The following is a 109,876-nucleotide window of genomic DNA, read 5'->3' on the forward strand; positions in this document are numbered from 1 at the left end:
TGATGGTCGACGACGCGCATGGTTTCGGCCCGCTGGGCGCCAGCGGCGGCGGGATCGTCGAACACTTCGGCTTCGGCCAGGAGCAGGTGCCGGTGCTGATCGGCACCCTCGGCAAGGGTTTCGGTACCGCCGGCGCCTTCGTAGCGGGCAGCGAGGAACTGATCGAGACCCTGATTCAGTACGCCCGGCCCTACATCTACACCACCAGCCAGCCGCCAGCGGTGGCCTGCGCCACCCTGAAGAGCCTGGAGCTGCTGCGCCGCGAAAGCTGGCGGCGGCAACACCTGGCGGCGCTGATCGCCCGTTTCCGCCATGGCGCCGAGGCGCTTGGCCTGACCCTGATGGACAGCTTCACGCCGATCCAGCCGATCCTGGTCGGCGGCAGCCGCCAGGCCGTGGCCCTGGCCGGCATGCTTCGAGCCCGTGGCATCATGGTCGGCGCGATCCGCCCGCCAACCGTGCCGGCCAACAGCGCGCGGCTGCGCGTCACGCTGTCCGCCGCGCACAGCGAAGCGCAGGTCGACCGCTTGCTCGAAGCCCTCGGCGAAAGCTGGCGACAGCTGTCGTCTAGCCTTCTGGCAGAGATCGAAGCCGAGGAGGGAGACGATGCGTGACCACTTGATCCTGTTGCCGGGCTGGGGCCTGGGCAGCGCACCGCTGGAACCGCTGCGCGACGCGCTGCACGAGCGCGAGCCGCACCTGAACGTGTTGATCGAGCCGCTGCCGTCGCTGGACGACGCCGCCGACTGGCTCGACGAACTCGACGATAACCTGCCGCGCGATAGCTGGCTGGCCGGCTGGTCGCTGGGAGGCATGCTCGCCGGCGAACTGGCGGCGCGCCGCGGCGACGATTGCCGGGGCCTGCTGACCCTGGCCAGCAACCCGTGCTTCCGCGTGCGCGAGGACTGGCCGAACGCGATGCCGGCGGAAACCTTCGAGGACTTCTTCGAGGCTTTCCTGCTCGAACCGCACCTGACCCGCAAGCGTTTCACCCTACTGGTCAGCCAGGGTGCGCGCGACCCTCGGACCCTGGCGCGGCAACTGCAGGTGGCGCTGCCGCAGCTGGAGCGCGAGGCGCTGGTCGCCGGCCTGCAGTTGCTCGGCCAACTGGATACCCGGGCCGCCCTGGAAAACTTCCGCGGGCCGCAATTGCATCTGTTCGCCGAAGCCGATGCGCTGGTGCCGGTGGCCGCCGCCGAGGCCCTGCTCGAGTGGCTGCCGGACGTCGAGGTCTCGACCCTGGCGGCCAGCCACGGCCTGCCGCTGGAATGCCCGGACGAGGTGGCCAGCGCAATCCTGAGATTCCTTCGCGAGGGTGACGATGCCTGACGATTCCGCGCCGCTGCTGGCGCCCCATGGCGTTGCCGCGCTGCCCGACAAGCGCCGGGTCGCCGCGTCGTTTTCCCGCGCGGCGGCCAGCTACGACGCGGTGGCCGAACTCCAGCGCGGCGTCGGCGAGAGCCTGCTGTCGGCATTGCCGGAAGGCTTCTCGCCGCGCCGCTGGGTCGATCTCGGCTGCGGCACCGGTCATTTCAGCCGGGCCCTGGAACGCCGCTTTGGCGCGGCCGAGGGCCTGGCTGTGGACATCGCCGAAGGCATGCTGCGGCATGCCCGCGCGCGCGGCGGCGCCAGCCATTTCATCGGCGGCGACGCCGAGAGGCTGCCGTTGCGCGACGGCAGTTGCGACCTGCTGTTCTCCAGCCTGGCCATCCAGTGGTGCGCCGACCTCCCGGCGGTCCTGGCCGAGGCGCGGCGGGTCCTGCGGCCGGGCGGCGTGCTGGCGTTCAGCAGCCTGTGCGTCGGTACCCTGGGCGAGTTGCGCGACAGTTGGCGGGTGGTGGACGGCTTCGTCCACGTCAATCGCTTCCGCGCCTTCGCCGACTACCTGCAACACGCGGCCGGCAGCGGTCTGCTGCCGCTGACCCTGCGCCACGAGGACCGGGTCCTGCATTTCCCCGACCTGCGCAGCCTGACCCACGAACTCAAGGCGCTGGGCGCGCACAACCTCAACCCCGGGCGGCCCGACGGCCTGACCGGGCGCCAGCGCATCCGCGCGCTGGTCGCCGCCTACGAGCGTTTCCGCCAGCCCGAGGGGCTGCCCGCTACCTACCGCGTCGTCTTCGGCGTGCTGCGCAAGGATTCCTGAACCATGCCGGCGTTCTTCGTCACCGGTACCGACACCGAGATCGGCAAGACCACCATCGCCGCCGGCCTGCTCCACGCGGCCCGGCGTGCCGGCCTGAGCACCGCCGCGGCGAAGCCGGTGGCCTCCGGCTGCGAGCCCACGGCGCAAGGCCTGCGCAATGGCGACGCGCTGGCGTTGCTCGGCCAGTGTTCGCTGGCGCTGGCCTACGAGCAGGTCAACCCGCTGGCCTTCGCGCCGGCCATCGCCCCGCACCTGGCGGCGCGCGAGGCCGGCGTCGAACTGAGCGCCGCACGCTTGCACGAGGCGGTGCGCGAGGTGCTGGCGCTACAGGCCGATCTCACCCTGGTGGAGGGCGCCGGCGGTTGGCGCGTGCCGTTGCAGGGTCGCGAGAACCTCTCCGACCTGGCGCGCCTGCTGGCGCTGCCGGTGGTGCTGGTGGTCGGCGTGCGCCTGGGCTGTATCAACCATGCGCTGCTCAGCGCCGAGGCGATCCTGGGCGACGGCCTGGCGCTGGCCGGCTGGGTGGCCAACGTGGTCGACCCGGCTACCTCGCGCCTGGAGGAGAACCTGGCGACCCTCGCCGAGCGCCTGCCGGCGCCCTGCCTGGGCCGGGTACCGCGCCTGGAGGAAGCCACTCCCGCGGCCGTGGCCGCGCACCTCGACCTGCGGCCCCTGGGCATCGGGCTATAAACAGCGGGCCGTCCATAACCAACGGGCGGTACCCAGCGCCGGCCAAGTCTGCTTGAATAGAAGCCACTTGCTATCGTAGCGGCGCGTGCGCGTCCCCAGGAGTAGACGGTGGAAATTTCCGGCAACGCTTTCGTCAGTGGCCTCAATGCGGTGCAGTCGGGTAGCGCCCGCGTCGCCCAGGCCGGCAGCGAGATCGCCCGCAACACCGTGGAGGCCCGTTCGCCCCAGGCCGAGCAGATGGTCGAGCTGACCCGCGGCAAGCTCGAGGCGCAGAGCGGCGCCCGGGTCATCGAGGTAGCCGACGAGACCCTCGGCACCCTGATCGACACCCACGCCTGACTCCCTGGCGGCCGGCAGCGGTCGCCCCCGACTCTTTCTTTTCCGACTGTCACCCGGCGGCCCCTGAAGCCTGCCGGGCGCTTCGCCATGGGCTTTACTGAGAGAGACGAAAGCGCTTTGGATGGTCGTTGCAGCCAGTGATTTCGGGCATGACCGAGCGGTCGGTTCGGATGCTTGACAAGGGATTGGCGTAAACGTATGTTTCAAACGCCTGTTTGAGAGTCGGGACGCATGAGTGCGTCCGGCAAGGCGACCGGGAGCGATCCCGCACTGCGACCGCAGACTCTGGACATCCGTCCGGTCGCCGATTAACCAGAACCCTTCGTAGAGGTTGACTGCTATGCCTGATTACAAGGCCCCCTTGCGTGATATCCGTTTCGTTCGCGACGAGCTGCTGGGCTACGAAGCGCACTACCAGAGCCTGCCGGGCGCCGAAGACGCGACTCCCGACATGGTCAACGCCATCCTCGAGGAAGGTGCGAAGTTCTGCGAACAGGTGATCGCTCCGCTGAACCGCGTCGGCGACCTGGAAGGCTGCACCTGGAGCGCCGACGGCGTGAAGACCCCGACCGGCTTCAAGGAGGCCTACCAGCAGTTCGTCGAAGGCGGCTGGCCGAGCCTGGCCCATGACGTCGAGCACGGCGGCCAGGGGCTGCCGGAATCCCTCGGCCTGGCCATCAGCGAGATGGTCGGCCAGGCCAACTGGTCCTGGGGCATGTACCCGGGCCTGTCCCACGGCGCCATGAACACCCTGCATGCCCACGGCACCGCCGAGCAGCAGGCGACCTACCTGACCAAGCTGGTCTCCGGCGAGTGGACCGGCACCATGTGCCTGACCGAGCCGCACTGCGGCACCGACCTGGGCATGCTGCGCACCAAGGCCGAGCCGCAGGCCGACGGCAGCTACAAGGTCACCGGCACCAAGATCTTCATCTCCGCCGGCGAGCACGACATGGCCGACAACATCGTCCATATCGTCCTGGCCCGCCTGCCCGACGCCCCGCAGGGCACCAAGGGCATCTCGCTGTTCATCGTACCGAAGTTCCTGCCCAACGCCGAAGGCAACGCCGGCGAGCGCAACGCGGTTTCCTGCGGTTCCATCGAGCACAAGATGGGCATCCACGGCAACGCCACCTGCGTGATGAACTTCGACGCCGCCACCGGCTTCCTGATCGGCCCGCCGAACAAGGGCCTGAACTGCATGTTCACCTTCATGAACACCGCTCGCCTGGGTACCGCGCTGCAAGGCCTGGCCCATGCCGAAGTCGGTTTCCAGGGCGGCATCGCCTATGCTCGCGAGCGTCTGCAGATGCGCTCGCTGACCGGTCCGAAGGCGCCCGAGAAGCCCGCCGACCCGATCATCGTGCATCCTGACGTGCGCCGCATGCTGCTGACCATGAAGGCCTTCGCCGAAGGCAATCGCGCGATGCTGTACTTCGCCGCCAAGCAGGTCGACATCGTCCAGCGCAGCCAGGACGAAGAGCAGAAGAAAGCCGCCGACTCGATGCTGGCCTTCCTCACGCCGATCGCCAAGGCGTTCATGACCGAAGTCGGCTTCGAGTCCGCCAACCACGGCGTGCAGATCTTCGGTGGCCACGGTTTCATCGCCGAGCACGGCATGGAGCAGAACGTCCGCGACAGCCGCATCTCGATGCTGTACGAAGGCACCACCGGCGTTCAGGCCCTCGACCTGCTGGGTCGCAAGGTGCTGATGACCCAGGGCGAGGCGCTGAAGGGCTTCACCAAGATCGTGCACAAGTTCTGCCAGGCCAACGAAGCCAACGAAGCCGTCAAGGAATTCGTCGCTCCGCTGGCGCAGCTGAACAAGGAGTGGGGCGACCTGACCATGAAGGTCGGCATGGCCGCCATGAAGGATCGCGAGGAAGTCGGCGCCGCTTCGGTGGACTACCTGATGTACTCCGGCTACGCCTGCCTGGCCTACTTCTGGGCCGACATGGCGCGCCTGGCCGCCGAGAAGCTGGCCGCCGGCACCGGCGAGGAAGCCTTCTACAAGGCCAAGCTGCAGACCGCGCGCTTCTACTTCCAGCGCATCCTGCCGCGTACCCGCGCCCACGTCGCCGCCATGCTGTCCGGCGCCAACAACCTGATGGAGATGGCCGAGGAAGATTTCGCCCTCGGTTACTGATGGCACGGGCCGCTGGCGGCCCGTTCCCCAGGTGAGAAAGAGCCCGCCCTTCGGCGGGCTTTTTCATGCCTGCGATCCGCTGCATCCTGGCCTTCCGACCTCGGGGTTATGGCGTTGCATTCAGCGTCCGCAGCGTGATTGTAGGCGCCCGCCCGGCGCAGTAGCTTCGAGGGATTCGCGCCTGTGGGGCGCCCCTGCCGAGGAGAACAGAGATGCCGGAATACAAGGCTCCGCTGCGCGACATGCGCTTCCTGATCGATGAGGTATTCGACTTCCATGGGCGCTACCAGGCGCTCGGCGCCAGCGACGCGACCCCGGACATGGTGGCGGCGATCCTCGATGAAGGGTCGAAATTCTGCGAACAGGTTCTGGCGCCGCTGAACCGCTCCGGCGACGAAGAGGGCTGCCACTTCGACAACGGCGTGGTGACCACGCCCAAGGGTTTCAAGGAAGCCTATGCACAGTACGTCGAGGGTGGCTGGAACGGTGTCGCCAGCGATCCCGCGTACGGCGGCCAGGGCCTGCCGCACTCGCTGGGTCTGCTGCTCAGCGAGATGATCGGCGCCAGCAACGTCTCCTGGGGCATGTACCCGGGCCTGACCCGCGGCGCCATGTCGGCGATCCACGCCCACGGCAGCCAGGCGCAGAAGGACCTCTACCTGGCGCGGATGACCGCCGGCACCTGGACCGGCACCATGTGCCTGACCGAGCCGCACTGCGGCACCGACCTGGGCATCATCAAGACCCGCGCGGTGCCGAACGCCGACGGCAGCCATGCGATCAGCGGGACGAAGATCTTCATCTCCGCCGGCGAGCACGACCTGAGCGAGAACATCGTTCACCTGGTGCTGGCCAAGTTGCCCGATGCGCCGGCCGGGACCAAGGGTATCTCGCTGTTCATCGTGCCGAAGTTCCTCCCCGACGCCGCCGGCGAGGCAGGCGTGCGCAACGCGGTTTCCTGTGGCTCCATCGAGCATAAGATGGGGATCAAGGCCTCGGCCACCTGCGTGATGAACTTCGACGGCGCCACCGGCTACCTGATCGGCGAGCCGAACAAGGGCCTGCACTGCATGTTCACCATGATGAACCACGCCCGCCTGGGCACCGGCATGCAGGGCCTGTGCCTTGGCGAGACCAGCTACCAGGGCGCCGTGCGCTATGCCCGGGAACGCTTGCAGATGCGCTCGCTGACGGGGCCGAAGGCGCCGGACAAGCCGGCCGACCCGATCATCGTGCACCCCGACGTACGGCGCATGCTGCTGACCATGAAGGCGTTCAACGAAGGCAACCGCGCGCTGGCCTACTTCACCGCCCAGTTGCTCGACACCGAGCACCTGTCGCAGGACGCCGCCGAGCGCGAGCGGGCCGCCGACCTGCTGGCCTTCCTGACACCGATCTGCAAGGCCTTCATGACCGAGACCGGGCAGGAGGTGACCAACCTCGGCATGCAGGTCTACGGCGGCCACGGCTACATCCGCGAGTGGGGCATGGAGCAGTTGGTCCGCGATTGCCGCATCGCACAGATCTACGAAGGCACCAACGGCATCCAGGCCCTCGACCTGCTTGGCCGCAAGGTACTGGGCAGCCAGGGCAAGCTGTTGCGCGGTTTCACCAAACTGGTCCACCAGTTGTGCCAGGCCCAGGCCGAGCATCCGCAACTGAAGGGACAGGTCGCGCAACTGGCGGCGCTGAACGCGCAGTGGGGCGAACTGACCCAGCAGGTGGGCCTGGCGGCGATGAAGAATGCCGACGAAGTGGGCGCCGCCTCGGTGGACTACCTGATGTTCTCCGGCTACGTGACCCTGGCCTATTTCTGGTTGCGCATCGCCCTGGTGGCGCGCGAGAAGCTGGATGCCGGCAGCGGCGAGGCCGCGTTCTACGAAGCCAAGCTGGCCACCGCCGACTTCTACTTCAGTCGCCTGCTGCCGCGCACCGCGGCGCACGCCGCGGCGATCCAGGCCGGCGCGGCGGGCCTGATGAGCCTGTCGGCGGAGCAGTTTTCGCTCTAGCGGCTGCCGGGGCAGGGGCGCGGCGCTTCTTCCCCCCGGTTTCTCCCCCACCCGCCGGGCCCGTCGGACTCCCGGCGAACTCGCTCGAGCCCGCGAAAAGCGGGCTTTTTCATGCCTGTCGCATAGAAGACCGATATAGACTTAATGGTCACGACGTGACGCTACAAGTCCGAAATGTTGGTGGTGTAGACTCGGCCGCGGCACGCCTTTCGTGCCTCCATTTTGTTGCCGCTGGCCCCCGGCCGGCGATCGGTACGATCGAGGATTCCCCCACATGGCTGATTACAAAGCTCCGCTGCGCGACATGCGCTTCGTCCTCAATGAGGTGTTCGAGGTCTCCCGGCTCTGGGCGCAACTGCCGGCGCTGGCCGAAGTGGTCGACGCCGAGACCGCCGCGGCGATCCTCGAAGAGGCCGGCAAGGTCACCGCCGGTACCATCGCCCCGCTGAACCGTCCGGGCGACGAGGAAGGCTGCCAGTGGAACGCTGGCGCGGTGAGCACCCCGGCCGGCTTCCCCGAGGCCTACCGGACCTACGCCGAAGGCGGCTGGGTCGGCGTCGGCGGTGATCCGGCCTACGGCGGCATGGGGATGCCCAAGGTGATCTCGGCGCAGGTCGAGGAACTGGTCAACTCGGCCAACCTGTCGTTCGGCCTGTATCCGATGCTGACCGCCGGCGCCTGCCTGGCGCTCAATGCCCATGCCAGCGACGAATTGAAGGACAAGTACCTGCCGAACATGTACGCCGGTATCTGGGCCGGTTCCATGTGCCTGACCGAGCCGCATGCCGGCACCGACCTGGGCATCATCCGCACCAGGGCCGAGCCGCAGGCCGACGGCTCCTACAAGATCAGCGGGACCAAGATCTTCATCACCGGCGGCGAGCATGACCTGACCGAGAACATCATCCACCTGGTGCTGGCCAAGCTGCCCGACGCCCCGGCCGGGCCGAAGGGCATCTCGCTGTTCCTGGTGCCGAAGGTGCTGGTCAACGCCGACGGCTCGCTGGGCGAGAAGAACAGCCTGGGTTGCGGCTCCATCGAGCACAAGATGGGGATCAAGGCCTCGGCCACCTGCGTGATGAACTTCGACGGCGCCACCGGTTGGCTGGTGGGCGAGGTCAACAAGGGCCTGGCGGCGATGTTCACCATGATGAACTACGAGCGCCTTGGCGTCGGCATCCAGGGCCTGGCCACCGGCGAGCGCTCCTACCAGAGCGCCATCGAGTATGCCCGCGAGCGTATCCAGAGCCGCGCGCCGACCGGCCCGGTAGCCAAGGACAAGGCCGCCGACCCGATCATCGTGCACCCCGACGTGCGCCGCATGCTGCTCACCATGAAGGCGCTGAACGAAGGCGGCCGCGCCTTCTCCAGCTACGTCGCGATGCAGCTGGACACCGCCAAGTACAGCGAAGACGTGGTCACCCGCAAGCGTGCGGAAGAGCTGGTGGCGCTGCTGACCCCGGTGNACGAAGGCGGCCGCGCCTTCTCCAGCTACGTCGCGATGCAGCTGGACACCGCCAAGTACAGCGAAGACGTGGTCACCCGCAAGCGTGCGGAAGAGCTGGTGGCGCTGCTGACCCCGGTGGCCAAGGCATTCCTCACCGACATGGGACTGGAAACCACTATCCATGGCCAGCAGATCTTCGGCGGCCACGGCTTCATCCGCGAATGGGGCCAGGAGCAACTGGTGCGCGACTGTCGCATCACGCAGATCTACGAAGGCACCAACGGCATTCAGGCGCTCGACTTGGTGGGACGTAAGGTGATCGGCAGCGGCGGCGCCTTCTCCCGTCACTTCACCGACGAGATCAAGGCCTTCGTCGCTTCCGCCGACGAGGCCCTGGGCGAGTTCAGCAAGCCGCTGGCGGCCGCCGTGGAGAACCTGGAAGAGCTGACCGCCTGGCTGCTCGACCGCGCCAAGGGCAACCCCAACGAGATCGGCGCGGCGTCGGTCGAATACCTGCATGTGTTCGGCTACACCGCCTATGCCTACATGTGGGCATTGATGGCGCGCACCGCGCTGGCCAAGCAGGGCGAGGACGACTTCTACGCCAGCAAGCTGGGTACCGCGCGCTTCTACTTCGCCCGCCTGCTGCCGCGCATCCATTCCCTGAGCGCCTCCGTGCGCGCCGGCAGCGAGTCGCTGTACCTGCTGGACGCCGAGCAGTTCTGAGGCCTGGCGCCTGAGACGGAAAGCCCCGCGATGCGGGGCTTTTTTCTGGGCGCCGGGGGCTCGGCGCGCGGGACGGGTGGGGGTGGATATCCGCTTGCGGCTATCCGCCATTCCCAGGGTTTTCTCGGGGCCGTGATGGGACAGGGTGATCGGCGGATAACGCCGTTGGCGTTATGCCCTAGGGCTCCTCGCGCAGGGTGGGCGGTAGGGCGAATAACCGCTTGCGGTTATCCGCCATTCCCGTGGTTTTTCTCGTGCCGTGAGGGGACAGGGTTGTCGCGGTCCGTCGCGGAGGATACGGGGATATCCGTTGATGGCGTCTCGCCCGAGCCTCAGTGCGAGGTTCCCTCCGCATAGCCGATCTTGTTGCCGACGTTGTACTTGCCCGACGGCTTGTTCATCGGCAGTCGCTTCACTTCCTCCAGGCTGTGCGCGTCGTAGACCACCAGCGCGCCGTCGCGGTCCCAGACGCTGAGCAGGGCGTAGCGGCCGTCGCGGGTGAACTCGACGTGGCCGGCCACCTTGCCCGGGCTGGGGCGCAGGCGATGGGCGATTTCCAGGGTCTGCTTGTCGATCAGCAGGATCTCGTCGTGTTTCTTGCCAAGGAAGGTATCGGTCCAGGCGTAGGGCGAGTCGGCATGGCTGCGCATGAAGAAGCCAGGGCCGTCGGTGACGATTTCCTTCAACGGCTTCCAGTTTTGCAGGTCGATCACCGAGATCACCCCGCGGCTGATGTTCGGCGTAGCGAACACCCAGCGCCCGTCGCGCTTCCAGTAGATGCCCGAGCCGAGGTGCGGCATGCCCGACAGCGGGATCGAGGCGACCCGCGCGCCGCTGTCCAGCTCGATCACCTCGCCGCCCCTGGCCTGCCGCGAGCTGCCCAGCAGGTAGCGGTAGTCGGGGCTGAAGGAGAAGTCGTCGAGGTAGTCGGCCACCGCCAACCGTTTCGGCGCGACCGGCTTGCCGTTGGCATAGGGCAGCTCCCACAGCTCGTGGACGTCCTTCAGGGCGACCACGAAGCTGTGCCGCGGCGGTGCCGTGTATACCGCGCTGACCCGCGAGGCCTGGCCCTGGGCGTCGGCCGCCGGGATGACCTGCACCAGGGACAGGTCGCGGGCGTCCAGCAGCACCAGGTTGCCGGGCAGGTAGTTGCCCACCAGGACCCAGCGCCCGTCGTCGCTGACCGCCAGGTTGCGCGTGTTGAGGCCGGCGCGGACCTCGGCGACCACCTTCAGGTTGTACAGGTCGTAGAGGGTCACCCAGCCGTCGCGCGAGGCGAAGTACACCAGGCGCCCGTCCGGGGAGAACTTCGGACCACCGTGCAGGGCGTAGCGCGATGGGAAGCGGGCGATGGGCTCGAAGCGATCGCCGTCGAGGATGGTCACGTGGTGGTCGCCGGATTCCACCACCACGAACAGGTTCAGCGGGTCGGCCTCGAAGCGGGGCCTGGACGGCAGGGTGGCGAGGGGATGCGGCTGAACCTGGCTGGCCCGGATGTCCTCGGCGCTCCACTGCGGTTCGCGCGGCGGCGTCTGGTAGAGATAGGCGACCAGGGCGTCCGCCGCGGCGTCGTCCAATTGACCGGCAAAGCCGGCCATCTGGGTTGCCGGGCGACCGTGCAGGATCACCTCGCGGGCCTGCGCCGGCTTCAGCCGCGAAAGGCTTTCCGGGAGCAGGGTCGGGCCGCTGCCGCCGAGCCGCCCGGCGCCGTGGCAGGCCTGGCAGTGCTGGCGGTAGAGCGCTTCCCCCGGCGCTTCGCCGGCCTGTGCGAGGGCGCCGAGGAGCAGGCCGAGGGCGAGGCCGATCAGGCGCATGCGACGGCCTCGCGGCTGATCGGCGAGCCGGCGCCCAGGTATGAAGGATGCGCCATCGCGCGCTCGGCGAAGAGCGCCACCACCTGGCCGACGACGATCAGCGTCGGCGGCTTCAACTGGTAGCGCCGCGCCAGCGCCGGCAGCTCGGAAAGGGCGCCGCGGGTCACCTGCTGGCCCGCCTGGGTGCCCTGGCTGACCAGCGCCGCCGGGGTGTCGCTGGCGAGGCCGTGCTCGACCAGGCGCGCGGCGATCTCGGCGAGGTTGCCCAGGCCCATGTAGAACACCAGGGTCTGCTTGCCGCGCGCCAGGCCGGCCCAGTCGAGGTCGAGGCGGCCGTCGTTCTGCAGGTGGCCGGTGACGAAGGTGCAGGACTGGGCGAGGTCGCGGTGGGTCAGCGGGATGCCGGCGTAGGTACTGCAACCGGAGGCGGCGGTGACGCCGGGGACCACCTGGCAGTCGACGCCGGCCTCGAGCAGGCGCTCCAGCTCCTCGGCGCCGCGACCGAAGATGAACGGGTCGCCGCCTTTCAGGCGGACCACCCGGCGTTGCTGCCGGGCCAGGCGCACCAGCAGCTCATTGATTTCTTCCTGCGGCAGGCTGTGGTGGCCGCAGCGCTTGCCGACGTAGATGCGCTGGCAGCTTTCCGGCAGAAGGGCGATCAGCTCGCGGGCGACCAGGCGGTCGTAGACCACCACCTCGGCCTGTTGCAGCAGGGCCCAGGCGCGCAGGGTGAGCAGGCCCGGATCGCCGGGGCCGGCGCCGACCAGGGCGACGCTGCCGGCAGGGAAATCGACATCGAGGAGGGACGGCGGAATCACGGTAGTGTTCATGAGGCTTTCCTTAGACGGCGTGCAGCGCGATGCGCTCGAGGCCGATTTCCTGATCGCTGAGGTAGCAGCCGGGGTCTTCGCCCCAGAGTTCTCCGCCGGCCCAGGCGCGGGTGCGGGTGTTGCCGTTGCAGATGTCCAGCCAGCGGCATTGGCTGCAGCGCCCGACCACCGGTCGCGGGCGCTGGCGCAGTTGCAGGAGCAGCGGGTCGGGGCGCTCGAACCAGAAGTCGGCGAAGCGCTGATGGCGGATGTTGCCGACGCTGTGGTGCCACCAGTAGCTGTCCGGATGCACCTCGCCGGTGTTGTCGATGTTGGCGATGCCCTCGCCCGAGGCGTTGCCGCCCCAGTCCAGCAGCAGCTCGCAGAGACGCGCCAGTTGCTGCGGGCGGCGGCGCTTGAGCCAGTCGAGGAGAAGGATCGCGTCGGCGTCGTTGTTGCCGGTGACGAAGTCGCTGTCGCGCCCCTGCCGGATGTCCTCGTCGGCCCGTTCGAAGAGCAGCGCGAGGGCCTCGCGGGTGCGCCGGTGGTGGGCGTCGAGGGCGCGGCTGCGGCGGCCGCGGCCACTGTAGTTGAGGTGCGAGAGGTAGAACTTCTGCACGTCGAGTTCGCGCATCAGGTCGAGCAGTGCCGGTAGTTGCGCGGCGTTCTCCTCGGTCAGGGTGGTGCGCATGCCGACGCGGATATCCGCCTCGCGGCACAGGCGCATGGCCGCCAGCGCGGCGTCGAAGCTGCCCTGCTTCTGGCGGAAGCGGTCGTGGGTCTCGCGCAGGCCGTCGAGGCTGATGCCGACGTAGTCGAAGCGGGCCTCGGCGACGCGCTGGATGTTGCCCTCGTCGATCAGCGTGCCGTTGCTCGATAGCGCCACGAACATCCCGGCCTGGCGCGCATGGGCGGCGATCTCGAAGAGATCCGGGTGCATCAGCGGTTCGCCGCCGGAGAGAATCAGCACGCGCACTCCGGCGGCGCGCAGGTCGTCGATGCCGCGAAGGATTTCCGCGGTCTCCAGTTCGCCACGGAAGTCGCTGTCGGCGGAGGTGGAATAACAGTGCTTGCAGGTCAGGTTGCAGCGCCGCAGCAGGTTCCAGATCACCACCGGGGCGCGCCTGCCGCCGGCGCGGCGCGGCGTCGGCGCGTCCTCGGCGAGGCTGCGCAGGTAATGGCTGATCCTCAGCATGGACGTTCCTCCTTCTGCGCCAGGCGCAGGCCGGTCTTCTTCAGGATGCGGCTGCTCACCAGCATCTCGTCGGCGCGACAGTCCTCGCCGAGCAGCAGGCGGATCTGCTGGCGGTAGCCTTCGATCTCCGCTTCGCTGCGGCCGTGGACCATGGCGAACAGGTTGTAACGCCACTGCGGCAGATGGCGCGGGCGCCGGTAGCAATGGCTGACGAAGGACAGCCCGCCTACCAGCCGGCCGAGGCGTTCGATGCGTTCGTCGGCGACGTCCCAGACGGTCATGCCGTTGTGCCGGTAGCCAAGGCGATAGTGGTTGGGCACCGCGGCGATGCGCCGGATCACCCCGGCGTCGCGCAGGCGCTTCAGCAGCGCCAGGGTCTCCGCCTCGCTCAGCCGCAGTTGCGCGGCGATCCACGCCCAAGGGTCGGCGACCAGCGGCAGGCCGGCCTGGGTCAGTTCGATCAGGCGGCGGGCGAGCAGGGCGTCAGAGGGGGAAATGCAGGCCGACATGGTAGGTCGCCTCCTTGGGCAGGTCGAGTACCGCCAGCCCGCTCTCGCGCTCCAGCCGTGCGAGGGTCTCGGCGACCTCCGCCGGGCTGTCGCAGGCGACCACCAGCCACATGTTCAGGGCGTGCTCGCGACGGTAGTTGTGGGCGACCTGCGGCCAGCCGGCGAGCAGCGCGGCGATCTCTTCGAAACGCGCCTCCGGCACGCTCATGGCGGCCAGGGTGAAGGCACCGCCGAGGGGCTCGATATCGAACAGCGGACCGAAGCGGGTCAGGGTGCCGTCGTCGAGCAGGTCGTCGAGGCGGCGCAGGATGTCTTCCTCGCGGCAATCCAGCTCGGCGGCGAGCAGCGCGTAGGGATGCGGCTCCAGCGGCAGGCCGTGTTGCAGGCGGTTCAGCAGGCGCCGGTCGAACTCATCCATGGCGGCGCTCCAGGTCGGCCGGCGGCGCGGTGTAGCGGCCGCCGCACTGCTTGTAGGCGCGCAGGCTGAACAGCCAGCGGTGCGGTGTCTGGCGCAGGGCGTGGCGCTCCAGCAGGGCCTCGATCTGGCGTTCCACTTCGCCGCGCTCGCGGCCGTGGATCATGCAAAACAGGTTGTATGGCCACATCGGCAGGCGACGCGGGCGGCGGTAACAGAGCGAGACGATTGTTTCGTGGGCGAGGGCGCGGCCGACGGCGTCGACCTCCGCGTCGGCGACGTCCAGCACCAGCATGGCGTTGGCGGTATAGCCCAGGGCGCGGTGGTGGAGGATCACTCCGAAGCGGCGGAACAGGCCGTCTTCGTCCCAGCGGCGGACCTGTTCCAGCACTTCGTCTTCGCCGGCGCCGATGCGTTCGGCGAGCACCCGGTAGGGCCGGCTGGCCAGCGGCAGGCCCTGTTCCAGCAGGTAGCGCAGGTGTTGCCGCTGCGGCGCGGCGAGGGGTTCGACGGGGTTCATCGGCTGGCCTCCAGGGGAAACGCGAGGTCGATGCAGTAGGCTTCCTGCATCGGCAGGTCGAGGGGTTGCAGGCCGGTGTCGGCGGCGATCTCCGCCAGTACCCGGTCGAGTTGCGCGCGGTCGCCGGCGGTGAGCACGAACCACAGGTTGTAGCGGTGTTCGCGCTGGTAGTTGTGGTTGACCTCGGCGTACTGGCTGATGCGCTCGGCGACCCGTTGCAGACGCTCCTCGGGCACCGCCAGGGCAGCCAGGGTGCTGGCCCCGGCGCGTTGGTGGCGGAGCACCGGGCCGACCCGCGACAACGCGCCGTCGGCTTCCAGGCGACGCAGCCGTTCGAGCACCTCGGCTTCGCTGCAACCCAGGGTCTCGGCCATCCGCCGATAGGGTTCCGCGCAGATCGGCAGGCCTTTCTGGTAGCGGGCGAGGAGGCGGCGGGAGAGGTCGTCCATGGTGCCTCCTAGAGTCCGATGTGCTGGGCGCGGTGGCTGAAGAAGATGCCGCTCGGGCTGCGGGCTGGAAGGCTGCCGATGCGCTTCAGGCGGTACGGGTCCCAGACCTGCAACTGGTCGGCGTCGCGCACCGAGATCCAGACCTGGTCGCCGCGCCCGCTGAATTCCATGTGCAGTACGCCGGGGCCAGGGCGCAGGGTTTCGATCACTTCGTGGGTCTCGCTGTCGATGACCTGCACCTTGTCGTTGTCCGGGTAGGCGAAGTTGACCCAGATCTGCCGGTCGTCCGGTCGAGTCATGACGAACACCGGCTGGCCGGCGACGTCGATGGCGTCGGTCTGCTTCCAGTCGCGCGCGTCGAGCACCAGCACCTGGTGATGGCCGACCGCCGGGACGAAGGCCTGGTCGCTGGCGATGGTCCAGCCCTCCAGGTGCGGCATCTTGTACACCGGCAGCTTGCGTTGGCCGCGGCCGTAGTCGCCGAGTACGCGCCTGACGCCGCGCTCCGGGTGCCAGAGGTCGAGCTGGGCCATGCCGTCCTCGCCGAACAGCCCGGCCATGTAGTAGCGCCCGTCGGGGCTGATGAGGGCGTCGTAGGGTTGCTTGCCGATATCGCGGAAGCGGGTCAGGTGCGGCGTGTCGCCCTGGCTGAAGTCGGCGATCCAGATCTCGCCGCTGTCGAACAGGCTGAACACGAAACGCTGCCCCGGCGCGTCGACCAGGCCGACCACCCGGGAGTTCCTGTCCTGGCCGGGGAGGCGGGTGGCGGGAATCTCGGCGACCAGCTCCAGGGTGCGGCTGTCGAACACCTTGACCCCGCCCGGCTCGTAGTTGGATATCGCGACCAGCCGACCGTCCTGGCTGATCGCTCCGCCGATGCTGTTGCCGCCCTGGATCAGGCGCTTGTCGATGCGCTGGGCCAGCAGGTCGAGCTTGGTCAGGCCGCCGTCGCGACCGAATACGTAGGCGTAGCGCTGGTCGCGGGAGAACACCAGGGAGGCGTGGGACAGGTCGCCGAGGCCTTCGACCCGCGCCAGCGAGGTCTTCGCCGTGCCGTCGAGGATCTGCACGCTGCCGTCGGCGCGTTCGATCAGCACGCCGAGGTCGCCGCTGCCGCGCAAGGGCGGCTGCTGGCTACAGCCGGCGAGCAGGGCGAGGAAAAGCGGCGCGAGGGGACGCAGGTTCATGGGGCGATCTCTCCTTCGATCAGGCGGTCCACCAGCCAGCCGGCGTCGTCTTCGCTGAGCAGGCCGGCCCAGGGGGGCATCGGGGTTTGCGGACGGCCCATGAGCACGGTGGCGACCAGCGATTCGCGCGGCTTGCCGCGCAGGGCCTCGGGGGTCAGCGCCGGGCCGAGGCCGCCGGTCAGGCGCAGGCCGTGGCAGGAGCCGCAGTCCTGCAACAGCAGGTGACGCAACTGGGCCTGGCGACGGGCATCGGGATGCTCGTCGGCCAGGCCCGGAAGAGGACAGGCGAACGTCAGCGCGAGGGCCAGCCACAAGGCGTGGCTGGCGGCGCGCCGGAAGTCCGGAGGGGCGTTCATTTCTGCGACAGGACCCACTTCGCCAGGGTCTGCGCCTCGTCGTCGCTGACCGCGTTCGGCGGCATCGGGATCGGGCCCCAGACGCCCTGGCTGCCGTTCTTGATCCGCTGCGCGAGTTCCGCTTCGGCGCCGGCCTGGCCGGCGAACTTGGCGGCGACGTCCTTGTAGGCCGGGCCGACCATCTTGGTGTCGATGGCATGGCAGGCCACGCAGCCCTTGTTCTTGAACAGCACTTCGGGGTCTTCGGCCCAGGCGCCCTGGGCGAGCAGGGTGCCGGTGGCGAGCAGCGAAAGCAGTGCGTACGGTTTCATCACGGTTCCTCGTAGGGGGGAGCGTGCGGGGCGTGCCCCGCACGCGGGTCTCAGTACACGTCGTGCTGGGTGTTGTAGACGTTGAACTTGCCGGTCGGGGTGATCAGCCGCGGGTCCTTGACCACGGCCTTGAGCTTCAGGGTCTTGTCGTCCACCACCACCAGCGCGGAGCTGTCGTTCTTGCCGTTCCACACCGAGAACCAGACTTCATCGCCGCGCTTGTTGTACTCGGGCTGCACCACCCGCTTGGCGCCTTCGCCGAGATCGGCCCATTCGGCGATCGGCAGCACCTGGTACTTGGCGTCGAGGTTCTTCAGGTCGAACACCGCGACGCTCTGGCTGATCCTGGCGTCGGGGTTGAAGGTGGTGTCGACGTAGAGGTGCGAGGACTTCGGATGGGTCTTGATGAACAGCGAGCCGCCGCCCTGGCCCTGTAGCTCGGCGACTTTCTTCCAGGCGTACTGCGGATGGTTCTTCGGATCGGTGCCGATCAGCGAGATGCTGCCGTCGCCCAGGTGGCTGGTGCTCCACACCGGGCCGTACTTGGGATGCACGAAGTTGGCGCCACGCCCCGGGTGCGGGGTCTTGCCGACGTCGACCAGGGCCGACAGGCGACGGTCCTTGGAGTCGATCACGGCAACCTTGTTGGAGTTGTTGGCGGCGGTCATGAAGTAGCGGTGGCTGCTGTCCCAGCCGCCGTCGTGGAGGAATGGCGCCGCACCGATGCTGGTGACGGTGAGGTTGTCGATATCCTTGTAGTTGACCAGCAGGACCTTGCCGGTCTCCTTCACGTTGACGATGAACTCGGGGTGCTCATGGGAGGCGATGATCGCCGCCACGCGCGGTTCCGGGTGGTAGGTCTGGGTGTCTACGGTCATGCCGCGGGTGGAGACGATCTGCTTCGGCTCCAGGGTCTCGCCGTCCATGATCGCGAACTGCGGCGGCCAGTAGGCGCCGGCGATGGTGTAGCGGTCCTCGTAGCCCTTGAACTTGGAGCTTTCCACCGAGCGCGCCTCGATGCCGATCTTGATCTCGGCGACCTTGGTCGGCTCCTTGGCCCACAGGTCGATCATGTCGATCCGCGCGTCGCGGCCGATCACCAGCAGATAGCGGCCGGAAGCGGACATCCGCGAGATATGCACGGCATAGCCGGTATCGATGACCTTGACGATCTTCTTGCTGTCGCCGTCGACCAGGGCGATCTGCCCGGCGTCGCGCAGGGTCACCGAGAACAGGTTGGGCAGGTCGAGGTCGTTGAGCTGTTTCTTCGGCCGGTCCTCCGGCTTCACCAGCACCTTCCACGATTCGCGCATCTCCGGCATGCCCCACTCCGGCGGTTGCGGCGGGGTGTGCTGGATGTACTTGGCCATCAGGGTGATCTGTTCCTTGCTCAGCTCGCCGGAGCTGCCCCAGTTCGGCATGCCCAGCGGGGTGCCGTAGGTGATCAGCGCTTCCAGGTATTGCTGGCCGCGTTGCTGGGTGATGTCCGGGGTCAGCGGCTTGCCGGTGGCGCCCTTGCGCAGGACACCGTGGCAACCGGCGCAGCGTTGGAAGTAGATCTGCTTGGCCTCGTTGAACTCGCTTTCACTCATGTCGGGGGCACCGTTGGTGCGCACCACGTGAGCGGGATCGACGGCGGAAGCGGCACCCTGGTATTGCTCGGCGGCTTTCATGTCGTCCTTGGCGTGAGCGGTGGCCAGGCCCAGCAGCGTCAGCGAGGCGAACAAGGTGCCCACCAGTGGCTTGCCAAATGGCATGGTCTATCTCCTCAGGAGCCCTGCGAGGCGCTCCCTTAGCAGTGTTTTGGGGGTGGCTGCGTCGGGAACTCCCGGGAATTCATGGCGCGAAAGGATCATAGAAAGCAGGGTCTTTACCCTTGCTTGACCGGAATCAAGATTGCGTTGCTTTGCGCTTGTGGCACCTTCCAACTGTGAATAGCGTGCGGTCCTAATCCCTAGCGCAGGAGTAGGACATGCGGGACGCGACACCCTTCTACGAGGCCACCGGCCATGAGATCGAAGTCTTCGAGCGCGCCTGGCGGCACGGCCTGCCGGTATTGCTCAAGGGCCCCACCGGTTGCGGCAAGACCCGCTTCGTCCAGTACATGGCGCGGCGCCTGGAACTGCCGCTGTACAGCGTCGCCTGCCACGACGACCTGGGCGCCGCCGACCTGCTCGGCCGCCATCTGATCGGCGCCGACGGCACCTGGTGGCAGGACGGCCCGCTGACCCGCGCGGTGCGCGAAGGCGGTATCTGCTACCTGGACGAAGTGGTGGAGGCGCGCCAGGACACCACGGTCGCCATCCACCCGCTGGCCGACGACCGCCGCGAGCTGTACCTGGAGCGCACCGGCGAGACGTTGCAGGCGCCGCCTTCGTTCATGCTGGTGGTGTCCTACAACCCCGGCTACCAGAACCTGCTCAAGGGCCTGAAGCCCAGCACCCGGCAGCGTTTCGTCGCGTTGCGCTTCGACTACCCGGCGGCGCAGCAGGAGGCACGCATCCTGGTCGGCGAGAGCGGTTGTGCCGAGGCCCTGGCGCAGCGCCTGGTGCAGTTGGGCCAGGCGCTGCGGCGGCTGGAGCAGCACGACCTGGAGGAAGTCGCCTCGACCCGCCTGCTGATCTTCGCCGCGCGCCTCATCGGCGACGGCATGGACCCGCGCGAGGCGTGCCGGGTGGCGCTGGCCGAACCGCTCTCGGACGACCCGGCGACGGTGGCGGCGCTGATGGACATCGTCGATCTCCATGTCGCCTGATACCGTCGAGCGGCGCCTGCCCGGCGACCTGGCGATGTGGTTCTTCATCCTCGCCGAACTCAGCGTGTTCAGCCTGCTGCTGCTGGCGTTCGCCGGTGCCCAGGCCTGGCAGCCGGAGCTGTTCCGCGCCGGCCGGGAGCAACTGGATAGCCGCTGGGGCCTGTTGCTGACCGTGGCCCTGCTCAGCTCCGGCTGGCTCGCCGCGCTGGCGGTGCACGCGGTGCGCCGCGGACGGCCGCGCCAGGCGAGCGGCTGGTTGCTGGCGGCGCTGCTGCTGGCGCTGGTCTATGTCGGCCTGAAGTCGCACGAGTACGGGCGGCTCGCCGACCTCGGCCTGGACATCGAACACGACACTTTCTTCACCCTCTACTGGTGCCTGACCGGCTTCCATTTCCTCCACGTCCTGCTCGGCCTGCTGATCCTCGGCTGGCTGGCGCAGGCCTGCTGGCGCCGGTGTTATACGCCGCAGGCTTGCTCGGGACTGGAGTCGGGAGTGCTCTACTGGCACATGGTCGACCTGGTCTGGGTGCTGCTGTTCCCGCTGGTCTACGTCCTGCAATGAGGTGCCGATGCGAACCCTGACCCTCTGCTGGCTGGCGTTGCTGGCGCTGGCCGTGGCCGGTGTGCTGCTGGGCGGCGCCGGCGACTCTCCCTGGCTGCTGGCGGCGGTGCTGGCCTGCGCGGTGGCCAAGGGCTGGCTGATCGGCGAGCGCTTCATGGAGCTGGCCCATGCCCCGGCGCTATGGCGCCGCCTGCTGCTGGCCTGGCCGCTGCTGATGGCCCTGGCGGTGGGCGCTGCGCTGTACCTGGCGCGGATGAATAACTGAGTAAATCGTTCGGGAATCTTGATTGCCATCAAGCGGGTTCGCCGCCGCCGCTTCCTAGAATCGCCGCACCACCCATTCCAGGAGGCCGCATGTCCGAGACCTTTACCAAAGGCATGGCCAGGAACATCTATTTCGGCGGGAGTGTGTTCTTCATCCTGCTGTTCCTGGCCCTGACCTACCACACCGAGAAGACCCTGCCCGAGCGCACCAACGAGGCCGCGATGAGCGCCGCGGTGGTGCGCGGCAAGCTGGTCTGGGAACAGAACAACTGCGTCGGCTGCCACACCCTGCTCGGCGAGGGTGCCTACTTCGCGCCGGAGCTGGGCAACGTGGTCGGACGCCGTGGCGGCGAGGAGGGCTTCAACACCTTCCTCCAGGCCTGGATGAAGATCCAGCCACTGAACGTGCCGGGCCGCCGCGCCATGCCGCAGTTCCATCTCAGCGAAGGGCAGGTCGACGACCTGGCCGAGTTCCTCAAGTGGAGCTCGAAGATCGATACCAACCAATGGCCGCCGAACAAGGAGGGTTGATGATGTCGCCCAATGGCTCCCTGAAATTCGCCTCGCAGGCGGTCGCCAAACCCTACTTCGTGTTCGCCCTGATCCTCTTCGTCGGGCAGATCCTGTTCGGCCTGATCATGGGCCTGCAGTACGTGGTCGGCGACTTCCTGTTCCCGGCGATCCCCTTCAACGTCGCGCGCATGGTGCACACCAACCTGCTGATCGTCTGGCTGCTGTTCGGCTTCATGGGCGCTGCCTACTACCTGGTGCCGGAGGAGAGCGACTGCGAGCTGTACAGCCCGAAGCTGGCCTGGATCCTGTTCTGGGTATTCGCCGCCGCCGGCGTGCTGACCATCCTCGGCTACCTGCTGGTGCCCTACGCCGGCCTGGCCAGGCTCACCGGCAACGAACTGTGGCCGACCATGGGCCGCGAGTTCCTCGAACAGCCGACCATCAGCAAGGCGGGCATCGTGATCGTCGCCCTGGGCTTCCTGTTCAACGTCGGCATGACCGTGCTGCGCGGGCGCAAGACCGCCATCAGCATGGTCCTGATGACCGGCCTGATCGGCCTCGCCCTGCTGTTCCTGTTCTCCTTCTACAACCCGGAAAACCTCACCCGCGACAAGTTCTACTGGTGGTGGGTGGTGCACCTGTGGGTGGAAGGCGTGTGGGAACTGATCATGGGTGCGATCCTCGCCTTCGTGCTGGTGAAGATCACCGGGGTCGACCGCGAGGTGATCGAGAAGTGGCTCTACGTGATCATCGCCATGGCGCTGATCAGCGGCATCATCGGCACCGGCCACCACTACTTCTGGATCGGCGTGCCCGGCTACTGGCTGTGGCTCGGCTCGGTATTCTCGGCGCTGGAGCCGCTGCCGTTCTTCGCCATGGTGCTGTTCGCCTTCAACACCATCAACCGCCGCCGCCGCGACTATCCGAACCGCGCGGTCGCACTGTGGGCCATGGGCACCACGGTGATGGCCTTCCTCGGCGCGGGAGTGTGGGGCTTCATGCATACCCTGGCGCCGGTCAACTACTACACCCACGGCACCCAGCTCACCGCCGCCCACGGCCACATGGCCTTCTATGGCGCCTACGCGATGATCGTGATGACCATCATCTCCTACGCCATGCCGCGCCTGCGCGGGATCGGCGAGGCGATGGACAACCGCTCGCAGGTCCTGGAGATGTGGGGCTTCTGGCTGATGACCGTGGCGATGGTGTTCATCACCCTGTTCCTCTCCGCGGCCGGGGTGCTGCAGGTCTGGCTGCAACGGATGCCGGCGGACGGCGCGGCGATGACCTTCATGGCCACCCAGGACCAGCTGGCGATCTTCTACTGGCTGCGCGAAGGCGCCGGGGTGGTGTTCCTCATCGGCCTGGTCGCCTACCTGCTGAGCTTCCGGCGCGGCAAGGCGGCCGCCTGAGATGGCCTTCGCCGTCGAGCTGGAGGAATGGGTCGGCGCCCACTGGCACCGCTTCATCACCCGCCATGCCAGCGGCGAGTTCGAGGCGGCGCGGGTGACCCTGGAGAGCATGCGGCGTCCGCTCGGCATGCTCTTCCGGGCGCTCGGCGGCGCACCGGGGGTAGCCCTCGAGGCGACCCCGGCGCGCCGCCTGCTGCTACGCCGCACTTGGTTGCAGCGGGTCGCCGGGACCTGCGAGCAGGCCCCGGTGTCCTGGTTCAACGGCGACAGCCTGCGCCTGCCGGAATCCCTCGCGGTCTATCCGCAGGCCGAGCTGAACCGTGAACTGTATCGCTGGCTGGCGCTGCTGGCGGCCAGCGCCGGGCCGCTGCGGCACTGGGCCCAGGACAACCAGCGCTGGGCGCGGCAGTTGCTCGACGCCTATCCGGCGCTGCGCCCGCGCTACGCCCGGCTGGTCGCCGCGCATCTGCGCCAGCGCCCGTCGCTGGACGATTGCCCGGCGGCAGATGCCGAACTGGAAATCGCCCTGCGCCGCGCGCTTGCCGAGCCGGGCAGCGTCGAGCGCTTCCCGCGAGTCGAGCGGGCGCCCTGGCCGGTGCCGCTGTGGCTGTATCCCGGCGAGCGCTGGACGCCTTCCGCCAGCGCGGAGGACGGCGAGGAAGCGGCCGCCGGCGCCGGCAAGCGCCAGGTCGCCCGCAGCGGAGCGCGCAAGCGCGCCGAGCGCGTCGAGGAGCGCGACAGCGAGCGCAACCTGCTGCTGTTCCGCCTGGAAAGCCTGCTCAGTTGGTCGGAGCACCTGGCCCTGGACCGCTGTAGCGACGACGAGGACGACCCGGACGGCGCGCGCGTCGCCGAAGACCTCGACTACCTGTCGCTGTCGCGCCAGCGCACGCAGAAGGGCGGCGGCCTGCGCCTGGATCTCGACCTGCCGGCCGCCGACTACGATGACCTGCCGCTCGGCCCCGGGCTGAAGCTGCCCGAGTGGGACTGTCGGCAGCAGCGTCTGCTGAGCGACCACGTGCTGCTGCAACCAATGCGGCCGCGCGGCGCGACCAGCGCCAGCCTGCCGGCGCACCTGGAGAAGACCGCGCTGCATCTGCGCCGCCAGTTCGCCTGCCTGCGCGACGGCCGCCAACGCCTGCGCCAGCAGCCGCAGGGCGACGAGATCGACCTCGATGCCTGGCTCGACTTCCAGGTCGAGCGGCGGCGCGGCGGTTCCACCCAGCCAGGCCTGTTCCTCGAACAGCGGCCGCGCCGGCGCGACCTCGCCTGCCTGTTGCTGGCGGACCTGTCGATGTCCACCGAAGCCTACCTCGACGACCAGCGGCGGGTGATCGACAGCATCGTCGACAGCCTGCTGCTGTTCGGCGAGGCGTTGCAGGCGCTGGGCGACCCCTTCGCGCTGTACGGGTTTTCCTCGGTGCGCCGGCAGCAGGTGCGCTGGCAGGTGCTGAAGGATTTCGACGAAGGCTACGGCGGCGAGGTCCGCGGTCGCGTGCTGGCGCTCTCGCCGGGCTACTACACGCGGATGGGCGCGGCGATCCGCCGGGCCAGCCAGGTGCTCGGCGGGCAGCCGCAGAAGCGTCGCCTGCTGTTGCTGTTGAGCGACGGCAAGCCCAACGACCTGGACCGCTACGAGGGCCGCTACGGCATCGAGGACACCCGCCAGGCGGTGATCGAGGCGCGCAGCCAGGGACTGGTGCCCTTCTGCATCACCATCGACAAGGAGGCGGCGGACTACCTGCCCTACCTGTTCGGCGCCGACGGCTTCGCGCTGGTCGAGCGCGCCGGGCAGTTGCCCGAGCGCCTGCTCCAGCTCTATCGGCGCCTGCGCCGCTGAGAGGCCTCAGGGAACATCGCGCGGCAGCCAGAGCATCATGCCCAGGCAGAACAGCGCCAGCCCGACGCAGAACCAGGCGAAGCGCCGCTGCCGGCGACCCTGGAGCTGGCGCTGGGAAGCGCTGGGCAGTGGCATGCCGCACTGTTCGCAGGCGCTTTCCGCGCCTTCGGTTTCATGGAGGCAATACAGGCATTGGCGCATGGGCGTTCTCGCGGGCTCGACCCCGCCAGCTTGCCGGTGGACGGACCGTGGCGCGCTTGACCGCGATCAAGCGGCGGGGCTGTTCACTCGAAGCACTCCAGGCGTTCGCGGTCGAGGATGCTGATTTCGCGGCCGTCGAGGCGGATGATGCCCTCGTCGCCGAGGCGGTGCATGATCCGCGAGAAGGTTTCCGGCTGGATCGACAGGTGACCGGCCACCAGTTGCTTGGCCACCGGGATTTCCACCCGGCAGTTCTCCCCCGGCGCGTGGGCGGCGAGGGTCAGCAGGTAGCGCACCACGCGGTGGGTGGCGTTCTTCAGGGAAAGCGTCTCGATCTCGTCGATGCGCTGGTGCAGGCGGGTGCTGAGCTTGGCCAGCAGGGCCAGGGCCAACGGGGTGTTGTCCTGCAACTGGCGCAGGTAGGCCTTGTTGGAGAAACGGAACAGCTGGCTGGGCACCACGGCCTGGGCGGTGGCCACGTAGTTCGGGGTGTCCATGAACATCATCGCCTCGGCGAAGGTGTTGCGTTCGTTGGTCACTTCGAGAATCTTCTCCTGGCCTTCCGGGGTCAGCCGGTAGATCTTCACGCAGCCGGAAATCAGGTAGTAGAAGGCGTGCGCCGGCTCGCCCTGGCGGAACACGTAGGCGCCCTTGTCGAGGTTGACCAGGTCGCTGCTGGCGAGCAGTTCCTGGAGCTGGACGGGAGAAAGCGGTTCGAACAGGTGGTGGCTTTGCAGCAACTGCTGGTGGACGCGCTGGAATTCCATGCTGGGAAGGCTCGCGATGATGAGGGGACTGGCCACTGTAGCGGGCCCGGCGCAGATCATCTTGACGCACGGCAAGCTCCCGGCGGCTGGGTGTTGCCGTCGGTCCGGCGAGCGGAACTATTACAGCGTGTAAGCCAAGGCTTACAAACGGCGGTGGTTTTGGCTGCTTTCTCCCCCTCGCAGAGATGCGTAATCTTCAAACCGTCAGGACATTGCGCAGGAAGCGCCAAAGACAATACGGAAACTCAGGGAATCCACCATGGATGGTGGCGTAGCACGGATGTCAGGATAGAGGTCTGCAAAACCCCGCCCAAAAGGCGGGGTTTTTTATTGCCCGAGGAAAACCGCGTCGCTCAGACCACGCCTTCCAGCAGCGAGCGCAGCAGCTCGACGCTGGCGTGCTGGCGTTGCGCGTCGCGGTAGACCAGGCCGACCTTCAGCGGGATGCGCGGTTCGCTGAGCGGTTTCCACAGCAGCCGCTGGTTCGAGTGCATCTGCCGTGCCTTGCCCGGTAGAACGGTGGCGAAGCGGGTCTGCGGCAGGCTGTCGAGAATCCCGCTCATGTGGTTCAGTTCCGCCTGCACCCGCGGCCGCCGGCCGATCGCGGCGAGTTGCTCCTGCCAGATCTGGCGCGCGCGGAACTCTTCGCCGAGCAGCAGCATCGGCAACTCCGCGGCCTGGGCCAGGGACACCTTTCTGAACTCCTTCAACGGGTGTTCCTCGGGGATCACCAGCTGCAATTCGTCCTCGTACAGCTCGACGCTGTGCAAGCCCGGCTGGCGCGGCGGCAGGAAGCCGATGCCGATATCCAGGTTGCCGGTGAGCAGGCGCCGCTCGATGTCGATTCCCGACAGTTCGTAGATCTGCACCCGCAGGTGCGGCTGCGCGGCGTGCAGGCGTTCGACCATGTACGGCACCAGGCTGGCGTTGACCGTCTGCAGCACGCCGATCGCCAGGCTGCGCGGGGTCTGTCCGCGGAATACGCGCATCGCCTCGCGGGCCCTTTCCAATCCCTCCAGCAGCGGTACCGCATGGTTGTACAGGGTGTGTGCGGCGACGGTCGGCAGCAGGCGCTTGCCGCTGCGCTGGAACAGCGAGACGTCGAGGTTCTGCTCCAACTGGCGGATCTGCTGCGAGAGGGCCGGTTGCGACAGGGCCAGGCGTTCGGCGGCGCGGCCGACGTGGCCTTCTTCGTAGAGCGCGACGAAATAGCGGAGTTGGCGAAAATCCATAAGCTGTTCTTATCGATGAAACTGGAAAATCGAAATGGAGTGGGTCCCGCGTGAGGCACTAGTCTAGCTGCATTGGCGGTACATCGGGTGGTCGCGGAGCAATGGAGCAGATAGTCGTAAACGGTGTTTTCATAGGTAAAGTCGAAGAAACCTGGGGCGGATTGGTCAGCGCGATCGACAAGCTGCCGGTCGAGCAGGAGTTCTGGCTGGGCCACGATGGCCTGCCCGGCGACGAACAGGCCGACATCCGCCACCACGGCGGCCTCGAGCGCGCTCTTCATCACTATCCCGCCGAGCACTACCGCTACTGGCGCAAGCGCCACCCGCTGAACCGCTGGCAACTGCCGGCGTTCGGCGAGAACATCTCGACCTACGGCATCACCGAAGCCGAGGTCTGCATCGGCGACCAGTTCCATTGGGGCGATGCCCTGCTGGAAGTCAGCCAGCCGCGTTCGCCCTGCTATCGCCAGGGCCAGCGCTGGAATCTTCCCGAGCTGCCCGACGAATTGCAGAGCGGCGGCCGCTGCGGCTGGTTCTATCGGGTCCTGCGCAGCGGCATGGTGACTCCCGGGGACGAGCTGAAGCTGGTCCAGCGGCATTACCCTGAACTGACCGTCGCCCGCCTGTTGCAGTGGTATTTCGGCGATCCCCTGGAGCCTCTCGGGTTGCGCCAGATGATGGCCTGCGACGCGCTATCCCAGCGTTGGCGCAAGACAGCGGCGAAACGCCTGTCCAGCGGCGTGGTGGAAGACTGGGGGCCGCGCCTGCGCGGACCGTCGGATTACCGGGAGCATGCCTCTTGAGCGACTACCTGATCACCCTGAGCCAGTCCGGCCGGCTGTTGGCCAGCATGACGGTGAGCGCCGCGCGCTTTGCCGAGGTGCGCGAGCTGATGCGCCAGCGCTTCCCCGCCGGCGACGGCTTCGAACTGCGCATCGAAACGCGCCGGGAAAGCCGCCGGCTGCTGGAACAGGGGCCGCAGGGCGTGCGCTTGCTGGCGGTGGAGTACATGACCGAGGAACTGAAAGATGGCTGATGCGCTGGATAGCCTGCGCCTGATGCGCACCCAGGAACGGCCCGAACAGGTGTTCGTCCGTGGCCAGGGCTCGTGGCTGTGGGACAGCGACGGACGTGCCTTCCTCGACTTCACCCAGGGCCTGGCGGTGAACTGCCTTGGCCACAGTCCCAGCGTGCTGGTCCAGGCCCTGGCCCGGCAGGCGCGGGAGCTGGTCAGCGCCGGCCCCGGCCTGCTCAACCGGCCGGTGCTGGCATTGGCGCAGCGCCTGTGCCTGGCGACCGGCAGCGACCAGGCCTACTTCCTCACCAGCGGCGCCGAGGCCAACGAAGCGGCCATCGCCCTGGCGCGCAAGTGGGGCCGCCTGCATCGCGGCGGCGCGCAACGGATCGTCAGCACCGTCAACAGCATCCATGGACGCACCCCGGGCACCCTGACGGCTTGTGGCAAGCCGGCGCAGCATGGCCTGGAGGGATTCGCCAGGGTGCCGTTCAATGACCTCGACGCCATGGCCGCGGCCATCGACGAAGAGACGGTGGCGGTGATGCTGGAGCCGGTGCAGGGCGATGCCGGGGTGATCCCGGCGACCCTCGACTACCTGCGTGGCATCGAGCGGCTGTGCCGGCAGCGTGGCGTCCTGTTGATCCTCGACGAGGTGCAGACCGGCATCGGCCGCTGCGGCGCGCTGCTGGCGGAGGAACTGTACGGGGTACGCGCCGACATCGTTACCCTCGGCAAGGGCCTCGGCGCCGGGGTGCCGCTGTCGGCGCTGCTGGCGCGTGGCAACGCCTGTTGCTTCGAACCGGGCGACCAGCTTGGCACCCACCATGGCAACGCGTTGATGACCGCTGCCGGGCTGGCGGTACTGAATACCGTGCTGGAGCCGGGTTTCCTGGAGCAGGTGCGCGAGCAGGGCACTCACCTGCGCGATGGCCTGGCCCGTGTCGCGCGTCGCTATGGGCATGGTCCGCTGCGCGGCCAGGGACTGTTCTGGGGGCTGCCGCTGATCGGCCAGCGCGCGCCGGCGGTGGTTCGCGCGGCGTTCGGCGAAGGCCTGCTGATCAACGCGCCGCAGCCGCATTGCCTGCGTTTTTCCCCGGCGCTGACGGTGAGCCGGGCCAACGTCGACGAAATGCTGCGGCGACTGGAACGGGCCCTGGCCCGGGTCGCCAACCGACACGAGGAGGTGGCCTGATGCGCGCCTTGGTATTGCAACACGTTCCCTTCGAAGGCAGCGCGCGGATCGGCGACTGGATCGGCCGCCACTGCGAGCACGAGCACGTCTGCTACCTCTACGCCGACGCCCACCTGCCTGCGCTGGACAGCTTCGACCTGCTGGTGGTGATGGGCGGGCCGATGAGCGTCCACGACGAAGCGCAATATCCCTGGCTGGTGGCGGAGAAGCGTTTGATCCGCGCGGCGCTGGATGCCGGCAAGAAGGTCCTCGGCATCTGCCTCGGCGCGCAGCTGCTGGCCCAGGCGCTGGGAGCTGCGGTACGCCCGGGACGCCAGGCGGAGATCGGCTGGTGGCCGCTGCACAGGTACAGCCAGGCGCTGGGCTCGCCGCTGGGCGAGCGCCTGCCGGAACGGCTGATGGCGTTCCACTGGCACGGCGAGACCTTCGACCTGCCAGCCGGCAGCGTGCCGCTCTATGGTTCGGCTGCCTGCGCCAACCAGGGCTTCATCTGGAACGAGCAGGCTATCGGCCTGCAATGTCACCTGGAAAGCACCGCGGAGAGCATCGAGGCGCTGCTCGATGCCTGCCCGCAGGACCTGCAACGGGAAGGGGCGGTGCAGAGCGCCGGGAGGATCCGCCAGGGTGTCGCGCATTGCCGCGAGGTGGCGCCGGTGCTGTTCCTGTTGCTCGATTACCTGGCGCATCGGCCGGCGGAGATCGCACGCCGGGCCTGATCGCCAGAAAGATTCCTCTGTCCTCGCATGCGCCTCCGGACGTCGTTTTGGTCCTGTGGGGCGCTTTTTTTATTCTAGGCTGCGTGCTTTCCCAACCAGGGCTCCAGTAGTGCCAGGTCGCGACGCAGGCTTTCGGCGAACAGGTGCAGGCGGGTGGGGTTGTCCAGCTCGCCGGGCTGGATGCCGACGAAGGTGAAGGTTTCGTCGTGCTCTCGGGCGGCGACATTGATACTGACGGTGCCGTCGTAGTGCATCCGGCACTGGCAGTCGTAGCCTTCCAGCGCCTGGTTCAGGCTGCGCTGGATCTCGCCGAGATCGGGGTGCTTGTTCTTGCTCATCGCATCGCTCATGCAAGGGGATGGGGCTTTCTTCTCGTGCAGGGCGAGTCGGGTGGATGCGTCGACGACCTCGGGACCGAGGGGCGGCGTAGCCTCCCGGCCGGCGCGGCGTCTGGGCTTCCCGCCCGGACATTGCTTCCTGTATCGCCAGGGTAGGGGTGCCTCCGCTATCGTTTCGCGATGCAAATGCACTAGCACCGCTAGTGCAATCGTCACGCGTGCGCGGTCAGGGCGGGCGGGCATCCTTGCTGCCCCCGGAAAATCGCTCCATCCAAGAGGAACAGCATGAACGACCAGGTACTGCGTACCCAGACCGACCGCCGCCAGTTGCAGCAGATCATCGCCGGTCTTACCGAAGGGGTGATCCTGATCGAGCCGGACCAGCGCATCCTCTGGGCCAACGAGGCGGCCCTGGCGATGCACGGCGTCGATTCGCTGGAAGGCCTGGGCGCCGATACCGGCGAGTATCGCGAGCGCTTTCGCCTGCGCTACCGCAACAATCATCCGCTGCAGGAGGGCCAGTACCCGGCCGAGCGCCTGGTGGCTGGCGAGTGCTTCAGCGACGTGGTGGTGGAAGTGTTTCCCGCCGCCGACGAGGACACCCGCTGGGTGCACCGCGTGCGCGGGTTGGTGCTGACCACCCCCGAGGACAAGCCCGACTGCCTGGTGCTGATCCTCCACGACGCCACCGAGTGGGCCAGCGCCGAGCAGCGCTTCGAGAAGACCTTCAATGCCAACCCGGCGCCGGCGGTGATCTGCCGGCTCAGCGACTACCGCTACGTGAAGGTCAATGTCGGTTTCCTGGAAATGACCGGCTATGCCCGCGACCAGGTGATCGGCCGTTCGGTGTACGAGCTGGACGTACTCGACCAGGCCGAGCGCCGCGAACTGGCGGTGGAACGCCTGGGCGCCGGCGAGACCATCCCGCAGATGGAGGCGAGCCTGCGGGTGGCGGAGGGCGGACGCAAGTGCGTGGTGGTCGCCGGGCAACCGATAGAGGTCGGCGAGGAGGCCTGCATGCTCTTCACCTTCACCGATCTCGAACCGCGGAAGAAGGCCGAGGAGGCCCTGCGCAAGAGCGAGGAGCGCTTCGCCAAGGCCTTCCGCATGGCACCGGTGCCGAGCCTGGTGCTGTACGGCGACGACCTGCAGGCGCTGGACATCAACCAGGCCTTCAGCGAAACCTTCGGCTACCAGGCCGAGGAACTGCTCGGCGAGTCCACCGTCGCCTGCGGGCTGTGGCAGGACGGCGGCGCCGAGCGCCTGGGCGAGCTGCTGGCGCAGAGCGGCAGCGTGCGCAACGTCCAGCTGCGCCTGCAGCACAAGGATCGCAACGGCCTGGACTGCCTGGTCTCGGCCGAGGCGGTGAGCCTCAACGAGCAGGACTGCGTGCTGGTGGCCTTGCTGGACATCAGCGACCGGCGGCGCACCGAAATGGAGCTGGTGCACGCCATCGAGACGGTGATGCAGGACGCTTCCTGGTTCAGCCGCACCCTGATCGAAAAGCTCGCCAACGTGCGCCGCGCCAACGCGCCGGGCACCGGCGCCGAACTGGCCGACCTGACTGCGCGCGAGCGCGAGGTGTTCGACCTCATCTGCCAGGGCCTGGCGGACAAGGAGATCGCCAAGGAACTGGGCCTGGCGCCGAACACCGTGCGCAACCACGTGGCGACCATCTACGCCAAGCTCGATGTCCACAGCCGTGGCGAGGCCATCGTCTGGGCACGCGAACGCGGATTCGCGCCGGAGCCGCGCAACGGCAACGGGCGCAAATAAACGAAGAGGGTACGAATGCACCAGGGCGGCTGGTGCATTCGTACCTGTCGCCCGCTCCCGTCGGCGCCGACACTGGCGCAGCACGCCCGGCATGCCCCCGCCCGTGGTCGTGCACCTTTTCTCCGCGGCGCGAGCCGCGCCGTCCGCACGTCTGTTCCCCTCGCCAGTTTCGCTCTGGCGGGGGGCTTCCCGCCTCCTTTCGAATATTTGCCCCTCTGCCTCTGCTGGTGCGCGACGGCATCCTGCCGGCCGTTTGCGAATGCTCGGGACTGGTGTCGTGAAATTTTAAGTGTTATTTTTCATGAAAAATAACCAATATAATTTCACGGAGGTCGCGATGTTCCTGCAATCCAACGAGCATGTCGGCACTTACTACGCCGCCGTCAATCCCGAACTGATCCAGCCGCGCCAGTCCCTGGAGGGCGACCTCGACTGCGAGGTGCTGGTGGTCGGCGCCGGTTTCAGCGGCTTGCACACGGCGCTGCGGCTGGTCGAAGGCGGACGCCAGGTATGCGTCATCGAAGCCAGCCGGATCGCCTGGGCGGCCTCCGGGCGCAACGGCGGGCAGGCGCTGCCCGGCTGGTCCAGCGACCTGCCGCCGCTGGAGGCCGACCTCGGCTACGAAGGCGCACGCCGTCTCTGGGACGGCATGCTCTGGGCGGCCGGCGAGATGCGCGAGTTGCCGCAGCGACATGGCTTCGACTGCGACTACCGGGTCGGCCACCTATGGACGGCGATCCTGCCGCGCCGGGTCGGCTTGCTCTACGACTGGCAGGCCGAGGCCAACCGTCGCTGGGGCTACGAGGGGCTACGCTTCGTGGCGAAGGACGAGTTGCCCGAATGGATCGCCAGCGAGCGCTACCTTGCCGGTCTCTACGATCCCCACGCCGCACACCTGAATCCGCTCAAGCTGGCGTTCGGCCTGGCCGCCGCCATCGAGCGCGCCGGCGGGCGTATCCACGAGCGGACCCGGGCCCTGAACTATCGCGAGGAGGGCGACGGCTACCGGGTCCGTACCGAGCACGGCGAGATCCGCTGCGCGGCGCTGGTGCTGGCCTGCAACGCCTACATCGACGGGCTGGACAGCGAGCTGTCGCAACGGATGCTGCCGGTGGGCACCTATCAGGTCGCCACTGAGCCGCTCGGCGAGGAACGGGCGAAGTCGTTGCTGCCGCGCAACTGCTGCGTGACCGACAACCAGTTCGTCCTCGACTACTTCCGCCTGACCCCGGACCACCGCCTGCTGTTCGGCGGCGGCTGCACCTACCTGGGCGGCATGCCCAGCGACATCCGCGCCGCCACCCGGCCCTATCTCGAACGGGTGTTCCCGCAGTTGCGCGGGGTGGCGCTGGAATACGCCTGGGGCGGGCATATCGACTGCAGCATGCGGCGCACCCCGGACATCGGCCGGCAGGGCAACCGCTACTGGCTGCAAGGCTACTCCGGCCACGGCGTGCTGCCGAGTCTGGCGGCGGCCAGGGCGGTCAGCGACGCGCTGCTCGGCGACGACGAGACCCTGGCGCTCTACCAGCGTCTGCGCAATCCGAAGTTTCCCGGTGGCCAGCGCTTCGCCGCGCCGCTGGAAGCCCTGGGCAAAGCGTATTACCGTTTGCGCGACCTGTTCTGAGAGGGCCCGGAGCCGAGATGAGCGAAGTAGCCGACGACCTGGCGGAGATCGCCAGCCTGGTGCGCGAATTGCGCAAGCGCAAGGGCATCACCCTGCAGGCGCTGGCCGACGGCATTCGCCGTTCGGTGGGCTTCGTCTCCCAGGTCGAGCGCGGCCTGTCGCGGCCGGCGGTGGACGACCTGGTCGCCATCAGCCAGGTGCTCGGGGTGCCGGCGACCTACTTCTTCTGCTCGCCGAAGACCCAGGCCTCGCCCTGGGTGACCCGTCCGGGCGAGCGTCGGACCCTGGCCTACGCTCGTGGCGCCAGCGACAACCTGGTGTCGCCGCGTCTTGGCGGTGCCTTCTTCATGCTCGAAACCTGCCTTGAAGCGGGTGCCGACAGCGGCGAGCGCGACCTGCTGGACAGCTCGGAGCAGGGCGGCTACGTGCTCGAAGGCGAGCTGACCCTGTGGCTGGAGGACGAGGAGCTGCGCCTGCAGGCCGGCGACGGTTTCCAGATTCCCAGCCATATGCGCAGCCGCTATGCCAACCGCAGCCAGGCGCCGGTCAGGGTGCTCTGGGTATACGCCTGACGAGGCGCGTTACCCTGTCGTTTGCCGGATAGCGGCGAAGACTTCCGGCATCGGCGAGAACCGTCGCCGACCGATGAAAAAAGCCCGAGGCACAGGCCTCGGGCTTTTCGTCACCAGCGTCCGGAGGCGCCGCCGCCGCCGCTGGAGCCGCCGCCACCGCGGAAGATGCCGCCACCGCCGCTGCCGCCTCCCCCACCGCCGCCGCGACTATTGAGGATGGCGCTGAGAATGGCCATCAGCACTTCGCCGGGAAGCAGGAACAGGGCGTAGATGAACAGGGTCGGGGCCAGTACGCCGAGACTGTCGTCCGCCGCGCGGTCGACGTTCTGCCACAGGCCCATGCTCAACAGCCAGGCCAGGCCGGCGACCGCCGCGCTGCAAAGCAGGAAGCGGCCGATGCTGCGCCGCCGCATCCACTGCAACGGCAGCAGGCGTCCGAGCAGGGCCACGGCGAGCAGGACCGCCACATAGACACCGAGGTAGACCGGATTGCCCCAGAGCTGTCCGCTCAGGCCGCTCTTCTTCTTCGGCTCCGGCGGGGCGCTGTCATACACCTCACCCTCGTCGACCGGTGCCGGCAGGGCCCGCGGCGGCGTGGCCTCGGGAACCGCCGGCAAGGCGTCGACGGGAGCGCTGGCGGTAGCGCTGTCCGGGTTCTTCTCGGCATCGATCAGTTGCACCAGGCTGTCCACGCCGGCCTGGATGCCGCCATAGAAATTGCCCTGGCGGAACTGCGGCGTGATCTGCTCGCTGATGATCCGCCCGGCCTGGACGTCGGTGATGGCCCCTTCCAGGCCGTAGCCGACCTCGATGCGCAGGGTGCGGTCGTACTTCGCCACCAGCAGCAGGACGCCGTCGTCGACCTTCTTCTGGCCCAGCTTCCATTTCTCGAAGGTACGCACCGCGTACTCCTCGATGGAATCGTCGCCGGTGGTCGGGACCAGCAGCACAGCGAGCTGCGCGCCGCTCTTGGCTTCCAGGGCGGCGAGCTGTTGCTCCAGGTGCTGGCGCTGGTCGCCGGAAAGGGTCGCGGTGAGGTCGGTGACCCGCGCCGTCAGCGCGGGTATCGGTGGCACATCGGCCCAGGCGACCAGGCTGGCGAGCAGCAGCCCGGCGCCCAGTAGCAGCCGGCGCATGGCTTACTGCGCCGGTTGCGGGTTGCCGAAATCGACTTTCGGCGCGGTGGAGATGGCCGCTTCGTTTTCCACGCTGAAGTTCGCCTTGGGCTTGTAGCCGAACAGCTTGGCGGTGATCACGCCGGGGAACTGGCGCAGCAGCACGTTGTATTCCTGTACCGACTTGACGTAGCGGCCGCGAGCGACGGCGATGCGGTTCTCGGTGCCTTCCAGTTGTGTCAGCAGGTCCTTGAACAGGCCGTCGGCCTTCAGTTGCGGGTAGTTCTCGGTGACTACCAGCAGGCGCGAAAGCGCCGAGCTCAGTTCGCCCTGGGCCTTCTGGAAGCGCTGCACGGCCTGCTCGTCGTCCAGTTGGTCGGCGTTCAGCTGCACGCTGCCGACCTTGGCCCGGGCCTCGGTGACCTGGGTCAGGACCGACGCCTCATGGGAGGCATAGCCCTTCACCGTGCTGACCAGGTTGGGCACCAGGTCGGCGCGCCGCTGGTACTGGTTGAGCACTTCCGACCAGGCGGCTTTCACCTGTTCGTCGCCGGCCTGCATGGCGTTGTAGCCGCAGCCGCTGAGCAGCAGGGCGAGGACGGGAAGGAGGGCATTTCTGAGGAATCGAGGCATGGTGGTACTCATCCGGGTTGAGAAAGCTCGATTGTAGACCAGCCAATGGCCAGCACGTTCCTTGTGCCGGCACGGATATCGGCGCTGTCAGGCGGTGCGGCGGCCGAACGCCAGCTTGGCCGCCAGGGCCAGCAGGCAGAACACGAACAGCGCCAGCGACCAGACCGCCATGGACTGGCCGAGCAGGGTCCAGACCACTTCGCCGCACAGTCCCTCGGGCTGGAAGACCTGCGGCAGCCAGGTATCCAGCGGTATCCATTCGGGGAAGCCCATGAACATCTTGCAACTGCCCATGCCCTGGGCAGCCAGTTTCTCTTCCGCGACCAGCGACCAGGCGTGGTAGATCCCGCCCAGGCTGGCGGCGAGCATGCCCAGCGCGGCGATGCCGCCGGCGATCCGCGAACGCGGGGCGAGGCTGCCGACGATCCCGGCGAGCACCAGGCCGAGCACGTCCAGGCGAATGAAGATGCACAGCGAGCAGGGCGCGAAGCCGCGCACGTGCTGGAGGTAGAGGACGAAAGCGAGGATCAGCAGGCCGCCGATGGCGACCGCGGGCCAGAACAAGCGGTTGTCGAGGGGCTTGAGGAGAGCGCTCAAGGCAGGGATTCCTGTGTCGTTGATAAGGGAGGCCGGGCCGGCACTGTGCGGCGCTGGCCGATGGTAGTCCATCAGGATTGCCCGAAGATTAAGCCGTTTGACGTAACGATGTCTGCTGCATGTTTCTCCGCTTTCGTAGGAGCTTTCAGGGAAAAACGCCGCAACGGGGTGAGCATCTGGAGGCTCCGCCGGGATAGACTATCTTGGTCTATACCAATAAGGTCCGTCATGCTAGCCACCAGCCTGGTGCTGTGCGCCGCCGTTCTCCACGCCACCTGGAACACCCTGGTCAAGTTCAGCAGCGACCGCTTGCTGGTCGTCGCCTGCATGGACGTGGTCGGCGTGCTCTGCGCCATCCTGCTGTTGCCCTTCGTCAGCCTGCCGCCGGCCGAAGTCTGGCCCTGGCTGCTCGGCGCCACCGTCCTGCAACTGCTCTACCGGGTACTGCTGATCGAGGCCTACAAGGTCGGCGACCTGGGCCTGGTCTATCCGCTGATGCGCGGGCTGTCGCCGCTGGTGGTGCTGGGCCTGACCCTGGCGTTCGGCGGCGAGCAGCTCAGCGGCCGGCAGATCCTCGGCATCCTGTTGATTCCCTTCGGCATGCTTTGCCTGCTCTGGGGCGGCGGCGGTTCGCGCCTGCCCTGGCGGACCCTGCCGGTGGTGCTGCTGATCGGCCTGTGCATCGGCGGATACACCTGGAGCGACGGCAACGCCCTGAAGCGCTGGCCGTTGGCGCTGGACTACCTGGTCTGGCTGACGCTGCTCTCCGGCCTGCCGTTCCCGCTGATCGCCGCCGGCGCGCGAACCCGCGCCTTCGCCCGCTTCTGGGCGCTGGAGTGGAAGCTCGGCCTGGCGGTCGGGGTCTGCGTGCTGGCCAGCTACGGCCTGGTGCTGTGGGCCATGCAGCTGGGGTCGATCGCCGAAGCGGCGGCGTTGCGCGAGACCAGCGTGCTGTTGGCGGTGCTGTTCGGCATGCGCTTCCTCAACGAGCCGTTCGGACTGCCGCGCCTGCTGGCGTGCGGCCTGGTGCTGGCCGGAATGCTGCTGATGAAACTCTGAAGGGGCTGTGCCTTTACAGAACGAGCGGCGCCAGCTTGAGTTGCAGTTCCACAACCACAAGGAACTGCCATGACCATCGCTTTCTGGTGCGTGCTGATCGCGATCTTCCTGCCTTACGTCTGTACCTCCATCGCCAAGTTCGGCGGGGAGGGCTACGGCGGTCGGGCCAACGCCGACCCGAGGGCGTTCCTCGGTTCGCTCGAAGGCTTTCGCCGGCGTGCCAACAACGCCCAGTTGAACGCTTTCGAAGTGACCCCGGCGTTCGCCGCGGCGGTGATCATCGCCCATCTGGTCGGCAACGCTTCGCAGGCGACCCTGGATAGCCTGGCCATTGCCTGGATCACCAGTCGCCTGCTCTACGTCATCTGCTACCTCGCCGACTGGGGGCCGTTGCGCTCGCTGGTCTGGTTCGTCGGCATGCTGCTCATCGCCGCGTTCTTCGTGGTTTCCGCCTGAGCAGCCCGCTGCGGCCTATGGCCGCAGTGCGGGCGCGCGGCTCTGGATCAATCGGCGGTGGCGGCGGATAATCCGCCGCTTCCGTGATCGACCCTGAAAAAAGAGCCTTGCCATGAAGCTGAAGTCCCTGCTCGTCGTGCTGCTGGCCGGCGTCGCCCTGAGCGGCTGTCACCGTATGGATCCCAATTCGCCCGAGGCCAAGCGCCAGGCGATCTTCAAGGAAATGCTACGGACCAGCGAGGACATGGGCGGGATGCTCCGCGGACGCCTGCCCTTCGACGCGGAGAAGTTCCGCGCCGGATCGGCGAAGTTGCACCAACTGGCCGACCAGCCCTGGCAGTACTTCCCCAGTCCCAAGGCCGGCGAGGAGGGCGAGGACACCCGCGCCAAGGACGAGGTCTGGCAGCGCCAGCAGGAGTTCAAGGCCGCCACCCAGGTCTTCATCGACGCGATGAACCGTCTCCAGGACAACACTCGCCAGGCCACGCCGACCCCGGATGGCGTGCGCAAGGACTTCGCCGCGGTGGAAGACGCCTGCGAAGCCTGCCACAAGAAATTCCGCGCGCTCTGAGGCCGGACCGGGCGTCATACGCCCTGCCTGGAAGGCGCGAGGGGTAGGGCGAATGAGCGCTGGCGCTCATTCGCCGTTGCGGCAGCGCTGGGCGGCACCTGGTGTCCCGCTGCGGCGCGGATGGCGGGTAACGCCGTGGGCGTCATACGCCTTACGTGGGAGGCGCGAGGCGTAGGGCGGTACCTGGTGTCCTACTGTGCCTGGGCCTGTTCCAGGCCTTTCTTGGCCTCTTCCAGTTCGGCGCGGGCCTCGGCCAGCTTGGCCTTGCGTTTCTCGATCTTCTCCGGATCGCCCTTGCCCATGGCCTTGCGCAAATCCTTCTCGCGTTCGCTGACCTCGCGCTCGCTGTCGATCACCTTCTGCTTGTTCTCCCTCAGCAGGCCGGCTTCGGTGCAGTGTTCCTTGACCTCGGAGAGGGCCTTTTCCAAGCCGGCCACCTGGCCTTCGTTGGCGAACGAACGGGCCGTTTCCAGCTTCGCCTCGATGGCGGCCTGCTTGGCGGCGCAACCGCTGAGCGGGGCGCCTTTGGTGGTGCCCGGCTGGGCGGCGGAGAGCGGCAGGGAGACGGCGAGCAGCAGCCCGGCCAGCGGCAGTGAAGGACGAATGGACATCGGTTGGCTCCTTGATCGAACGGCCGGTGCGGTTGCCGGACGACGGCTCGGCCGAGCGTCCTGGCAGGCGGATGAGGCAGGCGGCAGCCGGCGTGACAAAGGCGCAAGTGTGCCAGCAAACGGCACGGTTGTGGTTGTCCGGGAGCAAAGTACGCCGCCCCGGTGTCTCTGGAGAAGGGCCATGGTTCGGGCATTCCGGCGCAACCCGGCCTAACGTTGTCCGAAGACGCCGAGAACGGGAGAACCGCGATGCGTACGCTGATCCGCCTGGTTCGCACGCTTATCCTGCTGCTGGTCCTGGCGCTGCTCGCCGGCGCCTGGTGGTGGCTGCAGGACGAGGCCCTGCGCACCCCCGCGCTGGCCGGCCACAGCGAGGACTCGAGCCTGAAGGTCGCGGGCCTGCGCCGGCATTACCTGCTCTACGTGCCGCCGGGCGTGACCGAGGGAGCGCCGTTGCTGGTGGTGCTGCACGGCTCACGGGGAGACGGCGCGCAGATGCGCCGCATCAGCGGCTACGGCTTCGACCGGCTGGCGGCGCAAGAAGGTTTCCTGGTGGCCTACCCGGACGGCTTCGAGGGCCACTGGAACGATTGCCGCAAGGCCGCCAGCTATTCGGCGCGGCTGCGTGACGTCGATGACGTGGCTTTCCTCCGCGCGCTGGTGGCGCGGCTGGCCCAGGAATACCGCGTCGATCCGCAGCGGGTATATGTCGCCGGCTACTCCAATGGCGGCCAGATGGCTTTCCGCCTGGCCGCCGAAGCACCGGGGTTGCCGGCGGCGATCGCAACGGTGGCGGCGAGCCTGCCGACCACGGAGAACGATGCCTGTCGGCCGGTCGAGCGGCCGACCGCGGCGTTGCTGATCAACGGCACGCGCGATCCGATCAATCCCTATCTCGGCGGCAAGGTCAGCCTGTTCGGCTTCGGCGACCGGGGCGCGGTACGCTCGACCCTGGACTCGGCACGCTGGTGGGCCGGCCTGAACGGCATCGCCGCGCCGCCGGACGTGGCGCCGCTGACCCGTCCCGGCCCGGTCTGGACCGAGCGCCAGCGCTGGCAGGAAGACGGCCATCCGCCGGTGGAGCTGCTCAGCGTGCATGGCGGCGGCCACGTGCTGGCGCAGCCGGACTATCGCTTCCCGCGGATTCTCGGCAAGAGCGACCCGGAACTGGACGCGCCAGCGGAAATCTGGCGCTTCTTCAGCCAGTTGCCGCGCTGAGGCTCAGACCTCGAAGACGAATTCCGGACGGAACCCGCCTCTCTCGTGGGGATAGCCGCCCGGATTGGCCAGCACCCGTGCCCGGCCGATGCGGTAGTCGAGGGCATCGTGGACGTGACCGTGCAGCCAGTAGTCGGCCTGCGCCACCAGTTCGTCGAGGTTGGAAGCGAAGGCTGGCGAGAGCGGGTTGCCGACGAACTGCGGCGGGATCGACAGCGCACTGGGCGCGTGGTGGCTGACCACCAGCGTCGGGCCGTCGTGGGGCCGCGCCAGCTGTTCGGCGAGCCAGTCGCGCGAGGCTCGGTGCAGGGCGATGCTCTGCTCGGGGGTGAAGTCGCCGCCGAACCAGTCGATGCAGCTGAAGTCCGGCATCGATTGCAGGGCCAGCTCATGGGCGGGCGCATAGCCGTCCGCGCCATAGAGCTGGAAGTCGGTCCACAGGGTGGCGCCGAGGAAGCGCGCCGGGCCGATCCGCGCTTCGTCGTTTTCCAGGAAGTGGATCTCCAGCGCCCGGGCGATATTGCGCATCGCCTGGGTCAGGTCGGTCATTTCCGAGGAGTAGAACTCATGGTTGCCGGCGACGTAGACGATCTCGCTGTCGGCGAAGGTCTCGCGGGCCCAGTGCAGGCCTTCCAGGTGGCTGTGGATATCGCCGGCCAGCACCACCACGTCGGCCTCGACCTCTGGCAGTTGGCGTCGCCCGTCGAAATGCTCGTGGTGGAGGTCGGACAGCAGGCGGATCTTCATGGCACGGCTCGGCGGTAGGCGCGGCGGACCAGCATAGCTCCGCCCACCCCGGGGTTGAAGGCCGACAACGATTGACGCAGGTCATGGCTGTGCGGGAAAACCTCGCTGGCCTCGCTAATTCCCCCATGAAGTTAAGGGACAATTAAGACTGGACGCGCAGGGTTCATTCCAGCGATTCGCGCGTTCTGTCGGGGAGTGGTGCCAATGAAACTGTTATGGGGAGTTCTCGCCGCCGCGCTGGCGGCCTGGGGCCTGACGCTGGCCGTCGATCCGCCGGCGAGCCTGGATATCTGGGTGGTGCGCAAGCAGGCGATCCTGCTTACCGGGGTAGCGTCCTTCGCCCTGATGTCGTTGATCATGCTGCTGGCGGTGCGTCCGGTCTGGCTGGAGAAGCCGCTGGACGGGCTCGACCGCATGTACCGCCTGCACAAGTGGGCGGGCATCCTGGCCATCGTCCTCGGCCTGTTGCACTACCTGCTGGAGTTGGCCGGCCCCTGGCTGGCGGGTATCGTCGGCAAACCGGTGAAAGGCCCGCGGGTGGAAACCTTCCTCGATGTCTTCCGTGGCTCGGCCAAGGAGTTGGGTGAATGGTCGGCGTGGATTCTCGGCGGGATGCTGCTGATCACTCTCTGGCAGCGCTTCCCGTATCACCTCTGGCGCTATGTGCACAAGGCGTTGGCCCTGGTCTACCTGGTACTGGCCTTCCATTCCGTGGTGCTCGCCCCGGCCAGCTACTGGAGCCAGCCGGCCGGCTGGCTGGTGGCGGCCTGCGCACTGCTCGGTTCGGCCTGCGCACTGTTGTCTCTGAGCGGGCGGATCGGTCGCGCGCGCCGCCATGCGGGCGTGGTCACCGCCGTCGAGCGGCGCGGCGAAAGCCTGCTCGAGGTGACCTGCCGGCTGCAGGGCGACTGGTCGCACAGGGCCGGGCAGTTCGCCTTTCTCACCTGCGACCGCCTGGAGGGTGCCCATCCGTTCACCATCGCCAGCGCCGACCGCGGCTGCGGCGAGGTGCGCTTCAGCATCAAGGCGTTGGGCGACTACACCCGGCGCCTGCAGGACAACCTGGAGGTCGGCGCCAGGGTCGAGGTGGAGGGGCCATACGGCTGCTTCGACTTCCGCCGTGGCCTGGCCGGGCGGCAGGTCTGGGTCGCCGCCGGGATCGGCGTGACGCCGTTCATCGCCTGGCTGGAGTCGCTGCAGGCCGCGCCGGAAAGCGCGCCGTCGGTGGAGCTGCACTATTGCGTGCGCAATTCCCAGGAAGCGCTGTTCGCCGGGCGCTTGCGCGAGCTTTGCGAACGCTTGCCCAGCGTGACCCTGCACATCCGCTATAGCGACGAGCAGGGCAAGCCGCAGGCGGCGCAACTGGGCGTGCTGAAGAGCGCCGAAGGACGCTGGCCGAGCGTCTGGTTCTGCGGTCCGCAGGGGCTGGCCGACAGCCTGCGCCGCGATCTGCGCCGGCAGGGCATGCCGCTGCGGCTGTTCCACCAGGAAACCTTCCGCATGCGCTGAGCCTGCCGGAAACGAAAAAGCCCCGCCGAAGCGGGGCTTTTTCATCGCGCGGTCGCTCAGAGGCCGGCGGCGTCGCGCAGGAGAGCGGCCTTGTCGGTCTTCTCCCAGGTGAACGCGGTGAAGGTATCGCCGTCCACGGTCAGCTCGAACGGATGACGACCGAAGTGGCCGTAGGCCGCGGTCGGCTGGTACATCGGGTGGAGCAGGTCGAGCATCTTGGTGATCGCGTACGGGCGCAGGTCGAAGTGCTCGCGGACCAGTTGCACGATCTTCTCGTCGCTGACCTTGCCGGTGCCGAAGGTGTTGATCGAGATCGAGGTCGGCTGGGCCACGCCGATGGCGTAGGAAACCTGGATCTCGCAACGCTCGGCGAGGCCGGCGGCGACGATGTTCTTCGCCACGTAGCGGCCGGCGTAGGCGGCGGAGCGGTCGACCTTGGACGGGTCCTTGCCGGAGAACGCGCCGCCGCCGTGGCGGGCCATGCCGCCGTAGGAGTCGACGATGATCTTGCGTCCGGTCAGGCCGCAGTCGCCGACCGGGCCGCCGATCACGAAGTTGCCGGTCGGGTTGATGTGGAACTGGGTGTCCTTGTGCAGCAGCTCGGCCGGCAGCACCTGCTTGATGATCAGCTCCATCACGCCGTCGCGCAGGTCGTTATAGGAGACTTCCGGGTTGTGCTGGGTGGACAGCACCACCGCATCGATGCCGACCACCTTGCCGCCTTCGTAGCGGCAGGTCACCTGGGACTTGGCGTCCGGGCGCAGCCATGGCAGCAGGCCGGACTTGCGCGCCTCGGCCTGGCGCTCGACCAGGCGGTGGGAGAAGCAGATCGGCGCCGGCATCAGCACGTCGGTCTCGTTGCTGGCGTAGCCGAACATCAGGCCCTGGTCGCCGGCGCCCTGGTCTTCCGGCTTGGCCCGGTCGACGCCCTGGTTGATGTCCACCGACTGCTTGCCGATGATGTTCAGCACGCCGCAGGTGGCGCCATCGAAGCCGACGTCGGAGCTGTCGTAGCCGATGTCGATGATGACCTTGCGCACCAGCTCTTCCAGGTCGACCCAGGCGGAGGTGGTGACTTCACCGGCGATGATCGCCACGCCGGTCTTGACCAGGGTTTCGCATGCCACGCGAGCGTACTTGTCCTTGGCGATGATGGCGTCCAGCACCGCGTCGGAGATCTGGTCCGCGATCTTGTCCGGATGGCCTTCGGACACGGACTCGGAGGTGAAAACGGAATATTCGCTCATCAATCGGTTCCTACATTACCGGTGGGTGAGGCGGCTTTCGGATGCATCCCTGGCGAAGTGCCGGACCTGGATCTGGAAGCCATTGCGTAAACCAATGTAAAGACTCTCGCCGGGCGTGAACCCTGCGGCGTCGGCCCACTGGGCCAGGTCCTCCTGTTCGAAACCCAACCAGAGGTCGCCGCAGGCCTCCCTGGCCCAGCCCTGGTTGTGCCGGCACAAGTCCGTCACCAGCAGGCTGCCGCCCGGATGGACCAGGCGGGCCAACTGTTTCAGCGCCTCCGCCGGCGCGGCGAAGTGGTGCAGGACCATGTTCAGCACCACGCAATCGGCCGGTTCGGCGGCGTCCTGCAGGGCATCGGCCAATTCCAGGCGGACGTTGCCCAATCCTTCTTCCTTGCAGCGCTGGCGCGCCAGTTCCAGCATCGCCGCGCTGTTGTCCAGCGCCGTGACCTGGCGGAAACGCCTGGCGAGTTCCGGCAGGAACCCGCCGTCCCCCGGGCCGACCTCCAGCGCCGTGGCGCCGGGGGCGAAGGCCAGTGCGTCGAGCAAGGCCAACACGCTCTCACGGTATTGCGGCAGTCCTGCGATCAGGTCCTGCTGGGCCTGGAACTTGTCCGCCGCGCGGGCGAAGAAGTCCTGGCTGACCGCCGCGCGCTGGGCGTGCACGGCATCGATCCGCGCCCGCACGTCGTCGGGTAGCGCCCGTTCGTCCACTTCCTCCAGCAGCGCCGCGTGCAGCGCGCCGCCGGTGCGTTCGGCCAGGGGCAGCGAACGTCGGTAGAAGATCGCGTTGCCTTCGCGGCGCGTCGCCACCAGCCCGGCCTGGGCCAGCACCTTGAGGTGGTGGCTCATGCCCGACTGGCCGATGGCGAAGATCTGCGCCAGCTCCAGCACGCCGAACGAATCGTTGGCCAGGGCGCGCAACACGTTCAGTCGCAGCGAGTCGCCAGCCGCCTTGCACAGCGCGGCGAGCGGGTCGTAGTCGTCTGGTCGTATCGAAGGCACGCGAAGGCTCATGGAGGCGCAGTCTAGTACCGGGTCCGAACCCCGGCAATGCCTGTATCAAAAATTTTTGATATTGATGACGGGTGGCCGTCGCGCAATTGCAATCCGGCTGCGCCAGGCTTCTGGCAAAACCGGTCGGCAGCGACATACTGTCCCCCTGCCGATCTGTCATTGCCCCTTGGGCCTTCGGTGGGCGAAAATGGCGCCCTTTTTTTCACTCCTGGTCTTCCGACCAGCAACCCCCGTAGGAGAATTGCGATGCCCAGCCGTCGTGAGCGAGCCAATGCCATCCGTGCACTGAGCATGGATGCCGTGCAGAAAGCCAACAGCGGCCACCCGGGCGCCCCGATGGGCATGGCCGATATCGCCGAGGTCCTCTGGCGCGACTACATGCAGCACAACCCGAGCAACCCGCAGTGGGCCAACCGCGACCGCTTCGTGCTGTCCAACGGCCACGGCTCGATGCTGATCTACTCCCTGCTGCACCTCACCGGGTACGACCTCGGCATCGAGGACCTGAAGAACTTCCGCCAGCTCAACTCGCGCACCCCGGGCCATCCGGAGTACGGCTACACCGCCGGCGTCGAGACCACCACCGGTCCGCTCGGCCAGGGCATCGCCAATGCGGTGGGCATGGCGCTGGCGGAGAAGGTCCTGGCCGCCCAGTTCAACCGCGACGGCCACGCGGTGGTCGACCACTACACCTACGCCTTCCTCGGCGACGGCTGCATGATGGAAGGCATTTCCCATGAGGTCGCCTCGCTGGCCGGCACCCTGCGCCTGAACAAGCTGATCGCCTTCTACGACGACAACGGCATTTCCATCGACGGCGAGGTCCACGGCTGGTTCACCGACGACACCCCGAAGCGCTTCGAGGCCTATGGCTGGCAAGTGATCCGCAACGTCGACGGGCATGACGCCGACGAGATCAAGACCGCCATCGATACCGCGCGCAAGAGCGACCAGCCGACCCTGATCTGCTGCAAGACCGTGATCGGCTTCGGCTCGCCGAACAAGCAGGGCAAGGAAGAGTGCCACGGCGCGCCGCTGGGTGCCGACGAGATCGCCGCGACCCGCGCCGCGCTGGGCTGGGAGCACGCTCCGTTCGAGATCCCGGCGCAGATCTACGCCGAGTGGGACGCCAAGGAAACCGGCGCCGCCCAGGAAGCCGAGTGGAACAAGCGTTTCGCCGCCTACCAGGCCGCCCATCCGGAACTGGCCGCCGAACTGCTGCGCCGCCTGAAGGGCGAGCTGCCGGCCGACTTCGCCGAGAAGGCCGCGGCCTACGTCGCCGACGTCGCCAACAAGGGCGAGACCATCGCCAGCCGCAAGGCCAGCCAGAACGCGCTGAACGCCTTCGGCCCGCTGCTGCCGGAACTGCTCGGCGGTTCCGCCGACCTGGCCGGCTCCAACCTGACCCTGTGGAAGGGCTGCAAGGGCGTCAGCGCCGACGACGCTGCCGGCAACTACGTGTTCTACGGCGTGCGTGAATTCGGCATGAGCGCGATCATGAATGGCGTCGCCCTGCACGGCGGTTTCATTCCCTACGGTGCGACCTTCCTGATCTTCATGGAATACGCGCGCAACGCCGTGCGCATGTCCGCACTGATGAAGCAGCGCGTGCTCTACGTGTTCACCCACGACTCCATCGGCCTCGGCGAGGACGGCCCGACCCACCAGCCGATCGAACAACTGGCCAGCCTGCGCCTGACCCCGAACCTGGACACCTGGCGCCCGGCCGACGCGGTCGAGTCGGCGGTGGCCTGGAAGCATGCCATCGAGCGTGCCGACGGTCCGTCCGCGCTGATCTTCTCCCGCCAGAACCTGCCGCACCAGGCGCGCGACGTCGCCCAGGTGGCCGACATCGCCCGCGGCGGCTACGTGCTGAAGGACTGCGAAGGCGAGCCGGAACTGATCCTGATCGCCACCGGTTCGGAAGTCGGCCTGGCCGTGCAGGCCTACGACAAACTCAGCGAGCAGGGCCGCAAGGTCCGCGTGGTATCGATGCCATGCACCAGCGTCTACGAGCAGCAGGACGAGTCCTACAAGCAGTCCGTGCTGCCGGTGGAAGTCGGCGCGCGCATCGCCATCGAGGCCGCCCATGCCGACTACTGGTACAAGTACGTCGGTCTCGACGGGCGCATCATCGGCATGACCAGCTTCGGCGAGTCGGCGCCGGCCCCGGCGCTGTTCGAGCACTTCGGCTTCACCCTGGACAACGTCCTGGCGGTGGCCGAGGAGCTGCTGGAAGACTGATGCACACGCTCTACTGGCGGGACCTCGAAAGCCCCGCCAATGGCGAATGGCTGGGCCTCGCGGTCCAGGTGGAGGGCGCCCATCGGGCGCCCTCTTTCCTTCATCTGCAATCCGGCGGCCAGGCCCGCATTCGCCTGATGCGTGGCGATCAGCCGCTGCTCTGGGCCACCCAGTTGCCGTACCACGATGGCATCTGGCTGGTGAAGAGCCTGGTCGCGGCGAGCCCGGCGCAGGCCAGCGTGCCGCCCATCGACTCGCCGACTCTGGAAGCGTTGCGCGGCCTGCGCGGCGAGGCCCGCTACAAGGCCTGGAGCCGCTATTTCGTCGAGACCCTGCGTACCAGCCCGGGCAGTTGCCTGGAGGCCGGGCGCTGGTTGCTGCGCCTGTCGCTCGCCGAGCAGGTGCCCGCCTGGCAGCCACCGCAGAGCCACGATCCGCGCGAACGGGTGCTGGAACGCTGGCGCTACCGCAGCGTCGGGCGCGACGCACTGTTGCCGGACTGGCGCTTCTACAGCCTGGAGAAGGTCCTCGACGACGACTGGGTGCAGTGGCTCGACTGGTGGGGGCGCGACAACGACGCCCTGATCGCCCTGCGCCGGGTCGAGGATGACGAGGGGCGGGTCAAGTGGTGGCGCAAGAAGGCCCGCGAAGGCGAGCTGCCGCCGGTGCTGGCGCTGCGCCTGAACTGCCTGGATGCCTGTGTGATCCTCGATGGCCACTGCCGGCTGCGCGCCGGCCTGCTGGAGAACGTCGCGCCGGAGATCCTGGTGCTCTGCGCCTACGACGAGCAGCCGATGCCGGTGGATACGGCACAGCGCGAACGGGTGCTGCAATCGCTGGCGCAGCGGGTCGACGCGCCGGTGCGCCGTGGACGCCGGCCGCTGGATAGCGAACAGCTCAACCAGGTGCTGCTGCGCCTGTTCGACGACCGTCCCTGGCCGCGAGTGCTGACCCGTGCACGCGCGGTGCTGAAGGAAGAACAGTGGTGCGCGGAAGTGCGCGACTGGCTGGCCGCCCGCGAGCGCCTGGACGCGCTGGAGCCGATCATCCGTCGCGTCGAGTAGCGCGCCAGCGCCGCAGCCATTCCAGGCCTGCCGAGGTGTCGCCGCGCGGACGGTACTCGCAGCCGATCCAGCCCTGGTAGCCGAGCCGGTCGAGTAGCTCGAACAGGTAGGGGTAGTTCACTTCGTTGTCGTCATCCGGCTCGTGGCGGTCGGGTACCCCGGCGATCTGGACGTGGCCGATATTGCCGATGTCGCGACGCAGGGTGGTGGCCAGGTCGCCCTCGACGATCTGGCAGTGGTAGCAGTCGAACTGTACCTGCAGGTTGTCCGCGCCGACCTCGCGGCAGATGGCCTGGGCGTCGTCCTGGCGGGTGAGGAAGAAGCCCGGCATGTCGCGGTTGTTGATCGGCTCTATGAGCACCGTCAGCCTGGCGCCGGCGGCTTCGCGGGCGGCATGGGCGAGGTTGTCGAGGTAGGTCTCGCGGTGGCGGATGCGGTCGGCGCCGGCCGGCAGCAGTCCGGCCATGACATGGATGTGGCGGTTGCCGAGGACCTGGGCATAGTCGATGGCCTGGGCGATGGCGCGGCGGAATTCGGCCTCGCGCCCCGGCAGGCTGGCCAGGCCGCGCTCGCCCTTGTCCCAGTCGCCGGGTGCGGCATTGAACAGCACCTGGCGCAGGCCGTGGTCGTCCAGCCGGGCCTTCAGTTCGGCCGCAGGGTAGGCATAGGGGAACAGGTACTCCACGCCCTCGAAGCCGTCCGCCGCGGCGGCGGCGAAGCGTTCGAGGAAGTCGTGGCGGGGGTAGAGCATGCTGAGGTTGGCGGCGAAGCGGGGCATCTGGCGCTCCTGGCGGTCGGTGGATGCGGGCGAGCCTTGCACAGCGGAACGCGGTCGCGCCAGCCAGGTGTCGCATGAATCGTTTCAGCGCCAGCGCGCGAGCCGTCGCCGCGGCGCATGCCGCGCCGCGCGGGTCGCGGACGGTTCCCAGGCGGGCCCATCCCCCGCATAATTGGCGCCTTTCACTGGCCCCTTGCCGGAGCTATCCCTGCCGATGTCCACCCCGCCTTTTCGCGTCGCGCTCAATGGCTATGGCCGTATCGGCCGCTGCGTCCTGCGCGCGCTGCACGAGCGCCCGGAGCAACTGGGCTTCGAGATCGTCGCGCTGAACGACCTGGCCGACCAGGCCAGCGTCGAGTACCTGACCCGCTTCGACTCCACCCATGGCCGCTTTCCCGGCGAAGTGAAGGTCGACGGCGACTGCCTGCACATCAACGGCGATTGCGTGAAGGTGCTGCGCAGCCCGACTCCGGAGGCCATCGACTGGCAGGCGCTGCGGGTCGACCTGGTGCTGGAGTGCTCCGGCCAGTACACCAATCGCGCCCAGGCCGAGCGTTTCCTCCGCGCCGGCGCGCCGCGGGTGCTGTTCTCGCAGCCGATGGCGAGCGAGGCGGACATCGACGCCACCATCGTCTATGGGGTCAACCAGCAGGACCTCAGCGGCCGAGAAACGCTGGTCTCCAACGCCTCCTGCACGACCAATTGCGGGGTGCCGCTGCTCAAGCTGCTGAACGAGGCGATCGGCCTGGAATACGTGTCGATCACCACCATCCACTCGGCGATGAACGACCAGCCGGTGATCGACGCCTACCACCATGAGGACCTGCGCCGTACCCGTTCGGCGTTCCAGTCGGTGATCCCGGTGTCCACCGGTCTGGCGCGCGGCATCGAACGCCTGTTGCCGGAACTTGCCGGGCGCATCCAGGCCAAAGCCATACGCGTGCCCACGGTGAACGTCTCGGCGCTGGACATCACCCTGCAGACTTCCCGCGACACCTCCGCCGCCGAGATCAACCGGGTGCTTCGCGAGGCCGCCGAAAGCGGCCCGCTGCGCGGACTGCTGGCTTATACCGAGCTGCCGCACGCCAGTTGCGATTTCAACCACGACCCCCATTCGGCCATCGTCGATGGCAGCCAGACCCGCGTTTCCGGGCCTCGCCTGGTCAATCTGCTGGCCTGGTTCGACAACGAATGGGGATTCGCCAACCGTATGCTCGACGTCGCCGGACACTACCTGCGCGCCGCCGTGCCTGATCAACAAGTACCCAAGGACTGATTGTCATGACCGTGTTGAAGATGACTGACCTCGACCTCAAAGGTAAGCGCGTGCTGATCCGCGAGGACCTCAACGTGCCCGTGAAGGACGGCCAGGTGCAGAGCGATGCACGGATCAAGGCCGCCCTGCCGACCCTCAAGCTGGCCCTGGAGAAGGGCGCGGCGGTGATGGTCTGCTCGCACCTGGGCCGTCCGACCGAGGGCGAGTTCTCCGCCGAGAACAGCCTGAAGCCGGTGGCCGAGTACCTGTCCAAGGCCCTGGGCCGCGAAGTGCCGCTGCTGGCCGACTACCTCGACGGCGTCGAGGTCAAGGCGGGCGACCTGGTGCTGTTCGAGAACGTGCGCTTCAACAAGGGCGAGAAGAAGAACGCCGACGAGCTGGCGCAGAAGTACGCCGCGCTGTGCGACGTGTTCGTGATGGATGCCTTCGGTACCGCCCACCGCGCCGAGGGGTCGACCCACGGCGTGGCCAGGTTCGCCAAGGTCGCCGCCGCCGGCCCGCTGCTGGCCGCCGAACTGGACGCGCTGGGCAAGGCGCTGGGCAACCCGGCGCGGCCGATGGCGGCGATCGTCGCCGGCTCCAAGGTTTCCACCAAGCTCGACGTGCTGAACAGCCTGGCCGGCATCTGCGACCAACTGATCGTCGGCGGCGGCATCGCCAACACCTTCCTCGCCGCGGCCGGACACAAGGTCGGCAAGTCGCTGTACGAGGCCGACCTGGTCGAGACCGCCAAGGCCATCGCCGCCAAGGTCAAGGTGCCGCTGCCGGTGGACGTGGTGGTGGCCAAGGAATTCGCCGAGAGCGCCGTGGCGACCGTCAAGGCCATCGCCGAGGTCGCCGACGACGACATGATCCTCGACATCGGCCCGCAGACCGCCGCGCAGTTCGCCGAGCTGCTGAAGACCTCGAAGACCATCCTGTGGAACGGTCCGGTCGGGGTGTTCGAGTTCGACCAGTTCGGCGAGGGCACCCGTACCCTGGCCAATGCCATCGCCGATAGCGCGGCGTTCTCCATCGCCGGCGGCGGCGATACCCTGGCGGCGATCGACAAGTACGGCATCGCCGAGCGGATCTCCTATATTTCCACCGGTGGCGGCGCGTTCCTCGAGTTCGTCGAGGGCAAGGTCCTGCCGGCCGTGGAAATCCTGGAGCAGCGCGCCAAGGGCTGACGCAGACGGGGCAAACCATTCGCCGTCCTCGGGGGTCACACCTTTGAGGACGACGAAAAAAGGAGGTGCCCCATGCGTTCCGTAACCTTGCCACTCCTGATGTTCTGCCTGGGCCTGGCCGCCTGTAGCGGCGATGGCGGTCGACGCCCGAGCACCTGCGAGGTGATCAGTCCGCCGGACGTGATGGTGCCGACCGAGCAGAACCGCCAGCGGGTCGAGCAGCAGAGCAGCGGCGATCCGACCGCCGGACAAAAGCCGGTGGAATGCCCGTAGTGCTTTTCTGCCAGTTTCTACGGAAAGGGCTGGGGATTCGCCAGCGTACGCAGTAGCATTGCGCCTTTCCTGTGACAGGCAAGGCCAGCCGGCCGCCGCGCGGGCCGCTTGCGGCCCGGCGAGGTGCGGCGGAGCGTTCCGCACGGATGGAGGATGGACATGAACTACTCGCGTATCGCCCTGCTCGGCGGCTTCGCCGCCGCGGCCCTGCTGGCCGGCTGCTCCGGCTCCTCGGGCAAGCCCGGTGGCAAGGACTGGACCCGCTGGACCTGCGACAGCAAGGCGGTGATCGAATGGCGCTATATCGACGGCAGCAAGAACATCGTCGACCTGCGCCTGAAGGACGAGGACGACGTGGTCCACCATCTGGAGCAGGAACCTGCGGCCGTCGGCGCTTTCTATAGCGACGGACGCCTGGGCTTCCACCTGGAGAACGACGAAGGCCTGGTGTACTGGGTCGAAACCGACGACCTCATCGGTCGCGGTTGCAAGGCGCGCTGAGTCGCGCCGGCAGGGGCGCGGCGCCGCGACCGCTCCTCGCAAGGAACTTGAACCGGGCCTGCCCCTGCGGCAGGCTTCTGAATCACTGAACGACCCCGCGATTGGGAGATACGAGAACCATGGCACTCATCAGCATGCGCCAGATGCTGGATCACGCCGCCGAATTCGGCTACGGCGTGCCGGCCTTCAACGTCAACAACCTCGAGCAGATGCGCGCCATCATGGAAGCGGCCGACAAGACCGATTCGCCCGTGATCGTCCAGGCTTCCGCCGGTGCTCGCAAATACGCCGGCGCGCCCTTCCTGCGCCACCTGATCCTCGCCGCGATCGAAGAATTCCCGCACATCCCGGTGGTCATGCACCAGGATCACGGCACCAGTCCCGACGTCTGCCAGCGTTCCATCCAGCTGGGCTTCAGCTCGGTGATGATGGACGGCTCCCTGCGTGAAGACGGCAAGACCCCTGCCGACTACGACTACAACGTCCGCGTGACCCAGCAGACCGTGGCGTTCGCCCATGCCTGCGGCGTGTCCGTGGAAGGCGAGCTGGGCTGCCTGGGTTCCCTGGAAACCGGCATGGCCGGCGAGGAAGACGGCGTCGGCGCGGAAGGCGTGCTGGACCACAGCCAGTTGCTGACCGACCCGGAAGAAGCCGCCGACTTCGTGAAGAAGACCAAGGTCGACGCCCTGGCCATCGCCATCGGCACCAGCCACGGCGCCTACAAGTTCACCAAGCCGCCGACCGGGGACACCCTGTCGATCCAGCGCATCAAGGAAATCCACGCGCGCATCCCGGACACCCACCTGGTGATGCACGGCTCTTCCTCGGTACCGCAGGACTGGCTGGCGATCATCAACGAGTACGGCGGCGAGATCAAAGAGACCTACGGCGTGCCGGTCGAGGAAATCGTCGAGGGCATCAAGTACGGCGTGCGCAAGGTGAACATCGACACCGACCTGCGCTTGGCCTCCACCGGTGCCATCCGCCGCTTCCTGGCGCAGAACCCGAGCGAGTTCGACCCGCGCAAGTACTTCTCCAAGACCGTCGAGGCCATGCGCGACATCTGCATCGCTCGCTACGAAGCCTTCGGCACCGCCGGCAACGCTTCCAAGATCAAGCCGATCTCCCTGGAAGGCATGTTCCAGCGCTACGCCCGCGGCGAGCTGGATCCGAAGGTCAACTAAGCGCCTTCGTTCGAACGGGAGCCCCGCTGGTCGGGGCTCTTGCACATCCGCCCCGGGGAAATCCGATGCGCCGCTGGCTCCTGACCCTGCCGTTCCTCCTGCTGGCCGGTTGCGCTGGCCTGCACGCGCCGTCCCGCGACGTCGAGGAGGCCGCTTCGCCGAGCGTAGCGCGTGATCCCGCCGATCCGCAGGATTGCCTGGCGCGCAGCGACTGCACGACCAAGACTTCGCGCACCCTGCTGTTCGTCTTCGACTATGCAGAGGCCGGCGGCGAACTGGTGGTGCGCGACGGTCGCCGACTGGAAACCCCGCCGGCGCCGCAACGCTCCACCTGGCCGGCGTTGCGCATCCAGCTGGCCGAGCCGGTCAACGGTCGCTTCGAGTTCGAGAGCCCCTGCCTGCGCAAGAGCGGCAAGGGCTGCCGCTACAGCCAGGCTACGCTGCTGAAGGTCTACCGCAGCTACCTGGTCGGCAAGCCTTGCTCGCTGCTCAGCCCTCGCGCAGTGAAACGCTGCGCCGACCCGGCGACGACCGCCGCGCGGCGCTGAGTCAGGGCTGCAGGTCGAACAGCGCCTTGCCGTCCATGTCGAACGGCGCCGAGAAATGCTCGTGGATCACCTTCCAGCCGTCGCCTTGCTTGCGGTAGCCGGCGCTGACCCGCATCCACGAGGAGTGCGGCTTGCCGTCCGGGCCGGTGCCGCCGCAGTGGCAGAGGTAGTGGGCGAAGGCGACCTGCTGGTCGGCATGGATCTGCAGTTCGGCGATATCGAAGGTCATCGGTCCTTTGCACATCTCGGTGCAGGCCTGCCAGTGCTTCTGGTAGGCGTCGCGCCCCTTGAATTGCAATTGCAGGATGGCGTCGAAGGCGACGATGTCCTCCGCGTAGTACGAGACGATGCGCGGAACGTCGCTGGCGCGGACGGCGGCTCGCCAGTCTTCGATCAATTGGCGGATGGCGCTGACTTCGCTGCTCATGGCTGACTCCTGGTTGTGGCGGGGGATGCCGGCGTGTGCCGGAATGGCTTTTACCCTGGTCGTCGGGTGGGCCTTCGGATCGACAATAGCCTCTTCCCCGAGAGGTCCACGAAGCCCCTGACCAATGGCTGCGAGCCACGCTGCGCAAGGCTTTGAACCGTTCGTCTGGAATTCGGAGGAAAACCGCTGTGCTATACCTCGGGCTTTCCCTGCCGCCCAGGAGGTCCCTCATGTCGTCCGTACACAGCGCCGCCCAGCAAGGTTTCAGCGCCGAGGCCCAGCGTTACGCCCAGGGCCGGCCCGAGTACCCGGAAGCGCTCTCCGACTGGCTGCGCGATGCCCTTGGCCTGCGTCCGCAGACCGTCGCGGTGGAGCTCGGCGCCGGCACCGGCAAGTTCACCCGCCTGCTGGCCCGTACCGGCGCGCGGGTGGTCGCGGTGGAACCGGTGGATGCGATGCGCGCCCAGCTCGCCGAAGCCTTGCCGCAGGTCCAGGCGCTGGCCGGTAGCGCCCAGTCGATTCCGTTAGCCAACGGCTTCGCCGACGCCCTGGTGTGCGCACAGGCCTTTCATTGGTTCGCCACCGTGGAGGCGCTGGAGGAAATGCGCCGCGTGCTGACGGCGGAAGGCAGGCTGGGGCTGGTGTGGAACGTGCGTGACGAGTCGCTGGATTGGGTCGCCGAGATCACCCGCATCATCACCCCCTACGAAGGCGATGCGCCGCGTTTCTACAAGGGCGACTGGCGTCGGCCGTTCGAGCGTGCGCCCTTCGGACCGCTGCGACTTTCCACCTTCGCCTACGAGCATGTCGGCCCGCCGGAGCAGGTGATCGTCTCGCGCTTCCTTTCGGTGAGCTTCATCGCCGCCTTGCCGGAGACGGAAAAGAACGCCGTGGCGGCGCAATTGCGCGAGCTGGTCGCCAGCCACCCGGCGCTCAAGGGGAAGGAGCAGGTAGCGCTGACCTATCGCACCGAGGCCTATCTGGCCGAGGCGCGCTAGGCGTACTGCCCCGCCGCATAACCCGAGGCCCAGGCCCACTGGAAGTTGAAGCCGCCGAGATGGCCGCTGACGTCCAGTACTTCGCCGACGAAATACAGCCCCGGCGAGCGCTGCGACTCCATGGTCTTCGACGACACTTCGTCGGTGCTCACCCCGCCCAGGGTCACTTCCGCGGTGCGGTAGCCCTCGGTGCCCGAGGGCGTGACCCGCCAGGCCGAAAGCTGCCCGGCGATACCCGCCAGTTCGGTCGGGGTGTACTGTTTCATCGGCTTGGAGACGAACCAGCGGTCGGCCAGCAGTCCGGCGAGCTTCTTGGTGAACAACTCGGCGAGCAGGGTCTTCAGCTCGCTGTTGGGACGCTCGCGCTGTTGCTGCGCCAGCCATTCGCTGGCGTCGTGGTCCGGCAGCAGGTCGATTTCCAGGGTATCGCCCGGTTGCCAGTAGGAGGAAATCTGCAACATCGCCGGGCCGCTGAGGCCGCGATGGGTGAACAGCAGGTTCTCGCGGAACACTTGGCCGTTGCAGCTCACCCGGCAATCCACGGAGGTGCCGGAAAGCTCGGCGCACAGCTCCTTCAGCTGGTCGGTGATGGTGAACGGCACCAGCCCGGCGCGGGTCGGCAGCACCTCGTGGCCGAACTGGCGCGCCACCTGGTAGCCGAAACCGCTGGCGCCGAGGGTCGGGATCGACAGGCCGCCGCTGGCGATCACCAGCGACTCGCAGCGCATCTCGCCGGCGCTGGTACGCAGGCGGTAGCCGGCGTCGTCGCGGGCGATCTCTTCGATCGAGGTGTCCAGCAGGATTTCCGCTCCGGCCTCGGCGCATTCGCGCAGCAGCATCTCGAGGATGTCGCTGGACTTGTTGTCGCAGAACAGCTGGCCGAGTTTCTTCTCGTGGTACGGCACCTGGTGCTTGGCCACCAGGCCGATGAAGTCCCACTGGGTGTAGCGGGCCAGCGCCGACTTGCAGAAGTGCGGGTTGCGCGAAAGGAAGTTGGCCGGCTCGGTGTACAGGTTGGTGAAATTGCAGCGCCCGCCGCCGGACATGAGGATCTTCTTGCCGGCCTTGTTGGCGTGGTCGAGTACCCGCACGCGGCGCCCGCGCCCGGCCGCCGTCATCGCACACATCAGCCCGGCCGCCCCGGCGCCAACGATCAGCACATCTGTACTTGCCACTGTCCCACTCCGCTCATCGGAAACGGCGCGCATCTTACCCGAAGCGGCGGTCGGCCGCCGGAGCTCCCGACGCGGTACACTGGGCGTTTTCCGCGAACCGCCGGACCCGTGCATGATCCCCCTCAAGTACCTCCAGGCCTATCCCGCATCGCTGCAGGACCAGGTCCGCCAGCTGATCGCCGAGAACCGCCTGGGCGAGTACCTCGAGCGCCGCTACCCGGGGCGTCACGATGTGCAGAGTGACAAGGCGCTGTACGCCTACACCATGAACCTCAAGCAGGAACACCTGCGCAACGCGCCGGGCCTGGACAAGGTGCTCTACGACAACAAGCTCGACGTGGTCCAGCGTGCCCTCGGCCTGCACACCGCGATCTCGCGGGTGCAGGGCGGCAAGCTCAAGGCGAAGAAGGAAATCCGCGTGGCTTCCCTGTTCAAGGACGCCGCCCCGGAGTTCCTGCGGATGATCGTCGTCCACGAACTCGCCCACCTGAAGGAAAGCGAGCACAACAAGGCGTTCTACCAGCTCTGCCAGTACATGCTGCCGGACTATCACCAGCTGGAGTTCGACTTGCGGGTGTACCTGACCTGGAAGAGTCTCTAGCGGCTGTTACAAGGATGAATTCTCGATGGGAAGCGCTTCGCAACGTTCGGTGCAGGATCTTTATGAGGACGTGGGAGATCACTACCGGATCTTTATCCGGGCGCCATTCTTTCAATTGCTGAAACACAGGGACTACTGGGTTCCCCTGCTGTATTTCTTCTTCGTGTTGATCACGATGTTCTGGGACTTGTATTGCCACTCCGGACAGTACCTCTACGAAGCCAGGAGTCTGCTCCCTTTCTATCTGTTCCCGTTTCTGATCGCTGCGCTACGGATAGGCGATATCGTCGTCGATACGCGCTGTCGCAATGTGGAGAACCTGGGAGGCTTCGAGCGCTCCGCCGAGAGCAGTCGCTACGTCCAGCTTTCCCTCTACGAACGGCAATGGTTCCGGCTGCGGTACCGGGCCTATGGCGGTAACCTCCGCTGCCTGGCGGGCGATCTGGTGGAGAACTGGCGCCTCTGGAAGGAGGTGAATTCGAAGGCCGCGAAGGATATCGACGGCGCAGTGATGCTGCGATTCTTTCTGCCTCCCCGGGACCTTGCTCGTCTGGTCACGCTGTTGGCTGCGCTCATTGCGGTCATCGCCACTCTCATCATTACCCTGGGGGCTGACAGGCAGGGCTATTTCGAGTTTGTCGACAACCTGCCCGCCTATCTGAAACTGTATTGGGGCGTCGTTTTCATCATTGCCTTCAGCGGTCCATACATGATCTTCCTGGGGATGCAGGCGCGCCTGGTACTGCGCGCAATGATCGACGCATTGTCCATTTCCCAACCAAGCGACAAGCTGTTCTATCAATTCATCCAGCGGCTCATCTGGGCGGACGGAGTGAAACCGGCGAACCCCAGTGCCAACAGCAGGGTGCTACGGGCGGTCGACTCCATGGTCGACTTCTTCTACGAGGAGTGGAGAAGCGCCATCGGCAAGCTTGTGCTGTGGCTCGTTGCCCTGCTTGTGCTGCTTCTTTGCACGCTTTTGCATTGCCTGCTCCGAGTCTTTTCCTCGGCGAGAACGTTGGGAGAGGCGCTGATGCGGATTCTCTTGGCTGTTCTGGGGGGCGTTTGCTGGATAGTCGCGGCGATCCAGCGCTTGAATCTTGCCGTGCCCTTCCACTGGACCTTCTTCGTGCTGACGGGAACGGGAGCCTTGTTCGCAACCCTCTGCGGGCAGCCCTGACTCAGACTGTCCGGCGCAGGCGCGCCACGGTCTCCGGCAGTTCGCGCATGTGCTCGACGATGGCGATGGCGCCCAGCTCGCGCAGTACCTCGGCGTGCCCGGCGGGAATGTGCCCGGCGCCGACGAAGCCGATCACCCGCATCCCCGCGGCGAGGGCGGCGCGGGTGCCGGTGCTGCTGTCTTCCACCACCAGGCAACGCTCGGGGGCGACGCCGAGCAGGCTGGCGGCGTGCAGGTAGACGTCGGGTGCGGGCTTGGGCAGGGCGACCATATCGGCGCTGGCCAGGCGTTCGCCGATCAGTTCGCTGAGCCCGGCGCGCGCCAGCGAGCGCTCCAGGCTGTGGCGGCGGCTGTTGGAGGCCACCGCGACGGGCATATCCAGGGCCAGCAGCGCCTCGCGTGCGCCGGGAATGGGTTGGACCTGGGCGACCATCTCCTCGCTGCGCTGGCGCACCTCGCGGTTGAAGCTGTCGGGGATGCGCAGGCCGAAGTGCTTCTCGACGCGATCGAGGATGTCGCGGCTGGTCAGGCCGAAGGTGCCTTCCAGCAGGCGCTGCAGCTCCTCCAGCGGCGCGTAGGCGCTGAGCGCCTCGTACATCACGCGCTCGGCGATGACCTCGCTGTCGACCAGGACGCCGTCGCAGTCGGAAATCAGTGCGTCGATGGGATGGGGCATGGGCTACCTCGCTGCGGGCGTTGGCGCAGGGCGCCGGAGTGGGAGCGAGGCATTCTAACCCCGGTCAGGGGCGGGAAGGAAAACAGGGAGAGGGAGAACGCCGGGCCGTGCGGCCCGGCGGGAAGGAATCAGGCGATGCCTTTCGGGTTCTGGCCGTACTGGTTCTGGCCGGCGTCGCTGTCCTTGGCCAGCAGGTAGATCAGGTACAGGCCGACGATCGGGATCAGCGCGATCAGCATCCACCAGCCGCTCTTGTTGATGTCGTGCAGACGCCGGGCGGTGACGCCCAGGGCCGGCAGCAGCACGGCGAGCGAGTAGAGATTGGCGATCGGCAGGAGCTTTTCACTGATCAGGCCGAGCACGACGCTCAGCGCGACGGAGATGATGATGTTCACCAGGGTGAACATCCAGTATTCCTTGCGACGGGCACGCCCGTTGAAGTCGAAGTAGTGTTCCTTCACGCATTTCAGAAACCATTCCATGTTTGCCTCCTGGGCGTACTGGTAAAGCGGGAGAGTGGGTGCCGCGACAAGTACCCCCGCGCCTCCTTGCCGGGAAAGCACAGTGTAGCCGTACTGTCAGTGAATTCGTACAGGATGTTGCGAAAATCATTCACATTGCATAGCAGCGGATCGCCGAAATGTGCGCCGGTAGCGCTTTCAGCGAGCGGAGTCGGCCTGGCGGCGGAAACGGCCCGGCGATTCGCCGAAGGCCTGGCGGAAATTGCGGGAAAACGCCGCCTCCGACTGGTAGCCGGTCTCGGCGGCGATATCCAGCAGGCTCTTCTGCGTTTGTCGCAGCAGGCCGCGGGCCTTTTCCATGCGGATGCGGGTCAGCAGGTTCCACGGCGAGGTCCCGCCGAGGGCGGAGAAGGCGCGGACGAAACTGGCCCGCGACATCGCCGCCTGCTGGGCAAGCTGTTCCAGGGTCCAGGCATGCTCCGGGCGTTCCAGCATGGCCCGCAGGGCTCGTCCCAGGCGGGCGTCGCCCAGCAGGCCGAACAGGCCGTCGCCCAGCGGTTGGCGGTCCAGGTAGGCGCGCAGGGCCAGGGCGAACAGCGCGGTGGCCAGCGCGTCGATGATCGAGCGGGCGCCGCTGCGGGTGCTCTCGGCTTCCTCGCGCATCAACCCGATCAGCGCGCGCAGGGGCTGCTGGGTCGACTCGTCCATATGCACCAGCAGGCGCTCGGGGAGCGCGCCGAACAGGCTGGCACCGGCGTGGTAGCGGTAGCTGCCGCAAAGCATGTCGAGGGCCTCGCCGGGGCCGTTCAACTGGTACAGCGGGATGCTGCCGCGGCGCTCTACGGTGGGTTCGCAGGGTTGCGCCGGGCTGTCGCTGCGCAGGAGGTGCGGGGTGCCGCGTGGCAACAGGATCAGGTCGCCGGGATGCAGGTCGAGGCGAGCGCCATCGAGGAATTCGCAATAGCAGGTGCCGGCCATGACGATATGGAAGGTCGCCTCGCCGGGCACCGCTTGCGGGTGCTCCAGCGCCCAGCTGCCCTGTAGCTGGCAGCGCTGGTCGAGGCGGCCCTGCAGGTTGGCGAGCTGGATGAGCCGGTCGAGTGGGTCCATGGGATGAGCCGATCAGGTCGAAAGTAGAGACGCATGGGCAGGCGGCGCGGTCCAGACTGGTCGAGACTGGTAACCCGACGCGCCACTCCCGGCGCGAAAGCAACGGAGAATATCACCATGCTGAACAACTGGACCGAGTTCGTCCCCGCCGTGAAAAAAGCCTTCGGTGCCCTGGGCAAGCAACACCCGAAGATGCTCGCCGCCTATGGCGCGCTGGAGGAAGCCAGCGCCGAGGGCGCCCTGGATGCCAAGACCCGCGAACTGATCTCCATCGCCGTGGCTATTACCACCCGTTGCGACGGTTGCATCGGCGTGCACACCGAGGCCGCGCTGAAGGCCGGCGCCAGCGAGGCGGAAATCGCCCAGACCCTGGCTACCGCCATCTCCCTGAATGCCGGCGCCGCCTATGTCTATTCGCTGCGCGCGCTGGAAGCCTACGACCAGTTCAAAAAGTGAGGCCGTACAGGCGCTGCAGGTAGAACAGCAACCCCAGCCAGGCCACCAGGGCCAGCCAGCCCAGCCCCAGCAGGCCCTTGCGCAGCAGCGTCGAGGGCCTGCCGTGGAGCAGGTCGACCAGGCTCAGCACGCCGCCGAGCAGCAGCAGGCCGAGCAGCGCCTGGGTGTACTGGGCGAAACTCGGCGACAACGCCTCGTCGCCGTGGGCGGCATAGTTGTACAGGTTCCAGGCGCAGATCAGCGTCGCCGGCAGCAGCGCCAGCAGCGCGCCGAGCCAGCGCCCGCGGACATGCAGGAGGAAGCCCGCGAGCAGGCCGACCAGCCCGGTACCCAGCGGTAGCAGCGCCAGGCCCTGGCTGAGGTAGACCAGGTCGACGCCGTCGGCGAGCGCCATCGGGGTGACGAAACGGTAGCTGCCGCTGGCGCAGAGCAGCACCGAAAGCAGCAACAGGGCGTAGCCCGGCAGGTACGGCCAGAAGGCGGGACGCGGGGGCAGGTCGGACATGGATGTTCCTTGCGGGTTGTCCGCTCGCATGAGCGTAGGCTCAAGCGTACCGCTGCGCGTGACAGGCGGCGAGTACCGTTGCGGTTGAACCCTCCGCGAATGGCGGGAGTCAGTCATAGGGTGACGCGAAAAAACGCCGGCTCACGCGCCGGACACCGTATCGACCCTGGACCAAGGAGTTCCGTTCATGGACCTGATCCGCATCCTCATCGCCATCCTCCTGCCGCCGCTGGGCGTGTTCCTGCAAGTCGGCTTCGGCGGCGCCTTCTGGCTGAACATCCTGCTCACCCTGCTCGGCTACATCCCGGGCATCGTCCACGCGGTGTACATCATCGCCAAGCGTTGAGGCCCCTGCTCAGGCGTAGTTCCATGGTTCCTTCACGGTGAAGTCCCGCCACGGGTCTTCGCCGTGGAAGGGGCCGACATAGAGCACCTCGCCGCCCCGGACGATCCATTCCATACCGTGTTCGCGGTCCCATTCGCAGTTCAGCGACAGGTGGATCACCGCTTCGTCGCCCTGTTCCGGGTCGGGCACGATCAGCTCGCCCGGCTCGATCCGTTCCAGCACCCCGCGCGCCGGCGCGACTTCCTCCGCAGACTCGCCCAGCCGCTCCAGGCGCGCGGCGCGGTAGCGCAGGCTGGCGGCACAAAGCCGCTCGACCACGGCGTCATCCAGTTCGTCGAGGGCTCGGGCGCAGCGCCAGGCGTAGGCGTCGTCGGCCTCGTTCTCGATGAACAGGCTGATGTAGCGCCGGTACAGGCGCCAATACACTTCGCCCATGTTCGCATCGTCCAGGTTGCGGATCAGTTCCATGCGTGGTCTCCCTGTTCAGCAGCGTTCGGTGAGGGCGATGCCACGGCCGTCGCCGAAGCCATCGTGTACGTGCAGCCACAGCGGGATCGGCCAGGCCCAGCCGCCGGCCTTCCACCAGCACTCGGCGAACCAGGCTTGCAGCGTATCGGCGAGCAGGTCGACGCCGCCGAAGCCGTCGGCGAAATAGGCTTCGTCGAAATCCGGGGCATGTCCCAGGCCGAGCGCCAGGTCCAGCGCCTTGCCGGGAAACAGGCGCGGGTCGCTGGCGTCCACCCGGTTGCTGGCGCCATTCAGGTACAACCACGCTTCCGCTGCGTCGCGTCCGTCCTCGCCGAGGAACAGTTGGATCTCGCCGTCGCGCAGTCCTTCCTCCAAGGGTTGCCGGAGCAGCTCGCGCAGGTGCTGGATCACGCCCGGCGCGGCGCGTTGCAGGTCGCGGCGGTAGCGCTCGCGGAATTGTTCGGGGCTGAGGCCGAAAGGAATCATGGGCGTTTCTCCGTCATTCGGGCAGGCAGGGCCCGGCTTCCAGCCAGGCCTCCAGGCTGGGTGCCAGGGGTTCGAAGCAGTCCGGCGTCATCGCGCCATGGTCGACCAGGAACAGCGCCTGCCAGTGGTCGTCCAGCGCCATCACCACGGCGCGGCCGCCGCTGTCGTCGCCTATGGCCAGGTAACCGGGGCAGTAGAGAGAGGTTTCGAAGGCCCGGTTGCGTTCCAGCAACTCGTCGGCGGCGTAGAGCAGCAGGTCCGGCTCGACGAGGCGGCCGCCGTGCTGCTCCAGAGCGGCGACGAAGGCAGCCGGCAGCGGTTGTCCGAGCCAGGCCTCTAGGGCATCCAATTCAGGCTTCATCGGGCTCGTCCAGGGCGAACAATGCATGGTGGCGGGCATGGGCCAGCAGGCGTTCGCCCAGCGCGTCGGCCAGGGCGTAGAAGCGCGTGTCCAGCGCATCCAGGGCCGCTTCGCAGTCGCGGTCGGGTTCATCGGCCCAGGTCGGCATGCGCAACTGGCGTTCGGCCTGGGAGACTGGCACCGGACCGTCGCCGAACAGCAGGGCGGCGGCTCGCTCCAGCAGGGCCAGGGCGTCCTCCGCCTCCAACTCGCGAAGACCCGCGCGCGCCGCCTGGTACTGGTCGCCGGAGGAGTTGCCGAAGTACTGGTCGAAGCCGCCGTTGTGCACTTCGCCGCTGAGCACGCTCACTGCGTAGTAGCTCCGTTCGGCCGGCGACAGCCCGGCGAATCCCTCGCGGCCATCGTAGACGCGATTCACCAGCGCGCTCCAGTACAGCGCCTGCGGACTCGCCAGGTAGCGCCGTCGCTCCGTGTGGAAACGCTTGCCATCCTCGATGTTCTGCCGGTAGCCGCCCTTGCAGGGCATGCACAGTCCGTCGTTCCTCGCCGCCGTGGTCGGCAGGATGAGATGGCCGCAGGCGCGGCAGGGAAGGCGGTCGGTCATGAGCGGTCCTTGCTGGTGGAAGGGGCTCATTATTGCGCAGGATCGTTCAGCTTGAACGACAGTTTGGCTTGCCAGCCTGGCACGGCATTGCCCGCTGGCATGGCCGACCCTCTCTCCCGTCGGGGAGAGGGGCATGAGGACCGGCGCGGAGCGAGAAGCATCACCCCGCGCCAGCCCCCTCAGCTACGACTCACGGAAACGGCCACGCCGGCGACCCCTGGCTCATGTCCAGAAGCTTCACCGTGCTGTATTCGTTGGTCCGGTTGTTGGCATAGAAGAACGCCGGCTGCTCGGCGAAACCGTAGGCCGCCACCTGCGCCTGGGCCGCTGCCGAGGTATGGATGCCCCATAGCGCGAAGGTTGGCCGCTGGTCGCGCTGGGTCAGCCAGGACAGGCCGATCAGCAGGTTGTCGTTGCCGTCGGTGCTGCTGGCGTCGCCGCTGTTGCCCGGGCGCTGCGCGTAGCTGGCGTAGCCGAGGGCGGCCTTGTTGGCGTCCCAGTCGGACTTGTCCACCTGGCGCTGGTGCAGGTAGAGCAGGGTCCAGATATCCCAACCCTGCAGCGGATCGTTCTTCAGGTCGGCCCAGTAGTGCACCCACTGGGTATAGAAGGCCATTCGCTCGCCGTTCAGCGCGTAGGTGCCCGGGTCTTCCCATAGGCGCTTGTATACGCCGGCCAGCGGATCGGCCTCGGCGCGTCCGGCGACGATCAGGTTGTAGGCGTTGCGGTAGTTGACCCGCGTATCGTCGAGGTTCTGCCCGAACTCGCGGAGCACGCGCCAGTCCTTGTGCAACGGAAATATCTGGTTGGAGATTTCGCCCGAGCGCCCGCCGTAGACCTTCAGTCGATTCACTTGCAGGTTGTGGCCCAGCTCATGGCTTTCGCCCCAGCCACGCGGGTTCAGGCCCCAGGTCTGGTCGTAGGGGTTGCCGCTGCAACCGCCGCCGCACTGGGCGTACTGGTCGACGTTGATGTGCTGGGTGCCGGGCAGCTTGTGCAGGGTCTCGCTGTCGCAGTCCCAGCCGCGCACCGCGCATTCCTGCTGGATTGCCGGAGTCTTCGCCTGGTTGGGAATGGCGAAGCCGGCCAGGGTGTAGGCGTCGTCGATGAACACCTCGTTCAACTCACGGATGAAGCGCTGGACGTCGCCGCCATAGTCCTTGTCGATCGAGCCACGGACCTTCTCCACCTTGGCGTGGACCTCCACCGAGCCGCTGCGGATCTCCAGCCAGTCGGCCTTGTCGGCGTCCAGCGCCTGGATGAAGTCGGCAATCGCCTGGCTGCTGTCCTCGCCCGGCTGGATGTCGAGGAACGGCTGGCTGGCCGCGCCGGTTACCTTGACGGTTACCGTCTGTCCCGGCGTGGCGCCGCTGTAGACCAGTTGCAACAGGCCGCCGTAGGGCGATACCAGCGCCACCGACTGGTTTGCCTGGAGCTTGATGTCCGGGCTCTTGAGGAAGCGCGGGCGGTCATACTGGCGGGTATTCCACAGCCGCGTCGAGCCGATGCGCTGGGTGTTCAGGCCGACCGCCAGGCTGGCCTGGCCAGCGTCTTCGATGCGAATGCTCAGGCGCTTGCCCGGCGCCGCCATGCGGCCGATGGCGGTGAAGCCCTGGGCCGACGGCAAGGTGAGGGTCAGGGTTTCCTCCGAGCCCGATACCGGCATCGACTGTTGGCGCTGGCCGGCGTAGCTGCCCAGTTCCTTCTGCGCCGCGCCGGCCTCGCGCACGTAGCCGACGATGGCGTCGGCGACGAAGGTTTCCTGGAAGCGCGCCGTGTCGGCGGCCTTGTCCATCGGGTAGCGGATGTTCTGCCGCACCGCGTCGGCCCACAGCAGCCAGAGCCGCAGCGAGGTGGTGCCGGGCAGGGCGAAGAGGTTCTGCGCCTTCTGGTTGTAGGCGTCGAGGGCGCCTTTCAGTACATCGACGCGCTTGCTGAAGTCGCTCAGTCCCGGCACGTCGTCGCAGGTGGTGCGACCGACGTAGGAGGTGCATTTCGACCAGTCGTAGTCCGTGCGCCAGCTACCGTCGACGATCTGCTGCACCAGCGCCGGATCCTGGCCGTAGGCACCGCCCAGCTCGACCGAACGCGCCCGGGTGCGGCTGGATGGCACCGCGTCCTTGTCCCAGTAGTTGCCGCCGTAGGGGCCTTCCTGCAGGCCCAGGCCGGAGAGGATCTGCTGGCCGGTGCTGCTCTGGTTCCAGCCATTGGTGTGCACGAAGAGGATCGGCAGCCCGGCCTGTAGCCGTGCGCGCACCGTGGCGCTCAGGCTAGCGGCGCTGGCGCCGTTGCCCAGTACCAGCAATTTGCTGGCGCTGGCGCAACTGGCGTCGGTCAGCGCGTTGCAGGCGGCGTCCGCCGGTTGCAGGCCGGCGCTCTTCAGGCCGTTGAGGGTGGCGGTCTTGTCCACCCCGACCACGCTGACCTTGAAGTCCTTCGCAGTGGCCGCGCCCGGGTCGCCGTTCACCAGCCACTGCACCGCCCGCTTCAGCAGCGGCGCGTGGGCGGCATTGGCCCCGCTCAGTTGGGTGAGCACGTTGGTGCCATAGGCCAGCCCGCGGCCGCCGGCCTCCAGGCTCAGGCTGGCGAGCACGCGCCCCTTGTCGCCGATGAGGAAGGGCAGGGTATTGTCCGGGTTGGCCGGCAGGACCCACATGCTGGCGGCGCCAGGATCATAGGCTTGGCTGAGGTTCTGGTAGAGACCGTCGAGCAACTGCGTGCGGGTCTGGCGGATGCGCTCGACCTGCTGCTGCAGGCGCAGGGCGACCAGGTGGCTGTCGGTCAGTTGCGAGGAATCCCCGCTGACCAGTGCCGCATCGAGGATTTCTTCCTGGGTGGCCGCCTGGGCGGACAGCGCGCCAGCCAGGCAGAAACCGGCCAGCAACGCTCGGTGGCGAGGGATGGGTGAGCGACTCATGTTCTCTCCTTGCAGTGAGGGAAATGCAGTGGTGGACAAGCTCACAACTGGCGCTATCGGCCCGTGGAGGGCGGCATATTGTTATGGGTGCGCCGGGTATCGCGTCGAACAGGGAATGGGCCTCGGACAATGCCGGAAATACGCATGGGCGATCCGCTGCATCGAACGAGTCAAGGCGAGAGGAGCATGTTGGGAAAGGCGGAAAAACTATCTGTTCTGGTTGTTTTTGAACTGCGTCTGATTATTTGGATTTTATTTTTACCGATTGTTCGAAGCGCTCTGGAATAGGCGCTCCAGCGTTTCCTGTGACGAAACGATCCAGACTTTGGTTAGGGTCTTGGAAAATACCGAGGATGTATTTCTAGAGCTGTCGATCGAGTTGGAAGTTACAGTTTCATGAAGGTTTAAGTGCTTCGAAGTTACCGCGTTGGCGATGGAATCGATATCGTCCGGTAGTGCCTTCGGAAGTGCCTGATAAGTGCCTTCCCACGCTCAGGCGGCGAGCAGAGCGCCACGTCCATCGGATTCCGCTCCGCCAGCGCCAGTTCGCCTTCGCCGAAACTTGCGCTGCTGCCGCCGACACCCTGCGATTGATCGCGCAGTGGGGGGCGATTCACACCAAAGCCTGTGACCTGCAGCACGGCTCGCCGGTGCAACGGTAGAGACCTATCGGCAGGTGCTGGAAACCTGCCGCCAGCACTGCTGCGAATTGCGCTTGGCACCGGCCTACGACATCGTCAACACCACGGCTTATATCCCGCAAGATGTACTGGCGCTGGATGTCGTAGGCAACAAGACCCTCTTTGCCTCGCGACAGGGGCTGCTGGAGTTCGCTCAGGTCTGCGATGTCGCTCGGCCAACAGAGGTGATCCGCGAGCAATTGCAAGCACTGGAGCGGGTGTTGGCCCGCTCAACTGAGCTGAGCGAGCAGGCCCTGCATGTGGTCGCGGCAATCAGGCAATGTGCCGTTCCGTTTATGCAGACGTTTGGCTAGCGCACTCGGAAAGATCAACGAGCTGACCACGCTCGAAAACGCGGTAAGGGGAGATGGTCAGCCGCTGGAAGGCACTCGGGGCGGGACAGACCCAAAAGCTTGAAGCCGCGCAGTGCGCGGCTTTGAAGGTGGTGGGCCCACACGGACTCGAACCGTGGACCAAAGGATTATGAGTCCTCTGCTCTAACCGACTGAGCTATAGGCCCCCAGAAGGTCGGCGGATTATACCGGCGCTTCTCGGGGAGCGCCAATCGGCTGGCGCGGTTTGAGGAATTTGCTGGCGAACAGCTCGGCCGGCAGCGGCGGGCTGAGGACGAAGCCCTGGATCTGCTCGCAGCCTTCGTGGGTGAGGAAGCTCTGCTGACCTTCGGTTTCCACGCCTTCGGCGATCACCGTGAGCTGCATGCTGCGGCCGAGGGCGATGATGGCGCGGGTGATGGCGGCATCGTGGGGATCGTCGGGAAGGCCGCGGATGAACGACTTGTCGATCTTCAGGATGTCCAGCGGCAGGCGCTTGAGGTAGCTGAGCGAGGAGTAGCCGGTGCCGAAGTCGTCGATCGCCAGCTGTACGCCGAGACGCTTGAGGCCGTGGAGGACGGCGAGGGCCTCCTCGGTCTGGTTCATGATGAAGCTCTCGGTGATTTCCAGTTGCAGCCGCGACGGTTCCAGGCCGGACTGCTCCAGCAGTTGCTCGAGGCGTTCGATCAGTTGCGGCTGGCCGAGCTGGGCGCCGGCGAGGTTGACCGACAGCGGGCCGAACGGTGCGTGCAGCTTTTGCCATTCGCCCATCTGCTGGCAGGCGTGTTCCAGCACCCAGTCGCCGAGGGGCAGGATCAGGCCGCAATCCTCGGCGAGGGGGATGAAGCGCTCCGGGGAAATTTCCCCGAACAGCGGATGGTACCAGCGCACCAGCGCCTCGGCGCCGACCAGCAAGCCGCTCTCCAGGCTCAGCTTGGGTTGGTAGTAGAGCTGCAACTCGTCGCGCTCGAGGGCGCGGCGCAGTTCGGTTTCCAGCGCCATGCGCTCGGTGGCCAGGTAGGTCAGTTCGCGGGTGTAGTACTCGATGCGGCTGCGGCCCCGCGACTTGGCGCGGTACATGGCGGCGTCGGCGTTCTTCACCAGGGTCGGGGCGTCGTCGCCGTCCTTGGGGAACAGGGCGATGCCGACGCTGGCGCTGACGAAGAATTCATGACCGTCGGCCTGGAACGGCGCGGTGAAGGCATTCAGCAGCTTGCGCGCGACGTGCTCGGCGTCGCTTTCCTGGTGCAGGCCTGGGAGCAGGATGATGAATTCGTCGCCCCCCAGGCGGGCCACGGTATCGACGTCGCGCAACTGGTCGCGCAGGCGTTCGGCGATGGCCTTGAGCAGCAGGTCGCCGATGGGATGGCCGAGGCTGTCGTTGATGTGCTTGAAGCGGTCCAGGTCGATGAACAGCACGGCGCCGGGACGACTCTCTTCGCGGGCCTCGTCGAGGGCGTGATTGAGCCGGCTCTCGAACAGCAGGCGATTGGGCAGGCCGGTGAGCGGATCGTGGTGGGCCTGGTAGTCGAGCCGGGCCTGGGCGTACTTGAGGGTGGAGATATCGGCGAAGACGCCGACGAAGTGGGTGATCTCGCCCTGCGGATTGTGTACCGCGCTGATGGTCAGCCATTCGGGGTACAGCTCGCCGGTCTTGCGTCGGTTCCAGATCTCGCCCTGCCAGTGCCCGTCGCGCTCCAGCTGGTTCCACATGGCGAGGTAGAAGCTGGAGTCGTGTTGTCCGGAGGAGAGCAGGCTGGGCGAGCGTCCCAGCGCCTCCTGCTCGCTGTAGCCGGTGATCTCGCTGAAGGCGCGGTTGACCGCGGTGATGCGTTGGCGGGTATCGGTGATCATCACGCCTTCGGCGGTGCTTTCGAAGACGGTGGCGGCCTGCTGCAGCTTCTCCTGCATGAGCTGGCGCTCGGTGATATCGCGGGCGATGGTCAGCACGCAGTCCTCGCCATCGATGCTGATCCGGTGGGCGGACATCTCGCACTGGCGGATGCCACCGTTGCGGTCCCGTACAGGGGCGGTGAAGCCCTGGGTCAGGGTGTGGTGGCGTACCAGCGAGATCAGGCGCTTGCGGTCCTCGGTGTCGACCCACAGGCCGAGTTCGAGCGTGGAGCGGGAGATGACCTCGTCGCGGCGGTAGCCGGTGAGACGGGTGAAGCCTTCGTTCACGTCGATCAGCGTGCCGTCTTCGAGGCGGCTGATCAGCAGACCGTCGGGGTAGGCATGGAAGGCGTTGGCGAACTTCTCCTCGGAGATCCGCAGCAGTTCCTGGGTCTCCACCAGGTGGGTGATGTCGCGGATCACCACCACCAGCGCCGGTGTCTGGTCGAGGGCCACGTGCTGGGCGCTGAGCAGCGCGCTGAAGGTACTGCCATTGCGGCGCCGCAGGGGCACCTCGAGGTTGGTCAGGTTGCCGTGGCCGAGCTTTTCCAGGACCTGCGGGCCCAGGCCGGGGAGTGCCCAGATGCCCAGTTCGGTGGCGGTCTTGCCGATGGCGTCGTCGGCGGCGATGCCGATCTGCTGCTCGAAGGTGTTGTTCACCGCGAGGAAGCGGCCGTCGGCGCCATTGGCCAGTACCACCATGTCCGGACAGTGGTGGAACACCGAAGCGAACTTCTGTTCGGACAGGCGCATGGCCTGCTCGGTGAGCTTGGCCTCGGTGATGTCGATCATCAGACCGCGCAGGAGCAGGTCCCGGCCTTGCGCGATCGGGGTGACCAGATCGCGAATCCAGACCACCCGGCCGTCGGCGGCGAGCATCCGGTAGTCGAAGCTGTGGTCGCGTCCGGCCTGGCTTTCGCTCATGCAGTAGTGGATGGCGTACTCGGCGTCCATGGGGTGCAGGGTCCGCTGCCAGAAGCCCGGCTGCAGCCATTCGCCGAGGGGATAGCCGAGCAGGCGTTCGGCGTGGGGCGAGACGTAGGTGAAGCGGTTCTCCTCGAGGCGCATTTCCCAGGCGATGGCATTCAGGCTTTCCACCAGTCCCCGGTAGTGCTGTTCGCTGTCGCGCAGTTCGCGCTCCAATTGCCGCCGGCGACTCACCTCGCGGCGCAGGCGGCGATTCATGGCCAGCAGTATGGCGACCGAGACCAGGATCAGCAGGACGATGGGAAGGCCGTAGGTCGCCATCTCGCGCCAGGCCGGACGTCGGTCGAGCAGGCCGCCGACCCAGGGGGCCTGGAGTCGCTCGATCTCCTCGGCGCTGAGGTCGGCGAGGACCTTGTCGACGATCCCGGCGAGGATCGGTTGTCCGCGCGGCACGGCCATCGCCAGTTGGTAGCGGTATGGCGTCTCGCCGCTGATCTCCAGGCCGTTGAGCTTGAGCTGGCGGAGGTTCCATACGCTGGAGGCGAAGTCGCCGACGAAGGCGTCGGCCTGGCCGGTGGCCAGCGCCTGCAGGGCTGCCGCTACCGAAGGCAGCGGCAGCAGGGTGAGGTCGGGATGCTGGGCGATCAGCAGTTCGTGAGGAGCATAGTGGTCGACCACCGCGACCTTGAGTCCGTAGAGCTCGTCGATGCGCTTCGGCATCGGGCCGTTCTTGCGTGCCAGGATGATGATCGGGAAGTCCAGGTAGGGCCGGGTGAAGCTCAGATACTCCTGGCGCTCCGGGGTAGCCATGATGCCGGGCAGCAGGTCCAGCCGACCGTCCTTGGCCTGCTCCAGGACCTGCGTCCAGGTCTTCGGTTCGACAGGCGTCAGGCTGACGCCCAGGCGTTCCTGCAGCAGGCTGACGTAGCCGGCGGCGAGTCCCTGGTAGCGGCCCTGTTCGTCGCGGAACTCGAATGGCGGCCAGGAGGTGTCCACGCCCAGGCGGATGCTCGGGTGCTCGGCCAGCCAGGCCCGTTCCTCGGGCGTGAGCGTGAGGGCGCCGGCCAGCCCCGGCCAGCAGCAGGCCAGACACAGGAGAAGCACGGCCTGCAGACGCTGCATGAGGCGGTCTCGCGGTGGACGGGAATATAAGCGGAAGTGTAGACGCCGGGCGGCGGGGCAAGCGGCAAAGAAAAACCCCCGGTTTTTCAGGCCGGGGGTTCGTTCGTCACTCGTCGAGGAAGGAGCGCAGGTGCTCGCTTCGCGACGGATGGCGCAGCTTGCGCAACGCCTTGGCTTCGATCTGGCGGATCCGCTCGCGGGTCACATCGAACTGCTTGCCGACTTCCTCGAGGGTGTGGTCGGTGTTCATGTCGATGCCGAAGCGCATGCGCAGCACCTTGGCTTCCCGGGCAGTGAGGCCGGCGAGGACTTCGCGGGTGGATTCCTTGAGGCTCTCGCTGGTCGCCATCTCGATCGGCGACTGCATGGTGGAGTCCTCGATGAAATCGCCCAGGTGCGAATCTTCGTCGTCACCGATCGGGGTTTCCATGGAGATCGGCTCTTTGGCGATCTTCAGTACCTTGCGGATCTTGTCCTCAGGCATGTCCATGCGCTCGCCAAGCTCTTCCGGGGTGGGCTCGCGACCCATTTCCTGGAGCATCTGGCGGGAGATGCGGTTGAGCTTGTTGATCGTCTCGATCATGTGCACCGGGATGCGGATGGTGCGTGCCTGGTCGGCGATCGAACGGGTGATCGCCTGGCGAATCCACCAGGTGGCGTAGGTGGAGAACTTGTAGCCGCGACGGTATTCGAACTTGTCCACCGCCTTCATCAGGCCGATGTTGCCTTCCTGGATCAGGTCGAGGAATTGCAGGCCGCGGTTGGTGTACTTCTTGGCGATGGAAATCACCAGGCGCAGGTTGGCCTCGACCATTTCCTTCTTCGCCCGGCGAGCCTTGGCTTCGCCGATCGACATCGCGCGGTTGATTTCCTTGATCTCGGCGACGGTCAGCTCGACCTCGCTTTCCAGGGCCGCCAGCTTCTGCTGGTTGCGCAGAATGTCGTCGCGCAGGCGCTCGATGGCCTCGGCGTACTTCGGCTTGCTCTTCAGGACGCTGTCGACCCACTTCTCGTCGGTCTCGTGGTTCGGGAACAGGCGCAGGAAGTCGGCACGCGGCATGCGCGCGTCACGCACGCAGAGCTGCATGATGGCGCGTTCCTGGGCGCGCACGCCTTCCAGGGCGGAGCGCACGCGGGCGACCAGGGCGTCGAACTGCTTGGGCACCAGCTTGATCGGCATGAACAGCTCGGCCAGGCCGGTGAGTTCGGCGGTGGCCTGCTTGCTGCCGCGACCGTGCTTCTTCAGGGCCTTCTTGGCCTTGTCGAGCTGCTCGGAGACCGCGGTGAAACGCAGGCGGGCTTCTTCCGGATCCGGACCGCCGTCGCCTTCGTCGTCGCTGTCGCTGCTGTCGTCGCTTTCTTCTTCCTCGTCGTCCTTCTCTTTCGAGTCGGCGGAATCGTCCTTCAGGTTGACCGGCTCCACCTCTTCGGCGGGCAGGCTGCCGTCATCGGGATCGATATAGCCGCTGAGGACGTCGGAGAGGCGACCGCCTTCGGCGACGATGCGATTGTAGTCGGCCAGGATGCTGTCCACCGTGCCCGGGAACTGGGCGATGGCGCTCATCACTTCGCGGATGCCTTCCTCGATGCGCTTGGCGATTTCGATCTCGCCTTCGCGGGTCAGCAGTTCCACGGTACCCATTTCACGCATGTACATGCGTACCGGGTCGGTGGTGCGACCGATGTCGCTTTCCACCGCGGCCAGGGCCGCTGCGGCTTCTTCCGCTGCGGCTTCGTCGGTATCCGCCTCGGCCAGCAACAGGGCATCCGCATCCGGGGCTGTCTCGAATACGTTGATCCCCATGTCGTTGATCATGCGGATGATGTCTTCCACCTGTTCCGGATCGGAAATATCCTCCGGCAGGTGGTCGTTGACCTCCGCGTAAGTCAGGTATCCCTGCTCACGGCCTCGGGCGATCAACTCTTTCAGACGAGATTGCTGTTGCGCTTTTCCGGACATAACACCCTATCCACTGAAGGTCTTGGCGGGCAAAAAATAAGCAGAGGATTATACCTGATGCCTGGGCTGAGGCGCCAGTTCAGCTCTGGGAAGGCGATGAAGCGGCAACACTGTAGTGCTCTCTGAGCAAGGCTTTCTCTTCATCGGTCAGTTCACTGTAGCTCTTCTGCATGACGCTGCGTAAACGCTCCTCCCGCTCGCCGAAACGCTGGCTCTCGGAGAGTTTAGTAATGGTGTCGAAGAACTGCTTTTCAAGGTTCTCCTGGACGATCAGCCACTCCTTCTCGCCCAGGGCCTGCAGCAGGCGGCCCTGGGGCGTGCCGTGCCAGCGCGCGATGAGTTGCATCGAGCTCTGCCGCGGGTTCTTCTGCAGGGCTTCCAGCAGGGACACCAGCAACTGGGCGTAGGTATCCTGCTCCCTGGCGAGGGTGCCCGCATCGTCGACCTTCAAGGCCAACTGCGGATGATGCAGCAAGGTGCGCAGGGCGTTGAGGGTGGTGGACTCCACGCTGACCGGCGTTCGTTGCGGAGTCTTGAAGTCGCCGCGGCCGCCTTTGTCCCACTTCTTCTTGCCATCCCACTTCTTGCCGTCCCAGGGCTTCTTGTCCTTGTTCCAGCTCTTGCGCGGTTGCGCCTCGCCATAGCCTGGCGCAGCGTCGAACGGCGCATGGGAGGGCTCGTTCTCGTAGTAGGCGCTGGCGGCGAAATAGTCGTCGCCGTCCAAGGCGCCGCTCGCTCCGTGATCCATGGACGACGGTGGCGGGCTGTGGTGCGCCAGTTGTCCGATGTTTTCGCCGGACAGGCCGGTGATTTCCGACAGACGTTGCCGCATCAGCAGGCGCAGGTTGTTCCCGGGAATCTTCTCCAGCAGCGGCGCGGCGAGGGTCGCCAGGTGGGCCTTGCCTTCCAGGGTGGCGGGGTCGGCCTCCAGCATCAGTTGCTGGAAGAAGTACTCCGCCAGCGGCTGGGCCTGCTGGGTGATGCGTGCGCGGAAGGCATCCTCGCCCTCGGCGCGTACCAGGCTGTCCGGGTCCTCCCCCTCGGGGAGGAACAGGAAGCGCACGCGCTTGCCGTCCTGCAGGTTCGGCAGCACCGACTCCAGGGCGCGCCAGGCCGCCTTGCGGCCGGCCTGGTCGCCGTCGAAACAGAACAGGATGCTCGGTACCAGGCGGAACAGGCGCTTGATGTGTTCCTCGCTGGTCGCCGTGCCGAGGGTCGCCACCGCGTTGCGGATGCCTTGCTGGGCCAGGGCGATGACATCCATGTAGCCCTCGACCACCATGATCTCGTCGAGGTCGCGATTCTTCTGCCGGGCCTCGTAGAGTCCGTAGAGTTCCTGGCCCTTGTGGAAGACCGGAGTCTCCGGGGAGTTCAGGTACTTCGGCTTGTCGTCGCCGAGCACCCGGCCGCCGAAGGCGATGATCCGCCCGCGGCTGTCGCGGATCGGGAACATCACGCGATCGCGGAAGCGGTCGTAGCGCTTGCCGGTGTCGCTGTTCTCCACCAGCAGGCCGGCGTCGAGCATGGCCTTGAGTTGCAGGTTGTCGCCACCCAGGTGCTTGAGCAGGTTGTCCCAGCCGGGCGGGGCGAAGCCGAGGCCGAAGTCGCGGGCGATCTCGCCGGTCAGGCCGCGGCCCTTCAGGTAGTTCACCGCGGCCTTGCGCGCCGGGTGGCTTTTCAGCGCCTGCTTGTAGAACTCGGCGGCGGCGCTGAGTAGCGGGTAGAGCGGCGAGTCGGTCGGCTGGCGCGGCGTGTGCCCGCGTCCGCCGCGTTCCTCGCGCGGCACGTCCATGCCAGCACGCTTGGCCAGTTCCTCGACCGCCTGGGGGAACTCCAGCTGGTCGTGGTCCATGACGAAGCCGAGCGCGTTGCCGCCGGCGCCGCAGCCGAAGCAGTAGTAGAACTGCTTGTCCGGGCTGACGGTGAACGAGGGAGTCTTTTCCTTGTGGAACGGGCAGCAGGCGCTGTAGTTCTTGCCGGTTTTCTTCAGCTGGATGCGTGAACTCACCACCTCGACGATGTCGGTGCGGTTCAGCAGGTCATCGATGAAGCTTTGCGGTATCAGGCCGGCCATGGTGTTCTCGAAAACGACGGCGCGTGGGCGCAGAGCGGCAGCATAGCAATTATCGCCGGGCCGATCAGGCCGGCGCGGTGTTTCAGGAGGAGAGGCGCGCCTTCAGGCGCTGGCTGACCTGTGCCATGTCGACGCGACCCTGGACCTGCGGTCGCAGCAGGTTCATCGCCTTGCCCATGTCCTGCGGACCCTGGGCGCCGCTGTCGACGATGCTGCGCTCGATCAGGGCGTCGATCTCATGGTCGTCCAGGGGCTTGGGCATGAAGTCCTGGAGCACGAGGATCTCGGCGGCCTCGACCTCGGAGAGGTCCTGGCGGCCGGCGTCGCTGAACTGGCGCTGGGCGTCGCGGCGCTGCTTGATCATCCGGTCGAGGATCAGCAGGGCTCGGGCGTCATCCACCTCGATGCGTTCGTCGACTTCGACGCGCTTGATGTCCGCGAGGGCCAGGCGCAACGTGGTCAGCCGCGGCTTGTCCTGGGCGCGCATGGCGACCTTGACGGCGTCGAGGAGGCGGGATTTGATTTCGCTCATGGCGGAAAGCCGAAAGCCCGGCCGGGGCCGGGCTGAGGCACGATCACTGACGCGTGGGCGTCGAGTGGATCAGTACAGGCGCTCGCGACGGCGCTGTTCGCGCTGTACTTTCTTCGCGTGGCGCTTCACTGCGGCAGCGGCCTTGCGCTTGCGCTCGGCAGTGGGCTTCTCGTAGAACTCGCGGCTGCGAACTTCAGCCAGTACACCTGCTTTTTCGCAGGAGCGCTTGAAACGACGCAGGGCTACGTCGAAGGGTTCGTTCTCTTTTACTTTGACGGCTGGCATCCAGGTCGTACCTTCACTGATTACCGGGGGTTGAACGTACTCCGGCAAGGTGGCGCGGATACGTCGGTTTTCAAGGGTTGCGGATATTAACGGTTCGGCCGGAGGAATGCAAAGCCTCCGATCGAAAAACACTGGTCTGGCGCAAAGCCGCCGATTATCATGCGCGGCTTCGTATTTGCCAAGCTCTAAGGCTCAAGCCCATGCGCGTGCTGGGACTGGAAACGTCCTGCGACGAAACCGGCGTCGCCCTTTACGACAGCGAACGCGGCCTGCTGGCCGACGCGCTGTTCAGTCAGATCGACCTCCATCGCGTCTACGGCGGCGTCGTGCCCGAGCTGGCCTCGCGCGACCACGTCAAGCGCATGCTGCCGCTGATCCGCCAGGTGCTCGACGAGTCCGGCTGCACGCCGGCGGATATCGACGCGATCGCCTATACCGCCGGTCCCGGCCTGGTCGGCGCCCTGCTGGTGGGGGCTTCCTGTGCCCAGGCGATGGCCTTCGCCTGGGGCGTGCCGGCGGTCGGCGTGCACCACATGGAAGGGCACCTGCTGGCGCCGATGCTGGAAGAGCAGCCACCGCGGTTCCCGTTCGTCGCCTTGCTGGTTTCCGGCGGTCACACCCAGTTGGTGCGGGTGGACGGTATCGGCCGCTACCAGTTGCTTGGCGAATCGGTGGACGATGCCGCCGGCGAAGCCTTCGACAAGACCGCCAAGCTGATCGGCCTGGGCTATCCCGGTGGTCCGGAAATCGCCCGCCTGGCGGAGCGCGGCACTCCTGGCCGCTTCGTGTTCCCGCGGCCGATGACCGATCGCCCCGGCCTGGACTTCAGCTTCAGCGGGCTCAAGACCTTTACCCTGAACACCTGGCAGCGTTGCGTCGAGGCCGGCGACGACAGCGAGCAGACCCGCTGCGACATCGCCATGGCGTTCCAGACCGCGGTGGTCGAGACCCTGCTGATCAAGTGCCGTCGCGCCTTGAAGCAGACCGGCCTGAAGAACCTGGTGATCGCCGGCGGTGTCAGCGCCAACCAGGCGCTGCGCAGCGGCCTGGAAAAGATGCTCGGCGAAATGAAGGGGCAGGTGTTCTACGCCCGCCCGCGCTTCTGCACCGACAATGGCGCGATGATCGCCTACGCCGGCTGCCAGCGCCTGCTCGCCGGCCAGCATGACGGCCCGGCGATCAGCGTCCAGCCGCGCTGGCCGATGGAGTCGCTGCCGGCGGTCTGAGTGGCCGCCAGGTCGCAGTCAGGCAGGTGTCGATGACGCAGCTGGGCCAGACTGCATGAAGTTTTTTCCTTTTATGGATTAGAAATGCCGTTCGCGGCCGGCGAATAGATCGCGTAAGTTGGCGCGGTGCCGCCAGACGATCAGGCCGGTCAGCACGGTCATCGGCAGCAGCGCTCCGGGCTGCTGCCAGGCCAGCAACGGCAGGGTCAGCGGGGTGGCCACCAGCGAGGCGAGCGAGCTGGTGCGCGACAGCTTGAAGGTCAGCAGCCAGGCCGCTGCGGCCAGCAGTACGGCCGGCGGATAGAGGCCGAGGAGCATGCCCGCGGCGGTGGCGACACCCTTGCCGCCGCGGAAGTTGAAGTACAGCGGATACAGGTGGCCGATCACGGCGGCGATGCCGACCCAGGCCTCCTCCATCACGCCGAGCCCCAGCCAGCGGGCGACCAGCACCGGCAACAGGCCTTTGCCGACGTCGCCGAGCAGGGTCAGGATGGCGAGTTTCTTCCCGGCGACGCGCAGCATGTTGGTCGCGCCGGGGTTGCCGGAACCGCTGGCGCGCGGGTCCTGGGTGCCGAACCAGCGGCTGAGCAGGACGGCGAAGGAGAGGGAACCGAGCAGGTAGGCGAGGATCGCCAGTAGCCAGACCATGGATTCCACCGAGGACGAGGATGTCCTCGATTCTAACGGGGCGGCGCACGCTTGTCGTGGCATCCCTTGGAGCGGGTAGCGAAGTGGACAGAGTTTTTATCGAAGGCTTGGAGGTCGATACCGTCATCGGCGTGTACGACTGGGAGCGCGGCATCCGTCAGTGCCTGCGCCTGGACCTGACCCTGGGCTGGGACAACCGTCCGGCCGCCGCGGGCGACGATCTCGCCCTGGCGCTGGACTATGCCGCGTTGTCCGAGCGGGTGCAGGAATTCGCCCGGGAATCGCATTTCCAGTTGGTGGAAACCTTCGCCGAGCGCCTCGCCGAGGTACTGATGGGCGAGCGCGGCATTCCCTGGCTGCGCATCCGCGTGACCAAGCCCGGCGCGGTGCCGGCGGCCCGTGGCGTTGGCGTGGAGATCGAACGCGGATGTCGCTGATCCCGGTCTACCTCGGCCTCGGCAGCAATGTCGAGCGTGAGCGCCACCTGCATGCCGGCCTCGATGCGCTGGCCGGTTTCCTTCATGACCTGCGTTGCTCGCCGGTGTTCGAGAGCGAGCCGGTGGGTATCAAGAGCGGGCCGTTCTTCAACCTGGTGGTGTCTGCCCGCACCGATCTGCCGCTGGCCGAACTGAGCCTGCGACTCAAGCACATCGAGGCCGACAATGGCCGCTATGCGCCAGAGCGCAAGGGGCTGCCGCTGGATATCGACGTGCTGTTCTACGGCGACCTGGTGGGCGATTTCGATGGCCTGGTGCTGCCGCGCGCCGAAGTGCTGAAGAACGCTTTCGTGCTCTGGCCCTTGTCCGAGCTGGCGCCGAACCTGGAGCATCCGGTCGCCCGCCAGCCGCTGGGCGATCTCTGGCGCGAGACGAGGATCCAGCAGAAGCTCTGGCCGGCCCCATTCGAATGGCGTGGCCAGGCGTTGACTCCCGAAGCGCTGCTTCAGGCCTTTCCGCGTTCTTCCTTGTAGGCCTTGAGTGCGGCGAGGCGCGCACGCTTCAGCGCCTCGCCCAGTTCCGCGCCCTTCAAGCCCTTTTCCACCAGCGGCTTCACGCTGACTGCCCGCGCTGCCTGCGCCGCGCCGAGCAGGTAGGCGGCCTGCGGATAGTCACGCTGTTCCAGGCCGAGGCGGCCGCGCGCGTCCATCTCGCTGGCGGCGACGAACTCCTCGAAACGCTGCGGGCGGCGATACACGTCGAAGCTCTGCAACAGCTCCAGCAGTGTATTCGGGCGCAGCTCCAGCGCCCGATGGGCGTGGGTGTGGTACTCGCCCACCAGGCGCGCCAGTTCCTGGCAGTCGCGCGGCACCCTGAAGCGCTGGTTCACCGCATCGATCAACGGCACGCCGCGAGCCTCGTGGGCGATATGGCGGGGCCAGTCCGCTTCGCTGGTGAGCCCCTTGCCCAGGTCGTGCAGCAGGCAGGCCCAGCGTACGCTGAGCGGCTGCCGGTGGCGGGCGCATTGCTGCAATACCGACAGGACATGGACGCCGGTATCGATTTCCGGATGGTGGGCCGCCGGCTGCGGTACGCCGAATAGCGCCTCGACTTCCGGGATCAGTTCGGCCAGGGCGCCGCAGTCGTGCAAGACCTGGATGAAGACCTCGGGGTTGGGTTCCATCAGGGCTCGGGAAATTTCCTTCCAACTGCGCTCCGGGGTCAGCGCCTGCAACTCGCCGGATTCCGCCAGTTGGCGCATCAGGGCGAGGGTTTCGGCGGCGACCCGGAAGCCCAGGCCGGCGTAGCGGGCGGCGAAGCGCGCTACGCGCAGGACCCGCAGGGGATCCTCGGCGAACGCCGGGGAAACGTGGCGCAGCAGGCGCGCCTCGAGGTCGGCCTGGCCGCCGTAGGGGTCTATTACCCGGCCCTGTTCGTCCTCGGCCATGGCGTTGATGGTCAGGTCACGGCGAGTCAGGTCTTCCTCCAGGGTCACCTCGGGGCTGGCATGGAAGGTGAAGCCGCCGTAGCCGCGCCCGCTCTTTCGCTCGGTGCGCGCCAGGGCGTATTCCTCGCCGCTCTGCGGATGAAGGAAGACCGGGAAGTCGGCGCCCACCGGGCGGTAGCCGCGGGCGAGCATCTCGTCGCTGCTGGCACCGACCACCACCCAGTCGATATCGGTGACCGGACGGCCGAGAAGGCGATCGCGCACGGCGCCGCCGACCTTGTAAATCTGCATGGGAATCCTCCGCGTGATAGGCGGAAGTCTACCCCAGGGTGTCCTAGCGGGCGCGTGGAAGCTGCCGGAGCAGGGCGCCGACCGCCAGTTCGAGCTGTTCCGGATTGGCCCTGGCGGGGCTGAGGCCGGTGCTTACCATGCCTTCCCAGAGAACGCGCTCCTCCAGGTCGACCAGGCGCACGCGCAATGTCCCGGTTTCGTCGCGCAGGCGGTGGATCGCCAGGTAAGGCCCCATGCCGGAGGTGGGCGGAAGGTCGGGGCGGAACTCCAGCGGTGCGTCGCGTAGCGCCAGCCAGTAGTAGACGCGGAATTGCGGGGTAGCGCTCTCGTGGTAGCCGTGGGCCGCCAGTCCCTGGCGCAGCTCTGCGTTTATCAGCGGATAGCGGTTGCGGTAGGGAAGGGCGTCGACCGCCTGTTCCGGCGGCATCAACTGGAAACCTTGCAGGCCGGGCAGTCCGGCGCTGGCCGGATGGGTCACCCGGGCGCTGGGGATGTGGCTGGCGCAGGTGGCCAGGACGAGGCAGAGCAGGACGATGGCGAACAGGCGCATGGCGGCTCCCGTGGACGGCCGGCTTCTTGTTCTGCTGTGGGCGGCCCGACCGTGCCGGCATGCTGGCCGGCGGTCGGGGCGGACGTCAACCGATCAAATGGGCGGGATGATCAGGTCCAGGCGCGGGTAGCCTTCCTCGCCCTCGCTGGCGCCCTTGGGCGGCATGTGGTGGGTCTGCACGAGCTGGTCGCCCTGCAGGGTCTCCAGGTGGATATCGAAGCCCCACAAGCGATGCAGGTGCTTGAGCACGTCGGCGGTGGAGTCGCTCAGCGGCTGGCGGTCGAACTGCTGGTGGCGCAGGGTCAGCGAGCGGTCGCCGCGACGGTCGACGTTCCAGATCTGGATGTTCGGCTCGCGGTTGCCGAGGTTGTACTGCGCCGCCAGGGTCTCGCGGATGGTGCGGTAGCCGGCTTCGTCGTGGATCGCCGCGACCAGCAGGTCGTCCTTCTGGTCGTCGTCGAGAATGCTGAACAGCTTCAGGTCGCGAATCACCTTGGGCGAGAGGAACTGGAGGATGAAGCTTTCGTCCTTGAAGCTCTTCATGGCGAACTTCAGCGTGGCCAGCCAGTCGCTGCCGGCGATATCCGGGAACCAGCGGCGGTCCTCGTCGGTAGGTTCCTCGCAGATGCGGCGGATGTCGCGGTACATGGCGAAGCCCAGGGCGTAGGGGTTGATGCCGCTGTAGTAGGGGCTGTCGAAGGACGGCTGGTAGACCACGCTGGTGTGGTATTGCAGGAACTCCATCATGAAGCCGTCGTTGACCAGGCCTTCGTCGTAGAGGTCGTTGAGCAGCGTGTAGTGCCAGAAGGTCGCCCAGCCTTCGTTCATCACCTGGGTCTGGCGTTGCGGGTAGAAATACTGGGCGATCTTGCGCACGATGCGGATCACCTCGCGCTGCCAGGGCTCCAGAAGCGGCGCGTTCTTCTCGATGAAGTAGAGGATGTTCTCCTGCGGCTCGCTCGGATAGCGCGCCATGGATTGTTCCTTGTCCTTGCCGCCGACGCGCGGGATGGTCCGCCAGAGGTCGTTGACCTGGCGCTGGATCAGTTCCTCGCGCTCCTTCTGCCGCTGCCGCTCCTCTTCCGCGGAAATCGGGTAGGGCCGCTTGTAGCGGTCGACACCGTAGTTCATCAGGGCGTGGCAGGAGTCGAGCAGGTCTTCCACCGCGTCGATCCCGTAGCGCTCCTCGCACTGCATGATGTACTGCTTGGCGAACACCAGGTAATCGATGATCGAACTGGCATCGGTCCAGGTGCGGAACAGGTAGTTGCCCTTGAAGAAACTGTTGTGCCCGTAGCAGGCGTGGGCGATCACCAGCGCCTGCATGCACTGGGTGTTTTCCTCCATCAGGTAGGCGATGCAGGGGTCGGAGTTGATCACGATCTCGTAGGCCAGGCCCATCTGGCCACGCTTGTAGTTCTTTTCCGTACTGAGGAAGTGCTTGCCGTAGGACCAGTGGTTATAGCCGATCGGCATGCCCACCGAGGCGTAGGCGTCCATCATCTGCTCGGCGGTGATCACCTCGATCTGGTTCGGATAGGTATCCAGGGCATAGCGCTCGGCGATCCTGCTGATTTCCCGGTCGTACTGCTGGATCAGCTCGAAGGTCCATTCCGAGCCGGTGGCGATGGGCTGGCGCTTGCTCATGCGACGAGCCTCCTCTGGAACAGCTCGCGGAACACCGGGTAGATGTCCGATGCCGAGACGATCTGCTGCTGGGCGAAGCTGTCTTCGAAGGCTTCGCGCACGCGCTCGTACTCGAACCACAGGGCCTGGTGTTCGCGCGGGGTGATCTCGACGTAGGTGTAGTACTGGACGAACGGCATGATCTGCTTGAGGAGGATGTCCCGGCACACCGGCGAGTCGTCGTTCCAGTTGTCGCCGTCCGAGGCCTGGGCGGCGTAGATGTTCCACTCATGGGTCGGATAACGCTCGGCCATGATCTCCTGCATCATCTTCAGCGCGCTGGAGACGATGGTGCCGCCGGTCTCGCGGGAGTAGAAGAACTCCTCCTCGTCGACCTCGCGGGCGCTGGTGTGGTGGCGGATGAACACCACTTCGATCTTCTCGTAGTTCCGCTTGAGGAACAGGTAGAGCAGGATGAAGAAGCGCTTGGCGATGTCCTTGGTCGCCTGGGTCATCGAGCCGGAGACGTCCATCAGGCAGAACATCACCGCCTTGGAGGTGGGGTTGGGCTGCTTGACCAGCAGGTTGTACTTGAGATCGAAGGTATCGAGGAACGGCACCCGGTCGATGCGCGCGCGGAGCTTGGCGATTTCCAGCTCGAGTTCCTGGATATCGCCGAGGTTGTCCGGTTCTTCGCGCTTGATCCGCTCCAGTTCCTTCAGCGCCGCGCGCAGCTTGGCCCGGCTGCCGCCGGACAGCGCGATGCGCCGCGCATGGGCCGAGCGCAGGGTGCGGACGATGTTGATGCGCGACGGGTTGCCGTCGTTGCTGATGCCGGCGCGGACGGTCTTGAAGGTGTCGGTGCCGGTGATGTGGCGCTTGACCAGGTTGGGCAGCTCCAGGTCCTCGAACATGAAGTCGAGGAATTCCTCCTGGGTGATCTGGAAGACGAAGTCGTCCATGCCTTCGCCGCTGTTGCTGGCCTTGCCGCCGCCGCGGCCGCCCCCGCCGCCGGATGGGCGGGCGATGTGCTCGCCGGCGGTGAATTCCTTGTTGCCGGGGTGGACGACGGTCTGCCGCCCGCCGCGGCCATGGTGCAGCACCGGTTCGTCGATATCGCGCCCGGGAATGCTGATCTGCTCGCCGTGCTCCATGTCGGTGATGGAACGCCGGCTGACGGCCTCCTCGACGGCCTTCTTGATGTGTTCACGGTAGCGCCTCAGGAAGCGCTGGCGGTTCACCGTGCTCTTGTTCTTGCCGTTCAGACGCCGGTCGATGACGTAGCTCATGAATGCTCCTCAGGGCCTGTGGCGCCCCGCCGGAGCGGAGGCGCCGAGGTCCGAATGCGACGGCGACCGGTACGGTCGCAGCGACCGTACCGATGGCAGACTACTGCGACTTGCGAACCCGCAGGTACCATTCCGACAGCAGGCGGACCTGCTTCTCGGTGTAGCCGCGCTCGACCATGCGTTTGACGAAGTCGTTGTGCTTCTGCTGGTCCTCCTTGCTGGCCTTGGCGTTGAAGCTGATGACCGGAAGCAGGTCCTCGGTGTTGGAGAACATCTTCTTCTCGATCACTACGCGCAGCTTCTCGTAGGACAGCCAGCTCGGGTTCTTGCCGTTGTTGCCGGCGCGGGCGCGCAGCACGAAGTTGACGATCTCGTTGCGGAAGTCCTTCGGGTTGCTGATGCCGGCGGGTTTCTCGATCTTCTCCAGTTCCTCGTTGAGAGCGGCGCGGTTGAGGATCTCGCCGGTTTCCGGGTCGCGGTATTCCTGGTCCTGGATCCAGAAGTCGGCGTACAGCACATAGCGGTCGAAGATGTTCTGACCGTATTCGCTGTAGGACTCCAGGTAGGCGGTCTGGATTTCCTTGCCGATGAACTCGACGTAGCGCGGCGCCAGGTATTCCTTGATGAAGCGCAGGTAGCGCTCGCGGGTTTCCGGCTGGAACTGTTCCTGCTCGATCTGCTGTTCGAGGACGTAGAGCAGGTGCACCGGGTTGGCCGCTACCTCGTGCGGGTCGAAGTTGAATACCTTGGAGAGGATCTTGAAGGCGAAGCGGGTGGAAAGCCCGGCCATGCCTTCGTCGACCCCGGCCGAGTCGCGGTATTCCTGGATCGACTTGGCCTTGGGATCGGTATCTTTCAGGTTTTCGCCGTCATATACCCGCATCTTTGAGTAGATATTCGAGTTTTCCGGCTCTTTCAGCCTCGACAGCACGGAGAACTGCGAGAGCATCTTCAGGGTGTCCGGCGCGCAGTGGGCATGCGCCAGCGAGCTGTTGACCAGCAACTTGTCGTAGATCTTGATCTCGTCCGCCACGCGCAGGCAGTACGGCACCTTGACGATGTAGATGCGGTCGATGAAGGCCTCGTTGTTCTTGTTGTTGCGGAAGCTGTGCCATTCCGACTCGTTGGAGTGAGCCAGGATGATGCCGCTGTAGGGCAGGGCACCGAGGCCTTCGGTGCTGTTGTAGTTGCCTTCCTGGGTCGCGGTCAGCAGCGGGTGCAGGACCTTGATCGGGGCCTTGAACATCTCGACGAATTCCATCAGGCCCTGGTTGGCCCGGCAGAGGGCGCCCGAATAGCTGTAGGCGTCCGCGTCGTTCTGCGGGTATTCCTCCAGCTTGCGGATGTCGACCTTGCCGACCAGCGCGGATATGTCCTGGTTGTTCTCGTCGCCGGGCTCGGTCTTGGCGATGGCGATCTGGTTGAGGATCGAGGGGTACAGCTTGACCACGCGGAACTGGCTGATGTCGCCGCCGAACTCGTTGAGGCGCTTGGTTGCCCAGGGCGACATGATCGAGCGTAGGTAGCGCCTCGGGATGCCGTAGTCCTCCTCGAGGATGGCGCCGTCTTCGTCGGGGTTGAACAAGCCCAGCGGCGACTCGAAGACCGGCGAGCCCTTGATCGCGTAGAAGGGCACCTTCTCCATCAGTTGCTTGAGTTTTTCCGCCAGGGAGGATTTACCGCCGCCGACCGGGCCGAGCAGGTAAAGGATCTGCTTCTTCTCCTCCAGGCCCTGGGCCGCGTGGCGGAAGAACGCGACGATCTGGTCGATGCATTCCTCCATGCCGTGGAAGTCGGCGAACGCCGGGTAGCGGCGAATCACCTTGTTGGAGAAGATCCGCGACAGCCTGGAGTCCACCGAGGTGTCCAGCAATTCCGGCTCGCCGATCGCCATCAGCAGGCGCTCGGCGGCAGAGGCATAGGCTGTCTTGTCTTGCTTGCAGAGGTCGAGATATTCCTGGAGGGAATATTCCTCTTGGCGGGTCGCTTCGAAGCGTTCCTGGAAGTGACTGAAAATGCTCATGACGTCTCCTCGCTCGATGCAGTGAGCCGGCGCGGGATCGGTCGTGCGGGTGCGGGGGGGCCGCCAGCCAGGCCGGCGAGAATCCCCCAGACTCCGTCGCTGCACGGTGCTTCCCTTTCCGCCAGCGCTCCTAACGGTCACAGCCGATGGCCCGGAAGCCGGTGTGCCGGCTCTCCCCTGTTTTGGATGGCCTGAGGAAAAGAATAGTTCGTTCTGGACGGAGTAAAGGAAGAAAGGCGAGAGAAGTTACAGTTTTTTTGGCGGGGTAGCGGCGTGGCCTACTCCGCTTCGCCGCTGCTGGTATCCGCGGGATAGACGCTGCGCCATAGCTCGAAGCCGCCGTCGAGGCTGTAGACGTCGCTGAAGCCCTGCTGGATGAAATAGGCGGCGGCGCTCTGGCTGGAGTTGCCGTGGTAGCAGACCACCACCAGCGGAGCGTCGAGGTCGGCGGCGGCGATGAAGTCCGCCACCGAGTGGTTGTCGATGTGCCGCGAGCCGCTGATATGGCCGACAGCGAAGCTCTGCGGGTCGCGGATGTCGACCACCTGGGCGCCGTTTTCGCGGAGCTGGCGGACCTGTTCGGGGGCGATGCGCTGGAAGGTGTCGCTCATGTCGGGGTACCTGTGTACAGGGCGTCCACCGGACGCCGGGGATTCATGCGGGCGTGGCGGCGGGTCTGGCCAGCGCGCGCTGTTCGGCGCAATCGCAGCTCAGGCGTTCGCCGCTGTCGACGTTCAACAGGGTCATCCGCGCGCCCCAGACGCAGCCGGTATCCAGGGCGAACAGGCCGGGCTCGTCGCAGTGGCCTTCGAGGGCCGCCCAGTGGCCGAAGATGATCTTCTCGCCGCGGGTCTTGCGCGAAGGGAAGCTGAACCAGGGGGCGTAGCCGGGCGGCGCGGTGTCGAGGCCTTCCTTGCTCTTCAGGTCGAGCTTGCCATCTTCGGTGCAGAAACGCATGCGGGTGAAGTAGTTGGTGATCACCCTCAGGCGATCGATGCCATGCAGCTTCTTGTCCCACTTGGCCGGCTCGTTGCCGTACATGCCGTCGAGGAACAGCGGCAGGCGCTGGTCGTCGCGCAATGCTTGCTCCACCTCGGCTGCGCGCAGGCGGGCTTTTTCCAGGCTCCACTGCGGGGGGATGCCGGCATGCACCAGGGCGACCTTGCGTTGTTCGTCGTAGTGCAGCAGCGGCAGGCGACGCAGCCAGTCGAGCAGTGGCTCGCGGTCCGGCGCCTCGAGGATTTCCCGCAGCGTGTCGGACTTCTTCAGGCGCTCGGACTTGTGCGCCACCGCCAGCAGGTGCAGGTCGTGGTTGCCCAGGACGCTGACCACCGACTCGCGCATGGCATAGAGGAAGCGCAGCGTCTCCAGGGACTGCGGGCCGCGGTTGACCAGGTCGCCGACCAGCCACAGGCGGTCCTTGGCCGGGTCGAAGGCGACGCGCTCCAGCAGGCATTTCAGGGGATCCAGGCAACCCTGCAGGTCGCCTACCGCGTAGACCGCCATCAGTGCAGCGCTCCCGGTACGGCCAGGCGGAACACCGGGATCGCGGCGTCGAAGGCGATTCCGTCGCTGCCGAGCATCTGATAGCTGCCGCGCATGCTGCCGACCCGGGTCGCCAGCACCGTGCCGCTGGTGTAGGTGTGTTGCGCGCCGGGGGCGATCAGCGGTTGCTCGCCGACCACGCCGGCGCCGCGAACTTCCTGGGTGCGGCCGTCGCCGTCGGTGATGATCCAGTGGCGCGACAGCAGTTGGGCCGGAACCTCGCCCTGGTTCTCGATGGTCACCGTGTAGGCGAAGGCGAAACGGTTCTGCTCCGGGGCGGACTGTTCCGGAAGGTAGCGGGTGTCGACCCTGACGTTGACCTGGTGCTGGGTATCGCTCATACGGCTTGCCTGATTCCTGACGAGTGTCTCACCAGACTAACGATTGCCTGGCAGCTCGGCCAGCCGGTTGGCCAGGCGGACGAATGCGGCCAGGTCGAGTTGTTCGGGACGAAGGGTCGGATCGACCTCTGCGGCCTCGATGTCCTCGACGCTCAGGAGAGGCTTGAGGGTGTTGCGCAGGGTCTTGCGGCGCTGGTTGAAGGCCTCGCGGACCACCCGTTCGAGCAGTTTCGGGTCGCGTGCCGGATGGGGCGGCTCGGCGAAGGGGGTGAGGCGGACGATGGCCGAGTCGACCTTGGGCGGCGGGTTGAACGCGCCGGGGCCGACGTTGAACAGGTGCTCCACCCGACAGTGATACTGGACCATGATCGAGAGCCGGCCCCAGTCCCCGCCGCCCGGCGTAGCCGCCAGGCGCTCGACCACTTCCTTCTGCAGCATGAAGTGCATGTCCTCGATCACCGGCGCGTGCTCCAGCAGATGGAAGATCAGTGGCGTGGAGATGTTGTAGGGCAGGTTGCCGACCACTCGCAGCTTCTCGCCGCTCTCCACCAGCGAGGCGAAATCGAACTTGAGGGCGTCGCCCTGGTGCAGGCTGAAGCGCGACTCGAGGCCGAATTTCAGCTTCAACAGGGGGATCAGGTCCTGGTCGAGCTCGATCACGTCCAGGCGTGCGCCGCTGCCCAGCAGTCCCTCGGTCAGTGCGCCCTGGCCCGGGCCGATCTCCAGCAGGCGCTGACCCTCGCGGGCATGGATGGCACGGAGGATGCGGTGAATCACCCCGGCATCGTGCAGGAAGTTCTGGCCGAAGCGCTTGCGCGCGCGGTGTTGGTAAAGCTCGGACATTGGAAACGGTTCCAGGCTGCGGGCCCCAGGTCAAGGCGGGAGGCGCGGATGCGAAAGGGCGCCATTTTAACAGCGAAGCGTCGGGCCGGCAGGGCTAAACGATGGCCGACCGCCGTCAGCAGCGGCTGGCCGCCATCTGGTAGGCGGTTTCCAGGGCGACCTGCAGGCTGCCGCTATCGATGCGGCCGCTGCCGGCCAGGTCGAGGGCGGTACCGTGGTCGACAGAGGTGCGGATGATCGGCAGGCCGAGGGTCACGTTCACGGCGGCACCGAAGCCCTTGTACTTGAGCACGGGGAGGCCCTGGTCGTGGTACATCGCCAGCACCGCGTCGCAATGCTCCAGGTGCTTGGGAGTGAAGAGGGTGTCGGCCGGCAGCGGGCCGATCAGGTCGAGGCCTTCGCCACGCAGGCGCTCGAGGCAGGGTTCGATCACCTCGATCTCTTCCCGGCCCAGGTGACCGCCTTCGCCGGCGTGCGGGTTGAGTCCGCAGACCAGGATGCGCGGATGGGCGATGCCGAACTTGTCGCGCAGGTCGGCGTGGAGGATGCGCGCGACCCGGGACAGGCGCTCGTCGCTAATGGCGTCAGCGACCTCGCGCAGCGGCAGGTGGGTGGTCGCCAGGGCAACGCGCAGGCCACGAGTGGCCAGCATCATCACCACCTGGGCGGTGTGGGTGAGGTCGGCGAGGAATTCGGTATGGCCGGAAAAGGGGATGCCGGCTTCGTTGATCACGCCCTTGTGCACCGGTGCGGTGATCATCCCGGCGAAGTGCCCGTCGAGGCAGCCCTGGCCGGCGCGGGTCAGGGTTTCCAGGACGTAGGCGGCGTTGGCGCGGTCCAATTGCCCGGGCCGGACCGGGGCGGCCAGGGGCGTATCCCATACGTACAGTTGGCCGGCCTTGGCCGGTCGCTCTGGCCAGGCGGCCGGGGAAACGTCCTTAAGGTCGATCGCCAGGCCCAGTTGGCCGGCGCGCTCTTGCAGGAGCGTGCGGCTGGCGATGGCGATCAGGGGGTGGGGCTGGGCGGAGCGGGCGAGCAGCAGGCACAGATCGGGTCCGATACCTGCCGGCTCGCCGGGAGTGAGCGCGAAGCGCAGGCTCACTGCTTGATTTCCACGTAGGCCTCGTCGCGGATCTGCCGCAGCCAGGCTTGCAGTTCCTCGTCGTACTTGCGGTTGCGCAGTACGCTTACCGCCTGCTGCTCGCGGAACTTCTCGCTGCTGTCGGTGGCGCGACGGCCGAGGACCTGCAGGATGTGCCAGCCGAACTGCGAGCGGAACGGCTTGGACAGCTCGCCCTGCGGGGTATCGTTCATCACCTGGCGGAACTCGGGCACCAGGGCTTCCGGGTCGATCCAGTTCAGGTCGCCGCCGTTGAGGGCGGAACCCGGATCTTCGGAGAAGCTCTTCGCCAGTTCGCCGAAGTCCTCCCCGGACTGGATGCGCTCGTACAGCTTCTGCGCCAGCTTCTCGGTCTCCGCTTCGCTGCGGATTTCGCTGGGCTTGAGCAGGATATGGCGGACATGCACTTCGTCACGGACCATCTTGCTGCCGCCGCGCTTCTCTTCCAGCTTGAGGATGATGAAGCCGCCGGGGGTGCGGACAGGCTCGGTGACGTCGCCGACGGCCAGGGAGCCGATCATGCTGTCGAACGGCTGCGGCAACTGGGCGGCCTTGCGCCAGCCGATCTCGCCGCCTTCCAGGGCGTTATCGCCGGCCGAGCGGGAAATCGCCAGTTGGCCGAAGTCGGCGCCCTGCTTGAGCTGCTGGTAAAGCTCCTGGGCCTGCCTTGCGGCGGCCTGGATCACGTCCGAGGACGCGGCTTCCGGCACCGGGATCAGGATATTGGCCAGGCGGTACTCTTCGGAAAGCTGGATCTTGCCCATGTCCGAGGCAAGGAAGTTCTTCACCTCCTGCTCGCTGACCTGGATGCGCTCGGCGACCCGGCGCTGGCGCACACGGCTGATCACCATCTCGCGACGGACCTGCTCGCGTGCGTCGGCGTAGGACAGGCCGTCTCGGGTGAGGGCGGCCTGGAACTGCTCCAGGCTCATGCCGTTGCGCTGGGCGATGGTGCCCATCGCCTGGTTCAGCTCCTCGTCGGAGATGCGGATGCCGGAGCGGTCGCCGATCTGCTGCTGGATGTTCTCGATGATCAGGCGTTCCAGCACCTGCTGGGTCAGCACGTGCTCGGGCGGCAGCGGCGCACCGCGCTTGAGCAGCGTCTGGTGCACTTCACGCAGGCGCTGGTCGAGCTGGCTCTGCATGATCACATCGTTGTCGACGATGGCGACGACCCGGTCCAGTGGTACCACTTCGGCATGCGCGAAGGAGCAAAGGAGTGCTGCGCCCAATGCAAGGGGGCGCAGCCGGTTACATAGCTTGATCTTCACGTTGACGATAACCTTGGATGCCTTTGTCGAGGAACATTTCCGTCTTGTTGCCTACGATGCCGCCGAGGCCCTTCAGGACGATCTGCAGGAAGACGCCGCGGTCGGCCTTTGCGTTCTGCGTAAGGAAGGCATCGTCGTCCACATCAAGCCAATAACGGTTGATCAGACGCAGCTTCCAGCAGCAGCTGTCGTATTCGAAGCCACCGAAGGCCTCTAGGGTGCGGTTCTTGTTGTAGTCGTACTGCCAGCGGGCGAGCACGGACCACTGCGGCACCATCGGCCAGATGACCGAGAAGTCGTGCTGTTTGATGATGTCGTCTTCGCGGCCGTACATGAACCGTCCCGTGGAGCTGTTGAAGCGGCGAGCATCTTCGCGGTAGCGATAGCCAGCATTGACCACCTTGTTTGGGTTGTCTTCTGGCTGATAGTGGAATATGGCGCTGCCGGATTGGGTACGGCTGGTGTTGGGGTTCCAGTTGAAGTCGGAGCTGACCCTCCAGTCGCGGTTGAAGCGGTATTGCCCCATCAGTGCATATGGAGAACGCCAGCTATCGGTATCCGGATCTTTCAGGTCAGGATTGGTCGCACGCAGACGATCCAGATCTTTTTCGGTCAGGCCGGGCAGTTGTACACGACGATCACGGAAGTAGTAAATCTGTCCAGCACTTAAGCTGGCGCGCTCGAATCCATTGGGTTCGATGAAGCGGGTAGTCACGCCGAGCGACAATTGGTTGGCGTCTCCGATACGGTCACGGCCGGAGAACCGATTCTCTCGCCAGAGGGAGTCATAGCTGAACGACGGTTCGCTGGTGTCGAATACTGGAATATTGTCCTGGTCCTTGTACGGAACGTACAAATACATCGCTCTTGGTTCCAGGGTTTGCCGAAACTGCGTGCCGGCAAAGGTCATATCACGGTCAAAATACAGGCCACTATCAACCTTGACCAACGGAAGCGAGCGATCCTGACTGCTATCGAATGTTTCGTCATATGCAGTAAGGGTTTGCTTGCCCTGGCTGTCCAGATCCAGATCGTACTTCGTATAGAGGAACTTCAGGGTCGGGGTCAGATAACCCCAACTCCGGGTCATCGGCAGACTCATGCCGGGTTCCAGGTGTGCCCGGTCGCCATTGGCCCGGGCCAGACCCTTCAGGTTGTTGTCGACACGGGGTACTCGGGAACCGATAGGGTCGTTCTCGTCCGCGATGTAGTATCCGTCATCGAGGTCTCTGTCGAAGCGGACGAATTCGGTTTTGTAGTCGAATTTCAGGCCGCCCGGATTGTATGGCAAGAAACCGTCGAAGGTGACCTGCGGCAGACGGTTGTAAGGCGTCACGTCGGTGGTGGTCGCCAGTTGATAACCTTGCAGGTTCAGGCGACCGGTAAAGGTATCGCCCCGGTAGGTCACGCTGCCGCGCTGATTGACATAGGTGGTACTGCCTACACCCAGGTCAGTATCCAGATCCTGGAAGTAGTAGGGATCGCTGATCCGCGTGTAGTCGACCTCGGCCAGCCAGCGCGAATCGAGGCCGGTGGTGTTCTTGAGGCCGTACAGCCAGCGGTCCTTGCTGTAGTCCGGGAAGTTCTCGCGGTGGTCGTCCTTGTCGTTCAGGTAGGCGGCCGTCACCATCCCTTCGCTGCTGTGGGTCAGGTAGCGGAACTCGCCTTCCAGCATCATGCCGCGCTTGGCCATGTAGCGCGGGTACAACGTGGCGTCGTAGTTCGGCGCCAGGTTGAAGTAGTACGGGGTGACCAGGGTGAAGCCGGTGTCGCTGGTGCTGCTGAAGCTCGGCGGCAGGAAGCCGGACTGGCGGCGGTCGTCGATCGGGAAATAGATGTACGGGGTGTAGAACACCGGGAAATCTTTGACCCGCAGGGTCGCGTTGGTCGCGGTGCCGAAGCCGGTGGCCGGGTTCAGCTTGACGTTGTTGCCCTTCAGGGTCCAGGCGTTGCTGCTCGGTTCGCAGCGGGTGTAGGTGCCATCCTTGAGCATGATGATGGCGTTCTCGCTGCGCTTGGCGTAGAGCGCGCTGCCGCGGGCATGGGCCTTGTGGATCACGTACTCGGCGTTGTCGACCTGGGCCTCGCCGTTGTCCAGCTGGACCTGGGCGTGGTCACCGACCACCAGCATGCCCTTGTCGCGCAGCTTGACGTTGCCGACCAGTTCGCCGCGGTTTTCCAGCTGGTGCAGGTTGGCCTCGTCGCCTTCCACCTGCATGCTGCCCTGGCGCAGGACCACGTCACCGGCGAGGGTGGCGATCTGTTTTTCCTGCTCGTAGCGCGAAGCCTTGGCGGATACGTAGGTCGGGCTCTCGTCGCTGGGCGCGCCGTCATCCATGCCCGGACGCACCGGCTCGATGTAGGAGCCGCCGCAATAGGGGCCGATTTCCGCCAACTGGGCGGCGGTCAGTTTTTCCCGAGGAATCCAGTCGAGGTGCGAGTAGTCCGCACTGCGGGATTTCAGCGCGCGACCGCCGGACTCGGTGACCAGGCGCTGGGTCGGCTCTGCCTCGACGGTTTCGCCTCCGCTGCCGGATACACTGGTGCCCGCCGCGGCGGTGCTGACCGAGGTCGCGGTATGCGCCGGGCGCGGTGGCAGGTTGGCATTGGCGTTCTGCAGCGGGGAGCAATCCCAGCCGCCGGTGGCCGATACCTTGCAGTCGAACTGATCGGCGGCCTGTACAGTCAATGCTGCGACCGGCTGCAGAGCCAGCAGGCTGCCGGTGACCAGCAGGGGAAACTTTCTTCGAAACACGAGGGATTTCACTGCCATCTTGTTAATCCGGGCTTCCTGCGCGCCATCGGCCCGGTGGGCCGCACGCCTCTCGATGGGCTGAAAAAGATGCTGGATAATAAAGCATGACCTGCGCAACGGCTAGGGCCGTGGAGAACCCCGTAAATGTCTGATGATGCCCGTTTCCAGCAGCTGAATCGCTGGTTGGACTCTTGTTTGCCCGAGTTGTTCGTTGCCGAAGGTTGGGGGGAAGTGCCTCCCGCCGAACTGATCCCGGCCAGTAGCGACGCCAGCTTCCGTCGTTATTTCCGCTGGCAGGGAGGGGACCGCAGCCTGGTGGTGATGGACGCGCCGCCGCCCCAGGAAGACTGCCGACCGTTCGTCAAGGTCGCCGGACTGCTCGCCGGAGCCGGCGTGCATGTGCCGAGGATTCTCGCCCAGGATCTGGAGAACGGTTTCCTGCTGCTCAGTGACCTGGGCCGGCAGACCTACCTCGACGTGCTTCATCCCGGAAATGCCGACGAGCTGTTCGAACCGGCCCTGGATGCGCTGATCGCCTTCCAGAAGGTCGATGTCGCCGGTGTCCTGCCTGCCTACGACGAAGCGGTGCTGCGCCGCGAGCTGCAGCTGTTCCCCGACTGGTACCTGGCCCGCCACCTCGGCGTGGAGCTGGAGGGCGAGACGCTGGCCCGCTGGCAGCGGATCTGCGACCTGCTGGTACGCAGCGCGCTGGAGCAACCGCGGGTGTTCGTCCATCGCGACTATATGCCGCGCAACCTGATGCTCAGCGAGCCGAACCCGGGTGTCCTCGATTTCCAGGACGCCCTGCACGGCCCGGTCACCTATGATGTCACCTGCCTGTACAAGGATGCCTTCGTCAGTTGGCCGGAGCCGCGCGTGCATGCCGCGCTGAGTCGTTACTGGAAGAAGGCGACCTGGGCCGGCATCCCGCTGCCGCCAAGCTTCGAGGACTTCCTCCGCGCTAGCGACCTGATGGGCGTGCAGCGCCACCTGAAGGTGATTGGCATCTTCGCCCGTATTTGTCACCGCGACGGCAAGCCGCGCTACCTGGGTGACGTGCCACGCTTCTTCCGTTATCTGGAAACCGCCGTGGCGCGCCGTCCCGAGCTGGCCGAACTGGGCGAGCTGCTGGCCTCGCTGCCGCAGGGAGCCGAGGCATGAAGGCGATGATCCTCGCCGCCGGCCGTGGCGAGCGCATGCGGCCGACCACCCTGCACACGCCCAAGCCGCTGATCGAGGCCGCCGGCGTGCCATTGATCGAGCGTCAGTTGCTGGCGCTGCGCCAGGCCGGAGTCGACGACTGGGTGATCAACCATGCCTGGCTTGGCGAGCAGATCGAGGCCTATCTCGGCGACGGCTCGCGCCTGGGCGGGCGGATCGCCTATTCACCCGAGGGAGAACCGCTGGAAACCGGCGGTGGAATCTTCCGCGCCCTGCCGTTGCTCGGCGAGCAGCCGTTCCTGTTGCTCAACGGCGATGTCTGGAGCGACTTCGACTACTCTCGGCTGCATCTTGCCGACGGCGACCTGGCGCATCTGGTGCTGGTCGACAACCCGGCGCACCATCCCGCCGGCGATTTCCACCTGGATGCCGGCGGACGGGTGGGCGAGACCCGCGAAGCGGGCGGCAACCTGACCTACAGCGGGATCGCCGTACTGCATCCCGCGCTGTTCGAGGGCTGCCAGCCGGGCGCCTTCAAGCTGGCGCCGCTATTGCGCAAGGCCATCGCCGCGGGGCGGGTCAGCGGCGAACATTATCGTGGGCACTGGGTCGACGTCGGTACCCACGAGCGCCTGGCGGAAGTCGAGCGATTGCTGGCGGAGCACGCCTGAGATGCTTTGGCCCGCTACGCTGATCGGAGCCGGAGCCGGCTGGGCCCTGGCCAGCATCCCCGGCGCCCTGCTCGGCGGCCTGCTGGGGCAACTGCTGGACCGCAGGTTACGCCTGGAGTCCTGGCGCGGCCTGCTGGCGCGCTTGCGCGGGCGGGCGGTGAACGATGAGGACGACCTGCTGTTCCAGTTGCTCGGCTATCTGGCCAAGAGCGGCGGGCGGGTGGAGGAAATGCATATCCGCCAGGCGCGCGAGGAGATGGCGTTGCGCAAGCTCGATAGGCGAGCCCAGCGGCGTGCCATCGCGTCCTTCGGCAAGGGCAAGGCCGGCATCGCCCATCTGCAGGAGGAGGTCGCGCGTCTGAAAGGCGAACGTGCGGAGGCAGTATTGCTCGCCTGCTGGCGGATGGCCTGGGCTGGCGGCGTGCTCAGCCAGTCGGCGCGACAACTGGTGTTGCAATGGGGGCGCTGGCTGGGTTGGTCGGCGGAGCGAACGGAACGCTTGTCGGCGCGGGTCATGCCGAAGCGGACGCGCGCTGTCGCCCGGGATAGCTACCGTGAGGCCCTGCTGCTGCTCGGCGTGGAGGCCGGAAGCGAGCCGGCGCTGATCAAACGCGCCTATCGCAAGCTGATCAGCCAGCACCATCCGGACAAACTGGCGGGAGCCGGCGCCAGCGTCGAGCGCGTGCGTGCGGCTACCGAGAAAACCCGTGAATTGCAGGCGGCCTACGCCCTGGTCCGAGAGCGTGAGGGGTTCCGCTGATCACTCCGCAGGTTTCTGCGCATCGGCCTGCAGGTGAAGGCTGAGCCAGCCGCGGATTCGTCGGTACAGTTGCTCCTGCTCCGCCTTGGGGTCGGCCGGTAGCGCCTGCATCGCGATTTGTACGTAGGCCGGGTGTTTCTGCCGCTTGCCGGCCTGCATGCGCAGCCTGGCCGCCTCGCGGTCGGCGCGGGCGTCGCGGTAATAGAAGTCGCCGGTCGCCAGTTTCAGCTTCGGCACCATATCTTCCAGCGCCGGGCGAAAATCGCGCGGTATCTCCGCGGCAACCAGCAGCAGGTTGTGGATTTCCGCAGGCTCCTTCTCCGCCAGGTAGCGTGCCGCCCAATAGGCGCCCGTGCCATGACCGAGCAGGACGACGCTTTTCGGTTCGTGCTGCAGGGCCAGGTCGATGCTCGCCTGCAGGCGCGCCATGACCCGTTCGGCGTGCGCCTTGCGCTGCTCGACCGGATCGATGGCTGGGGGAGGGGCCTGGTCCTCGCTCTGCGCCGGTTCGCCGCTGCCGGCTTCGGCGGTGCTTTCCGGCGCCGGCGCGTTGCCGCTTTCGCCTTTCACGTCAGGCTTGCTTGCGCTGTCCGCGGCGCTGGCGTCCTTGTCGGCGCTGGCGCTGGCGGCGGATTCCGCAGGGCGGGTAACCGGCGCGGTGCTCTGCGGGTCGGGCAGGGCCAGGCTCAGGGTCTGCCAGCCGGCATCCGGCAGTTTGCGCCTTAGCGGGCCGATGGCTTGCGGCCAGTCCGGACTTTCGCCATCACCGGGAACCAGGATCACTACACCTTCGGCCTCGGCGGTGTTGGCTGGCAACCAGAGGGTGAGGAAGCTTTCGTCGCCGGCCTTGAGGATCTGCTGGCCGTCCTCCGGCAACTGGCGCTCCAGCCCCTTGGCCTCGTCCTGGCTGCGCTCGCTGACCGCCGGGCGTTCCACGGGGGCCGGCGGCTGGTCCTTGGCGGCCTCCTCTTCGGCTTGAACGAAAGCCGGCGGCAGGAAAGCGGCGGCCAATAGCAGCGGCAGCAGGGCGGAGGGCTTCGGCAGTAGAGAGAAGGCCGGCATTGGAAATTCCCGATAGACAATCCAGAAGGCAGCCTAAACCCAGAGCACTTCTTTGTCAGGCCGAGCCTTCGCATGGTTCGCCGGTCGCGCTCGCGGTAAGGTATGCCCGCTTTTCCTTCCGTTGCGGTGTATTCCGTGGAGTGTCGCCGGCATGTTGCGTCGTTGCTGTCTGCTCTTCTTCTGTCTGCTGTTGAGCCTGCCCGTGCGAGCGGAGGAGTCGGTCGCCTTGCCGCTGACGGCGGAACTACGGACCTGGCTGGCGGAGCATCGGGAATTGCGCGTCGGGGTGGTCACCGAAGCGCCCTATGCCCAATACGACCGCCGCCTGCAACAGTATTCCGGGGCCAACGTGGAGCTGATGGGCTGGCTGGCCACGGCAATGCAGGTGACCTTGCGGTGGCAGGGCTATCCCGACCAGGCGGCGCTCGACGATGCCCTGCGCGCTGGGCGCGTGGATATCGCTCCCGGCCTCAGCCAGACCCCAGCCGGGCTGCGCTTGTGGCTGTTCTCCGATCCCTACCTGCGGGTTTCCCGGCTGGTGGTGGGGAAGCGCGATGGCAGCGGCAGCGTCGAATTGGAGCAACTGGAGCGCGATACCCGGGTTGCCGTGCGTGCCGGCAGTTCGGTAGCCGACTACCTCAGCAGCACCTATAGCAGCCTGCAATGGGTGTCGGCCGATTCCGAACGCGAGGTGCTGCGCGCCGTGCTCGCCGGACAGGCACGCTACGCGGTGATCGACGAAGCGCAACTCAGTCGCCTGACCCGCGAACCGGAGTTCGCCGAGCTAGCGGTGGTTGGCGATATCGGCTACCCGCAGCTGCTACGGGTGGCGACCCGTCGCGACTGGCCGGAACTGGCGATGGTGGTCGACCAGGCGTTGCGCTCGCTGCCGCGCAAGTCCCTGGACCAGTTGCACGAGCGCTGGTTGCAACCCAAGTATCCGCGCCTCGGCGAGTCGCCGGGGTTCTGGCAGAACCTGTCGATCCTCCTCGGCCTGCTGCTGGCCGGCGCGCTGGCTGCGGTGTTCCTCCAGCGGCGCCAGCAGCATGCGCTGGAAGCCCGGCTGTACGGCGCCCGCCGCGACCTGGAGCTGCGCCAGGCGGCCGAGGAGGCGCTGCGCCTGACCCAGTTCTCCATCGACAACAGCACCCTGGGCATCCTCTGGGTCAACTGGGACAGCCGCGTACGCTACGCCAACCGCGCCGCCGAACAGATGCTCGGCCATGCCGACGGCCAACTCGTGGACCGTCCGCTGGCCGACTTCGAGCCCGGCCTGGACATGGACCGCTGGTTGAATCTTTGGCGTCGTGCGCGCAATAGCGAGGAGGGCCCGCTCAGCTTCGAGACCCGCTGCCTGCGCGCCGACGGCAGTTGGCTGCCGGCCGACGTCTCGCTTAGCTTCCTGCGCTTCGGCACGTCCGAGTATCTGGTGGTGTTCCTCAGCGACGTCACCGAGCGCCGCCGTGCCCGCGAGGCATTGCAGGAAAGCGAGGCGCGGATGAAGGGCATCGCCTCCAACGTGCCGGGCATGGTCTTCCGCCTGGAGCGGCCGCGGGCCGGCGCGTTTTCCGACTTCGCCTATATCAGCGAGGGCAGCGAGGCGCTGGTCGGCTACAGCGCTCGCGAACTGATCGAAAGCGGCCGCGGCATTCGTGGCCTGGTCCATCCCGACGACCGCGAGCGCTACTGGTCGAGCCAGATGACTGCCCTCGACGAGAATCGCGACTGGCATTGGCAGGGCCGCATCCTCACTCGCCAGGGCGAATTGCGCTGGGCCGACATCAAGGCTTCGGCGCGCTGTTTCGAGGATGGTCGTGCGGTCTGGGACGGGGTGGTCTGGGACATCACCGCGAACAAGCAGATCGAACTCGAACTCGGCGAGTCGCGCGCCCAGCTCCGCGAGCTGTCGGCGCACCTGGAGTCGGTGCGGGAGGAGGAGAAGGCGCGTATCGCCCGCGAGGTCCATGATGAGCTGGGCCAGGTGCTGACGGTGCTGAAGCTGGAAACCTCGATGTGCGAGCTGGCCTATGCCGATGCCCAGGAGGGCCTGCGCGAACGCCTGGGCAACATGAAAAAGCTGATCGCTCAGTTGTTCCAGCTGGTGCGCGACGTGGCCACCGCACTGCGCCCGCCGATCCTCGACGCCGGAATCGGCTCGGCGGTGGAGTGGCAGGCGCGGCGCTTCGAGGCGCGCACGCAGATTCCCTGCCTGGTGGAGGTGCCGGAGAACTCGCCGCAGTTGGTCGACGCCAAGGCTATCGGCCTGTTCCGCATCCTCCAGGAGGCGTTGACCAATGTCATGCGGCATGCCGAGGCGCATACTGTGCAACTGCGTCTGCTGCGCGAGGGTGACGAGCTGTGCCTGAGCGTCAGCGACGACGGTCGCGGGTTCGATGTTGCCACGGTGGGGCGTGGCAGTTCCTTCGGCCTGGTCGGCATGCGCGAGCGGGTGCTGATGATGGGCGGTACGCTGGACATCGACAGTGCCCCCGGCGAGGGCACCACGCTCAGCGTGAGGATTCCGCTGGGCGTCGCGGGCCCGTGACAAGAACAACCGCCGGCAAGGCGGAGCAGCGTGAGGCAGCAAAGAGTGGTGATCCGAGTCCTGGTCGCTGAAGACCACACGATCGTCAGGGAAGGCATCAAGCAACTGATTGGCATGGCCAAGGACCTGCAGGTGGTCGGCGAGGCCACCAATGGCGAGCAGTTGCTGGAAACCCTGCGCGGAACGCCTTGCGAGGTGGTCCTGCTGGATATCTCCATGCCCGGCGTCAATGGCCTCGAGGCGATTCCGCGGATTCGCGCGCTGAACGAGCCGCCGGCGATCCTGGTGCTGTCGATGCACGACGAGGCGCAGATGGCCGCCCGCGCCCTGAAGATAGGTGCTGCCGGCTATGCCACCAAGGACAGCGATCCGGCATTGCTGCTCACCGCGATCCGCAGGGTCGCCGGCGGCGGACGCTACATCGACCCGGACCTTGCCGATCGGATGGTCTTCGAGGTCGGCCTGACCGATTCGCGTCCGCCCCATGCGCTGCTCTCCGAGCGCGAGTTCTCGGTGTTCGAGCGGCTGGTGCAGGGCGCCAACGTCAACGAGATCGCCCAGCAACTGGCGGTCAGCAACAAAACCATCAGTACCCACAAGGCACGCCTGATGCAGAAGCTCAACGCGCATTCGGTAGCCGACCTGGTGCGCTACGCGATGGAGCACCGCCTGCTCTGACAGGGGCGTTCGCCCAGGTTTTGCTCGCGGCTTGTGCGCCAGGTCCGGTTTTCGCGATCTGCTGTCTACCTGGCTTCCGCGCGGCAGGGAATGATGCTTGCCGGCCAACACGATAAGGAGAAGAAACGATGTTGCCAGCCATGAGGACGGGCCTGTTGTGCGCCCTTCTCGGAGTTACCGCGCCCGCCTGGGCGGAATACGTGACCGTGATTTCCTTCGGCGGCGCCAACAAGGAAGCCCAGGAAACCGCGTTCTACAAACCCTTCAAGAGCGCCACCGGCAATCGCGTGGTGCATGGCTCCTACAATGGCGACCTGGCCAAGCTCAAGCGCATGGTGGAGATCAGCCACGTCTCCTGGGACGTGGTGGAAGTCGAGGCGCCGGAGCTGGCGCGCGGTTGCGAGGAAGGTCTGTTCGAGAAGCTGGACATGGCGAAGGTCGGCGATCCCGCGGATTTCGTTCCCGGCGCGGTGCAGCCCTGCGGAGTCGGCATCTTCGTCTGGACCACGCTGCTTGCCTACAACCCCGGCAAGGTTGCGGGCAGCCCGCAGGGCTGGGCGGATTTCTGGGACGTGAAGAAGTTTCCCGGCAAGCGCGGCCTGCGCTGGGGCGCCAAGTACAGCCTGGAGTTCGCCCTGATGGCCGATGGCGTGGCGCCGAAGGACGTCTACCAGACGCTGGCGACGCCCGCCGGCGTCGAGCGGGCATTCCGCAAGCTCGACGAGCTGAAGCCCTATATCCATTGGTGGAAGTCCGGGCAGGACCCTGTGCGCGACCTGGCCGATGGCACGGTGGTGATGAGTTCGGCCTACAACGGGCGGATCGCCGCGGCGCAGGCCGAGAAGCAGCCCCTGGCAATGGTCTGGAGCGGCGGCGTCTACGATTTCGACTTCTGGGCGCTGCCGGTCGGGGTTTGGAAGAAGCAGTTGGCCGAGGAGTTCATCCGTTTCGCCAGCCAGCCGGAGCAGCAGAAGGCTTTCGCCGAGAACATCGCCTACGGCCCGGCCAACCGCAAGGCGGTAGGCCTGCTCGATCCGCAAGTGGCTGCCAACCTGCCGACCGCACCGCAGAACATGCAGAACGCGGTGGGTATGAACGTGGCCTTCTGGGCGGAGCACGGCGAGGCCCTGGAGCAGCGTTTCCAGAACTGGGCCAAGCGCTGAGGACGCCGTTGCGCGCCAGCCGAAGAGCGCTGGCGCGCAAACCTTTGCCCTTCTCGAAAGCCCCTTCCCAGAGTGGTTCGGCCCATTCCGGGGTGCATCTTTTTTGTAGGGCGATTCCTACAAAGAGCTTTCCTTTCCCCTGATAGAAAACTCTCTTGCCGGCCGATTTGCGTCCTGCGCCGGGTTCTCTAGGCTGTTCGCACAGCATCCATAAAACGAACAAAGGTGCGGTTATGGCCGAGACTCAAGGCGGCGATGTACTGGTCAGCTTCCGTGGCGTGCAGAAGAGCTACGACGGCGAGACCCTCATCGTGAAGGATCTCAACCTGGACATTCGCAAGGGCGAATTCCTCACCCTGCTCGGCCCCTCCGGGTCCGGCAAGACCACCAGCCTGATGATGCTGGCCGGTTTCGAAACCCCTACCGCCGGCGAAATCCTCCTGGCCGGTCGCTCGATCAACAATGTCCCTCCGCACAAGCGCGACATCGGCATGGTGTTCCAGAACTATGCGCTGTTCCCGCACATGACCGTGGCCGAGAACCTGGCCTTTCCCCTCAGCGTCCGTGGCATGAGCAAGACCGACGTGAAGGAAAGGGTCAAGCGCGCGTTGTCGATGGTCCAGCTCGACGCCTTCGCCGGGCGTTATCCGGCGCAACTTTCCGGTGGCCAGCAGCAGCGCGTGGCGCTGGCCCGCGCGCTGGTCTTCGAGCCGCAACTGGTGCTGATGGACGAGCCCCTGGGAGCGCTGGACAAGCAACTTCGCGAGCACATGCAGATGGAAATCAAGCATCTGCACCAGCGCCTCGGCGTCACCGTGGTCTACGTCACCCACGACCAGGGCGAGGCGCTGACCATGTCCGACCGGGTGGCGGTGTTCCACCAGGGCGAAATCCAGCAGATCGAGCCGCCGCGCAATCTCTACGAGCAGCCGCGCAACACCTTCGTGGCCAACTTCATCGGTGAGAACAACCGTCTATCCGGGCAGCTTCTCAGTTGCGACGGCGAGCGCTGCGTGGTCGGACTGCCGCGCGGCGAGAAGGTCGAGGCGCTGGCGGTCAACGTCGGCCAGCCGGGCGAGCCGGTAACCTTGTCGATCCGCCCCGAGCGGGTGCGCCTGAACGGTGCCAGCGAGTCTTGCGTCAACCGTTTCTCCGGCCGCGTGGCCGAGTTCGTCTACCTGGGCGACCACGTGCGTGTGCGCCTGGAGGTCTGCGGCCGCGACGACTTCTTCGTCAAGCAGCCGATCGCCGAGCTGGACCCGACGCTGAGCGTCGGTGATGTGGTTCCGCTGGGCTGGCAGGTCGAGCATGTGAGGGCGCTCGACCCTCTGCCGGCGGCGTGAGCGCCGGCAGTCCCGAACCGTACCGAAGCAACCCTGCACTGTGGAGAGAACAATAATGTCGAAATCCCTGAAAGCGGCCAGCCTGAAGTTCGCCACCCTGGCGGCCGGCCTGGCCTGCGCGGCCCAGGCCATGGCGGTGGACCTGACCGTGGTGTCCTTCGGCGGGGCCAACAAGAGCGCCCAGATCAAGGCGTTCTACGAGCCCTACCAGAAAGCCACCGGCAACAGGATCGTCGCCGGCGAATACAACGGCGAGATGGCCAAGGTCAAGGCCATGGTCGATACCAACAGCGTCTCCTGGGACCTGGTGGAAGTGGAGTCGCCGGAGCTGTCGCGCGGCTGCGACGAAGGCCTGTTCGAGGAACTCGACCCGGCGCAGTTCGGTAAGACCGAGGACTTCGTGCCCGGCGCCATCCAACCGTGCGGCGTGGGTTTCTTCGTCTGGTCCACGGTGCTCGCCTACAACGCCGACAAGCTGAAAAGCGCGCCGACCAGTTGGGCGGACTTCTGGGACATCAAGAAATTCCCCGGCAAGCGCGGCCTGCGCAAGGGCGCCAAGTACACCCTCGAATTCGCCCTGATGGCCGACGGCGTGGCGCCGAAGGACGTCTACGGCGTGCTCGCCACCAAGGAAGGCCAGGATCGCGCCTTCAAGAAGCTCGACGAGATCAAGTCGAGCATCCAGTGGTGGGAGGCGGGCGCCCAGCCGCCGCAGTACCTGGCTTCCGGCGACGTGGTGATGAGTTCTGCCTACAACGGCCGGATCGCCGCGGTGCAGAAGGAAAGCAACCTGAAGGTGGTATGGAACGGCGGCATCTACGATTTCGACGCCTGGGCCATCCCGAAGGGGGCGAAGAAACAGGAAGAGACCCTGAAGTTCATCGCCTTCTCGGTGCAGCCCCAGCAGCAGAAGACTTACTCGGAAAACATCGCCTACGGTCCGGCCAACAAGCAGGCGGTGCCGCTGCTGGACAAGGCCCTGCTGAAGGACATGCCGACCACTCCGGAAAACATCCAGAACCAGGTGGCAATGGACGTGACCTTCTGGGCCGACTACGGCGAACAACTGGAACAGCGCTTCAACGCCTGGGCGGCCAGGTAATCCTCGCCTGACCCTCCAGTGAGGGCCGGAGGGGCCGCCGCGCGGCGGCTCCTCCTACCGTTCCACACTTTCCAGGGTCGTTCCCGACGGCCCGCTTTTTTTCCGGAGTTCGCTATGGCCACAGCTGTGCCCATGTCCCAGGCCACCGGCAGCACCCTCAAGCAACGCCTGGCGCGCGCCGAGCGGATGAACCGCCTGAAGTCCCAGGCGCTGATCCTGCCCCTGCTGGCCTTCCTGGTCCTGACCTTCCTGGTGCCGATCGCCGCGCTGCTCTACAAGAGCGTGTCCAACCCGGAAGTGGTTCGCTCGTTGCCGCTGACGGTAGAGGCCATCTCCGCCTGGGACGGCAAGTCGCTGCCGGCCGACGCCGTCTACAAGGCGCTCAGCCAGGATCTCGCCGAGGCTCGTCGCAACCAGACCATCGGCGATCTCTCCAAGCGCCTGAACATGGAACTGGCCGGTTATCGCAGCCTGATGGCGAAGACCGCGCGCAAGCTGCCGTTCAAGGAGGAGCCCGCTTCCTACAAGGACGCCATGGAGCAGCTCGACGAGCGCTGGGGCGACCCCGCCTACTGGCAGGTGATCCGCCGCAACGCCAGCAGCTATACGCCCTATTACCTGCTCGCAGCCCTCGACCACCGGATCGACGATCTCGGCGAAGTGGCGCGCGCCACCCCGGACCAGGCCATCTACCTGGACATCTTCGCCCGCACCTTCTGGATGGGCGCGGTGATCACCGTCATCTGCCTGCTGCTGGCCTACCCGCTGGCCTACCTGCTGGCCAACCTGCCGACGCGCAAGAGCAACCTGCTGATGATCCTGGTCCTGCTGCCGTTCTGGACCTCGATCCTGGTACGTGTCGCCGCCTGGATCGCCCTGCTGCAATCGGGTGGCCTGATCAACGGCGCGCTGCTCAAGCTCGGCCTGATCGACCAGCCGCTGCAACTGGTGTTCAACCGCACCGGCGTATACATCGCGATGGTGCACATCATGCTGCCGTTCATGATCCTGCCGATCTACAGCGTGATGAAGGGCATTTCGCCGAGCTACATGCGCGCCGCGATTTCCCTCGGCTGCCACCCGTTCGCCAGCTTCTGGCGGGTGTATTTCCCACAGACCGTCGCGGGCGTCGGCGCCGGTTGCCTGCTGGTGTTCATCCTGTCCATCGGCTACTACATCACCCCGGCGCTGCTGGGCAGCCCGAACGACCAGATGGTCAGCTACTTCGTCGCCTTCTATACCAACAGCACCATCAACTGGGGCATGGCCACCGCCCTCGGCGGCCTGCTGCTGCTCGCTACCCTGGTGCTCTACGTCGTCTACAGCTGGCTGGTGGGCGCCAGCCGCCTGCGCCTGGGATAGAGCGCCTTCCGAGAAGGCCAACCGATTCCCCTCTCCCTTCGGAAAAAAGGCTGCCCGGAGGGCGGGGAGAGGGGGATCCGCACGAAACACATTGGAGAGCGAGTCATGCTGAGTCCCTACATGTCCCCGGTCGAGCGCCTGTGGTTCTACTCCCTGCGCATCCTCTGCGGCCTGGTACTGCTGTTCCTGGTACTGCCGGTGCTGGTCATCGTGCCGCTGTCGTTCAACTCCGGTACCTTCCTGGTCTACCCGCTGCAAGGGTTCTCCCTGCGCTGGTACGCCGACTTCTTCCAGTCCGCCGAGTGGATGCGCTCGTTGACCAACAGCTTGATCGTCGCTCCGGCGGCGACCCTGCTGGCGATGGTCTTCGGCACTCTGGCGGCGATCGGCCTGACCCGCGGCGAGTTCCGCGGCAAGGCACTGGTGATGAGCCTGATGATTTCGCCGATGGTGGTGCCGGTGGTGATCATCGGCGTGGCCAGCTACCTGTTCTTCGCTCCGCTCGGGCTCGGCAACAGCTACCTGTCGCTGATCGTGGTGCATGCGGTGCTCGGCGTGCCGTTCGTGATCATCACCGTCTCCGCGACCCTGCAGGGGTTCAACTACAACCTGGTGCGCGCCGCCGCCAGCCTCGGCGCGCCGCCGCTGACCACCTTCTTCCGGGTGACCCTGCCGCTGATCGCTCCCGGGGTGATCTCCGGCGCGCTGTTCGCCTTCGCCACCTCGTTCGACGAAGTGGTAGTGACCCTCTTCCTCGCCGGCCCCGAGCAGGCCACCCTGCCGCGGCAGATGTTCAGCGGCATTCGCGAGAACCTGAGCCCCACCATTGCCGCCGCGGCGACCTTGCTGATCGGTTTCTCCGTACTGCTGTTGCTGACCCTGGAGTGGCTGCGCGGGCGCAGCGAGAAGATGCGTACAGCACAACCCGGCGCCTGAGGCGCAGGGCGCGCCCGGCCTGGTCCGGGCGTCGGCTGCTGCGGCGAAAAGTCGTCATTTTCACCGCCAAAAACCGATAACGGCTACAATGCGCGCCTTCCGTGATCCCCTTTGAGGTGCGCCATGCAACCCTTCGCCATCGCTCCGTCGATCCTTTCCGCCGATTTCGCCCGCCTGGGCGAGGACGTGGACAAGGTGCTCGCCGCCGGTGCCGACATCGTTCACTTCGACGTGATGGACAACCACTACGTGCCGAACCTGACCATCGGCCCGATGGTCTGCTCGGCGCTGCGCAAGTACGGCGTGAGCGCGCCGATCGACGTGCACCTGATGGTGTCCCCGGTGGATCGCATCATCGGCGACTTCATCGAAGCTGGCGCCACCTACATCACCTTCCATCCGGAAGCTTCCCAGCACATCGACCGTTCCCTGCAACTGATCCGCGACGGCGGTTGCAAGGCGGGCCTGGTGTTCAACCCGGCCACTCCGCTGGAGGTGCTGAAGTACGTGATGGACAAGGTCGACATGGTCCTGCTGATGAGCGTCAACCCCGGCTTCGGCGGGCAGAAATTCATCCCCGGTACCCTCGACAAGTTGCGCGAGGCACGCGCCCTGATCGATGCCTCCGGACGCGAGATCCGCCTGGAGATCGATGGCGGCGTCAACGTCAAGAACATCCGTGAGATCGCCGCGGCGGGCGCCGATACCTTCGTCGCCGGCTCGGCCATCTTCAACGCCCCGGACTACGCCGAGGTCATCCGCGCCATGCATGCCGAACTGGCCCAGGCGCACCAGTAATGAGCGCTGCGGAGCCGTTCTTCGCCACGCGCCTGCCGCGTCTGGTGATGTTCGACCTGGATGGCACGTTGGTCGATTCCGTTCCCGACCTCACCGCCGCGGTCGACAGCATGCTCGCCAGCCTCGGGCGGCCACCGGCGGGCATCGAGAAGGTCCGCCAGTGGATCGGTAACGGCGCGCGTGTGCTGGTGCGTCGCGCCCTGGCGGGAAGCATCGAGCATGACGGCATTGGTGAGGAAGAAACCGAAGCCGCGCTGGCGCTGTTCATGGAGGCCTATGCCGACAGTCATGCGCTCACCGAGGTCTACCCCGGCGTCGTCGACACCCTCAAGTGGCTCAAGCGCAACGGCGTGGAAATGGCGCTGATCACCAACAAGCCGGAGCGCTTCGTCGCTCCGCTGCTGGATGAGATGAAGCTGGGTCGCTATTTCCGCTGGATCATCGGCGGCGACACCCTGCCGCAGCAGAAGCCCGACCCGGCGGCGCTGCTGTTCGTGATGAAGATGGCCGGCATCGAGCCCGAAGATGCGTTGTTCGTCGGTGACTCGCGCAACGACGTGCTCGCCGCCAAGGCTGCCGGTGTGCGCTGCGCGGCGCTGACCTATGGCTACAACCACGGCCGGCCGATCGCCGAGGAAGCGCCCACCCTGGTCATCGACAACCTGCGCGACCTGCTGCCTTGCGCCGACCAGGCCGCTGAGATAGTGTTGCCGGACGACTCCCTTTCCCCCTCCGACCAGCGAGATCAAGCCGTGGCGGTCAGCAAACTCTGGATGAAGGTCATCAAGGCCCTGGCGCGTTGGCGCTGGCGCGCCTGACATCATCCTCCGCCGGATAGCCGGCGTTTGCACCCTGTTGACCGTTCTCTCCTCCGATGAGGCTGATCATGAATCGCGAAGAATTCCTGCGGCTGGCCGCCGATGGCTACAACCGCATCCCGCTGTCCTTCGAGACCCTTGCCGACTTCGACACGCCGCTGTCGATCTACCTGAAGCTGGCCGACGCGCCGAACTCCTACCTGCTGGAGTCGGTGCAGGGCGGCGAGAAATGGGGGCGCTATTCGATCATCGGCCTGCCGTGTCGCACGGTGCTGCGGGTCTACGACCATCAAGTGCGGATCAGCATCGATGGCATGGAAACCGAGCGCTTCGATTGCGCCGACCCGCTGGCTTTCGTCGAGGAGTTCAAGGCGCGCTACCAGGTGCCCACCGTGCCCGGCTTGCCACGTTTCGATGGAGGCCTGGTCGGCTATTTCGGTTACGACTGCGTGCGCTACGTGGAAAAACGCCTGGCCACCTGTCCGAACCCGGACCCGCTGGGCAACCCGGATATCCTGTTGATGGTGTCCGATGCCGTAGTGGTATTCGACAACCTGGCTGGGAAGATCCACTCCATCGTCCTCGCCGATCCCTCCGAGGAAAATGCCTACGAGCGCGGCCAGGCACGTCTGGAGGAGCTGCTGGAGCGTCTGCGCCAGCCGATCACCCCGCGTCGCGGCCTCGACCTCGAGGCGGCCCAGGGCCGGGAGCCGGCGTTTCGTGCCAGCTTCACCCGCGAGGACTATGAAAACGCGGTAGGAAGGATCAAGGACTACATCCTGGCCGGCGACTGCATGCAGGTGGTGCCGTCGCAGCGCATGTCCATCGAGTTCAAGGCGGCGCCCATCGACCTGTACCGCGCGCTGCGCTGTTTCAATCCGACGCCCTACATGTACTTCTTCAACTTCGGCGACTTCCATGTCGTGGGTAGCTCGCCGGAGGTGCTGGTACGGGTCGAGGATGGCCTGGTCACGGTGCGCCCGATCGCCGGCACCCGTCCGCGCGGGATCAACGAAGAGGCCGACCTGGCGCTGGAGCAGGATCTGCTATCGGACGCCAAGGAGATCGCCGAGCACCTGATGCTGATCGACCTGGGGCGCAACGACGTGGGGCGGGTGTCCGATATCGGCGCGGTGAAGGTCACCGAAAAAATGGTGATCGAACGTTACTCCAACGTCATGCACATCGTGTCCAACGTCACCGGGCAATTGCGCGAGGGGCTCAGCGCGATGGACGCGCTGCGGGCGATCCTGCCGGCGGGTACGCTGTCCGGCGCGCCGAAGATCCGCGCCATGGAGATCATCGACGAGCTGGAGCCGGTCAAGCGTGGAGTCTACGGCGGCGCGGTCGGCTACCTGGCATGGAACGGCAACATGGACACCGCCATTGCCATCCGCACCGCGGTGATCAAGAACGGTGAACTCCACGTGCAGGCCGGCGGCGGTATCGTTGCCGACTCGGTGCCGGCGCTGGAGTGGGAAGAAACCATCAACAAGCGCCGGGCGATGTTCCGCGCCGTGGCGCTGGCCGAGCAGAGCGTCGAATAAGACGGCGCGAGGCGGAAGAAAAGAAGGCGGATGGCGTTTGCGTCATCCGCCTTTTTTATGCCCGGCTGGACCCACGCATTGGCTTCGCCCTACGCGGAACCGCTTTCGTAGGGCGAATATCGCGGCGCGATATCCGCCAGGGGGCAGGACGCCGAACCCGCCTCGAGATGAAGTGATCGATATGTCCGGTTGGCGGATGACGCCTTCGGCATTACTTGCCTACGCAGAAGGCGCTTTCGTAGGGGGGACATCACCACGCGATATCCGCC

The 109,876-nt window shown here is 66.6% G+C and carries 109 protein-coding genes, 1 tRNA gene and 1 pseudogene (1 of these 111 cut by a window edge); 57 read left to right on the plus strand and 54 right to left on the minus strand.

Annotation, left to right across the window (positions count from 1 at the left end):
• The 8 genes from bioF to LT948_RS12815 form a co-directional block, all read left to right on the plus strand.
• Positions 1 to 614, plus strand: the 3' portion of a protein-coding gene (gene bioF, locus LT948_RS12780; protein ID WP_073657361.1) for an 8-amino-7-oxononanoate synthase. 592 nt of this gene lie to the left of the window's left edge; 614 of the gene's 1,206 nt are visible here — the last part of the coding sequence; the start codon falls outside the window, past its left edge; the stop codon is at positions 612 to 614.
• Complete coding sequence (locus LT948_RS12785) at positions 607 to 1,329, plus strand: alpha/beta fold hydrolase (RefSeq protein WP_003084828.1); 723 nt, start codon at positions 607 to 609, stop codon at positions 1,327 to 1,329. The genes bioF and LT948_RS12785 overlap by 8 nt, the downstream gene beginning before the upstream one ends.
• Positions 1,322 to 2,146 carry a malonyl-ACP O-methyltransferase BioC gene (gene bioC, locus LT948_RS12790; protein WP_003084830.1) on the plus strand — a complete coding sequence of 275 codons (825 nt, stop codon included), beginning with the start codon at positions 1,322 to 1,324 and terminating at the stop codon, positions 2,144 to 2,146. Before LT948_RS12785 ends, bioC begins: the two co-directional genes overlap by 8 nt.
• 3 nt (positions 2,147 to 2,149) lie before the next feature.
• Positions 2,150 to 2,836 (plus strand): dethiobiotin synthase, encoded by a 687-nt coding sequence (bioD, locus tag LT948_RS12795; protein ID WP_003111241.1) that lies wholly within the window; start codon positions 2,150 to 2,152, stop codon positions 2,834 to 2,836.
• A gap of 108 nt (positions 2,837 to 2,944) precedes the next feature.
• Entirely contained in the window at positions 2,945 to 3,175 is a 231-nt protein-coding gene (locus tag LT948_RS12800; protein ID WP_003103338.1) for a hypothetical protein, read from the plus strand.
• A 340-nt stretch (positions 3,176 to 3,515) separates the two neighbouring features.
• Entirely contained in the window at positions 3,516 to 5,321 is a 1,806-nt protein-coding gene (locus LT948_RS12805; RefSeq protein WP_003084842.1) for a phenylacyl-CoA dehydrogenase, read from the plus strand.
• 212 nt (positions 5,322 to 5,533) lie between these two features.
• On the plus strand, positions 5,534 to 7,330 hold the full coding sequence (locus tag LT948_RS12810; protein WP_003160871.1) for an acyl-CoA dehydrogenase C-terminal domain-containing protein: 1,797 nt from the start codon (positions 5,534 to 5,536) through the stop codon (positions 7,328 to 7,330).
• A 274-nt stretch (positions 7,331 to 7,604) separates the two neighbouring features.
• Positions 7,605 to 9,503 (plus strand): acyl-CoA dehydrogenase C-terminal domain-containing protein, encoded by a 1,899-nt coding sequence (locus LT948_RS12815; RefSeq protein ID WP_232197079.1) that lies wholly within the window; start codon positions 7,605 to 7,607, stop codon positions 9,501 to 9,503.
• 332 nt (positions 9,504 to 9,835) lie between these two features.
• Here LT948_RS12815 and nirN read toward each other — a convergent pair whose 3' ends face one another.
• The 11 genes from nirN to nirS are packed head-to-tail and all read right to left on the minus strand — an operon-like array spanning position 9,836 to position 18,825.
• Positions 9,836 to 11,317: a dihydro-heme d1 dehydrogenase gene (nirN, locus tag LT948_RS12820; RefSeq protein WP_023112687.1), complete on the minus strand. Its 1,482-nt coding sequence runs from the start codon at positions 11,315 to 11,317 to the stop codon at positions 9,836 to 9,838.
• Complete coding sequence (gene cobA, locus LT948_RS12825) at positions 11,308 to 12,147, minus strand: uroporphyrinogen-III C-methyltransferase (protein WP_033981684.1); 840 nt, start codon at positions 12,145 to 12,147, stop codon at positions 11,308 to 11,310. The genes nirN and cobA overlap by 10 nt, the downstream gene beginning before the upstream one ends.
• Positions 12,148 to 12,157: 10 nt before the next feature.
• Positions 12,158 to 13,321, minus strand: coding sequence for a heme d1 biosynthesis radical SAM protein NirJ (gene nirJ / locus LT948_RS12830; protein WP_003106109.1), 1,164 nt, complete (start codon positions 13,319 to 13,321; stop codon positions 12,158 to 12,160).
• Positions 13,315 to 13,830 (minus strand): siroheme decarboxylase subunit beta, encoded by a 516-nt coding sequence (ahbB, locus tag LT948_RS12835; protein ID WP_003084858.1) that lies wholly within the window; start codon positions 13,828 to 13,830, stop codon positions 13,315 to 13,317. The genes nirJ and ahbB (LT948_RS12835) overlap by 7 nt, the downstream gene beginning before the upstream one ends.
• Positions 13,805 to 14,248 (minus strand): Lrp/AsnC family transcriptional regulator, encoded by a 444-nt coding sequence (locus tag LT948_RS12840; protein ID WP_003084860.1) that lies wholly within the window; start codon positions 14,246 to 14,248, stop codon positions 13,805 to 13,807. The genes ahbB (LT948_RS12835) and LT948_RS12840 overlap by 26 nt, the downstream gene beginning before the upstream one ends.
• The gene (ahbB, locus tag LT948_RS12845; protein ID WP_003111534.1) at positions 14,241 to 14,765 is read right to left on the minus strand and encodes a siroheme decarboxylase subunit beta; all 525 of its coding nucleotides are present in this window, start codon (positions 14,763 to 14,765) and stop codon (positions 14,241 to 14,243) included. Before ahbB (LT948_RS12845) ends, LT948_RS12840 begins: the two co-directional genes overlap by 8 nt.
• Positions 14,762 to 15,214: an AsnC family transcriptional regulator gene (locus LT948_RS12850; RefSeq protein WP_003084864.1), complete on the minus strand. Its 453-nt coding sequence runs from the start codon at positions 15,212 to 15,214 to the stop codon at positions 14,762 to 14,764. Before LT948_RS12850 ends, ahbB (LT948_RS12845) begins: the two co-directional genes overlap by 4 nt.
• A gap of 8 nt (positions 15,215 to 15,222) precedes the next feature.
• Entirely contained in the window at positions 15,223 to 16,401 is a 1,179-nt protein-coding gene (nirF, locus tag LT948_RS12855; RefSeq protein WP_015502252.1) for a heme d1 biosynthesis protein NirF, read from the minus strand.
• On the minus strand, positions 16,398 to 16,757 hold the full coding sequence (nirC, locus tag LT948_RS12860) for a cytochrome c55X (RefSeq protein ID WP_003084870.1): 360 nt from the start codon (positions 16,755 to 16,757) through the stop codon (positions 16,398 to 16,400). The genes nirF and nirC overlap by 4 nt, the downstream gene beginning before the upstream one ends.
• Entirely contained in the window at positions 16,754 to 17,068 is a 315-nt protein-coding gene (nirM, locus tag LT948_RS12865; protein ID WP_003084872.1) for a cytochrome C-551, read from the minus strand. Before nirM ends, nirC begins: the two co-directional genes overlap by 4 nt.
• Positions 17,069 to 17,118: 50 nt before the next feature.
• Entirely contained in the window at positions 17,119 to 18,825 is a 1,707-nt protein-coding gene (gene nirS / locus LT948_RS12870; RefSeq protein ID WP_015502253.1) for a nitrite reductase, read from the minus strand.
• 215 nt (positions 18,826 to 19,040) lie between these two features.
• Between nirS and nirQ the strand changes: the two genes are divergently transcribed.
• The 6 genes from nirQ (at position 19,041) to LT948_RS12900 (ending at position 24,417) form a co-directional block, all read left to right on the plus strand.
• Complete coding sequence (gene nirQ, locus LT948_RS12875; RefSeq protein ID WP_003084875.1) at positions 19,041 to 19,823, plus strand: transcriptional regulator NirQ; 783 nt, start codon at positions 19,041 to 19,043, stop codon at positions 19,821 to 19,823.
• A gap of 34 nt (positions 19,824 to 19,857) precedes the next feature.
• Complete coding sequence (locus LT948_RS12880; RefSeq protein WP_073657368.1) at positions 19,858 to 20,385, plus strand: cytochrome c oxidase subunit 3; 528 nt, start codon at positions 19,858 to 19,860, stop codon at positions 20,383 to 20,385.
• Between the two features lie 7 nt (positions 20,386 to 20,392).
• Entirely contained in the window at positions 20,393 to 20,650 is a 258-nt protein-coding gene (locus tag LT948_RS12885; RefSeq protein ID WP_003084879.1) for a cytochrome C oxidase subunit IV family protein, read from the plus strand.
• 89 nt (positions 20,651 to 20,739) lie between these two features.
• The gene (gene norC, locus LT948_RS12890; RefSeq protein ID WP_003084881.1) at positions 20,740 to 21,180 is read left to right on the plus strand and encodes a nitric oxide reductase subunit NorC; all 441 of its coding nucleotides are present in this window, start codon (positions 20,740 to 20,742) and stop codon (positions 21,178 to 21,180) included.
• Positions 21,180 to 22,577: a nitric-oxide reductase subunit NorB gene (norB, locus tag LT948_RS12895; protein WP_003084883.1), complete on the plus strand. Its 1,398-nt coding sequence runs from the start codon at positions 21,180 to 21,182 to the stop codon at positions 22,575 to 22,577. Before norC ends, norB begins: the two co-directional genes overlap by 1 nt.
• A 1-nt stretch (position 22,578) precedes the next feature.
• Positions 22,579 to 24,417, plus strand: a complete 1,839-nt coding sequence (locus LT948_RS12900; RefSeq protein ID WP_073657359.1) for a nitric oxide reductase activation protein NorD — start codon at positions 22,579 to 22,581, stop codon at positions 24,415 to 24,417.
• A 6-nt stretch (positions 24,418 to 24,423) separates the two neighbouring features.
• Here LT948_RS12900 and LT948_RS12905 read toward each other — a convergent pair whose 3' ends face one another.
• The 3 genes from LT948_RS12905 to LT948_RS12915 form a co-directional block, all read right to left on the minus strand.
• Positions 24,424 to 24,618 carry a hypothetical protein gene (locus tag LT948_RS12905; RefSeq protein ID WP_003084889.1) on the minus strand — a complete coding sequence of 65 codons (195 nt, stop codon included), beginning with the start codon at positions 24,616 to 24,618 and terminating at the stop codon, positions 24,424 to 24,426.
• An 83-nt stretch (positions 24,619 to 24,701) separates the two neighbouring features.
• A complete protein-coding gene (dnr, locus tag LT948_RS12910; protein ID WP_003084891.1) occupies positions 24,702 to 25,385 on the minus strand; it encodes a transcriptional regulator Dnr in 684 nt (227 codons plus the stop codon).
• Positions 25,386 to 25,738: 353 nt separating this feature from the next.
• A complete protein-coding gene (locus tag LT948_RS12915; RefSeq protein WP_003084893.1) occupies positions 25,739 to 26,617 on the minus strand; it encodes a LysR family transcriptional regulator in 879 nt (292 codons plus the stop codon).
• Positions 26,618 to 26,718: 101 nt separating this feature from the next.
• On the opposite strand from LT948_RS12915, the gene LT948_RS12920 reads away from it, so the two are divergent.
• Genes LT948_RS12920 through LT948_RS12935 form a run of 4 tightly spaced genes read left to right on the plus strand, consistent with a single transcriptional unit; the run spans position 26,719 to position 29,543 of the window.
• The gene (locus LT948_RS12920; protein ID WP_003084895.1) at positions 26,719 to 27,420 is read left to right on the plus strand and encodes an MOSC domain-containing protein; all 702 of its coding nucleotides are present in this window, start codon (positions 26,719 to 26,721) and stop codon (positions 27,418 to 27,420) included.
• Positions 27,417 to 27,653, plus strand: a complete 237-nt coding sequence (locus LT948_RS12925; protein WP_003101561.1) for a hypothetical protein — start codon at positions 27,417 to 27,419, stop codon at positions 27,651 to 27,653. Before LT948_RS12920 ends, LT948_RS12925 begins: the two co-directional genes overlap by 4 nt.
• The gene (locus tag LT948_RS12930; RefSeq protein WP_003117940.1) at positions 27,646 to 28,827 is read left to right on the plus strand and encodes an aspartate aminotransferase family protein; all 1,182 of its coding nucleotides are present in this window, start codon (positions 27,646 to 27,648) and stop codon (positions 28,825 to 28,827) included. Before LT948_RS12925 ends, LT948_RS12930 begins: the two co-directional genes overlap by 8 nt.
• On the plus strand, positions 28,827 to 29,543 hold the full coding sequence (locus tag LT948_RS12935) for a type 1 glutamine amidotransferase (protein ID WP_003084901.1): 717 nt from the start codon (positions 28,827 to 28,829) through the stop codon (positions 29,541 to 29,543). The genes LT948_RS12930 and LT948_RS12935 overlap by 1 nt, the downstream gene beginning before the upstream one ends.
• Positions 29,544 to 29,617: 74 nt before the next feature.
• On the opposite strand, the gene LT948_RS12940 is transcribed toward LT948_RS12935, so the two are convergent.
• Positions 29,618 to 29,881: a hypothetical protein gene (locus LT948_RS12940; RefSeq protein ID WP_003084903.1), complete on the minus strand. Its 264-nt coding sequence runs from the start codon at positions 29,879 to 29,881 to the stop codon at positions 29,618 to 29,620.
• A gap of 285 nt (positions 29,882 to 30,166) precedes the next feature.
• Between LT948_RS12940 and LT948_RS12945 the strand changes: the two genes are divergently transcribed.
• From LT948_RS12945 to LT948_RS12955, 3 genes are all read left to right on the plus strand, one after another.
• Complete coding sequence (locus tag LT948_RS12945) at positions 30,167 to 31,657, plus strand: helix-turn-helix transcriptional regulator (protein WP_003084906.1); 1,491 nt, start codon at positions 30,167 to 30,169, stop codon at positions 31,655 to 31,657.
• A gap of 337 nt (positions 31,658 to 31,994) precedes the next feature.
• The gene (locus tag LT948_RS12950) at positions 31,995 to 33,284 is read left to right on the plus strand and encodes an NAD(P)/FAD-dependent oxidoreductase (protein WP_021263080.1); all 1,290 of its coding nucleotides are present in this window, start codon (positions 31,995 to 31,997) and stop codon (positions 33,282 to 33,284) included.
• Positions 33,285 to 33,301: 17 nt separating this feature from the next.
• A complete protein-coding gene (locus tag LT948_RS12955) occupies positions 33,302 to 33,856 on the plus strand; it encodes a helix-turn-helix domain-containing protein (RefSeq protein ID WP_003084911.1) in 555 nt (184 codons plus the stop codon).
• A gap of 110 nt (positions 33,857 to 33,966) precedes the next feature.
• Here LT948_RS12955 and LT948_RS12960 read toward each other — a convergent pair whose 3' ends face one another.
• From LT948_RS12960 to LT948_RS12970, 3 genes are all read right to left on the minus strand, one after another.
• Positions 33,967 to 34,992 carry a TPM domain-containing protein gene (locus LT948_RS12960; RefSeq protein ID WP_218816323.1) on the minus strand — a complete coding sequence of 342 codons (1,026 nt, stop codon included), beginning with the start codon at positions 34,990 to 34,992 and terminating at the stop codon, positions 33,967 to 33,969.
• A gap of 3 nt (positions 34,993 to 34,995) precedes the next feature.
• On the minus strand, positions 34,996 to 35,604 hold the full coding sequence (locus LT948_RS12965; RefSeq protein WP_003084923.1) for a LemA family protein: 609 nt from the start codon (positions 35,602 to 35,604) through the stop codon (positions 34,996 to 34,998).
• 87 nt (positions 35,605 to 35,691) lie between these two features.
• A complete protein-coding gene (locus tag LT948_RS12970; protein ID WP_003101580.1) occupies positions 35,692 to 36,201 on the minus strand; it encodes a disulfide bond formation protein B in 510 nt (169 codons plus the stop codon).
• 228 nt (positions 36,202 to 36,429) lie between these two features.
• Between LT948_RS12970 and LT948_RS12975 the strand changes: the two genes are divergently transcribed.
• The 3 genes from LT948_RS12975 (at position 36,430) to LT948_RS12985 (ending at position 38,287) form a co-directional block, all read left to right on the plus strand.
• Entirely contained in the window at positions 36,430 to 37,260 is an 831-nt protein-coding gene (locus LT948_RS12975) for a DMT family transporter (protein WP_003084928.1), read from the plus strand.
• 69 nt (positions 37,261 to 37,329) lie between these two features.
• Positions 37,330 to 37,716, plus strand: coding sequence for an MAPEG family protein (locus LT948_RS12980; RefSeq protein WP_003101585.1), 387 nt, complete (start codon positions 37,330 to 37,332; stop codon positions 37,714 to 37,716).
• A gap of 112 nt (positions 37,717 to 37,828) precedes the next feature.
• A complete protein-coding gene (locus tag LT948_RS12985; RefSeq protein WP_003110213.1) occupies positions 37,829 to 38,287 on the plus strand; it encodes a c-type cytochrome in 459 nt (152 codons plus the stop codon).
• Positions 38,288 to 38,478: 191 nt separating this feature from the next.
• Here the strand turns inward: LT948_RS12985 and LT948_RS12990 are convergent, their stop codons facing one another.
• A complete protein-coding gene (locus LT948_RS12990) occupies positions 38,479 to 38,898 on the minus strand; it encodes a DUF1090 domain-containing protein (RefSeq protein WP_003084937.1) in 420 nt (139 codons plus the stop codon).
• A 249-nt stretch (positions 38,899 to 39,147) separates the two neighbouring features.
• Between LT948_RS12990 and LT948_RS12995 the strand changes: the two genes are divergently transcribed.
• Positions 39,148 to 40,116, plus strand: a complete 969-nt coding sequence (locus tag LT948_RS12995) for an alpha/beta hydrolase family esterase (protein WP_003129152.1) — start codon at positions 39,148 to 39,150, stop codon at positions 40,114 to 40,116.
• A 3-nt stretch (positions 40,117 to 40,119) separates the two neighbouring features.
• On the opposite strand, the gene LT948_RS13000 is transcribed toward LT948_RS12995, so the two are convergent.
• On the minus strand, positions 40,120 to 40,863 hold the full coding sequence (locus LT948_RS13000; RefSeq protein WP_003110215.1) for a metallophosphoesterase: 744 nt from the start codon (positions 40,861 to 40,863) through the stop codon (positions 40,120 to 40,122).
• A 204-nt stretch (positions 40,864 to 41,067) separates the two neighbouring features.
• On the opposite strand from LT948_RS13000, the gene LT948_RS13005 reads away from it, so the two are divergent.
• Complete coding sequence (locus LT948_RS13005; protein WP_073657358.1) at positions 41,068 to 42,372, plus strand: ferredoxin reductase family protein; 1,305 nt, start codon at positions 41,068 to 41,070, stop codon at positions 42,370 to 42,372.
• Between the two features lie 56 nt (positions 42,373 to 42,428).
• Here the strand turns inward: LT948_RS13005 and metK are convergent, their stop codons facing one another.
• Complete coding sequence (gene metK / locus LT948_RS13010) at positions 42,429 to 43,619, minus strand: methionine adenosyltransferase (RefSeq protein WP_003084948.1); 1,191 nt, start codon at positions 43,617 to 43,619, stop codon at positions 42,429 to 42,431.
• 15 nt (positions 43,620 to 43,634) lie between these two features.
• A complete protein-coding gene (locus LT948_RS13015; RefSeq protein WP_058170764.1) occupies positions 43,635 to 44,636 on the minus strand; it encodes an ArsR/SmtB family transcription factor in 1,002 nt (333 codons plus the stop codon).
• Between the two features lie 246 nt (positions 44,637 to 44,882).
• On the opposite strand from LT948_RS13015, the gene tkt reads away from it, so the two are divergent.
• The gene (gene tkt / locus LT948_RS13020) at positions 44,883 to 46,880 is read left to right on the plus strand and encodes a transketolase (protein WP_003110216.1); all 1,998 of its coding nucleotides are present in this window, start codon (positions 44,883 to 44,885) and stop codon (positions 46,878 to 46,880) included.
• The gene (locus tag LT948_RS13025; RefSeq protein WP_003101600.1) at positions 46,880 to 47,944 is read left to right on the plus strand and encodes a hypothetical protein; all 1,065 of its coding nucleotides are present in this window, start codon (positions 46,880 to 46,882) and stop codon (positions 47,942 to 47,944) included. The genes tkt and LT948_RS13025 overlap by 1 nt, the downstream gene beginning before the upstream one ends.
• Here LT948_RS13025 and otnI read toward each other — a convergent pair.
• Positions 47,925 to 48,722: a 2-oxo-tetronate isomerase gene (gene otnI / locus LT948_RS13030; RefSeq protein WP_003084956.1), complete on the minus strand. Its 798-nt coding sequence runs from the start codon at positions 48,720 to 48,722 to the stop codon at positions 47,925 to 47,927. The genes LT948_RS13025 and otnI overlap by 20 nt on opposite strands.
• A 214-nt stretch (positions 48,723 to 48,936) precedes the next feature.
• Between otnI and epd the strand changes: the two genes are divergently transcribed.
• The 6 genes from epd to LT948_RS13060 all read left to right on the plus strand — a co-directional run bounded on the left by epd (position 48,937) and on the right by LT948_RS13060 (position 53,673).
• Positions 48,937 to 49,998, plus strand: a complete 1,062-nt coding sequence (gene epd, locus LT948_RS13035) for an erythrose-4-phosphate dehydrogenase (protein ID WP_003084958.1) — start codon at positions 48,937 to 48,939, stop codon at positions 49,996 to 49,998.
• A 5-nt stretch (positions 49,999 to 50,003) separates the two neighbouring features.
• Complete coding sequence (locus LT948_RS13040) at positions 50,004 to 51,167, plus strand: phosphoglycerate kinase (RefSeq protein ID WP_003084960.1); 1,164 nt, start codon at positions 50,004 to 50,006, stop codon at positions 51,165 to 51,167.
• 72 nt (positions 51,168 to 51,239) lie between these two features.
• Positions 51,240 to 51,440 carry a hypothetical protein gene (locus LT948_RS13045; protein WP_003084961.1) on the plus strand — a complete coding sequence of 67 codons (201 nt, stop codon included), beginning with the start codon at positions 51,240 to 51,242 and terminating at the stop codon, positions 51,438 to 51,440.
• A gap of 159 nt (positions 51,441 to 51,599) precedes the next feature.
• Entirely contained in the window at positions 51,600 to 51,941 is a 342-nt protein-coding gene (locus tag LT948_RS13050; RefSeq protein WP_023098395.1) for an MliC family protein, read from the plus strand.
• Between the two features lie 119 nt (positions 51,942 to 52,060).
• Entirely contained in the window at positions 52,061 to 53,125 is a 1,065-nt protein-coding gene (gene fba, locus LT948_RS13055; protein ID WP_003084964.1) for a class II fructose-bisphosphate aldolase, read from the plus strand.
• A gap of 65 nt (positions 53,126 to 53,190) precedes the next feature.
• Entirely contained in the window at positions 53,191 to 53,673 is a 483-nt protein-coding gene (locus tag LT948_RS13060; RefSeq protein WP_033996010.1) for a hypothetical protein, read from the plus strand.
• A 1-nt stretch (position 53,674) separates the two neighbouring features.
• On the opposite strand, the gene LT948_RS13065 is transcribed toward LT948_RS13060, so the two are convergent.
• Positions 53,675 to 54,100: a YybH family protein gene (locus LT948_RS13065; protein WP_003084968.1), complete on the minus strand. Its 426-nt coding sequence runs from the start codon at positions 54,098 to 54,100 to the stop codon at positions 53,675 to 53,677.
• A 230-nt stretch (positions 54,101 to 54,330) separates the two neighbouring features.
• On the opposite strand from LT948_RS13065, the gene LT948_RS13070 reads away from it, so the two are divergent.
• Positions 54,331 to 55,098, plus strand: a complete 768-nt coding sequence (locus LT948_RS13070) for a class I SAM-dependent methyltransferase (protein WP_073657357.1) — start codon at positions 54,331 to 54,333, stop codon at positions 55,096 to 55,098.
• Here the strand turns inward: LT948_RS13070 and LT948_RS13075 are convergent.
• The gene (locus LT948_RS13075) at positions 55,095 to 56,273 is read right to left on the minus strand and encodes an NAD(P)/FAD-dependent oxidoreductase (RefSeq protein ID WP_003084970.1); all 1,179 of its coding nucleotides are present in this window, start codon (positions 56,271 to 56,273) and stop codon (positions 55,095 to 55,097) included. The genes LT948_RS13070 and LT948_RS13075 overlap by 4 nt on opposite strands.
• Positions 56,274 to 56,385: 112 nt before the next feature.
• Here LT948_RS13075 and LT948_RS13080 point away from each other — a divergent pair, with 112 nt between their 5' ends.
• Both LT948_RS13080 and LT948_RS13085 read left to right on the plus strand, forming a co-directional pair.
• Positions 56,386 to 56,874, plus strand: a complete 489-nt coding sequence (locus tag LT948_RS13080; protein WP_003084971.1) for a M48 metallopeptidase family protein — start codon at positions 56,386 to 56,388, stop codon at positions 56,872 to 56,874.
• A 25-nt stretch (positions 56,875 to 56,899) separates the two neighbouring features.
• A complete protein-coding gene (locus tag LT948_RS13085) occupies positions 56,900 to 58,054 on the plus strand; it encodes a hypothetical protein (RefSeq protein ID WP_003118883.1) in 1,155 nt (384 codons plus the stop codon).
• 1 nt (position 58,055) lies between these two features.
• On the opposite strand, the gene LT948_RS13090 is transcribed toward LT948_RS13085, so the two are convergent.
• The 3 genes from LT948_RS13090 to LT948_RS13100 form a co-directional block, all read right to left on the minus strand.
• Positions 58,056 to 58,730, minus strand: coding sequence for an HAD family hydrolase (locus tag LT948_RS13090; RefSeq protein ID WP_073657356.1), 675 nt, complete (start codon positions 58,728 to 58,730; stop codon positions 58,056 to 58,058).
• A gap of 128 nt (positions 58,731 to 58,858) precedes the next feature.
• A complete protein-coding gene (locus tag LT948_RS13095; protein ID WP_003084974.1) occupies positions 58,859 to 59,212 on the minus strand; it encodes a DUF805 domain-containing protein in 354 nt (117 codons plus the stop codon).
• Positions 59,213 to 59,389: 177 nt separating this feature from the next.
• The gene (locus LT948_RS13100; RefSeq protein WP_003084976.1) at positions 59,390 to 60,301 is read right to left on the minus strand and encodes an AraC family transcriptional regulator; all 912 of its coding nucleotides are present in this window, start codon (positions 60,299 to 60,301) and stop codon (positions 59,390 to 59,392) included.
• Positions 60,302 to 60,418: 117 nt separating this feature from the next.
• Between LT948_RS13100 and LT948_RS13105 the strand changes: the two genes are divergently transcribed.
• Positions 60,419 to 60,757, plus strand: a complete 339-nt coding sequence (locus LT948_RS13105) for a carboxymuconolactone decarboxylase family protein (RefSeq protein WP_003084980.1) — start codon at positions 60,419 to 60,421, stop codon at positions 60,755 to 60,757.
• On the opposite strand, the gene LT948_RS13110 is transcribed toward LT948_RS13105, so the two are convergent.
• Positions 60,747 to 61,262 (minus strand): hypothetical protein, encoded by a 516-nt coding sequence (locus LT948_RS13110; protein WP_003117947.1) that lies wholly within the window; start codon positions 61,260 to 61,262, stop codon positions 60,747 to 60,749. The two genes, LT948_RS13105 and LT948_RS13110, sit on opposite strands and share 11 nt — an antisense overlap.
• A gap of 187 nt (positions 61,263 to 61,449) precedes the next feature.
• Between LT948_RS13110 and LT948_RS13115 the strand changes: the two genes are divergently transcribed.
• Positions 61,450 to 61,608, plus strand: coding sequence for a YqaE/Pmp3 family membrane protein (locus LT948_RS13115; RefSeq protein ID WP_003084988.1), 159 nt, complete (start codon positions 61,450 to 61,452; stop codon positions 61,606 to 61,608).
• A 9-nt stretch (positions 61,609 to 61,617) separates the two neighbouring features.
• On the opposite strand, the gene LT948_RS13120 is transcribed toward LT948_RS13115, so the two are convergent.
• The 5 genes from LT948_RS13120 to impA form a co-directional block, all read right to left on the minus strand.
• Complete coding sequence (locus tag LT948_RS13120) at positions 61,618 to 62,076, minus strand: DUF6985 domain-containing protein (protein WP_003084991.1); 459 nt, start codon at positions 62,074 to 62,076, stop codon at positions 61,618 to 61,620.
• Between the two features lie 15 nt (positions 62,077 to 62,091).
• Positions 62,092 to 62,562 (minus strand): hypothetical protein, encoded by a 471-nt coding sequence (locus LT948_RS13125; RefSeq protein WP_003084993.1) that lies wholly within the window; start codon positions 62,560 to 62,562, stop codon positions 62,092 to 62,094.
• Positions 62,563 to 62,575: 13 nt separating this feature from the next.
• The gene (locus tag LT948_RS13130; protein WP_003084996.1) at positions 62,576 to 62,923 is read right to left on the minus strand and encodes an SMI1/KNR4 family protein; all 348 of its coding nucleotides are present in this window, start codon (positions 62,921 to 62,923) and stop codon (positions 62,576 to 62,578) included.
• Complete coding sequence (locus LT948_RS13135; protein ID WP_003084998.1) at positions 62,913 to 63,527, minus strand: DMP19 family protein; 615 nt, start codon at positions 63,525 to 63,527, stop codon at positions 62,913 to 62,915. The genes LT948_RS13130 and LT948_RS13135 overlap by 11 nt, the downstream gene beginning before the upstream one ends.
• Before the next feature lie 190 nt (positions 63,528 to 63,717).
• Positions 63,718 to 66,489, minus strand: a complete 2,772-nt coding sequence (impA, locus tag LT948_RS13140) for an ImpA family metalloprotease (RefSeq protein ID WP_023443534.1) — start codon at positions 66,487 to 66,489, stop codon at positions 63,718 to 63,720.
• Between the two features lie 99 nt (positions 66,490 to 66,588).
• Here impA and LT948_RS13145 point away from each other — a divergent pair, with 99 nt between their 5' ends.
• Positions 66,589 to 66,732, plus strand: coding sequence for a hypothetical protein (locus LT948_RS13145; RefSeq protein ID WP_003085001.1), 144 nt, complete (start codon positions 66,589 to 66,591; stop codon positions 66,730 to 66,732).
• Positions 66,733 to 67,150: 418 nt separating this feature from the next.
• Positions 67,151 to 67,438: pseudogene (locus LT948_RS13150) on the plus strand (type II toxin-antitoxin system HipA family toxin); the annotation flags it as partial.
• Between the two features lie 129 nt (positions 67,439 to 67,567).
• Here the strand turns inward: LT948_RS13150 and LT948_RS13155 are convergent.
• From LT948_RS13155 to rpsU, 6 genes are all read right to left on the minus strand, one after another.
• Positions 67,568 to 67,644: transfer RNA gene (locus LT948_RS13155), tRNA-Ile, on the minus strand.
• A 16-nt stretch (positions 67,645 to 67,660) separates the two neighbouring features.
• Positions 67,661 to 71,398, minus strand: a complete 3,738-nt coding sequence (locus tag LT948_RS13160) for a bifunctional diguanylate cyclase/phosphodiesterase (protein ID WP_023098400.1) — start codon at positions 71,396 to 71,398, stop codon at positions 67,661 to 67,663.
• A 106-nt stretch (positions 71,399 to 71,504) separates the two neighbouring features.
• Complete coding sequence (gene rpoD, locus LT948_RS13165; protein ID WP_003085035.1) at positions 71,505 to 73,358, minus strand: RNA polymerase sigma factor RpoD; 1,854 nt, start codon at positions 73,356 to 73,358, stop codon at positions 71,505 to 71,507.
• A 79-nt stretch (positions 73,359 to 73,437) separates the two neighbouring features.
• Positions 73,438 to 75,432: a DNA primase gene (gene dnaG, locus LT948_RS13170; RefSeq protein ID WP_003118894.1), complete on the minus strand. Its 1,995-nt coding sequence runs from the start codon at positions 75,430 to 75,432 to the stop codon at positions 73,438 to 73,440.
• An 82-nt stretch (positions 75,433 to 75,514) separates the two neighbouring features.
• Positions 75,515 to 75,964, minus strand: coding sequence for a GatB/YqeY domain-containing protein (locus LT948_RS13175; protein ID WP_023097166.1), 450 nt, complete (start codon positions 75,962 to 75,964; stop codon positions 75,515 to 75,517).
• A 69-nt stretch (positions 75,965 to 76,033) separates the two neighbouring features.
• The gene (gene rpsU / locus LT948_RS13180; RefSeq protein ID WP_003085057.1) at positions 76,034 to 76,249 is read right to left on the minus strand and encodes a 30S ribosomal protein S21; all 216 of its coding nucleotides are present in this window, start codon (positions 76,247 to 76,249) and stop codon (positions 76,034 to 76,036) included.
• 200 nt (positions 76,250 to 76,449) lie between these two features.
• On the opposite strand from rpsU, the gene tsaD reads away from it, so the two are divergent.
• Entirely contained in the window at positions 76,450 to 77,475 is a 1,026-nt protein-coding gene (gene tsaD / locus LT948_RS13185) for a tRNA (adenosine(37)-N6)-threonylcarbamoyltransferase complex transferase subunit TsaD (RefSeq protein ID WP_046602637.1), read from the plus strand.
• Between the two features lie 78 nt (positions 77,476 to 77,553).
• Here tsaD and plsY read toward each other — a convergent pair whose 3' ends face one another.
• On the minus strand, positions 77,554 to 78,123 hold the full coding sequence (gene plsY, locus LT948_RS13190) for a glycerol-3-phosphate 1-O-acyltransferase PlsY (RefSeq protein ID WP_003085061.1): 570 nt from the start codon (positions 78,121 to 78,123) through the stop codon (positions 77,554 to 77,556).
• Positions 78,124 to 78,206: 83 nt separating this feature from the next.
• Between plsY and folB the strand changes: the two genes are divergently transcribed.
• Positions 78,207 to 78,560 (plus strand): dihydroneopterin aldolase, encoded by a 354-nt coding sequence (gene folB, locus LT948_RS13195; protein WP_003099587.1) that lies wholly within the window; start codon positions 78,207 to 78,209, stop codon positions 78,558 to 78,560.
• Complete coding sequence (gene folK / locus LT948_RS13200; RefSeq protein WP_023107736.1) at positions 78,551 to 79,093, plus strand: 2-amino-4-hydroxy-6-hydroxymethyldihydropteridine diphosphokinase; 543 nt, start codon at positions 78,551 to 78,553, stop codon at positions 79,091 to 79,093. The genes folB and folK overlap by 10 nt, the downstream gene beginning before the upstream one ends.
• Here folK and LT948_RS13205 read toward each other — a convergent pair.
• The 12 genes from LT948_RS13205 to lptD form a co-directional block, all read right to left on the minus strand.
• Entirely contained in the window at positions 79,066 to 80,298 is a 1,233-nt protein-coding gene (locus LT948_RS13205; protein ID WP_003099584.1) for a multifunctional CCA addition/repair protein, read from the minus strand. The genes folK and LT948_RS13205 overlap by 28 nt on opposite strands.
• A gap of 43 nt (positions 80,299 to 80,341) precedes the next feature.
• Positions 80,342 to 80,848, minus strand: coding sequence for a DUF4136 domain-containing protein (locus LT948_RS13210; protein WP_003085071.1), 507 nt, complete (start codon positions 80,846 to 80,848; stop codon positions 80,342 to 80,344).
• Positions 80,849 to 80,941: 93 nt separating this feature from the next.
• On the minus strand, positions 80,942 to 82,495 hold the full coding sequence (locus tag LT948_RS13215; RefSeq protein WP_003099581.1) for a SpoVR family protein: 1,554 nt from the start codon (positions 82,493 to 82,495) through the stop codon (positions 80,942 to 80,944).
• A complete protein-coding gene (locus tag LT948_RS13220; protein WP_003099579.1) occupies positions 82,492 to 83,763 on the minus strand; it encodes a YeaH/YhbH family protein in 1,272 nt (423 codons plus the stop codon). Before LT948_RS13220 ends, LT948_RS13215 begins: the two co-directional genes overlap by 4 nt.
• A gap of 100 nt (positions 83,764 to 83,863) precedes the next feature.
• On the minus strand, positions 83,864 to 85,786 hold the full coding sequence (locus tag LT948_RS13225) for a PrkA family serine protein kinase (RefSeq protein WP_003085078.1): 1,923 nt from the start codon (positions 85,784 to 85,786) through the stop codon (positions 83,864 to 83,866).
• A gap of 278 nt (positions 85,787 to 86,064) precedes the next feature.
• Complete coding sequence (glpE, locus tag LT948_RS13230) at positions 86,065 to 86,397, minus strand: thiosulfate sulfurtransferase GlpE (RefSeq protein ID WP_003085081.1); 333 nt, start codon at positions 86,395 to 86,397, stop codon at positions 86,065 to 86,067.
• Positions 86,398 to 86,440: 43 nt separating this feature from the next.
• Complete coding sequence (locus LT948_RS13235) at positions 86,441 to 87,292, minus strand: symmetrical bis(5'-nucleosyl)-tetraphosphatase (RefSeq protein WP_058150707.1); 852 nt, start codon at positions 87,290 to 87,292, stop codon at positions 86,441 to 86,443.
• Entirely contained in the window at positions 87,292 to 87,672 is a 381-nt protein-coding gene (apaG, locus tag LT948_RS13240; protein ID WP_003085085.1) for a Co2+/Mg2+ efflux protein ApaG, read from the minus strand. Before apaG ends, LT948_RS13235 begins: the two co-directional genes overlap by 1 nt.
• A 36-nt stretch (positions 87,673 to 87,708) precedes the next feature.
• Positions 87,709 to 88,515 carry a 16S rRNA (adenine(1518)-N(6)/adenine(1519)-N(6))-dimethyltransferase RsmA gene (gene rsmA, locus LT948_RS13245; protein WP_003099569.1) on the minus strand — a complete coding sequence of 269 codons (807 nt, stop codon included), beginning with the start codon at positions 88,513 to 88,515 and terminating at the stop codon, positions 87,709 to 87,711.
• A gap of 115 nt (positions 88,516 to 88,630) precedes the next feature.
• A complete protein-coding gene (gene pdxA, locus LT948_RS13250; RefSeq protein WP_003123920.1) occupies positions 88,631 to 89,617 on the minus strand; it encodes a 4-hydroxythreonine-4-phosphate dehydrogenase PdxA in 987 nt (328 codons plus the stop codon).
• Positions 89,614 to 90,906, minus strand: a complete 1,293-nt coding sequence (locus tag LT948_RS13255) for a peptidylprolyl isomerase (protein WP_003109024.1) — start codon at positions 90,904 to 90,906, stop codon at positions 89,614 to 89,616. Before LT948_RS13255 ends, pdxA begins: the two co-directional genes overlap by 4 nt.
• Complete coding sequence (gene lptD / locus LT948_RS13260) at positions 90,887 to 93,679, minus strand: LPS-assembly protein LptD (protein ID WP_023092353.1); 2,793 nt, start codon at positions 93,677 to 93,679, stop codon at positions 90,887 to 90,889. The genes LT948_RS13255 and lptD overlap by 20 nt, the downstream gene beginning before the upstream one ends.
• 126 nt (positions 93,680 to 93,805) lie before the next feature.
• On the opposite strand from lptD, the gene LT948_RS13265 reads away from it, so the two are divergent.
• From LT948_RS13265 to LT948_RS13275, 3 genes are read left to right on the plus strand one after another with little or no spacing between them, the layout of a single operon-like run.
• Entirely contained in the window at positions 93,806 to 94,822 is a 1,017-nt protein-coding gene (locus LT948_RS13265; protein ID WP_003137370.1) for an aminoglycoside phosphotransferase family protein, read from the plus strand.
• The gene (gene murU, locus LT948_RS13270; protein ID WP_003085095.1) at positions 94,819 to 95,493 is read left to right on the plus strand and encodes an N-acetylmuramate alpha-1-phosphate uridylyltransferase MurU; all 675 of its coding nucleotides are present in this window, start codon (positions 94,819 to 94,821) and stop codon (positions 95,491 to 95,493) included. Before LT948_RS13265 ends, murU begins: the two co-directional genes overlap by 4 nt.
• A 1-nt stretch (position 95,494) precedes the next feature.
• The gene (locus LT948_RS13275) at positions 95,495 to 96,253 is read left to right on the plus strand and encodes a DnaJ domain-containing protein (RefSeq protein WP_003085097.1); all 759 of its coding nucleotides are present in this window, start codon (positions 95,495 to 95,497) and stop codon (positions 96,251 to 96,253) included.
• Here the strand turns inward: LT948_RS13275 and LT948_RS13280 are convergent, their stop codons facing one another.
• On the minus strand, positions 96,254 to 97,315 hold the full coding sequence (locus LT948_RS13280; RefSeq protein ID WP_021263061.1) for an alpha/beta hydrolase family protein: 1,062 nt from the start codon (positions 97,313 to 97,315) through the stop codon (positions 96,254 to 96,256).
• A gap of 151 nt (positions 97,316 to 97,466) precedes the next feature.
• On the opposite strand from LT948_RS13280, the gene LT948_RS13285 reads away from it, so the two are divergent.
• The 10 genes from LT948_RS13285 to trpE all read left to right on the plus strand — a co-directional run bounded on the left by LT948_RS13285 (position 97,467) and on the right by trpE (position 109,607).
• Positions 97,467 to 99,860 (plus strand): PAS domain-containing sensor histidine kinase, encoded by a 2,394-nt coding sequence (locus LT948_RS13285; RefSeq protein ID WP_023092354.1) that lies wholly within the window; start codon positions 97,467 to 97,469, stop codon positions 99,858 to 99,860.
• Between the two features lie 45 nt (positions 99,861 to 99,905).
• Positions 99,906 to 100,538 carry a response regulator gene (locus tag LT948_RS13290; RefSeq protein WP_003085103.1) on the plus strand — a complete coding sequence of 211 codons (633 nt, stop codon included), beginning with the start codon at positions 99,906 to 99,908 and terminating at the stop codon, positions 100,536 to 100,538.
• Between the two features lie 128 nt (positions 100,539 to 100,666).
• Positions 100,667 to 101,701 carry a polyamine ABC transporter substrate-binding protein gene (locus tag LT948_RS13295; RefSeq protein WP_023092355.1) on the plus strand — a complete coding sequence of 345 codons (1,035 nt, stop codon included), beginning with the start codon at positions 100,667 to 100,669 and terminating at the stop codon, positions 101,699 to 101,701.
• A gap of 233 nt (positions 101,702 to 101,934) precedes the next feature.
• On the plus strand, positions 101,935 to 103,044 hold the full coding sequence (locus LT948_RS13300; RefSeq protein ID WP_003085109.1) for an ABC transporter ATP-binding protein: 1,110 nt from the start codon (positions 101,935 to 101,937) through the stop codon (positions 103,042 to 103,044).
• 55 nt (positions 103,045 to 103,099) lie between these two features.
• Positions 103,100 to 104,146 carry an ABC transporter substrate-binding protein gene (locus LT948_RS13305; protein ID WP_003109043.1) on the plus strand — a complete coding sequence of 349 codons (1,047 nt, stop codon included), beginning with the start codon at positions 103,100 to 103,102 and terminating at the stop codon, positions 104,144 to 104,146.
• Positions 104,147 to 104,260: 114 nt separating this feature from the next.
• Positions 104,261 to 105,508, plus strand: coding sequence for an ABC transporter permease (locus LT948_RS13310; protein ID WP_232197080.1), 1,248 nt, complete (start codon positions 104,261 to 104,263; stop codon positions 105,506 to 105,508).
• A 105-nt stretch (positions 105,509 to 105,613) separates the two neighbouring features.
• Positions 105,614 to 106,444, plus strand: a complete 831-nt coding sequence (locus LT948_RS13315) for an ABC transporter permease (protein WP_023092356.1) — start codon at positions 105,614 to 105,616, stop codon at positions 106,442 to 106,444.
• Between the two features lie 123 nt (positions 106,445 to 106,567).
• Positions 106,568 to 107,242, plus strand: coding sequence for a ribulose-phosphate 3-epimerase (rpe, locus tag LT948_RS13320; RefSeq protein WP_003085122.1), 675 nt, complete (start codon positions 106,568 to 106,570; stop codon positions 107,240 to 107,242).
• Positions 107,242 to 108,060 (plus strand): phosphoglycolate phosphatase, encoded by an 819-nt coding sequence (locus LT948_RS13325; protein ID WP_003099532.1) that lies wholly within the window; start codon positions 107,242 to 107,244, stop codon positions 108,058 to 108,060. Before rpe ends, LT948_RS13325 begins: the two co-directional genes overlap by 1 nt.
• Before the next feature lie 68 nt (positions 108,061 to 108,128).
• Complete coding sequence (gene trpE / locus LT948_RS13330) at positions 108,129 to 109,607, plus strand: anthranilate synthase component I (protein ID WP_023092357.1); 1,479 nt, start codon at positions 108,129 to 108,131, stop codon at positions 109,605 to 109,607.
• Positions 109,608 to 109,876: the final 269 nt, after the last annotated feature.

The sequence above is a fragment of the Pseudomonas sp. CP-1 genome (assembly GCF_021213715.1).
GTDB lineage: Bacteria > Pseudomonadota > Gammaproteobacteria > Pseudomonadales > Pseudomonadaceae > Pseudomonas > Pseudomonas aeruginosa.

Coding starts and splice junctions, on each gene's coding strand:
- LT948_RS13175 (WP_023097166.1), bottom strand. CDS start 75,964: ATGAGCGAAATCAAATCCCGCCTCCTCGACGCCGTCAAGGTCGCCATG.
- rsmA (WP_003099569.1), bottom strand. CDS start 88,515: ATGTCCGAGCTTTACCAACACCGCGCGCGCAAGCGCTTCGGCCAGAAC.
- fba (WP_003084964.1), top strand. CDS start 52,061: ATGGCACTCATCAGCATGCGCCAGATGCTGGATCACGCCGCCGAATTC.
- LT948_RS12900 (WP_073657359.1), top strand. CDS start 22,579: ATGGCCTTCGCCGTCGAGCTGGAGGAATGGGTCGGCGCCCACTGGCAC.
- LT948_RS12785 (WP_003084828.1), top strand. CDS start 607: ATGCGTGACCACTTGATCCTGTTGCCGGGCTGGGGCCTGGGCAGCGCA.
- metK (WP_003084948.1), bottom strand. CDS start 43,619: ATGAGCGAATATTCCGTTTTCACCTCCGAGTCCGTGTCCGAAGGCCAT.
- LT948_RS13225 (WP_003085078.1), bottom strand. CDS start 85,786: ATGAGCATTTTCAGTCACTTCCAGGAACGCTTCGAAGCGACCCGCCAA.
- LT948_RS13215 (WP_003099581.1), bottom strand. CDS start 82,495: ATGAGCAAGCGCCAGCCCATCGCCACCGGCTCGGAATGGACCTTCGAG.
- apaG (WP_003085085.1), bottom strand. CDS start 87,672: ATGAGCGATACCCAGCACCAGGTCAACGTCAGGGTCGACACCCGCTAC.
- LT948_RS12985 (WP_003110213.1), top strand. CDS start 37,829: ATGAAGCTGAAGTCCCTGCTCGTCGTGCTGCTGGCCGGCGTCGCCCTG.
- LT948_RS12990 (WP_003084937.1), bottom strand. CDS start 38,898: ATGTCCATTCGTCCTTCACTGCCGCTGGCCGGGCTGCTGCTCGCCGTC.
- norB (WP_003084883.1), top strand. CDS start 21,180: ATGATGTCGCCCAATGGCTCCCTGAAATTCGCCTCGCAGGCGGTCGCC.
- tsaD (WP_046602637.1), top strand. CDS start 76,450: ATGCGCGTGCTGGGACTGGAAACGTCCTGCGACGAAACCGGCGTCGCC.
- ahbB (WP_003111534.1), bottom strand. CDS start 14,765: ATGAACCCCGTCGAACCCCTCGCCGCGCCGCAGCGGCAACACCTGCGC.
- folK (WP_023107736.1), top strand. CDS start 78,551: ATGTCGCTGATCCCGGTCTACCTCGGCCTCGGCAGCAATGTCGAGCGT.
- rpoD (WP_003085035.1), bottom strand. CDS start 73,358: ATGTCCGGAAAAGCGCAACAGCAATCTCGTCTGAAAGAGTTGATCGCC.
- LT948_RS12965 (WP_003084923.1), bottom strand. CDS start 35,604: ATGCCTCGATTCCTCAGAAATGCCCTCCTTCCCGTCCTCGCCCTGCTG.
- LT948_RS13125 (WP_003084993.1), bottom strand. CDS start 62,562: ATGATTCCTTTCGGCCTCAGCCCCGAACAATTCCGCGAGCGCTACCGC.
- LT948_RS13310 (WP_232197080.1), top strand. CDS start 104,261: ATGGCCACAGCTGTGCCCATGTCCCAGGCCACCGGCAGCACCCTCAAG.
- LT948_RS13210 (WP_003085071.1), bottom strand. CDS start 80,848: ATGCGCCTGTTCGCCATCGTCCTGCTCTGCCTCGTCCTGGCCACCTGC.
- ahbB (WP_003084858.1), bottom strand. CDS start 13,830: ATGTCGGCCTGCATTTCCCCCTCTGACGCCCTGCTCGCCCGCCGCCTG.
- LT948_RS13060 (WP_033996010.1), top strand. CDS start 53,191: ATGCGCCGCTGGCTCCTGACCCTGCCGTTCCTCCTGCTGGCCGGTTGC.
- LT948_RS12810 (WP_003160871.1), top strand. CDS start 5,534: ATGCCGGAATACAAGGCTCCGCTGCGCGACATGCGCTTCCTGATCGAT.
- LT948_RS12915 (WP_003084893.1), bottom strand. CDS start 26,617: ATGGATTTTCGCCAACTCCGCTATTTCGTCGCGCTCTACGAAGAAGGC.
- nirS (WP_015502253.1), bottom strand. CDS start 18,825: ATGCCATTTGGCAAGCCACTGGTGGGCACCTTGTTCGCCTCGCTGACG.
- nirQ (WP_003084875.1), top strand. CDS start 19,041: ATGCGGGACGCGACACCCTTCTACGAGGCCACCGGCCATGAGATCGAA.
- LT948_RS13120 (WP_003084991.1), bottom strand. CDS start 62,076: ATGGAACTGATCCGCAACCTGGACGATGCGAACATGGGCGAAGTGTAT.
- lptD (WP_023092353.1), bottom strand. CDS start 93,679: ATGGCAGTGAAATCCCTCGTGTTTCGAAGAAAGTTTCCCCTGCTGGTC.
- LT948_RS13135 (WP_003084998.1), bottom strand. CDS start 63,527: ATGACCGACCGCCTTCCCTGCCGCGCCTGCGGCCATCTCATCCTGCCG.
- LT948_RS12945 (WP_003084906.1), top strand. CDS start 30,167: ATGAACGACCAGGTACTGCGTACCCAGACCGACCGCCGCCAGTTGCAG.
- LT948_RS13070 (WP_073657357.1), top strand. CDS start 54,331: ATGTCGTCCGTACACAGCGCCGCCCAGCAAGGTTTCAGCGCCGAGGCC.
- LT948_RS13305 (WP_003109043.1), top strand. CDS start 103,100: ATGTCGAAATCCCTGAAAGCGGCCAGCCTGAAGTTCGCCACCCTGGCG.
- LT948_RS13315 (WP_023092356.1), top strand. CDS start 105,614: ATGCTGAGTCCCTACATGTCCCCGGTCGAGCGCCTGTGGTTCTACTCC.
- LT948_RS13295 (WP_023092355.1), top strand. CDS start 100,667: ATGTTGCCAGCCATGAGGACGGGCCTGTTGTGCGCCCTTCTCGGAGTT.
- LT948_RS13300 (WP_003085109.1), top strand. CDS start 101,935: ATGGCCGAGACTCAAGGCGGCGATGTACTGGTCAGCTTCCGTGGCGTG.
- LT948_RS12805 (WP_003084842.1), top strand. CDS start 3,516: ATGCCTGATTACAAGGCCCCCTTGCGTGATATCCGTTTCGTTCGCGAC.
- LT948_RS13130 (WP_003084996.1), bottom strand. CDS start 62,923: ATGAAGCCTGAATTGGATGCCCTAGAGGCCTGGCTCGGACAACCGCTG.
- LT948_RS12980 (WP_003101585.1), top strand. CDS start 37,330: ATGACCATCGCTTTCTGGTGCGTGCTGATCGCGATCTTCCTGCCTTAC.
- dnr (WP_003084891.1), bottom strand. CDS start 25,385: ATGGAATTCCAGCGCGTCCACCAGCAGTTGCTGCAAAGCCACCACCTG.
- bioD (WP_003111241.1), top strand. CDS start 2,150: ATGCCGGCGTTCTTCGTCACCGGTACCGACACCGAGATCGGCAAGACC.
- trpE (WP_023092357.1), top strand. CDS start 108,129: ATGAATCGCGAAGAATTCCTGCGGCTGGCCGCCGATGGCTACAACCGC.
- LT948_RS13000 (WP_003110215.1), bottom strand. CDS start 40,863: ATGAAGATCCGCCTGCTGTCCGACCTCCACCACGAGCATTTCGACGGG.
- LT948_RS13105 (WP_003084980.1), top strand. CDS start 60,419: ATGCTGAACAACTGGACCGAGTTCGTCCCCGCCGTGAAAAAAGCCTTC.
- LT948_RS13080 (WP_003084971.1), top strand. CDS start 56,386: ATGATCCCCCTCAAGTACCTCCAGGCCTATCCCGCATCGCTGCAGGAC.
- LT948_RS13205 (WP_003099584.1), bottom strand. CDS start 80,298: ATGCAGATTTACAAGGTCGGCGGCGCCGTGCGCGATCGCCTTCTCGGC.
- LT948_RS13040 (WP_003084960.1), top strand. CDS start 50,004: ATGACCGTGTTGAAGATGACTGACCTCGACCTCAAAGGTAAGCGCGTG.
- rpe (WP_003085122.1), top strand. CDS start 106,568: ATGCAACCCTTCGCCATCGCTCCGTCGATCCTTTCCGCCGATTTCGCC.
- LT948_RS13015 (WP_058170764.1), bottom strand. CDS start 44,636: ATGAGCCTTCGCGTGCCTTCGATACGACCAGACGACTACGACCCGCTC.
- LT948_RS12930 (WP_003117940.1), top strand. CDS start 27,646: ATGGCTGATGCGCTGGATAGCCTGCGCCTGATGCGCACCCAGGAACGG.
- nirF (WP_015502252.1), bottom strand. CDS start 16,401: ATGAACCTGCGTCCCCTCGCGCCGCTTTTCCTCGCCCTGCTCGCCGGC.
- LT948_RS13285 (WP_023092354.1), top strand. CDS start 97,467: ATGTTGCGTCGTTGCTGTCTGCTCTTCTTCTGTCTGCTGTTGAGCCTG.
- LT948_RS13050 (WP_023098395.1), top strand. CDS start 51,600: ATGAACTACTCGCGTATCGCCCTGCTCGGCGGCTTCGCCGCCGCGGCC.
- norC (WP_003084881.1), top strand. CDS start 20,740: ATGTCCGAGACCTTTACCAAAGGCATGGCCAGGAACATCTATTTCGGC.
- LT948_RS13160 (WP_023098400.1), bottom strand. CDS start 71,398: ATGCAGCGTCTGCAGGCCGTGCTTCTCCTGTGTCTGGCCTGCTGCTGG.
- plsY (WP_003085061.1), bottom strand. CDS start 78,123: ATGGTCTGGCTACTGGCGATCCTCGCCTACCTGCTCGGTTCCCTCTCC.
- LT948_RS12950 (WP_021263080.1), top strand. CDS start 31,995: ATGTTCCTGCAATCCAACGAGCATGTCGGCACTTACTACGCCGCCGTC.
- LT948_RS13045 (WP_003084961.1), top strand. CDS start 51,240: ATGCGTTCCGTAACCTTGCCACTCCTGATGTTCTGCCTGGGCCTGGCC.
- nirC (WP_003084870.1), bottom strand. CDS start 16,757: ATGAACGCCCCTCCGGACTTCCGGCGCGCCGCCAGCCACGCCTTGTGG.
- nirM (WP_003084872.1), bottom strand. CDS start 17,068: ATGAAACCGTACGCACTGCTTTCGCTGCTCGCCACCGGCACCCTGCTC.
- LT948_RS13220 (WP_003099579.1), bottom strand. CDS start 83,763: ATGAGCTACGTCATCGACCGGCGTCTGAACGGCAAGAACAAGAGCACG.
- nirJ (WP_003106109.1), bottom strand. CDS start 13,321: ATGCTGAGGATCAGCCATTACCTGCGCAGCCTCGCCGAGGACGCGCCG.
- LT948_RS13065 (WP_003084968.1), bottom strand. CDS start 54,100: ATGAGCAGCGAAGTCAGCGCCATCCGCCAATTGATCGAAGACTGGCGA.
- LT948_RS13115 (WP_003084988.1), top strand. CDS start 61,450: ATGGACCTGATCCGCATCCTCATCGCCATCCTCCTGCCGCCGCTGGGC.
- LT948_RS12995 (WP_003129152.1), top strand. CDS start 39,148: ATGCGTACGCTGATCCGCCTGGTTCGCACGCTTATCCTGCTGCTGGTC.
- LT948_RS13090 (WP_073657356.1), bottom strand. CDS start 58,730: ATGCCCCATCCCATCGACGCACTGATTTCCGACTGCGACGGCGTCCTG.
- LT948_RS13005 (WP_073657358.1), top strand. CDS start 41,068: ATGAAACTGTTATGGGGAGTTCTCGCCGCCGCGCTGGCGGCCTGGGGC.
- LT948_RS13100 (WP_003084976.1), bottom strand. CDS start 60,301: ATGGACCCACTCGACCGGCTCATCCAGCTCGCCAACCTGCAGGGCCGC.
- epd (WP_003084958.1), top strand. CDS start 48,937: ATGTCCACCCCGCCTTTTCGCGTCGCGCTCAATGGCTATGGCCGTATC.
- otnI (WP_003084956.1), bottom strand. CDS start 48,722: ATGCCCCGCTTCGCCGCCAACCTCAGCATGCTCTACCCCCGCCACGAC.
- glpE (WP_003085081.1), bottom strand. CDS start 86,397: ATGAGCGACACCTTCCAGCGCATCGCCCCCGAACAGGTCCGCCAGCTC.
- dnaG (WP_003118894.1), bottom strand. CDS start 75,432: ATGGCCGGCCTGATACCGCAAAGCTTCATCGATGACCTGCTGAACCGC.
- LT948_RS13095 (WP_003084974.1), bottom strand. CDS start 59,212: ATGGAATGGTTTCTGAAATGCGTGAAGGAACACTACTTCGACTTCAAC.
- nirN (WP_023112687.1), bottom strand. CDS start 11,317: ATGCGCCTGATCGGCCTCGCCCTCGGCCTGCTCCTCGGCGCCCTCGCA.
- LT948_RS12975 (WP_003084928.1), top strand. CDS start 36,430: ATGCTAGCCACCAGCCTGGTGCTGTGCGCCGCCGTTCTCCACGCCACC.
- LT948_RS12905 (WP_003084889.1), bottom strand. CDS start 24,618: ATGCGCCAATGCCTGTATTGCCTCCATGAAACCGAAGGCGCGGAAAGC.
- murU (WP_003085095.1), top strand. CDS start 94,819: ATGAAGGCGATGATCCTCGCCGCCGGCCGTGGCGAGCGCATGCGGCCG.
- LT948_RS13085 (WP_003118883.1), top strand. CDS start 56,900: ATGGGAAGCGCTTCGCAACGTTCGGTGCAGGATCTTTATGAGGACGTG.
- LT948_RS12935 (WP_003084901.1), top strand. CDS start 28,827: ATGCGCGCCTTGGTATTGCAACACGTTCCCTTCGAAGGCAGCGCGCGG.
- LT948_RS12850 (WP_003084864.1), bottom strand. CDS start 15,214: ATGGACGACCTCTCCCGCCGCCTCCTCGCCCGCTACCAGAAAGGCCTG.
- LT948_RS13110 (WP_003117947.1), bottom strand. CDS start 61,262: ATGTCCGACCTGCCCCCGCGTCCCGCCTTCTGGCCGTACCTGCCGGGC.
- tkt (WP_003110216.1), top strand. CDS start 44,883: ATGCCCAGCCGTCGTGAGCGAGCCAATGCCATCCGTGCACTGAGCATG.
- LT948_RS13265 (WP_003137370.1), top strand. CDS start 93,806: ATGTCTGATGATGCCCGTTTCCAGCAGCTGAATCGCTGGTTGGACTCT.
- LT948_RS12885 (WP_003084879.1), top strand. CDS start 20,393: ATGCGAACCCTGACCCTCTGCTGGCTGGCGTTGCTGGCGCTGGCCGTG.
- LT948_RS12960 (WP_218816323.1), bottom strand. CDS start 34,992: ATGCGCCGGCTGCTACTGGGCGCCGGGCTGCTGCTCGCCAGCCTGGTC.
- LT948_RS13275 (WP_003085097.1), top strand. CDS start 95,495: ATGCTTTGGCCCGCTACGCTGATCGGAGCCGGAGCCGGCTGGGCCCTG.
- cobA (WP_033981684.1), bottom strand. CDS start 12,147: ATGAACACTACCGTGATTCCGCCGTCCCTCCTCGATGTCGATTTCCCT.
- LT948_RS13025 (WP_003101600.1), top strand. CDS start 46,880: ATGCACACGCTCTACTGGCGGGACCTCGAAAGCCCCGCCAATGGCGAA.
- bioC (WP_003084830.1), top strand. CDS start 1,322: ATGCCTGACGATTCCGCGCCGCTGCTGGCGCCCCATGGCGTTGCCGCG.
- LT948_RS13280 (WP_021263061.1), bottom strand. CDS start 97,315: ATGCCGGCCTTCTCTCTACTGCCGAAGCCCTCCGCCCTGCTGCCGCTG.
- LT948_RS12920 (WP_003084895.1), top strand. CDS start 26,719: ATGGAGCAGATAGTCGTAAACGGTGTTTTCATAGGTAAAGTCGAAGAA.
- LT948_RS13145 (WP_003085001.1), top strand. CDS start 66,589: ATGGGCGATCCGCTGCATCGAACGAGTCAAGGCGAGAGGAGCATGTTG.
- rpsU (WP_003085057.1), bottom strand. CDS start 76,249: ATGCCAGCCGTCAAAGTAAAAGAGAACGAACCCTTCGACGTAGCCCTG.
- LT948_RS12940 (WP_003084903.1), bottom strand. CDS start 29,881: ATGAGCAAGAACAAGCACCCCGATCTCGGCGAGATCCAGCGCAGCCTG.
- LT948_RS12955 (WP_003084911.1), top strand. CDS start 33,302: ATGAGCGAAGTAGCCGACGACCTGGCGGAGATCGCCAGCCTGGTGCGC.
- LT948_RS12880 (WP_073657368.1), top strand. CDS start 19,858: ATGTGGTTCTTCATCCTCGCCGAACTCAGCGTGTTCAGCCTGCTGCTG.
- LT948_RS13325 (WP_003099532.1), top strand. CDS start 107,242: ATGAGCGCTGCGGAGCCGTTCTTCGCCACGCGCCTGCCGCGTCTGGTG.
- LT948_RS13235 (WP_058150707.1), bottom strand. CDS start 87,292: ATGGCGGTCTACGCGGTAGGCGACCTGCAGGGTTGCCTGGATCCCCTG.
- LT948_RS12840 (WP_003084860.1), bottom strand. CDS start 14,248: ATGGATGAGTTCGACCGGCGCCTGCTGAACCGCCTGCAACACGGCCTG.